Source organism: Stenotrophomonas sp. Steno-C18, from assembly GCF_056393195.1.
Map to the genome: position 1 here is coordinate 622,535 of NZ_JBWJOX010000001.1, position 112,693 is coordinate 735,227.

Annotated in this window: 104 protein-coding genes and 1 pseudogene (2 of these 105 cut by a window edge); 40 read left to right on the forward strand and 65 right to left on the reverse strand. The window is 62.8% G+C overall.

Annotated elements, in window-relative coordinates; genetic code table 11:
- Positions 1 to 733 carry the 5' portion of a MerR family transcriptional regulator gene (locus AC06FE_RS02940; RefSeq protein ID WP_099588551.1) on the reverse strand. The gene continues 185 nt to the left of window position 1, outside the view, so only the first 733 of its 918 coding nucleotides appear in the window; the start codon lies at positions 731 to 733; the stop codon falls past the left edge of the window.
- A 215-nt stretch (positions 734 to 948) separates the two neighbouring features.
- Between AC06FE_RS02940 and AC06FE_RS02945 the strand changes: the two genes are divergently transcribed.
- Both AC06FE_RS02945 and AC06FE_RS02950 read left to right on the forward strand, forming a co-directional pair.
- Positions 949 to 1,737 carry an NYN domain-containing protein gene (locus AC06FE_RS02945; RefSeq protein ID WP_049433914.1) on the forward strand — a complete coding sequence of 263 codons (789 nt, stop codon included), beginning with the start codon at positions 949 to 951 and terminating at the stop codon, positions 1,735 to 1,737.
- A gap of 83 nt (positions 1,738 to 1,820) precedes the next feature.
- Complete coding sequence (locus tag AC06FE_RS02950) at positions 1,821 to 2,240, forward strand: hypothetical protein (protein ID WP_099588552.1); 420 nt, start codon at positions 1,821 to 1,823, stop codon at positions 2,238 to 2,240.
- Between the two features lie 31 nt (positions 2,241 to 2,271).
- Here the strand turns inward: AC06FE_RS02950 and AC06FE_RS02955 are convergent, their stop codons facing one another.
- Positions 2,272 to 2,985: a lysozyme inhibitor LprI family protein gene (locus AC06FE_RS02955; protein WP_478072195.1), complete on the reverse strand. Its 714-nt coding sequence runs from the start codon at positions 2,983 to 2,985 to the stop codon at positions 2,272 to 2,274.
- A 591-nt stretch (positions 2,986 to 3,576) separates the two neighbouring features.
- Between AC06FE_RS02955 and AC06FE_RS02960 the strand changes: the two genes are divergently transcribed.
- Entirely contained in the window at positions 3,577 to 3,900 is a 324-nt protein-coding gene (locus AC06FE_RS02960) for a hypothetical protein (RefSeq protein ID WP_265954506.1), read from the forward strand.
- Positions 3,901 to 3,941: 41 nt separating this feature from the next.
- On the opposite strand, the gene mobQ is transcribed toward AC06FE_RS02960, so the two are convergent.
- Complete coding sequence (gene mobQ / locus AC06FE_RS02965) at positions 3,942 to 5,465, reverse strand: MobQ family relaxase (protein ID WP_478072196.1); 1,524 nt, start codon at positions 5,463 to 5,465, stop codon at positions 3,942 to 3,944.
- A gap of 259 nt (positions 5,466 to 5,724) precedes the next feature.
- Here mobQ and AC06FE_RS02970 point away from each other — a divergent pair, with 259 nt between their 5' ends.
- The 4 genes from AC06FE_RS02970 to AC06FE_RS02985 all read left to right on the forward strand — a co-directional run bounded on the left by AC06FE_RS02970 (position 5,725) and on the right by AC06FE_RS02985 (position 12,616).
- Positions 5,725 to 5,991: a hypothetical protein gene (locus AC06FE_RS02970; protein WP_088100477.1), complete on the forward strand. Its 267-nt coding sequence runs from the start codon at positions 5,725 to 5,727 to the stop codon at positions 5,989 to 5,991.
- 189 nt (positions 5,992 to 6,180) lie between these two features.
- The gene (locus AC06FE_RS02975) at positions 6,181 to 9,144 is read left to right on the forward strand and encodes a tellurite resistance TerB family protein (RefSeq protein ID WP_478072198.1); all 2,964 of its coding nucleotides are present in this window, start codon (positions 6,181 to 6,183) and stop codon (positions 9,142 to 9,144) included.
- Positions 9,141 to 10,439: an ATP-binding protein gene (locus AC06FE_RS02980; RefSeq protein WP_478072199.1), complete on the forward strand. Its 1,299-nt coding sequence runs from the start codon at positions 9,141 to 9,143 to the stop codon at positions 10,437 to 10,439. Before AC06FE_RS02975 ends, AC06FE_RS02980 begins: the two co-directional genes overlap by 4 nt.
- A gap of 2 nt (positions 10,440 to 10,441) precedes the next feature.
- Positions 10,442 to 12,616, forward strand: coding sequence for a DEAD/DEAH box helicase (locus AC06FE_RS02985; RefSeq protein WP_478072200.1), 2,175 nt, complete (start codon positions 10,442 to 10,444; stop codon positions 12,614 to 12,616).
- Between the two features lie 155 nt (positions 12,617 to 12,771).
- Here AC06FE_RS02985 and AC06FE_RS02990 read toward each other — a convergent pair whose 3' ends face one another.
- Both AC06FE_RS02990 and AC06FE_RS02995 read right to left on the reverse strand, forming a co-directional pair.
- Entirely contained in the window at positions 12,772 to 15,462 is a 2,691-nt protein-coding gene (locus tag AC06FE_RS02990) for a UvrD-helicase domain-containing protein (RefSeq protein WP_478072201.1), read from the reverse strand.
- A 247-nt stretch (positions 15,463 to 15,709) separates the two neighbouring features.
- Positions 15,710 to 16,414: a hypothetical protein gene (locus AC06FE_RS02995; RefSeq protein ID WP_478072202.1), complete on the reverse strand. Its 705-nt coding sequence runs from the start codon at positions 16,412 to 16,414 to the stop codon at positions 15,710 to 15,712.
- A gap of 189 nt (positions 16,415 to 16,603) precedes the next feature.
- On the opposite strand from AC06FE_RS02995, the gene AC06FE_RS03000 reads away from it, so the two are divergent.
- Positions 16,604 to 17,083 carry a hypothetical protein gene (locus tag AC06FE_RS03000; RefSeq protein WP_478072203.1) on the forward strand — a complete coding sequence of 160 codons (480 nt, stop codon included), beginning with the start codon at positions 16,604 to 16,606 and terminating at the stop codon, positions 17,081 to 17,083.
- Positions 17,084 to 17,210: 127 nt separating this feature from the next.
- Positions 17,211 to 18,140: a hypothetical protein gene (locus AC06FE_RS03005; RefSeq protein WP_478072204.1), complete on the forward strand. Its 930-nt coding sequence runs from the start codon at positions 17,211 to 17,213 to the stop codon at positions 18,138 to 18,140.
- Here AC06FE_RS03005 and AC06FE_RS03010 read toward each other — a convergent pair.
- A complete protein-coding gene (locus AC06FE_RS03010; RefSeq protein WP_478072205.1) occupies positions 18,106 to 18,585 on the reverse strand; it encodes a hypothetical protein in 480 nt (159 codons plus the stop codon). The genes AC06FE_RS03005 and AC06FE_RS03010 overlap by 35 nt on opposite strands.
- Positions 18,586 to 18,975: 390 nt before the next feature.
- On the opposite strand from AC06FE_RS03010, the gene AC06FE_RS03015 reads away from it, so the two are divergent.
- The 3 genes from AC06FE_RS03015 to AC06FE_RS03025 all read left to right on the forward strand — a co-directional run bounded on the left by AC06FE_RS03015 (position 18,976) and on the right by AC06FE_RS03025 (position 22,812).
- Positions 18,976 to 20,373 (forward strand): site-specific integrase, encoded by a 1,398-nt coding sequence (locus AC06FE_RS03015; RefSeq protein WP_265951445.1) that lies wholly within the window; start codon positions 18,976 to 18,978, stop codon positions 20,371 to 20,373.
- A 121-nt stretch (positions 20,374 to 20,494) separates the two neighbouring features.
- Positions 20,495 to 20,863, forward strand: coding sequence for an H-NS histone family protein (locus tag AC06FE_RS03020; protein ID WP_049450191.1), 369 nt, complete (start codon positions 20,495 to 20,497; stop codon positions 20,861 to 20,863).
- Between the two features lie 602 nt (positions 20,864 to 21,465).
- On the forward strand, positions 21,466 to 22,812 hold the full coding sequence (locus AC06FE_RS03025; protein ID WP_265951447.1) for a ComEC/Rec2 family competence protein: 1,347 nt from the start codon (positions 21,466 to 21,468) through the stop codon (positions 22,810 to 22,812).
- 43 nt (positions 22,813 to 22,855) lie between these two features.
- Here the strand turns inward: AC06FE_RS03025 and AC06FE_RS03030 are convergent, their stop codons facing one another.
- The 3 genes from AC06FE_RS03030 to AC06FE_RS03040 form a co-directional block, all read right to left on the reverse strand.
- Positions 22,856 to 23,644 carry a hypothetical protein gene (locus AC06FE_RS03030; protein ID WP_088100492.1) on the reverse strand — a complete coding sequence of 263 codons (789 nt, stop codon included), beginning with the start codon at positions 23,642 to 23,644 and terminating at the stop codon, positions 22,856 to 22,858.
- Positions 23,645 to 23,651: 7 nt separating this feature from the next.
- Complete coding sequence (locus AC06FE_RS03035; RefSeq protein WP_049450195.1) at positions 23,652 to 24,728, reverse strand: MBL fold metallo-hydrolase; 1,077 nt, start codon at positions 24,726 to 24,728, stop codon at positions 23,652 to 23,654.
- A gap of 267 nt (positions 24,729 to 24,995) precedes the next feature.
- The gene (locus tag AC06FE_RS03040; protein ID WP_125899051.1) at positions 24,996 to 25,247 is read right to left on the reverse strand and encodes a hypothetical protein; all 252 of its coding nucleotides are present in this window, start codon (positions 25,245 to 25,247) and stop codon (positions 24,996 to 24,998) included.
- A 188-nt stretch (positions 25,248 to 25,435) separates the two neighbouring features.
- Here AC06FE_RS03040 and AC06FE_RS03045 point away from each other — a divergent pair, with 188 nt between their 5' ends.
- Complete coding sequence (locus tag AC06FE_RS03045) at positions 25,436 to 25,669, forward strand: hypothetical protein (RefSeq protein WP_088100493.1); 234 nt, start codon at positions 25,436 to 25,438, stop codon at positions 25,667 to 25,669.
- 61 nt (positions 25,670 to 25,730) lie between these two features.
- Here the strand turns inward: AC06FE_RS03045 and AC06FE_RS03050 are convergent, their stop codons facing one another.
- From AC06FE_RS03050 to AC06FE_RS03060, 3 genes are all read right to left on the reverse strand, one after another.
- Positions 25,731 to 26,042, reverse strand: coding sequence for a DUF3892 domain-containing protein (locus AC06FE_RS03050; RefSeq protein ID WP_049450199.1), 312 nt, complete (start codon positions 26,040 to 26,042; stop codon positions 25,731 to 25,733).
- 617 nt (positions 26,043 to 26,659) lie between these two features.
- A complete protein-coding gene (locus AC06FE_RS03055; RefSeq protein WP_478072206.1) occupies positions 26,660 to 27,850 on the reverse strand; it encodes a sensor histidine kinase in 1,191 nt (396 codons plus the stop codon).
- Positions 27,847 to 28,578 carry a response regulator transcription factor gene (locus tag AC06FE_RS03060; protein ID WP_203226340.1) on the reverse strand — a complete coding sequence of 244 codons (732 nt, stop codon included), beginning with the start codon at positions 28,576 to 28,578 and terminating at the stop codon, positions 27,847 to 27,849. Before AC06FE_RS03060 ends, AC06FE_RS03055 begins: the two co-directional genes overlap by 4 nt.
- Before the next feature lie 316 nt (positions 28,579 to 28,894).
- Here AC06FE_RS03060 and AC06FE_RS03065 point away from each other — a divergent pair, with 316 nt between their 5' ends.
- From AC06FE_RS03065 to AC06FE_RS03085, 5 genes are all read left to right on the forward strand, one after another.
- Positions 28,895 to 30,298 (forward strand): efflux transporter outer membrane subunit, encoded by a 1,404-nt coding sequence (locus AC06FE_RS03065; RefSeq protein WP_265951450.1) that lies wholly within the window; start codon positions 28,895 to 28,897, stop codon positions 30,296 to 30,298.
- Positions 30,299 to 30,308: 10 nt separating this feature from the next.
- Positions 30,309 to 31,100, forward strand: a complete 792-nt coding sequence (locus tag AC06FE_RS03070; protein WP_019338261.1) for a MipA/OmpV family protein — start codon at positions 30,309 to 30,311, stop codon at positions 31,098 to 31,100.
- Positions 31,101 to 31,213: 113 nt separating this feature from the next.
- A complete protein-coding gene (locus AC06FE_RS03075; RefSeq protein WP_478072207.1) occupies positions 31,214 to 32,215 on the forward strand; it encodes an efflux RND transporter periplasmic adaptor subunit in 1,002 nt (333 codons plus the stop codon).
- Positions 32,212 to 35,274: an efflux RND transporter permease subunit gene (locus AC06FE_RS03080; protein WP_265951452.1), complete on the forward strand. Its 3,063-nt coding sequence runs from the start codon at positions 32,212 to 32,214 to the stop codon at positions 35,272 to 35,274. The genes AC06FE_RS03075 and AC06FE_RS03080 overlap by 4 nt, the downstream gene beginning before the upstream one ends.
- Positions 35,274 to 37,193, forward strand: coding sequence for an esterase/lipase family protein (locus tag AC06FE_RS03085; RefSeq protein ID WP_478072208.1), 1,920 nt, complete (start codon positions 35,274 to 35,276; stop codon positions 37,191 to 37,193). The genes AC06FE_RS03080 and AC06FE_RS03085 overlap by 1 nt, the downstream gene beginning before the upstream one ends.
- A 48-nt stretch (positions 37,194 to 37,241) precedes the next feature.
- Here AC06FE_RS03085 and AC06FE_RS03090 read toward each other — a convergent pair whose 3' ends face one another.
- The 7 genes from AC06FE_RS03090 to AC06FE_RS03120 all read right to left on the reverse strand — a co-directional run bounded on the left by AC06FE_RS03090 (position 37,242) and on the right by AC06FE_RS03120 (position 45,591).
- A complete protein-coding gene (locus AC06FE_RS03090) occupies positions 37,242 to 37,469 on the reverse strand; it encodes a hypothetical protein (RefSeq protein ID WP_057496146.1) in 228 nt (75 codons plus the stop codon).
- A 120-nt stretch (positions 37,470 to 37,589) separates the two neighbouring features.
- Entirely contained in the window at positions 37,590 to 38,291 is a 702-nt protein-coding gene (locus AC06FE_RS03095) for a DUF4145 domain-containing protein (RefSeq protein WP_080393019.1), read from the reverse strand.
- A 35-nt stretch (positions 38,292 to 38,326) separates the two neighbouring features.
- Entirely contained in the window at positions 38,327 to 39,181 is an 855-nt protein-coding gene (locus AC06FE_RS03100) for a hypothetical protein (protein WP_478072209.1), read from the reverse strand.
- A gap of 790 nt (positions 39,182 to 39,971) precedes the next feature.
- Positions 39,972 to 40,736, reverse strand: coding sequence for a GntR family transcriptional regulator (locus AC06FE_RS03105; protein ID WP_019338253.1), 765 nt, complete (start codon positions 40,734 to 40,736; stop codon positions 39,972 to 39,974).
- Positions 40,737 to 40,797: 61 nt separating this feature from the next.
- The gene (locus AC06FE_RS03110; protein WP_265951455.1) at positions 40,798 to 42,390 is read right to left on the reverse strand and encodes an EAL domain-containing protein; all 1,593 of its coding nucleotides are present in this window, start codon (positions 42,388 to 42,390) and stop codon (positions 40,798 to 40,800) included.
- A gap of 52 nt (positions 42,391 to 42,442) precedes the next feature.
- On the reverse strand, positions 42,443 to 44,572 hold the full coding sequence (locus AC06FE_RS03115; protein ID WP_323054330.1) for a methyl-accepting chemotaxis protein: 2,130 nt from the start codon (positions 44,570 to 44,572) through the stop codon (positions 42,443 to 42,445).
- A gap of 428 nt (positions 44,573 to 45,000) precedes the next feature.
- Complete coding sequence (locus AC06FE_RS03120) at positions 45,001 to 45,591, reverse strand: hypothetical protein (RefSeq protein WP_265951456.1); 591 nt, start codon at positions 45,589 to 45,591, stop codon at positions 45,001 to 45,003.
- Positions 45,592 to 45,655: 64 nt separating this feature from the next.
- Here AC06FE_RS03120 and AC06FE_RS03125 point away from each other — a divergent pair, with 64 nt between their 5' ends.
- From AC06FE_RS03125 to AC06FE_RS03135, 3 genes are all read left to right on the forward strand, one after another.
- Positions 45,656 to 45,934 carry a hypothetical protein gene (locus tag AC06FE_RS03125; protein ID WP_100434271.1) on the forward strand — a complete coding sequence of 93 codons (279 nt, stop codon included), beginning with the start codon at positions 45,656 to 45,658 and terminating at the stop codon, positions 45,932 to 45,934.
- 418 nt (positions 45,935 to 46,352) lie between these two features.
- Positions 46,353 to 46,607: a hypothetical protein gene (locus AC06FE_RS03130; RefSeq protein WP_205404861.1), complete on the forward strand. Its 255-nt coding sequence runs from the start codon at positions 46,353 to 46,355 to the stop codon at positions 46,605 to 46,607.
- Positions 46,604 to 47,026, forward strand: coding sequence for a low affinity iron permease family protein (locus AC06FE_RS03135; protein ID WP_205404862.1), 423 nt, complete (start codon positions 46,604 to 46,606; stop codon positions 47,024 to 47,026). The genes AC06FE_RS03130 and AC06FE_RS03135 overlap by 4 nt, the downstream gene beginning before the upstream one ends.
- 436 nt (positions 47,027 to 47,462) lie before the next feature.
- On the opposite strand, the pseudogene AC06FE_RS03140 reads toward AC06FE_RS03135, so the two are convergent.
- The 5 genes and pseudogenes from AC06FE_RS03140 to AC06FE_RS03160 form a co-directional block, all read right to left on the reverse strand.
- Positions 47,463 to 47,642, reverse strand: a pseudogene (locus tag AC06FE_RS03140) (DNA polymerase ligase N-terminal domain-containing protein); the annotation flags it as partial.
- A gap of 12 nt (positions 47,643 to 47,654) precedes the next feature.
- A complete protein-coding gene (locus AC06FE_RS03145; protein WP_205404867.1) occupies positions 47,655 to 47,831 on the reverse strand; it encodes a DUF3606 domain-containing protein in 177 nt (58 codons plus the stop codon).
- Between the two features lie 654 nt (positions 47,832 to 48,485).
- Entirely contained in the window at positions 48,486 to 49,388 is a 903-nt protein-coding gene (locus tag AC06FE_RS03150) for a manganese catalase family protein (protein WP_265951458.1), read from the reverse strand.
- Positions 49,389 to 49,439: 51 nt separating this feature from the next.
- Positions 49,440 to 49,949: a ferritin-like domain-containing protein gene (locus AC06FE_RS03155; protein ID WP_265951459.1), complete on the reverse strand. Its 510-nt coding sequence runs from the start codon at positions 49,947 to 49,949 to the stop codon at positions 49,440 to 49,442.
- Between the two features lie 96 nt (positions 49,950 to 50,045).
- Positions 50,046 to 50,960 (reverse strand): NAD(P)/FAD-dependent oxidoreductase, encoded by a 915-nt coding sequence (locus tag AC06FE_RS03160; RefSeq protein ID WP_265951460.1) that lies wholly within the window; start codon positions 50,958 to 50,960, stop codon positions 50,046 to 50,048.
- Between the two features lie 269 nt (positions 50,961 to 51,229).
- Between AC06FE_RS03160 and AC06FE_RS03165 the strand changes: the two genes are divergently transcribed.
- The 3 genes from AC06FE_RS03165 (at position 51,230) to AC06FE_RS03175 (ending at position 53,015) form a co-directional block, all read left to right on the forward strand.
- Positions 51,230 to 51,418, forward strand: a complete 189-nt coding sequence (locus AC06FE_RS03165) for a hypothetical protein (protein WP_265951461.1) — start codon at positions 51,230 to 51,232, stop codon at positions 51,416 to 51,418.
- A gap of 90 nt (positions 51,419 to 51,508) precedes the next feature.
- The gene (locus AC06FE_RS03170) at positions 51,509 to 52,651 is read left to right on the forward strand and encodes a two-component system sensor histidine kinase NtrB (protein ID WP_265951462.1); all 1,143 of its coding nucleotides are present in this window, start codon (positions 51,509 to 51,511) and stop codon (positions 52,649 to 52,651) included.
- 1 nt (position 52,652) lies between these two features.
- Positions 52,653 to 53,015, forward strand: coding sequence for a response regulator (locus AC06FE_RS03175; RefSeq protein WP_265951463.1), 363 nt, complete (start codon positions 52,653 to 52,655; stop codon positions 53,013 to 53,015).
- Between the two features lie 49 nt (positions 53,016 to 53,064).
- On the opposite strand, the gene AC06FE_RS03180 is transcribed toward AC06FE_RS03175, so the two are convergent.
- The gene (locus AC06FE_RS03180) at positions 53,065 to 53,514 is read right to left on the reverse strand and encodes a BLUF domain-containing protein (protein WP_100434270.1); all 450 of its coding nucleotides are present in this window, start codon (positions 53,512 to 53,514) and stop codon (positions 53,065 to 53,067) included.
- A 208-nt stretch (positions 53,515 to 53,722) separates the two neighbouring features.
- The gene (locus AC06FE_RS03185; protein ID WP_265951464.1) at positions 53,723 to 54,766 is read right to left on the reverse strand and encodes an NADPH:quinone reductase; all 1,044 of its coding nucleotides are present in this window, start codon (positions 54,764 to 54,766) and stop codon (positions 53,723 to 53,725) included.
- Between the two features lie 110 nt (positions 54,767 to 54,876).
- Between AC06FE_RS03185 and AC06FE_RS03190 the strand changes: the two genes are divergently transcribed.
- Positions 54,877 to 55,161 carry a winged helix-turn-helix transcriptional regulator gene (locus AC06FE_RS03190; RefSeq protein ID WP_309146996.1) on the forward strand — a complete coding sequence of 95 codons (285 nt, stop codon included), beginning with the start codon at positions 54,877 to 54,879 and terminating at the stop codon, positions 55,159 to 55,161.
- A 127-nt stretch (positions 55,162 to 55,288) separates the two neighbouring features.
- Here AC06FE_RS03190 and AC06FE_RS03195 read toward each other — a convergent pair whose 3' ends face one another.
- The 3 genes from AC06FE_RS03195 to AC06FE_RS03205 are packed head-to-tail and all read right to left on the reverse strand — an operon-like array spanning position 55,289 to position 57,029.
- Positions 55,289 to 56,140 carry an MBL fold metallo-hydrolase gene (locus tag AC06FE_RS03195; RefSeq protein WP_265951465.1) on the reverse strand — a complete coding sequence of 284 codons (852 nt, stop codon included), beginning with the start codon at positions 56,138 to 56,140 and terminating at the stop codon, positions 55,289 to 55,291.
- Between the two features lie 9 nt (positions 56,141 to 56,149).
- Positions 56,150 to 56,476 (reverse strand): hypothetical protein, encoded by a 327-nt coding sequence (locus tag AC06FE_RS03200; protein WP_265951466.1) that lies wholly within the window; start codon positions 56,474 to 56,476, stop codon positions 56,150 to 56,152.
- Complete coding sequence (locus tag AC06FE_RS03205; protein WP_265951467.1) at positions 56,469 to 57,029, reverse strand: hypothetical protein; 561 nt, start codon at positions 57,027 to 57,029, stop codon at positions 56,469 to 56,471. Before AC06FE_RS03205 ends, AC06FE_RS03200 begins: the two co-directional genes overlap by 8 nt.
- Before the next feature lie 127 nt (positions 57,030 to 57,156).
- On the opposite strand from AC06FE_RS03205, the gene AC06FE_RS03210 reads away from it, so the two are divergent.
- A complete protein-coding gene (locus tag AC06FE_RS03210; RefSeq protein WP_265951468.1) occupies positions 57,157 to 58,056 on the forward strand; it encodes a LysR substrate-binding domain-containing protein in 900 nt (299 codons plus the stop codon).
- 865 nt (positions 58,057 to 58,921) lie between these two features.
- Here the strand turns inward: AC06FE_RS03210 and AC06FE_RS03215 are convergent.
- The 5 genes from AC06FE_RS03215 to AC06FE_RS03235 all read right to left on the reverse strand — a co-directional run bounded on the left by AC06FE_RS03215 (position 58,922) and on the right by AC06FE_RS03235 (position 63,276).
- On the reverse strand, positions 58,922 to 59,827 hold the full coding sequence (locus AC06FE_RS03215; RefSeq protein WP_265951469.1) for a LysR family transcriptional regulator: 906 nt from the start codon (positions 59,825 to 59,827) through the stop codon (positions 58,922 to 58,924).
- Positions 59,828 to 59,908: 81 nt separating this feature from the next.
- Positions 59,909 to 60,664 (reverse strand): type 1 glutamine amidotransferase domain-containing protein, encoded by a 756-nt coding sequence (locus AC06FE_RS03220; RefSeq protein ID WP_478072210.1) that lies wholly within the window; start codon positions 60,662 to 60,664, stop codon positions 59,909 to 59,911.
- A gap of 62 nt (positions 60,665 to 60,726) precedes the next feature.
- A complete protein-coding gene (locus AC06FE_RS03225; RefSeq protein ID WP_265955848.1) occupies positions 60,727 to 61,500 on the reverse strand; it encodes an SDR family oxidoreductase in 774 nt (257 codons plus the stop codon).
- Between the two features lie 252 nt (positions 61,501 to 61,752).
- Positions 61,753 to 62,946 (reverse strand): MFS transporter, encoded by a 1,194-nt coding sequence (locus tag AC06FE_RS03230; protein ID WP_265955849.1) that lies wholly within the window; start codon positions 62,944 to 62,946, stop codon positions 61,753 to 61,755.
- A 3-nt stretch (positions 62,947 to 62,949) separates the two neighbouring features.
- Positions 62,950 to 63,276 carry a hypothetical protein gene (locus AC06FE_RS03235; protein ID WP_265955850.1) on the reverse strand — a complete coding sequence of 109 codons (327 nt, stop codon included), beginning with the start codon at positions 63,274 to 63,276 and terminating at the stop codon, positions 62,950 to 62,952.
- Between the two features lie 155 nt (positions 63,277 to 63,431).
- On the opposite strand from AC06FE_RS03235, the gene AC06FE_RS03240 reads away from it, so the two are divergent.
- Both AC06FE_RS03240 and AC06FE_RS03245 read left to right on the forward strand, forming a co-directional pair.
- Positions 63,432 to 64,340, forward strand: a complete 909-nt coding sequence (locus AC06FE_RS03240; protein ID WP_478072211.1) for a LysR family transcriptional regulator — start codon at positions 63,432 to 63,434, stop codon at positions 64,338 to 64,340.
- Positions 64,341 to 64,549: 209 nt separating this feature from the next.
- A complete protein-coding gene (locus tag AC06FE_RS03245; protein WP_265955853.1) occupies positions 64,550 to 65,872 on the forward strand; it encodes an ATP-binding protein in 1,323 nt (440 codons plus the stop codon).
- Between the two features lie 45 nt (positions 65,873 to 65,917).
- Here AC06FE_RS03245 and dsbG read toward each other — a convergent pair whose 3' ends face one another.
- Genes dsbG through dsbD form a run of 3 tightly spaced genes read right to left on the reverse strand, consistent with a single transcriptional unit; the run spans position 65,918 to position 69,566 of the window.
- Positions 65,918 to 66,751, reverse strand: a complete 834-nt coding sequence (gene dsbG, locus AC06FE_RS03250; protein WP_478072212.1) for a thiol:disulfide interchange protein DsbG — start codon at positions 66,749 to 66,751, stop codon at positions 65,918 to 65,920.
- On the reverse strand, positions 66,748 to 67,569 hold the full coding sequence (locus tag AC06FE_RS03255; protein ID WP_265953192.1) for a TlpA disulfide reductase family protein: 822 nt from the start codon (positions 67,567 to 67,569) through the stop codon (positions 66,748 to 66,750). Before AC06FE_RS03255 ends, dsbG begins: the two co-directional genes overlap by 4 nt.
- A gap of 20 nt (positions 67,570 to 67,589) precedes the next feature.
- A complete protein-coding gene (dsbD, locus tag AC06FE_RS03260; protein WP_337302030.1) occupies positions 67,590 to 69,566 on the reverse strand; it encodes a protein-disulfide reductase DsbD in 1,977 nt (658 codons plus the stop codon).
- A gap of 147 nt (positions 69,567 to 69,713) precedes the next feature.
- Here dsbD and AC06FE_RS03265 point away from each other — a divergent pair, with 147 nt between their 5' ends.
- Entirely contained in the window at positions 69,714 to 70,385 is a 672-nt protein-coding gene (locus tag AC06FE_RS03265; RefSeq protein ID WP_337302031.1) for a response regulator, read from the forward strand.
- A 76-nt stretch (positions 70,386 to 70,461) separates the two neighbouring features.
- Here the strand turns inward: AC06FE_RS03265 and AC06FE_RS03270 are convergent, their stop codons facing one another.
- The 12 genes from AC06FE_RS03270 to AC06FE_RS03325 form a co-directional block, all read right to left on the reverse strand.
- Entirely contained in the window at positions 70,462 to 71,904 is a 1,443-nt protein-coding gene (locus tag AC06FE_RS03270) for a dihydrolipoyl dehydrogenase (protein WP_337302032.1), read from the reverse strand.
- A 115-nt stretch (positions 71,905 to 72,019) separates the two neighbouring features.
- Positions 72,020 to 72,385 (reverse strand): thioredoxin family protein, encoded by a 366-nt coding sequence (locus AC06FE_RS03275; protein ID WP_083279772.1) that lies wholly within the window; start codon positions 72,383 to 72,385, stop codon positions 72,020 to 72,022.
- Between the two features lie 57 nt (positions 72,386 to 72,442).
- A complete protein-coding gene (gene trxA, locus AC06FE_RS03280) occupies positions 72,443 to 72,772 on the reverse strand; it encodes a thioredoxin (RefSeq protein ID WP_070425419.1) in 330 nt (109 codons plus the stop codon).
- Between the two features lie 40 nt (positions 72,773 to 72,812).
- Complete coding sequence (locus AC06FE_RS03285) at positions 72,813 to 73,934, reverse strand: alkene reductase (RefSeq protein ID WP_478072213.1); 1,122 nt, start codon at positions 73,932 to 73,934, stop codon at positions 72,813 to 72,815.
- Positions 73,935 to 74,005: 71 nt separating this feature from the next.
- Positions 74,006 to 74,566 carry an OsmC family protein gene (locus tag AC06FE_RS03290; RefSeq protein ID WP_049450039.1) on the reverse strand — a complete coding sequence of 187 codons (561 nt, stop codon included), beginning with the start codon at positions 74,564 to 74,566 and terminating at the stop codon, positions 74,006 to 74,008.
- Between the two features lie 106 nt (positions 74,567 to 74,672).
- On the reverse strand, positions 74,673 to 75,353 hold the full coding sequence (locus AC06FE_RS03295) for a DsbA family oxidoreductase (protein WP_088100497.1): 681 nt from the start codon (positions 75,351 to 75,353) through the stop codon (positions 74,673 to 74,675).
- A 110-nt stretch (positions 75,354 to 75,463) separates the two neighbouring features.
- Positions 75,464 to 76,027, reverse strand: a complete 564-nt coding sequence (locus tag AC06FE_RS03300; protein WP_478072214.1) for a TetR/AcrR family transcriptional regulator — start codon at positions 76,025 to 76,027, stop codon at positions 75,464 to 75,466.
- Between the two features lie 96 nt (positions 76,028 to 76,123).
- Positions 76,124 to 76,465 carry a carboxymuconolactone decarboxylase family protein gene (locus AC06FE_RS03305; protein WP_049450033.1) on the reverse strand — a complete coding sequence of 114 codons (342 nt, stop codon included), beginning with the start codon at positions 76,463 to 76,465 and terminating at the stop codon, positions 76,124 to 76,126.
- 23 nt (positions 76,466 to 76,488) lie between these two features.
- A complete protein-coding gene (locus AC06FE_RS03310; protein ID WP_019338230.1) occupies positions 76,489 to 77,283 on the reverse strand; it encodes an SDR family NAD(P)-dependent oxidoreductase in 795 nt (264 codons plus the stop codon).
- Between the two features lie 598 nt (positions 77,284 to 77,881).
- Positions 77,882 to 78,376: an ABC transporter permease gene (locus AC06FE_RS03315; RefSeq protein ID WP_265953200.1), complete on the reverse strand. Its 495-nt coding sequence runs from the start codon at positions 78,374 to 78,376 to the stop codon at positions 77,882 to 77,884.
- Between the two features lie 45 nt (positions 78,377 to 78,421).
- A complete protein-coding gene (locus tag AC06FE_RS03320; protein WP_478072215.1) occupies positions 78,422 to 78,784 on the reverse strand; it encodes a hypothetical protein in 363 nt (120 codons plus the stop codon).
- A complete protein-coding gene (locus tag AC06FE_RS03325) occupies positions 78,781 to 79,644 on the reverse strand; it encodes a hypothetical protein (RefSeq protein WP_478072216.1) in 864 nt (287 codons plus the stop codon). The genes AC06FE_RS03320 and AC06FE_RS03325 overlap by 4 nt, the downstream gene beginning before the upstream one ends.
- Positions 79,645 to 79,791: 147 nt before the next feature.
- Between AC06FE_RS03325 and AC06FE_RS03330 the strand changes: the two genes are divergently transcribed.
- Positions 79,792 to 80,139 carry a helix-turn-helix domain-containing protein gene (locus AC06FE_RS03330; RefSeq protein WP_074726288.1) on the forward strand — a complete coding sequence of 116 codons (348 nt, stop codon included), beginning with the start codon at positions 79,792 to 79,794 and terminating at the stop codon, positions 80,137 to 80,139.
- Positions 80,140 to 80,490: 351 nt separating this feature from the next.
- Here AC06FE_RS03330 and AC06FE_RS03335 read toward each other — a convergent pair whose 3' ends face one another.
- The 4 genes from AC06FE_RS03335 to AC06FE_RS03350 form a co-directional block, all read right to left on the reverse strand.
- A complete protein-coding gene (locus tag AC06FE_RS03335) occupies positions 80,491 to 81,099 on the reverse strand; it encodes a hypothetical protein (RefSeq protein WP_478072217.1) in 609 nt (202 codons plus the stop codon).
- 94 nt (positions 81,100 to 81,193) lie between these two features.
- Entirely contained in the window at positions 81,194 to 81,616 is a 423-nt protein-coding gene (locus tag AC06FE_RS03340; protein WP_049450022.1) for a hypothetical protein, read from the reverse strand.
- A gap of 134 nt (positions 81,617 to 81,750) precedes the next feature.
- Positions 81,751 to 82,524, reverse strand: a complete 774-nt coding sequence (locus AC06FE_RS03345; RefSeq protein WP_265953203.1) for a nucleotide-binding protein — start codon at positions 82,522 to 82,524, stop codon at positions 81,751 to 81,753.
- Between the two features lie 11 nt (positions 82,525 to 82,535).
- The gene (locus tag AC06FE_RS03350; protein WP_265953204.1) at positions 82,536 to 84,419 is read right to left on the reverse strand and encodes a site-specific integrase; all 1,884 of its coding nucleotides are present in this window, start codon (positions 84,417 to 84,419) and stop codon (positions 82,536 to 82,538) included.
- A 136-nt stretch (positions 84,420 to 84,555) separates the two neighbouring features.
- Between AC06FE_RS03350 and mutS the strand changes: the two genes are divergently transcribed.
- Positions 84,556 to 87,192 carry a DNA mismatch repair protein MutS gene (gene mutS / locus AC06FE_RS03355; RefSeq protein ID WP_478072218.1) on the forward strand — a complete coding sequence of 879 codons (2,637 nt, stop codon included), beginning with the start codon at positions 84,556 to 84,558 and terminating at the stop codon, positions 87,190 to 87,192.
- A gap of 81 nt (positions 87,193 to 87,273) precedes the next feature.
- Here mutS and AC06FE_RS03360 read toward each other — a convergent pair whose 3' ends face one another.
- Positions 87,274 to 87,894: a glutathione S-transferase family protein gene (locus AC06FE_RS03360; protein ID WP_313251638.1), complete on the reverse strand. Its 621-nt coding sequence runs from the start codon at positions 87,892 to 87,894 to the stop codon at positions 87,274 to 87,276.
- A gap of 66 nt (positions 87,895 to 87,960) precedes the next feature.
- The gene (locus AC06FE_RS03365) at positions 87,961 to 88,653 is read right to left on the reverse strand and encodes a helix-turn-helix transcriptional regulator (protein ID WP_132865204.1); all 693 of its coding nucleotides are present in this window, start codon (positions 88,651 to 88,653) and stop codon (positions 87,961 to 87,963) included.
- Between the two features lie 237 nt (positions 88,654 to 88,890).
- Between AC06FE_RS03365 and AC06FE_RS03370 the strand changes: the two genes are divergently transcribed.
- Both AC06FE_RS03370 and AC06FE_RS03375 read left to right on the forward strand, forming a co-directional pair.
- Positions 88,891 to 90,531 (forward strand): catalase, encoded by a 1,641-nt coding sequence (locus AC06FE_RS03370; RefSeq protein ID WP_446540223.1) that lies wholly within the window; start codon positions 88,891 to 88,893, stop codon positions 90,529 to 90,531.
- Between the two features lie 154 nt (positions 90,532 to 90,685).
- Positions 90,686 to 91,294, forward strand: a complete 609-nt coding sequence (locus AC06FE_RS03375) for a DUF937 domain-containing protein (RefSeq protein WP_313251642.1) — start codon at positions 90,686 to 90,688, stop codon at positions 91,292 to 91,294.
- Positions 91,295 to 91,444: 150 nt separating this feature from the next.
- Here the strand turns inward: AC06FE_RS03375 and AC06FE_RS03380 are convergent, their stop codons facing one another.
- Positions 91,445 to 91,855, reverse strand: coding sequence for an RNA-binding S4 domain-containing protein (locus tag AC06FE_RS03380; RefSeq protein ID WP_132865206.1), 411 nt, complete (start codon positions 91,853 to 91,855; stop codon positions 91,445 to 91,447).
- A 103-nt stretch (positions 91,856 to 91,958) separates the two neighbouring features.
- Here AC06FE_RS03380 and AC06FE_RS03385 point away from each other — a divergent pair, with 103 nt between their 5' ends.
- On the forward strand, positions 91,959 to 93,434 hold the full coding sequence (locus tag AC06FE_RS03385; protein WP_192287348.1) for an MATE family efflux transporter: 1,476 nt from the start codon (positions 91,959 to 91,961) through the stop codon (positions 93,432 to 93,434).
- 147 nt (positions 93,435 to 93,581) lie between these two features.
- On the opposite strand, the gene AC06FE_RS03390 is transcribed toward AC06FE_RS03385, so the two are convergent.
- The 3 genes from AC06FE_RS03390 to AC06FE_RS03400 form a co-directional block, all read right to left on the reverse strand.
- Positions 93,582 to 94,937 carry a Gfo/Idh/MocA family protein gene (locus AC06FE_RS03390; protein ID WP_313251644.1) on the reverse strand — a complete coding sequence of 452 codons (1,356 nt, stop codon included), beginning with the start codon at positions 94,935 to 94,937 and terminating at the stop codon, positions 93,582 to 93,584.
- A 121-nt stretch (positions 94,938 to 95,058) separates the two neighbouring features.
- Positions 95,059 to 98,034 carry a TonB-dependent receptor plug domain-containing protein gene (locus tag AC06FE_RS03395; protein WP_478072219.1) on the reverse strand — a complete coding sequence of 992 codons (2,976 nt, stop codon included), beginning with the start codon at positions 98,032 to 98,034 and terminating at the stop codon, positions 95,059 to 95,061.
- Between the two features lie 124 nt (positions 98,035 to 98,158).
- Positions 98,159 to 101,521, reverse strand: coding sequence for a TIM-barrel domain-containing protein (locus AC06FE_RS03400; protein ID WP_478072363.1), 3,363 nt, complete (start codon positions 101,519 to 101,521; stop codon positions 98,159 to 98,161).
- Positions 101,522 to 101,841: 320 nt separating this feature from the next.
- Here AC06FE_RS03400 and AC06FE_RS03405 point away from each other — a divergent pair, with 320 nt between their 5' ends.
- The 6 genes from AC06FE_RS03405 to AC06FE_RS03430 all read left to right on the forward strand — a co-directional run bounded on the left by AC06FE_RS03405 (position 101,842) and on the right by AC06FE_RS03430 (position 109,084).
- Positions 101,842 to 102,990: an SIS domain-containing protein gene (locus tag AC06FE_RS03405; RefSeq protein ID WP_478072220.1), complete on the forward strand. Its 1,149-nt coding sequence runs from the start codon at positions 101,842 to 101,844 to the stop codon at positions 102,988 to 102,990.
- On the forward strand, positions 102,983 to 103,918 hold the full coding sequence (locus AC06FE_RS03410; protein WP_478072221.1) for an ROK family protein: 936 nt from the start codon (positions 102,983 to 102,985) through the stop codon (positions 103,916 to 103,918). Before AC06FE_RS03405 ends, AC06FE_RS03410 begins: the two co-directional genes overlap by 8 nt.
- Before the next feature lie 18 nt (positions 103,919 to 103,936).
- Entirely contained in the window at positions 103,937 to 105,271 is a 1,335-nt protein-coding gene (locus AC06FE_RS03415; RefSeq protein ID WP_478072222.1) for a D-tagatose-bisphosphate aldolase, class II, non-catalytic subunit, read from the forward strand.
- A 36-nt stretch (positions 105,272 to 105,307) separates the two neighbouring features.
- Complete coding sequence (locus AC06FE_RS03420) at positions 105,308 to 106,084, forward strand: DeoR family transcriptional regulator (protein WP_192287354.1); 777 nt, start codon at positions 105,308 to 105,310, stop codon at positions 106,082 to 106,084.
- Entirely contained in the window at positions 106,081 to 107,205 is a 1,125-nt protein-coding gene (nagA, locus tag AC06FE_RS03425; protein WP_478072223.1) for an N-acetylglucosamine-6-phosphate deacetylase, read from the forward strand. The genes AC06FE_RS03420 and nagA overlap by 4 nt, the downstream gene beginning before the upstream one ends.
- A 79-nt stretch (positions 107,206 to 107,284) precedes the next feature.
- Entirely contained in the window at positions 107,285 to 109,084 is a 1,800-nt protein-coding gene (locus AC06FE_RS03430; RefSeq protein WP_478072224.1) for an MFS transporter, read from the forward strand.
- A 251-nt stretch (positions 109,085 to 109,335) separates the two neighbouring features.
- Here AC06FE_RS03430 and rplS read toward each other — a convergent pair whose 3' ends face one another.
- The 6 genes from rplS to AC06FE_RS03460 form a co-directional block, all read right to left on the reverse strand.
- Positions 109,336 to 109,749 (reverse strand): 50S ribosomal protein L19, encoded by a 414-nt coding sequence (gene rplS, locus AC06FE_RS03435; RefSeq protein WP_132865217.1) that lies wholly within the window; start codon positions 109,747 to 109,749, stop codon positions 109,336 to 109,338.
- A 139-nt stretch (positions 109,750 to 109,888) separates the two neighbouring features.
- The gene (gene trmD, locus AC06FE_RS03440; protein ID WP_478072225.1) at positions 109,889 to 110,668 is read right to left on the reverse strand and encodes a tRNA (guanosine(37)-N1)-methyltransferase TrmD; all 780 of its coding nucleotides are present in this window, start codon (positions 110,666 to 110,668) and stop codon (positions 109,889 to 109,891) included.
- Between the two features lie 5 nt (positions 110,669 to 110,673).
- On the reverse strand, positions 110,674 to 111,189 hold the full coding sequence (rimM, locus tag AC06FE_RS03445; RefSeq protein WP_478072226.1) for a ribosome maturation factor RimM: 516 nt from the start codon (positions 111,187 to 111,189) through the stop codon (positions 110,674 to 110,676).
- Between the two features lie 40 nt (positions 111,190 to 111,229).
- On the reverse strand, positions 111,230 to 111,490 hold the full coding sequence (gene rpsP / locus AC06FE_RS03450; protein WP_132865220.1) for a 30S ribosomal protein S16: 261 nt from the start codon (positions 111,488 to 111,490) through the stop codon (positions 111,230 to 111,232).
- 137 nt (positions 111,491 to 111,627) lie between these two features.
- Complete coding sequence (locus AC06FE_RS03455) at positions 111,628 to 112,419, reverse strand: aminotransferase class IV family protein (RefSeq protein WP_192287359.1); 792 nt, start codon at positions 112,417 to 112,419, stop codon at positions 111,628 to 111,630.
- On the reverse strand, positions 112,419 to 112,693 hold the 3' end of the coding sequence (locus tag AC06FE_RS03460) for an NAD(P)H-dependent flavin oxidoreductase (protein WP_478072227.1). 799 nt of this gene lie beyond the right edge of the window; the window shows 275 of its 1,074 coding nt (coding positions 800-1,074); its start codon lies off the right edge, out of view — the gene reads right to left on this strand; it ends in the stop codon at positions 112,419 to 112,421. The genes AC06FE_RS03455 and AC06FE_RS03460 overlap by 1 nt, the downstream gene beginning before the upstream one ends.

Consider the following 112,693-nt stretch of genomic DNA (forward strand, 5'->3'; position numbering starts at 1 on the left):
CGCCACTGCCTGATAGATGCGAAAGCACTTCAACCAACGGCTCGCCGGAAATGCCCGCCCACGTCTGAAACACAGGATAAGCCCTGCCCCTCTTTCGGTGAGAGCCGAGGAACGCAATGACCTTCCCCTCACCTTCGCGACGCCGGACCGTTTCCGCGCTAACACCGAGCAGCTTCGAGAACTCGGCAACACCAAGCGTCTCGTTCGGATCGTGATTAAACACTGGAACAGATTCTGCCTGCGATTGCTCGGACTTCGACAACACGGCCATCCTAGTGACCTGAAGTTCCGATTGCAGCAGATTTCCAACTCTCACCGTCTCCAGCCATGAGCGCATGATTCTCACGGCCTCGGCGCTCATTCCAGCCCTCGCCAATGCATCCGCATGACTCTCTTCGCTGTGCTTGATCGCCATCGCGAGGGCGCTCTCACGCGCCTGCCCGAGGCGGAAAAGGTGCGGAGACACCAAGCCCTTCACGGGATGAGCGAACCCAGCAGGGAGAAAATGATTGAAAGACGCAGCGTCATGGGCTTTGAAAAGCTCACCTAGCTCTTCATAGATACCCACCTTCCCGGGCCTCCATGCCTCAAAGGCATGCGCCGCTATGTCTTCCATCACATCAAGCTCTTCCAGCCCCTCATTCAACTCATGATAGGGAATCGCCCATTCAAAACTATGCGCCTGCATGCGCGGAACCGCCGCTTTGGCCCTGCGTTGTTTGGCTTGAGACATGACGACCTCCAAAGCACCCAGAGTGCCTAGTGTGGCTTATGAGGCTTAAATTGTCAACTCGGCTCTATCATGGAAGATAGAATCATGCAAGATGCTGATCCATATCTTCCAAGACCTGCGTGTAAGATGCTCTTATCAACTGCCTACCAAGCTTCCCGCTGAACCCGCTGGCGAGGCGAGAGCAGAGCCTGGAAAACCGGAACCCAAGGAAACCTATGGCAAACGGAAGTGCCCCCCAAGACTGCAAGGTCGCTGTTCTGGTGGACTGCGACAACGTCAGTCCTGAGATCGTCGACCATGCTCTCTTAATGGGAGCTCAGTTCGGTCGAGTAGTGCTACGTCGGGGCTATGGAAACCATGCCACCCTCGCCAACCGCTGGCAGGAAGTGATGGTCCAACAGGCGTTCACGCCCTGTCTTCAGTATCAGTACGCTGCGGGAAAGAACACATCAGACATCGCTCTGGCTTTGGACGCCCAAGAGGCCATGTTCGACGGCAGGGCGGATACGTTCTGCCTGGTCACCAGCGACTCTGATTTTGCCTACCTATGCAGAAAGCTCCGCGAGCGCGGCGCAACCGTTTGCATCGTGGGCGAGTCGAAGACGCCTCTCGCCCTGCGCAACGCATGTGACCAATTCTTCCTCTGGGAGAGCGTTTCGGCTGCTGGGCCACGTGAGAACACTGGTCTCAACGAATCAGCGAGCACAGGCCCCGGCAAAGTGGAGCCCACTTCTAACGACGTGCGTCCCCTCCCCAAACGTCGGCCTCGGTTCCTAGTGGATGCGGTGGCCCTGCTTGCAGGTGAGACCTCGGAGGGAAAGGTGGGCCTAGGCGCACTGGGGCAATACTTGCGGCGAACCAACCCATCGTTTACCCCGAATGCATACGGCCACTCTGGGCTGCTGAACATGGTGAAGACCTACGACCTGCTCTCGCCGCAGCAGGAACCGGGCGGCAATTGGTCGGTTGGGCTGGCACCTAGCCCTGCCGCCGATGCCAAGTAGCCCAACAAAATAGGTCCAACATGCCCGCCTCCGCACTCCGTGCCTTTCGACTGCTCCGAGCATTCGGTGCCCTTGAGTACGCATTGAAACAAGTTCCCGGGTTCACCGACGCTTACTCAAACGGATCCGCCAAGGTGAATTGGCAAGCCGTCGACACTGCACTTGAAGCGTTGCAACCAGAGCTGCTCACGTTGGCCGTGTCTGACTCGACCAAGCAGAAGATTCTGGGCGGGAACCGGGATCGTCCCATGGTTCAGGTGGTGACGGTGCACGGCGGCCACAACATCACCGCCTTCCGGGCCAAAGCCTTGAGTGCGTCAGACCCGAGGGCGCTGATGCAAGCCGCCCGCAGGGTTCGCAACAACCTCTTTCACGGGGGCAAAGAAGATCCGCTTGAAGAGGCATTCCCTGGCGATGACAACCAGTGGATTACAGCCGCGACCGACGTCGCGAGTGGCGTTCTTGATCTGGTCGTGAATGGAAGGCTACGGCCCTTGCCCTGAGCAGGGCCGGCCCGAAGCGGCATCCCCGGAGTCAATTCAACTCGGCCAATCGCGTCTGGTAGGCCTGCTCTATACAGGCTTTGTCGGCACATATATCCCGTACCGTCCTGCGCCACCGCCCTTGATTCGCCGTAACCTCACCCGGGTCCATCGAACGGGCCCGGACGACACCGAATGCCTCTGCAGTTTGCTTGTCCAACCGGGCCAGTTCCGGGTCGGCACAAATCATCTGCTCTACGGCCGACGACGCGTTCTCACAGTCAAAGCTGGGCCCAGTCGAAGCGCCATCCGCCAGCGGCTCGTCCGAGTTGGGCTCTTGGTAATCGTCCGCCTTCGTCGACATCGCTGAATCATAAGCAGGATCAACGTCCACTGCCTGTGACGCTTCCACTGGGGCCGCAGCTGCGGGAGCCATGGCTTGTGTTTTGCTCCGGACATTGGAGCTGATAGCCGCTCCGATGCCAATAAGATCTCCAGGAAGCACCTGGACCTCGGCCAAGTGTTGTCCATTGACCGCCTGAGAGGTGTATTCAAGCCGTAGCTTGTAAACGTCCTGCCCAGGGTTGTTGAATGGCGCGGCCAGGTCAGCTTCGCAACTGTAGCGGCTGATCTTCTCATCAAAGCTCGTCGGATGAGCCAAAGAGATGGGAAGAACACTGCGAAGCTGCTCTGTGCTCAAGTTGGCAGCAGCACTTGCCGCCCCCAGCTCCCGCTGGATGATGCTGCGAACCAGGTCCAGAGTCATCTCATCGCCGCACTCCGGCGCTCCGGCCTTCCCGCACCCTACGAGTGCAGGAAGCAAGAACGCACTGCTTAGAACCATTTTTTTCATTGACATCCTGTCCTCGTCGCAAAGGTTGGGCAACGCCCTCTTATGCGGCTATCGACCCCGTTGCGAATTTCTTTAGAGAGCTAACTTGGGGCCATCGTCATCCAACGCCGGCGGAGTCAGCCCCGCTTGTGGGGCCGACTGCGCGACTGCAGGTGACTTTCCAGGGACCGCTTCCCCGCCAGCAAGTTCTTTTCGACTAAGTAGCAATTGTGTGCGCAATTCCCTGCTGAGTGCCCTTGCTAATTTTCACTTAACTGGTTGGCTACGAGCACACACCAACCGAGGACGCACATTGCTTGATCCACGAACCCAAATCGCCGCGCTACTTCTGAGCAGCAGCTTCAATCCCACCGTCCATCGCACTCGCGAAGAGCGCTTGGGAAACATCCAAGCCGCTCTGAAGCTCGCGGAGCACGTCCTGGGCAGGTCTTCAGGAAAAAGCCCGATCCAACCCATCGATGCTCAGTTGACCGACCACGGGAACACACCAACGACGGAGGAACCATGACTGATCCACAAACCCGAATCGCCGCGCTGGTTTTAAGCGGCACCATCGAACGAGCGGCTCAGCGTACTCAGAAAGAGCGCTCAGATGATGTACGAGTGGCCTTGGAGATCGCCGCCGAGGTTTTGCGCCAGCGCGCAGGTGGAAACCCAGTCGATCTCATTCACGACGGGCCGCGCGTCCAGCCACGGTCCGCCCCCACAACTAAGGAACGCGTGGAGGTAAAAGAGGATCTGGCTCCCTTGGACCAACTGCTCGCTGAACGGCGGGGAATCAGGCCCCCGGCCAAGCCGCCAACGACCAAGCGGCCAACGCTTCATTGAACATCCAAAGCCCCTGCCACAGTGGGGGCTTCTCACTCTTATCAGTGAAGCCTTGGCCGAGGCGCGGCCTGCTGCGTGGATGCAGTCGGCTCTGCGGGGTCTCCCGTTTCGTGGAGCCGATCCTCAAACCGATTCAGGGCTACCCTGCTGCCGGCTTCCAACTCTGTAACGGCGGCCGACAGCTGATTCGCACAGGCCTCTTCCTCACCGTCCTCGATCTTCGTCCGGGCTTTTCTCAGAGCATCCAAACGCTGCTCGACTGCTGCCAAACGACGTCCCCGACGTCGGGCCCAGGCCACCAGTCCAGCGCCTGTTGGTCGGGGCTGTTGTTCGACGAAATCCTCCAAGGACCGCTCCGCGCGCGTCAAAAGCGATGCTGCCCGTCGTTCAGCCTCTACCCGTCGCAGCCACTCCGTCGCTCTTCGTCTCACGGCGGCCAAGCCCCTTAGTGCTCGTTGGATATCCTTACGCACCCTTGTCGCCACGCTCCCGTTGCTAACGGCCAAGTCCAAGCGACGTAGAAGCAGGCGCGTGGACCGAAGCGCGCCCTCGAGACCGGCCGCCACCACGTCACACCAAAGTCCCCATGCGCTCTCCATCAGGGATTGCAGCGAGGGTTCGGGTGCATTGGGAAGAGTGCGGATGGCCAAGACTCCTCGCCGACCGAATCCCTTGACGTCCTCGATGTAGCTTTCACCCGATTTCGCCCCCAGCTCGACACGGTTCGGCGGCATCGATGCATGTCCGCGGGCACGATCTGTATCCGTCGCTGCCCTCTCAAACCGTATCGCTGCCTGATGCACAGCACCCAGGTTGTCCGCAACAATGTTGGCAAGAACCTTCCCGACATCGGTCTCCACTCCCCGCCGTTCCAGCGCTGAGGCCTGCTGGCCCAAGTGGATCGTTGGGTGCCGCCCGAGAACCGCAGCTTCGACGATGTCGCCGCGCTCGAGCGCGTCCTCCGCTTGCGCTTCCAAACTTCGATGATCGACGGACACTGGGATCTCGGCCGCGGCCAGGTGCTGGTTTGTCAGCTGGGCCACCATCGCCCGAAGCCACTCCACTTCGCTGCGTCCCGAGGGGCCACCGTCGAGCTCGCGCGTTTTGTCCGCAAGACCTTCGGCATCCAAGCGCCGGGTGGTGGCGAGGATGTGCACGTGCCAGTTTAGTCCGTCGTTGCTGCCCGGCGAGTGGATGCTCGCTTGGACTGCAAAGCCGTAGCGATCAACCAAGGCCCGGGCGATGTCCGCCGTAAGGGCCGAGCGCTCAGGCCCATCCAGCTCGTGCGGAAGCGCGATCTCAAACTCGCGGGCCACGGTCGCGTCTTTTCGCTTCTCTGCCGCCTCGGCCGCTTGCCAGAGCTTGGCGGCGTCGAGCGACCAGTCGGGCGCCTTCAAAGGCACCACCCAGCGGCTCTCGACCACTCCGCCTCTGCGAGAGTAATCGTGCCGCGCTCCCGTGCGCTCGTCGACGAGCGAGAGTCCGGCCCGGTAGGCCGCAGCGGCAACGGCCGAATGGCCTTTGGCACGGGAGAAGGTTTTGACACGGGTGTGGTAGATCGCCATGCAGAGAGCTCCAGTTCTTTGAGCTCTTTATGCCTTTGAATTTGCCGTTGGCAAGTCGCAAAGCGGCTTGGGGTTCAAGGGGCGAAGCCCTTTGCGCACGCATCACTTGTGATGCCTAAGTGCGCTTTTCGCTCTTTGCTTTTGCATCTTCCTTTTCTGATTTTCTGAATTGCTTCAAGTTCGAAAGCGATGTCGCCATCAATAGTTGACGGATGAGAAATCATTGCTTCACTGAGGGAGACTTCACTAGGAGAAGATCATGTCATCCACCAATCACTACCGCGATCAGATCCAAAGGGCGACCCATCGGCTGGCCCAGCTTCAAGCCAGGGAGCTTCTGGCGCATCAGCGGCAGGATGCCAGGGAGAAGGCCATCAAGCGCCGCGACGACGCCAAGCGCAGACGACAAGTGGCCGAACTCGTTTTCCTGGCCGGGGCCCAGAACCTGCCAGACAACGAGATAGTCGCAGCCCTGCAGCGGCACCTGCTTGCGGTGAACGAAACACGCCTCTCACCGCCCCACTGATCACCCCTGCTCACTCGTACGGCCATCAACGTCATGGCCAGGGGCAGACACTCCAGCGCCCTGGACGCCAATACTGAATGGGCGAAACCCTGGCCATCCCGGTGCCCCGCCCCGTCCTCGCTATGCGCGTCTCACGTGGAGTGGGCGAGCTACAATGCCCCAAAGGAAGCGCCAAAGGCAGGGGGCCACATGGCGAGAAGGAAGCAAACCGCAGGCGGCTGGATCGTCGCAATCCTGGTCGTCATAGCATTGGTGCCAAAGGAAGTCTGGATCGGATTGGGTATCGTCCTTGCGGTGGCCACTGCCGTTTGGCTCTGGGCCAAGTGGCAGGCGATGCGCCCGAAAAGGACACCCTCTTCCGCCAAGCCGGTCCCCGCTCCAGAGCCGACCTTGGCAGAGTTGATCAAGGCATCCGCTCTTCCATCTGGGCTGGCGGCACAGAGACAGCCCCGCCCAGAAGCTGCCCAACCGGCGAGACCCCCGAATATTGAATCGGGCACCTCCTCGGGATCGGTCGGCGCTGCCGTGTCAGAAAATGCGCACCCGGTTGGCTCTGAGGGTCGCTCGGCGCTGACCTCGGCGCAGGCCCCGAGCAGAGCGCGCCCAGAGACTCTATCGCCGCCCCGTCCTGGCAATTTGGAAGACGCCAAAGCCGCAGTGAGCATGCGCCTCGCCATCGAGTCCGCCGCACGGGTGCTGACGGCCGTGGGCTCCGCAAACCCTTCTACCCCCTACCCCTACCAACCTGACGAGGAACGCATTGAGCGCGCGCGCCCAGGCAACCTCGCTGCGGCGAAACTTGCCGTGACCCAGCGCTTGGCTGCGACTTCGCAAGATGAGCTGGTCGAGCCTCTGATCCGGTCCGCCACAAACGCGGACACAACCTCGGGAGAGACCTTGACGGGCACCATAGATGGGCGAGCGTACCCGGACTCAAGAGCCGCAGAGCAGACTAACCCTCCCCACACGAACGGAACCCGCGACGCAAGTGCAATGACGCCGCCGCCCCCGCTTCCATCGCGGGCTTCGCCTCCCTCCCTGCCCGATGAGCTCCGGCAGGTGGCCATGGACTCCGAAAAGCCGGCAAAGCAATACACAGTGCCCCGACCGCCCGAGGGCTGGGACAAAACCCGCTGGCTCGGCGCCCAGGACGAGATCGAGATCGCGGGCATCGTTATCCGGGGCGGCCTGTTCTACACAGGTCCGCGGCTGACCACCCCTGGCACGCGTGAGAAGGAGCCCAGCTTGGTCAATGGCGTTCTTGCCGTTGGGCGATACGGGGATTACCGGTCCACGACGCGCTACTGGGGAGGCTACGCAGATTTTGAACCCGCTGAACGCCACGCCTATCTGAAGTGGCTCGCTTCGGACCGTACCGATCCCGGCTGCGCAATCCAGTATGTTCGATTGTTCCTGTTTGGATTGGAGCGTCGCATCTTGCTGGATTCGGTGAACGATCCGGATTCCAAGCAAGACTGGCCCGCTATCGAGGCGATGCTCCGCCGTTTGTCGTCTGCTTATGCTGCCGTGCTTCCGAACGTCCACGGCCATGTCAACAGCCTGCTCGACTGGATGGCTCTGACCGAAGCAGGCGACCAGCTTTACAACGCGCCGCTTCCCGCGTTCGAACGAACTTACGAACTGCCTTTCTACATCCGCTTGGCCCTGGGGCAATGCTCCTTGGATCGAATCCCCGTGCCCGCCGCGCTGGCCACGGCTTGGGTGCGCCTCAATCCAGAGATTCCGCTGCGAACGGCCGCAACGCGTTGCGCGGAAGAGTTTGATCGCCTTTTCGCTCTGCGGTATCAAGAAACATTCGGCCCTGGAATGGTGCTGCCAAAAAACCGCACCAAGCTGAAGTTCACACACCGCCCCTTTAACCCGGCCCTGGACCGAACTGACGCCGGCACCAAGGCATTCGGTGACATTCCTGATGTCACCGCATTGCGAGCGCCCCTGAAGGCGCTGCAGGAACTTGTTTCTCAGTGCACGGAGGACCTTGGAGCCTTCAGCCGGCTCGTGGGCAAGAACCCCGAGGCCCGCCAATCCATTGAGGGCACCTTGCTGCTTCCGTCAGAGATCTGGCCGCTGGCCACGCGGACAGCATTGGCCGAAGTTGCTTCGGATGTTCAAACCGCCAATTTGTCGATAAAGCTGACTGACCTATTGGGAAGGCTTGGGGCAGTCGGAACCACCTTGGGCAAGGACAGGATTCGGGAACTCGCACGAGCACTGGAGCAGTCTAAGGTCGGCATGGAACCCAATGTGCTCGAAGGCGCGCGGGTGCCTGGTGAGAACGACCCCATCGTTCTCTTCGCCCTGCTTCCCGACCAAACCCATCGAACTGACGCTCAGGCCTATCAAACGGCCCAGTTGACCCTGCAACTCGGCTCGACGGTCGCTCAGTCTGATGGCACGTTCAGCGCCCACGAACTTGAGCACCTTTCACACGAAATCGAGAGCTGGACGCACCTCAGCGAGGGGGACCGACGGCGGCTGCGCGCGCACCTTGATCTCTTGGCGATGGCACCGCTTTCCTTGCCTACGTTGCGCAAGAAGCTGGATCCGCTCAGCGAGGACATCAAGGACGCCATCGCCGGGTCCATGGCCACCCTCGCCCAGGTCGACGGAATGGTCTCTCCAGAGGAGGTCCGGTTCTTGGAGCGCGTCTACAAAGCGCTGGGCGTGGATCCCACTCGTGTGTTCAGCGACGTCCATGCCCCACGCCCGTCCAAAGCCCCAAGCGCATTGCCCAAGGCTGCGTCTGGCGCATTCCAACTCGATCCCGACCGGATCGCTGCTCTTCAGCGGGACACAGCCCAAGTCTCCGCGTTGCTCGCCAACATTTTCACCGACGAGGAAGCGACTCCCCCTGATCACGCGCCGGCGGAAGCGGTGGGTGCCGAGGTGGAGAGTGCTGGTCAGTTGCTAGGGCTTGACCAGGCACACAGCGCGCTGCTGCGCCTCATGCTGTCGCGCCCGGTTTGGACCCGTGCCGAACTGGAAGATGGCGCGGCAGACATGGAGCTGATGCTCGACGGCGCGCTTGAACAAATCAACGACGCGTCGTTCGACGCATACGACATCCCATTTTCCGACGGCGACGACCCGTTGGAGATCAATCCCGAATTCATTGAGAAGATCGAGCAATGAGCAGCCCAATCCGTTCCAGGGACCGCGACGCGGTGATCCAGTCGCTGCGCGCCGGCGTCGTTCCACGCGCCGGTCAGCATTTGATCCAAGTCGGGCGCGCCCGTGAAGTGCAAACCCTGGTCAGTGACATCGATCGGCTCGCCGATGGCGGCTCGTCCTTCCGCCTGGTGGTGGGTGAGTACGGCGCAGGCAAGACCTTTTTCTTGAACCTCGTTCGCGCCATTGCAATGGAGCGAAAGCTCGTCGTGGCCAGCGCGGATCTGAATCCCGACAGGCGGTTGCATGCTTCAGGGGGGCAGGCCCGGTCGCTCTACGCGGAGCTCATGCGGAACTTGGCCACTCGGACCAAGCCCGACGGAGGCGCCCTGCCCGGGGTGGTCGAGAAGTTCATTTCGACCGCAGTGGCCGAATCCAAGTCGCAAGGCGTATCCACCGAGGAGGTCATTCGCGCGAAGCTCGAGCAGCTGAGCGAACTGGTGAACGGCTATGACTTTGCCGACGTGATCGCCGCTTATTGGAGAGGGTTCGAGCAAGGCAACGAGCAGCTCAAGTCCGATGCCATTCGTTGGTTGCGTGGCGAATTTTCCACCCGTACGGATGCGCGTGCAGCGCTGGGCGTCCGAACCATCGTCGACGACGCATCGGTCTACGACCAGCTCAAGCTCATGGGCCGCTTTGTTCGACTGGCGGGCTATAGCGGCCTACTGGTCTGCCTGGACGAACTGGTCAACCTCTACAAATTGGCCAACGCCCAGGCCCGGAATGCAAACTACGAGCAGCTCCTGCGCATGCTAAACGACTCCCTGCAGGGCTCTGCGGTTGGCCTTGGCTTTGTTCTGGGCGGCACCCCGGACTTCCTGATGGATACCCGCCGCGGCGTCTACAGCTATGAAGCTCTTCAGAGCCGCCTGGCCCAGAATACCTTTGCCACCAACGGACTGGTGGATTTCAGCGGCCCTGTGGTTCGACTGTCGAGCCTGACGGCCGAAGATTTTTACGTCCTGCTCACCAAGATTCGCCATGTCTACGCTGCCGGCGACACGGGCAAGTATCTCTTGCCCGACGATGCCATTCACCAGTTCATGACCCACTGCGCCAATCGAATCGGCGATAGCTTCTTCCGCACCCCGCGCACGACGATCACCGCGTTTATCAACCTCTTGGCCGTCTTGGAGCAGAACCCGGGCGTGGGCTGGCAGGACCTGATTGGATCGGTCGAGGTGGCAGCTGACCACGGGGGCGACGGCGAATTGGTCGTTCAAGAGGACGACGAGCTGGCGTCGTTCAGGCTCTAACGATGACTGCCTCCAGCGCCTTCCAATCGCTGCACCCTCGAATCCAGCGCTACCTCTGGACCGAACAATGGGAGGCGCTGCGTGAGGTCCAGGAATTGGCGATTCCCCTCGTCCTGACCGCCGACCGTGACGTGATCATCGCCGCCAGCACCGCCTCGGGAAAAACCGAGGCCGCTTTTCTTCCTGCGCTCACGCACCTTCTGAACACCGACGAGGAGGGCCTGATCGTCTACATCAGCCCTCTAAAGGCACTCATCAACGACCAGTTTGAACGGCTCCAGCGGCTTTGCGAGGACCTTGAAGTCCCCGTGTGGCCTTGGCACGGAGACATATCGGGCGCGACCAAGCAGCGATTCTTTAAGCACCCCCGTGGCGTGCTCCTGATCACGCCGGAGTCCTTGGAGGCGATGCTCTGCAACCGCGGAACCTCCGTAGCAGCCGCGTTTTCCAAGCTCCTTTACATCGTCGTGGACGAACTTCACGCGTTCATTGGAAGCGAGCGTGGAAAGCAGCTTCAATCGTTGATGCATCGGGTCGACGTGCTGTTGCGGCGGCGGACTCCCCGCTTGGGCCTGTCGGCGACCTTGGGTGACTTTTCAAGCGCAGGCCGATTCCTTCGAGCAGGCCCCAGTCCTGCCCTTGTCAACGCGGCCTCCAACGACAACGCCCTCCAGCTCGTCATCAAGGGATACGAGGAGCCGGGAGCACCCAACGGGCCGGAGGACGAGCCTACCGCACCAAACGCAGTCGCCCAGCACCTGTACAAAACGCTTTGCGGGACCAACAACCTCATCTTCCCCAACAGTCGCCGGGAGGTGGAGAGATATACCCACCTTCTCAATTGTCTCAGCGAACAGGACGGACGCCCCAGGGAGTTCTGGCCGCACCATGGCAGTCTTTCCAAAGAAATCCGAACCGACACCGAGGCCGCCCTGAAGCAAAAGGAGCGTCCAGCAACCGCAGTGTGCACCAACACGTTGGAGCTTGGCATCGACATCGGCGCGGTGAGAAGCATCGCTCAAATCGGCCCGCCTCCTTCCGTTGCCAGCCTGCGCCAACGGCTGGGACGATCGGGCCGACGCAAGGGCGAGCCAGCCGTGCTGCGTGGCTACGTGATTGAAAATGCCATCGATGCCGACTCTCCGCTGGAGACCCGCTTGCGCCTTGCAACTGTGCAGACCATAGCCAGCGTCTTCCTGCTCACCCAAAAGTGGTATGAGCCACCGTCCGTCAACGGCCTTCACCTCTCCACGCTGGTCCAGCAGCTGCTCTCCTCCATTGCCCAGTACGGCGGCCTCAAGGCAGCCCAAGCGTATCAGTTGCTCTGCACAGATCCGGGACCTTTCCACGGGCTGTCCCAGGATGCGTTTGCAGAGCTTCTGCGTCACCTGGGGCAAGAGCAGGTTTTGATTCAAGACAGCTCCGGCCTCCTCCTTCATGGCCCGGTGGGCGACAGGCTGGTCAACCACTACACGTTCTACGCTGCCTTCAGTGTGGATGAAGAGTTCCGAATCGTGGCAGCTGGCAAGACCTTGGGCACGCTCCCTGTGTCCCAGCTGCTGAGCCCCGGCCAACGCATCTTGTTTGGGGGACGGACTTGGCTGGTCGAGCAGGTCGAAGATGCTCAGAAGACGATCTACGTCGCCGCAGCAAAGGGCGGCAACCCACCGCTCTTCAATGGCTCGGGTGGGCAAGTTCACACGCAAGTTCGGCAAACGATGCGGAGGCTATACCAGCAGGAACTGGAGCCTGTTTTTCTGGATCCTACGGCCTCGCGCTTCTTGCAGGAAGCGCAGAGCGCTTACTTTCACTTGGGAATGGATAGCAAACTTCTACTCGATCAAAGCAGCAATTTATTGCTACTGACATGGTTGGGAGACTCTGCGAACGAAGCCATCGCGTGCCTTTTGAATGCTCAGGGCTTTGTCTCCCAAGCAGACAGACTGGGCGTGGAGATTTCCACTGTAGGCAGAAGTCTCGATGACTTGATCAAGGTGCTCGGACGGATAGCGCGAACTCCAGCACCATCGCCAGAGACTTTGCTCCACTCAGCGAATAACTTGACGACACAAAAGTGGGATGGCCTCCTTCCTACGCGACTGCTCCAACGGTCCTACGCTTCGCTGCGCCTGGACTTGGAGGAGGCCACTTCCTGGCTGGCTCTCACCTTCAATTAGCGGCTCAGTCAGAGCGCAGGTTGCTTGGTAAAGGGCGGGTGTTTGTCGCCACAGCGGCAGAAGCGCCCAGCGTCGCCTCCAACCTCGACCGCCAATCTTTCCTTACGGCAGACTTTCTGGAGGCTAAGCGCTCTTCAAGAGCGTCCCAGTCACCATCAGCCCCCAAGGCTTCTCGTCGCCTTGCATCCATGTTGGAACCGGGAACAGCCGAGGAATGGGCCATTGCGGCCACTCCTCGACTGAAGCATCCCTTGCTTGCATACGGGACAAGGGTCACCAACGTTGGTGCTCGTAGATAGCCGCTGAGCGTTCGGTTTGAACGGGACTGCGGGCAGTGATTCCTGACTGACCTTACGTTTGAACGTACAAGCAGGGAATCGGCTGCAGCCGTGAAAGTCTCCATAGGGCCCTGATCGCAACTGCAGCATGCCCCGTCCGCAGCCTGGGCAGGGCTCCAACGCGTCGCCGTCGACGGGTTCGATCTTGAGGTGCTCTTGCTTAACCAGTTCAACCAGGAAGCGCGAAGGCTGGGCAAGGGTCGTGTACAACCGAACCTGTTTGCGAGCACGGGTCATGGCGACATAGAACAGGCGCCGCTCCTCCGCCACAGGGAAGGGATCGGGCGCGGGCATGGCCAGCTGAAGTGCCGGGTCGTCCTGAATCTGACTTGGGAAACCCCGAGTGCCCTCCACCACGTTCAAGACGAACACGTACTCGGCCTCCAACCCCTTGGAACCGTGAACCGTTCGATACTCGATGCTTAGCTTGTCACCAAAGCGGCGCTGCCACACCTCGATTGCGCCCGGCCTATCGTCTCGGTAGCGCCCCAGAAGCATTACGGTGATGCAAGGCCCTTTGAGCGGCAGCAGCTTCCCGCTGACAGCCAGCTGATGCATGTGCGCCAGCTGCTTCTCAACATGCCCCACGATGCTCGCCTGATCGGCAAACCCATATGCAATAATGGGGGTCTTGGTGAGCGGATTGGTGGTCTTTACCTTCTTCTTGATCTGAGCGGGATTGGCCTGGATGAACTGGCTGGCGATGTCGCACAAATCTTGGGGACAACGGAACGTGGTGCTCAACGACAGCCGTGTTGCATGGTTGAAGGTCTTCTCAAACTCCGTCATCACTGTGATGTCTGACCCAGCAAAGCGATTGATACCCTGCCAGTCGTCGCCGACCACGCACAGGTGCGCGGGTGGGTCGGACTGATTCGATAGCGCTTTGAGAAGGCGTATGCGGGCGCGTGAGCTGTCCTGGAACTCGTCGGCGAGGATAAGAACGAATGGACTCCTGTACGCTCCAGACTCCACGTGCTCAGACGCCAAGATCAACATGTCTTCAAAGTCAATGCAGTTGCCGCGCTGCAGGCGCCGCTCCCACTCTTGGGCAATCTGCTCGTAGATTTTGAGGTACATGCGCAAACGCGCGCCAAACCCATCTTGGGACTGCGCCGCCAGGGCGGCATGCAGGTCCAGACGGTCAAGCCCATTGTTCTTGACATGCTGTTGAAACACCCTGAACGAGCGGGCCAAGTCTTGGGACTGAACCGGTGATAGCCCGGTCCCTTCTCTATCAGGTTCAAACACCAGGTGTACACCTCTCGCCTGCAGCGCCGTTGCCAAGGCAGGGATCGCCTCGCCGGTAAGCAGGCCATGTGAGGTGGTCTCAAACAGCGCGGTCCCGAGCTTGGCGTGAAGCTCACGTTTCCACTTGACGCCTGCCAGGTAATCCTTGAACTGCTTGGGTGCCTCTCCTCTTCCGTTGAGGGCAAAGTGCTCGTGATACAGCTGGATGTCTGGATAGTAGAAGTCGGGGAAGTACTGCCGAAACTGGTGATCTGCGGTGTCGTGCTCGTACGGGCGCTCATACTCGTATTTCACGCCGTTGTAGAACAACCAATCCGAGATCGTGCGCTCTTCCTTGCTTTTGACAACCTCGCCACGGGCCGTGCGGAACCCACGAACGCCGTTGCCATACGCTTCAGGCTCGTCCGGTTGACCCCACTTCCCCACATCGCGTGCGTAAACCGTTCGGAACAGGTCCCAGTCACGCTTGAAAGCCTTGTCTTGATCACAGAGCATCTGGATGATGTCGCCGACCTCTCTGACGTCAGCGCCGGGATTGCCGGGATCGACCCAGGGGGCAAGGGACGGCTTCTTGCCCGTGGCTTTAGCGATGACGTCAATGCCAAAAGCGTGGAATGTGCTTGATCGGACCCTCTCCACCTGGGGCACTTCTTTCAACTGCTCAGCGATCCGAACGCCCACTTCCTCCGCCGTCGCTTTGTTGAAGGCTAAAAGCAGGATTTGCTCAGGCTTGGCCAAACCGCGGTGCAACGCGTAGCCGGTTTTGGCCACCATCGTGGACGTTTTACCCGAGCCAGCCGCGGCCACGACCATGACGGCGTCATCCATGCAGATACAGGCATGGATTTGTTCTTCGGTGAGCGGGTTCCTTTCAACCGTACTGAAGAATCGACCGCACGCGATCCTCTCAAAGACCATGTGTTGGCCATTGAACTTCGCATACCGCAGCCGCAAGGTCTCTTCAGGAGATGAATCCCCAACGGCCTGCTTCCATGTCTTCGCTCGGTGCTGCGGTGCCGGGTGCGATGCCAGAAACCTGCTCGCTGTTCCTTTTGGAATCCACCGACCTTGGCCGGCAAATGCCAAAGCCCTATCAGACCACTGCTTGAAAGCCTCATCGAAGTCCGCTTGAGACTGGGCAGCGTTGGCCCGGGCTTCCTCGGCCACCCTCGGATTGACTGGACGGTGCTTAGGCGCCTTCTTTCCGAAGATCGCCCCAATAAGCCACAGCAATCCGATGAATACCAGAAACTCCACTGCCCGACCCTCTGCCCTACGGTCCCGCGTCCGTTCGAACAATAATGCCACGAGGACGACAGCCCGCGCGCCAGCGGAAACCATCATTCGCTGCTTGGTCATGACCGCCGAGCCCCGAAAATCAAAGGCGCACCGCTACCAAACTGCATCCGACCACTTTTTTACGGCCAACGACCACCGCACGCGGCCTGCGCGACAATCCGCCGACCTTAACGAAGCTTATTGGCCTCAGCCCCTGCCCCGGCCACTAAGCCAATTCTGGATGCTCATAATTGGCCAACAACAATAGGAAGCGATGCATGGACGCCACTGCATCCAACAACGTCTCCGATCCCAGGTCGACGCTGACAGTGTCGTCATCGCTCCTTACCGTCACCCCGGGCAACGTTCCCACCCGTGTGCCCTTAAAGCCCTCAGCGGGAAAGACCCCATCCGCATGGGTGACCTTGTTGCGCAGTACCGAATGAATCTTGATTCGCTCGATGTCGGGCATCGTCCAGTCAATCTGAACGCCACAGTCCTTCATACACCGCTTGGTCCGCTCCAATGCCGATTGCTTGCTCATCGGCTCTTGCTTTGGCAGCCCGAAGCGCTGCCGCGTGATCATGCGAATCTTAAGCAACGCATGCTCAAAGGTCGCGTAGATCATCAGGTACTGGCTGCGCCATTGCAGCTTCGGAAGCATCTCAATGAATGCCGTTTCTTCAACCATCCCGTCGGCGTAGCGGTCTGCATCGTAAGAGTTCATGTCGGCGATCGCTTCTTTGAACGCCTGGTCGTATCGATCGCACTGCGCCTCAATCATCGCGCCCACGAGCGTCACGTTCTTACTGAGAAACGCAAATTCATCGATGAACCAACGCTGCATTTCCGGAACCAGTCGACGGCGAAGAAGGCGCTGGATCTCCAGAATTCTGTTGGGTACTGCTGGCGCCTGGGGTAGGTCAGACATGTGGAAACTCGTCAACAAGGGACCCCTCTAGTTGACCATGGAGCCGGCTCAAACGACAGGCGTAGCGTCGAGCCAACCGCCCCTCTAGAATGGAGCCGGACCCGATGACTGGACCTTCCCAGTGTTCGGCCAAGGCTTCCAAGGTCTTGATCAGACGTTCCATCCACAGCCGCGATCACAAGGACGAACATGCGCGCTCCAGTCACGGTCCTGATCTGCGTCCTCACGGCAGCTGCCTTGACGGCTTGCGACAGCAACCGCGACCTTCGCAACGAAGTGGAAAGGCTTCGCGAGCAGGTGGCTCAAGATCGCCTGCAATGCGACCACGCCCAAGCACTCGAAGCGCGGGACTCCAGCGAGGTCCGGCAGCGCCTGGTGCGTATCGGAGAGTTGAGAGCCGACATGGAATGGGATGAGCTGGTCAGCGCCGGCGAAGCCGGCACCACCGAGCTGCTCCACCACGCCAAACGACGCATGTCCAGCCCGGACTACCAGGTCCAGCGCGATCGCGAGTTGGAAAGTCTTGATCGCGAAGTTGCGCTATACAAGCAAGACGGGCCACGTCGACGGGAAGATCGGCAAATTGCGTGCGACGCGCTGCTGGCGAGCAATGAAGCATACCGGGCGGCGAAGGCGAAGCTGTCCGCGGCGACCAAACTCGATGGCTGACGCGTTCGTGCGCCTTGGAAAATACTGTCGCAGCGGAGGCAGCTTAACCCGCGGCCACACCCAATCGTCGCGTGTAGAGTGCAGATAGACTGAGCGAAAACCTTTAACCCCGGGGAGGGGAACTGACATGAAGAGCCACTGGGAAGTGGGTGTAGTCTTGGCACTGCGCGACGCGCAATGGCTTCAAGCGAATCCCGATGCGACGATTCCAGCGATGAACATTTCCCTAGATGGAAATGCGGAGTCCAAGATGGGAGATGCCATCCATCAATTCGGCGAAAGATTCGCCCTTCTAGAGATCAAACCGGACCAGTCCTACTGCCAAAGCGAGTGGATGGGTAGCAAGGGCCCAAAGCGCGCTTACAAGAAACTCATGGATCTAGCGGCACTGGACGAGGTCGCCAATGGGCTCTCAGACTCACGAAAGACCTTGATCCAAAGCACCCGAGGACACTTTTTCGCCTACTGGGGGCAGACCGATGTCGCCCATAGTCACATGCATCAACTATTTCTCCAGCCCTACTTACTCACCGCCTTAGAGGCCCTCCCAGCTGGAAAGGCCCTCAAACAGCCCGGCTCCTGTTATTCCGGACGTCCCAGTTCACAACACGCGGTCACTCTTGAAGGTTCACTGACCGTCGGGCTCAAAAGCGGGAACAGCTTCCATCCGCACTGGCCGCTGACACTCGCCAACTTCTTTTCACCTCCCAACGCGGTCCGGTTCTGCCACAAAGATCCGAGCGCCCAATCCGTTCCATTGTCATACCTGCTGGAACTAGGTCTGGACGTAGACGAGATGCAAACCTACGTCAATTTCCTCTGCACAGAGAAGAAGTCGGACGGATGTGACAGGGACGTCCTCGAAGAGGACTTGAAGATGATGCTGATAGGCAGCCAAGGCTTCATAAGGCACATCACAAATACCACTGAACTGATGAACGTCATAAAGGCATACCGGGAGGATCGTCTAGTGCCGATATTAGGCGTCAGCCCAAGGTTCAACGAACATCCGCCGGTAACTGTCATTCCGAAGCCGAGGTACGCCCCCGGCACATAGCGTCCCATACCGAACGCCAGCTCGCCTTGCTGGCGGCGTCGCCATCAGCAAACAGGGTTGGGACTTCGACCCCAATCTTTCTGGCATAGCCCTCCAAAGCACTGTCGGCTCGCGTTGCCGCCGCCACGAGTGATACGCTTTCCGCCCACTCCTTAGCGAAGGCAGCGGCCCATATGCCCCTGGCCAGTGACCTTCGCAGCTGCGAAACGACCAAGTTGCCAGCTTCCAGTTCCTTCGCGTTCCAATGCACCTCGTAGCCAGCACTCGATGCATCAATGGAAACACGGAACCCGTGGCGCTCCTTCGTCCACATAAAACGATGCAGTTGGAGCGCAGCGTCGGCAGCCTGAAGCGCGACAGCGACGTCTAACGTTCGCAGCCCAATCGTGAGTTGCTCCGTCCAGAACCGCTCTTCGTCACAGATGGCTGATTCAACCGTTGCCATATAGGCCTCCGCTAAAATCGGCATGCTATGGAGGCAATGACGTTCGTCAAGCCCACCTCCAGCACTCAATCGGGATCCAATCCGCCAGGAGCAACCAGCCCCACCATTTATCTCCCGTACAGAACTTACTTAACAACCAGAGGCCGATTGTTAGCTTGTAGAAATTAAACAGTACAGTAATGACTGCGATTCAATACTACTTATCTCCACGCAAATCATTGATTTTCAAGAACTGAAGCACACAACTTCCTGCGTAATTTTCTTTTCCTGAAGAAGCAGTAATGGGCGCTCACAATAGATGCCTACGGTCGGTATGCGACCGACCCATTTCCATTGACGATTGCTGAGGCTGGTTTATCTGTACTTCCATCGAAACGATGGAAGCCCGCAATGCCGCCGACTCAGCCCCCTAACCCCCTCCAATCCTACCTGGACGACCCCAGCGGCTCGTTGGAGATGTCCGACATTCGCATCGGCAGGTTTCGGATCGGAAAGCTGGTGGTCACCAGCCGAGAGGCCGCGATCCAGGCCCAAGAGATTCTCAATGCCGCCTATGAGCGCACCCGCCGCGCACGCTCGACTAAGAACGGCACTCGGTATCCCGAACCGCTGCCTGTGGGCACACCAGGGCGATCGCTTTCCGTAGAAGTCGACGACTACATCCGCAATCGCGGCGACTACAGCTGTCTGGCCAGAGAGACTGTCGAGGCGACCTCTCGCACCCTACGGCTGCTTCTAATGACCTGCGGGGACATACCAGTCACCCGTATCGACCACGCTCACATCTACAAGTTGTGGGATCTCATTCGCTGGGCCCCAGATCGTCTGCTGTCCGACCCTGAGTACCGCAGGTTTACCTACGACCAGGCGGTCGCGCGCGGAAAGCAACTCAACGTGGCTCCTCCGGCCCCGGCCACGCTTGAGAAGCACCGGCGCTTCTTATCGACTTTCTTCAAGAAGCTTGAGAAATCCAAGGCCATCGGCGCCTCACCGATGGTCGCCTTCGACGAGATCAAGAAGGACTTGGTCGTGGATCCCAACAAGCCCGAGCGCCTGTTTGACGATGCAGAGCTCAAGCGCATCTTCGAGCCGGGGACATATATCTCCTGGGCTAGCAAGTACCCCCATCGCTGGTGGATTCCCATCCTTGGCCTCTGCACGGGAGCACGCATCAACGAGATCGCTCAGTTGAAACTGGCGGATGTGGTGCAGGAGGCCGGCGTCTGGTGCATCCGGATCCAGAAGACCGTCGATCCCGACCTTGCGCACAAGACCCGAGATCGGAGCCGGCAGCGCCTGAAGGGGAAGGCAGCCATTCGAACCCTCCCCATCCCCGCCCCGGTGGTCGACGCAGGCTTCCTAGATTTCGTGGCCGATATCCGCGCGTGTGGCCATCCTCGATTGTTCCCCCACCTGACCGCCGGCGTGAACCGCAAGACAGGCGAATCCAACCAGCGCTACAGCCAAGCGGCGCTCAACCAGTTCAGCACCTACCTGAAGAGCCTGGGTTTCGGGAAGGGAATCGGGCTGCACGCGTTTCGGCACACCATCGCCACAGAGCTCCATCACAAGGGCGTGCCCGACGAAGACATCGCCTTGCTGACCGGCCACAGCATCAGCAAGAAGGTCCCGGTGCTGCATGAGGCTTACTTCCACAAGAAGCCCGAGCTCGCGCGAAGGAAACAGATCGACCTTTTGGCCCGCTATGCACCACCGGTGGAGCTGCCGATCTACCGAAGGGGACAGTTTGCGAAACAACTAAGCGACCCAGGCAAGTTCTACCCGTAAGATCGACAGCTGTTGCCTGGGCCTTACCGAATCTTGAAGGAGGGCTTGGGCTCTCCTGCGAGCGTTCGCATCGGATTCTATTTGGAACTACCCTAAAGCCCTCACCGCTCGGACCAAACAGATGACCATCGATGTCAGCGGCCTGTCGGCCAAAGAACTCAAAGCCCTGATCGCTCAGGCAGAAAAGCAGCAAACCAAGGTACTGACCCGGCCCAAGGCTGCCGCAATGCGAGCCAAGATCAACCAATACGTCAAGGACCACGGTTACACGATTGAGGAGCTTTACGGAGCGGTTTCAACGGCTTCTTCCGAGACCCCCAAGAGGCCCTCCGGCCGCAGGCCCAGGAAGTCCGCCGGCAGCAAGGTCGCCCCTAAGTACCGCAATCCGGCCAACCTCAGCGAAACGTGGTCCGGCCGTGGCCGCCAACCAAGGTGGCTGGCTGCGCTGGTCCAGAAGGGGAAAGAGCCCAGCGAGTTCTTGATCAAGTAGTCCAAAGCACAAGTCCACGAGCGAAAGCGAATCAACACCCAGACCCTTTGTCGGCGCGCGCACGGCGCATGTGAGGGCCTGGGCTTACTTGCCATGGACGGCGAATGCGCTCTGGTGAAGGCACTGATTGGTGTCGCCTGACATTGCAGGACAGGACGTGCGCCCGCTTGCAGGCGCGTGCCTCGCCGTCGATGACGAGGCCTGGGAAGACTCTTCTCTTAGTCCCGGCATCGCCCCGCGCCGATCGCGCGGTCACCAGAATCCCTGCAGCCTGTCGTCGGGGCGTTGGGTCTTGCTCCACCTATCCGCCACCCACCAAGCAGCCCTGGCGGACAGGATCAAGGCCAGCACGTCGCGCCAGAGCAGGCCGAGGCTGTGCAACGATCAACTCCAGGCAGGGCGACGGGCAAAGCTTGCCGAAGGCGACGGCACTGACGTGGCTCAAGTCGCCAGGAGATAAGGCCGATACCGTACCCGTGGCACACTCGCGATACATAGCTTGACTGCCGCTCATTACGTGAGCATCGCAGCCAAGTCTCTGGAACAACCCAACTGCGGGCGTGCGCCGTCCTTCAACACAATTGGCTTACATGGAGTTTCCAATGAACCCACACTTCTCGGCCGAAACACCGGAGCGGCCCCAACCGAAAAGCCTGTATGCGCAAGTGGATTTCATCGAGACATTGGGCGAAGGATTGGCCCTGGTTGGCTTCGACGGGGTGGATACTGAGTGGTTCGCGGAGTTCACCGAGCGCTATGGCCTGAACGAAAATGCCGCGAGCGCGAACGCGAACGCATGCGAAGAATTCTTTCGAGAGGCACCGCTGTTCCACCTGCAGCTGACCATGTTCTTCGATGAGGCCAATCGCCGGTTTAGGCCAAGGACCAAGCACTGGCTGCTTCTTGAGATTTCCGATGAGGGCCAACTGTTCGGGCAACTGTATCCAACGCTCTTTTCTCCGGCCCAGACCGTCGAGTTTAACGCTTTTCGCCTTCCGCTGATGAACCGAAGGAGTCAGCAGCTGAACACCTTCGCACTTTTGCCGGCCCAAACTTCGATGCCGCAAACAAGGCCGACGCCCCTGCACATTGAAGAGCTGGCGGTGCTCGATGTGGGCCAGGGGTCGGCCAATGCATTGCTGTGCCGCGAAGGCATTGCACGCATCTACTTTGACGTGGGCTGCGGCGTATACCGCAATGCCGCCACGCGGCCACCGAACATCAGCTTCTGCCAATGCGGGGACCCTGTTGTAGTCCTTTCCCATTGGGATGCTGACCACTGGGCCGCAGCCGCTGTTGATACAGACCTGCTGACGCGCACTTGGATCGCCCCTATCCCAGAGACGATCAAGCATATTGTGTTCTTGATGAACATTTGGGCCGCGGGGGGAGAGACGATTCTGCTCAGCACTTCGGGCCCTGTTCGCCTCGGCCCTGGGATCAAGCTCGTTCGTTGCCGAGGACCTGCAAGTGACCGCAATGAGTCAGGCCTAGCGCTGATCGCCGAGCGCGAAGGCAGGCGCTGGCTGTTACCCGGCGATGCCAGTTACCACAACATTCCAGGAGCCTTAAAACGCCCGGTCACAGGCTTAGTGGCCACCCACCACGGGGCCCGCGTCCATGGAACCGGCGCGCCGGTGCCCTTGCCGGCGTCCGATTACGCCCGATTGGCCTATTCCTTTGGCCCCGGTAATACGCACGGAATTTACGGAGTTTCCCACCCCCGTCCCGCGGGAGTGCACGCGTATGACGCCGCCGGCTGGACACACACAAGCTGGAGCGTTACCACGCCTGGCAAGGCTAAAGTCGGCAGACCGGGGCACGCCCGTGCAACTGGCCAGCATCCTTCTAAGCATCTGAAAGGCATCCGCATCGGATGGATCGAGCCAACCAAGGCGCTTCCTCATTTGACCAGTTGCCCCGACGCAATGCCCCTTACGCAGACGTAAGGGGCACCCGGATCCATCAAGGGCGGGGCCGGACCGGCTCCCGTCAAGGTGAGGAGCTGCTGGGAATACGATCAAGCGCGGTCAAAAGCCGCTCAGCATAGGCATACGCCGCGCTCTCAACGCGACCGTGGGTGAAGTTGGTCACCCACAAGTAGAGCAGAAAGCCCGACACTAGAAGCGTTGCCCCACCCTCAAAACCAGGGTGAAGCAGCGTGGCCCAGTTGAAAGCCAGGGGGTTGAGAGTCAACGCACCGGTCAGGAGCAACCCCACCACCACACCGGCCGCAGACGTAACCACGCCAAACGGGCGAAGCGCGGACATGTTCCGAAAGAACCCATAGGAGATGTTCTCCTTAAGCACCAACGATTCCGTGCCCCGCGTCCTCTCCCTCAGCTTTGCAACCGCATCCTCGTATGCATGGTCGGCCCTGCTTGGATTGCCCCTTTCTTTAGCAGCAGAGGGGACTTCTGCTTTTAGCTTCTCGTTGATCGCGTCGTGATACCGGGCCTTCGTCACAGGATTCAGGCGCTCGTCTCGATGGCGAAGAAGAATCGTAGAGGGCATGCCTCCCCATTTCTTGACCAACTTGTTTTCGAGCTTCTTGCCCTGGAAGCGCACTACGCTAGAGAGAAGGAAGGGCGCGCAGAAGGTCACAACGACCGCGGCCACCACTTGCATTGCGTCAAGTTCATCGCGAAACGCTGCGATGAAGGACACCGTCAGCGGCATCAATACAATGAGACCGGGCGCCAACCTAGCGTTGCGATCATAAGGATCCGACACTTGGGCGAGCAACTGACCTAGAGCAATGGGATTGGACATCTCGGTCATTGCTCCCTCAGTCCTTCTCATAGTCAGGCGGATATGGCGTCTGCTCTACGCTTCCCCAATTGGCCCGCGAGATGCCCGTGGAAAGCAACAGATTGCGCCCTTCCGTGGCGGAGAAGTGCGCTCCGCGGTGAATCATTGCCCGCACCACGACCTTCCGGGGATGTGCCGTGTCAGCCTTGGCAGAACTGCACACGGCACTGAACTTATACCCGTCCTCCTGCGTCTTAAGCGGTTCGCCCAGCCAGCGGTTGAGGACCTCGGTGTTAACGTTTCGACGCCCCCCGTGGTGCGGGACCTGGAAGGCCCAGACGCCAGGCAGCGTTCCACCCGTCGCTTCCAAGTAGTCGGCCGCCTCAGCGAGGCCGTCTCGCCCGGTGTCGCCGGTCAGCAGCGCGCGCTTGCCATTGATGACGATGGTCTGGACCACGCTCATCTCGTTCTCTTCACTGGTCCCACCCACCGGGAAGAACTCCTGACCCCACAAACCCTGCACCAAGTTCTTGGCAGCCTTGACCAACGCGGCCAAGCCCTCAAGAGACGCCTCAATCAGCGTGCTGTCCTTCGCGGCCTCAGGGGTGCGCTCGGACGAGACCACAAGGTCAAGGTAACGGGCACGCGTGGGGGCTAGCACCAGAAAATCACCGATGTAGGCACCTTGGAACGGGTCACGGATAGGGATGTCCTTCTCAAGCGCGAGCTCTTCCAGCGCCGCCGGTCCCGGATACAGCTTGCGCAGGCGACTACGCAGAGCGTCTGCGGAATTGTAAGTCTCGAACCGAGGAAGCAACTCTTCGGCGTAAAGCCAGGGGCGATGCATCCAAAGCTCCCCCACTTCACAGCGCTCAAGGACCTTGCGCAGGCCGTTGGCGTGATCGCTGTCCGGATGGGTCAGCACCACCGAGTCGACTTTAGCGGTTCCGTAGTGCTTGGCGATGTGTTCGACCAAGCGATCGCCGGTTTCCAGGTAGCCACCATCGACCACATGGATTCGGGTGCGCCCATTCAGTTCGTAGCGAACGCCAATGGCGTCTCCGCTCTTGGACGTTTCGACGGCCAAAAAATCCAATTCAATACTATCTGCCACGTTCAGCCCCCTGTCGGCTAAGTGTGCTCACTTGAGCAAGTTTGAGACGAAATTCCCCCCGCTGGCGGAGACCGCCATCGGGGGAGATTGCATTATCAAGACGTCTTGGATACAGACAGGCCATGCACCATGAAGCAGGCAGGGGAAAGCGCCGGCCTTCGCTCTTCCGTGCTTGCCAATGCCAGCCGCGCTCCCTACATGCGAACTATGGCCAGCTTCCGGCCCACCAACTCAGTTGTCTTGCAATCATTGACGGGCATGTGCGGGTCAATAGAGCGTCTTCCCGACGGCCAGCAACGCTGCACGTAGCCCATCGGAACCGATCTTCGCCAACACTGCGGTGGCCAATTTTGGATCCAACGCGCAGTAGGACATGTAACCCTTGTCATTGAGGTAAAAAGCATAGTATCCGCTGAGTTTGGGCTGACCGAGAACCTCGTAGATGCCTTCCTCCAAGATGGGAATGTGGAGATGTTTTGCCGTGCCGTCCGTGTGCCTGGACTGCACCTTCTCGCTCATCCATTGCCGCGCGCCATCCGGGAAATGCCTACGAACAACCGACTTTTTCTCCGACTTGTTGCACTGGAGAAAAATCCCTCGCTGTCCTCCAACCGCGCCCAACGTCAGCTTATCTCTGTACGACACCCTTGACGCCTCCAACTTCTCTGTTAGAAATCCACCAATCCATCGAACGGACACAGCAACCGATGTACTGGCTTGAAATTTATTCACCGCACGTTGGCACAGCCCGCGTGGAAGGCCTAAGCAAGGCTCAACTCGACGCCATCGCCCCCTTCTTGGGCGGAGCAGGCCTCGCCAGCTCCTTCGGCATTTACCAGCCCGATGGAAGCAAGGAACTACTGGGAGGTTGCCTGGCCGCGTCGCTGGAGGAGGATGGCGTGCACTACCTGCACATTGAGACTCCGGATACCACCCATTAAACTCCCGGCCAACATCGCGTTCATACGCACCTTGCCCTGAGCCCCGTGTCGCAAGACCCGCTCAGAAAGTGGGCAACTTCTCCAGGTTGTCCCGCGTCGACTCATCCCGCACGGTCTTGAGGTAATCGGTCTTGACCGACATAATCTCCAGCGCCGCACCGAGCCGCCACCCACCGTCTTCCTTACGGACGACGGTAGTGAAAGTCACATTCTTTTCGACCGACCCGATGACTTGGGGGCGCGTCAGGTCGCTGTAACTATCCGCCTTGAAGCTGCCATTGCTCTTATCAACCCTATGCACGCGCAGCTTGGCAATGTGCGAGCCATCGCTGTTGTACTGCACGGCGGAAACATAGAAATCAGGATGCGCCATTTAGACATTCCCTTAACAAAAGGCTCGAGCGCATTAGACGGCTCCCACCGGGCTTTTACAATAGGAAATCCCCTACCCCCGACTAAAGGCGAAGGAGTCAAAAGAATGACGCTCGACGGCACAGAAGCCCGTACCCGGTGGCGTCACTAAAAACGAACTAAGAATCCGAGCAACTTAATTCGGATACTCAAGTCCGCTCACCGCCTTTAACTACACATCCAGAAGGAGAGCGTGGTAGCCGCCAGAATTCTGACTCACCAGTTTCTTTATCAAGCGCACTGAACAGGCCTCGAGCTGCGCCCTGCGCCTGTGGGACATAGAAGTCCTAACAGCCTAATCGCACCTACTAGCACCTTGCACTCTTACAGCTCTAGCCTGACCGTGCCCCTTTGCAGCCGGTGCCCCACGGCAGTATCTGGCGAATGTCCATACACAATCAGTTCAATAGATATAGATAGTGCTTCCACCGACTACAAGCGTCTCCAATCTCGACCTCCCTCCTCCCACCAGCCCGATCTATCCAAGCCGACGCTATGCGCTTCTGCGACCGCCTAGATGGTCACGCTGAAGCTGCGAGATGGGCTGAACCTTCGCGCCGCCCTCTGGCACTGCCCCGCTCAGTGGGCCCGGTCTCGGTTGATCGAGACCACCACCTCCAAGCCTCCCCCCATTCGATTCCGGACTGTCAGCACGCCACCGTGGGCAGCGCATATGGCGCCCGCAATGGAGAGGCCAAGTCCGGAGCCACCCGAGTGCCGGGCCCTGGACCGATCCGCCCTCCAAAAGCGGTCCTGGACACGCGGGAGGTCGGCCTCGTCGACCCCTGGCCCACGGTCGCCAACAATGAGCGTCACCCGCGTCCCCTCCTGCCTGAGCGATACGTCCATGATTCCGCCGCTGGATGCATACCTCAGCAGGTTGTCCACCACGATGGTCACCACTTGGCCCATCCGCAGCCGGTCGGCCTGGACCTCGATGCCGGCGTCCAGATCCAACTGGCAAGCAACCCCCGCAGCTTGGAGCTCCAGCTCCACCCACTGAATGCGCTCGAGCACCAGAACTGCGAGCGCAAACCGCTCTTCTTCCAGGCTCAGGGCTCCAGCCCGCGCCATCGACAGCAGATGGAGGTCGCCGACGATGCGGTTGATCTGCTCCAGCTGCCGGTGAACCAGCAAGAGTTGATCATTGGAGTGCGGAAAGACATCGTCCACCATCCCTTGAATGCGCCCCATCGCAGCGTTCAACGGGGTCCTGAGCTCGTGGGCCAGCATTGCACTGGAGTCCCTGATCTCGCGCTCATATTGCTCCAGGCGAGACGACATCTCGTTGAAGTCGTCGGCCAAGCCGGCCAGCTCCTGGGGGGCATGCGGACTCACTGCTGCCCGAGCCGAGAAGTCCCCCTCGGCCACCTGCCTCGCCGCTTTTGCCACCGAGCTGAATTGCCTCGATAGCGGGCGAGACATCATGAAGCCAAAGACGAAGATGAAAGGAACAGACGTCACCAGCAACGCGAGAAGGGTGAACCAATCGGGATTTCGCAGGCCCGGCAAGAAGTTCTCGATGGCGTAATTGGCCTGAAACAGCGCCCATAGCCGCGCTTCGTCCAAATGCGGATCTGCCACAAGCCGCCGCACCTCTTGCTGTACTTGGGGCGGTAGCGTGCTGAGGATGCGCTCATCCTTCAGCTGGAAATGCAGCCACATCCCAAGCGCCACGCAGCTCACTGCCCCCACGGCCAGCCCGCTCATTCGAAGGCCGACCCAAGTCCATAGGGAGTTGGGCGCTCGTGGATGGCGACCAGGCCTCATTGGAACCTGTATCCCACGCCGCGCACCGTCACCAGAACACCGGTAATCCCGTGGTGCTCGAGCTTCTTGCGAATGTTGTGAACATGCGTGTCGACCACGCGATTCAGCGAATCGCTGGTGGCGGCAACCCCTTCCAGCAGCTCCGCGCGCGTGAAGGCCTTGAAGGGGGTGCGCAGGAGCGCATAAAGGATGTTGAATTCGGTGGGAGTCAGCTCGACGACGGATGGAGACCCGGAGGCCTCCGCTTCAACCAGCACCCTTACGGCCTCTCCGTCTACGGTGAGCCGCCCGTGCTGGAGGACCTTTTCCTTTCCTCGACCAGGCACCACCCGGCGCAGCACGGCATGAACCCGAGCCACAACCTCGCGAGGGCTGTAGGGCTTGACCACGTAGTCGTCTGCTCCGTATCGCAGCGCACCTAGCTTGTCCGGCTCGTCCCCGACGGCGGTCACCATGATCACGGGCGTGTCGCCCGCTTTGCGAATGGCCGACAGCACGTCAATGCCGCTCATCTTCGGCAGCATGATGTCCAGTAACACCAGATGCGGACGCCACTGCGCGAAAAGCTCCAAGGCCTGCAGGCCATCGTGGGCCACCGCCACAAAAAAACCCTCCTTGCGAAGGTAGGCCTCCAGGATACTGGCGCCGTCCGCGTCGTCCTCAACGACCAGGACGCGCTTGTCGTTCGAGGGGATGGGAGCCGAATTCATAGAATCCGAAAAAGTCATTGATGAAATCTTGATATTTGGGCGGAAACCGTCGAAACGGCGCGCCATTCTTACCACTACACCGGCGCGTCTGCCACCAAGACGCTGCAGATCGTCACGATTTTCAGCATGTCGGTTCAGAAACGACGCTCGCAGCTGAGGAAGCTGTGCTTTTTTCTGAGGCTTGATCGAATCTCAACAAAGAGCACAAAGAACCTTGAGGAGAGGCCTTCAAGCTTCGCGCACTTCTCTGGCGAACGTTGGTTAATCCGTGATTACTTGCTCGGCCTTCCGCTGGTTCGGACCAGCTCTGGTGAGTTCGGCAGCTGTCTTAGGGATGGCTGCGTTGGCAGGGTGTTCTTTGTCCCCCCAATACGTCCGTCCCGCCGCCGTCGTTCCCGAACAGCTCAGCTCTACGACTGTTTCGCCTACCAACGGAGCGCGTTGCTCGGAGCGGATGCGCGCGGAAGACATTGGTTTTGTCCGGGCGACAGTCAAGGGCGGCCAGTTGGACGCCATGATCCAGGCGGCGCTGTGTCGCAGCCCCGACTACCGGCTTGCGGAGCTCAACGTGCGACTCGCGCGAGCGCAGGCCGGTCAGAGCAACAGTGCACGATTGCCACGGCTGGATGGGCAGATCGTCAAAAGCAAACAGCGATTCGGCGATCCCGCTCTGGACGAGCGCTACCAGCAGCATCTATCCATGGCGACCGTCGGACTGTCAGAGTTCGATCCCGACTTCTTCGGGCGCCTCAGGTCGCTTGCCGCTGCCGAAGGGCTCCGGTGGGAAGCATCTCAACACGGCCGCGACGCGGCCCGGGGAGCGCTCATTGGCGAAACGCTCCGCGCCTACGTCCTCTACTCTGCGGCCAAAGAAGCCGAAGCCCAGGCCGGGGTGGTGGCCAGCGGCACTCGGGAACAGCTCCGCCTCGCTGAGCGCCGGCAAGCGCTTGGCATGATCGCCTCCGACGATCTTCGCGACGCGGAGAGCTTGGCTGCACAAGCGGATGCAAACGCGGCCAAGGCTGCCGAGGCATCAAAGGCCCAAGAGCGGGCCCTGCGATTTCTGGTTGGGTTTGACTCAGCGCTGCCAAGCCCAAACCTGTCGCTATTCGTCGACGGCTCGGGTGACGCGGTCCGTTACGGTGGTCTGGATTCTTCCGTGCTCTACCACCGCCCCGAGGTGCTTGAGGCAGAAGCCCAGTTACAAGCAGCTCACGCTGACATCGGCGCCGCACGCGCGGCCTTCTTCCCGTCCATCCAACTTACCACCTCGCTTGGCTCGGCCAGCGAGAGTTTGGGTGGCCTCTTCTCTGCCTCGAAAGCTTGGACGTTCACCCCCAGCCTGCGGCTTCCCATTTTCGACTTCGGTCGGAACAAGCAGGCGCTGGATCTCGCATGGATCCGTCAACAGCAAGGGGTCGTGCAGTACGAGAAGGCCGTCCAACGCGCGTTTGTCGATGTCGCCGATGCCCTTGGCAGCCGAAGCCAGGCCGAGCAGGCCTACACCGCAGCTCGCAGGAAGGAGCTCGCTGCCGTCGGAAAGACGGGCCGACTGATCCAACGAATTGATGCAGGCCTGCAAGACGCCATGAACCGACCGCAGGCCGAGATTGACGCGGGCAATGCCACGGCAGACCGCGTCGCTGCTCAGCAGGACTTTGCCCTTTCCCGGATCGCTCTGTCGCACGCGTTCTATGCCACGGCTCCTGCCCATCCCTCCCCTTCCGACTCCCACTGAGGTTTCCAATATGATCACCAAGACCAAATCAACCGTCCTGCTTGGATTGGCCGTGCTTCTGGCGGCACCGGCCGCTCACGCCGGCGGCCTGTGGGGCGACAAGATGGAGGCCACTTTTGGGGCCGGCGTGCTCTACGGCCCGCTCTACGCGGGCTCGGATGAGAGCCAAGCGATCCTTGTCCCCGTGCTGTCCGTTCAGCGGGGCATCCTCTTCGCCGACTCGACCCGCGGGGCGGGCCTGCAGTATCAGTTTGGCAATGGCCTCTATCTCTCCCAGTCGATCTACTACGACTTGGGCCGCTTGGAGAGGGACAGCTCATGGCGCCCTGGCTCAGATTCCTTGAAGGGCATGGGCCGCGTTCCAGGCTCGGTCACCACGAAGACCATGCTGGTTCAACCCTTGGGCGATCGCTTCAATGTCTCAGCGGAAGCGGAATACGCCCTGCGGTCTTCGGCGCACCGTCTTCGCTACCGCTTGGGGGCGGAAGCAAAGCTCTTCAACGGCGATGCCAACGACGTGTTTCTCACAGCAGATGTGCACGGCGGCGATCGGGATTTCAACCAAGCCTACTACGGGGTCAGCATCGCTCAGGCGGACGCTACCGGACGCCGGGCGTTCTCTGCCGACTCGGGCATCAATGCCTACGCCGCCGGCGTTCGCTGGGAGCACAAGTTCGGCGATCGTTGGATGGGCATCGCGCAGATCAATGCGATGCGCTACGCGCACGACGTGAGCGGCAGCTCCATCATTGAGCGGCGCAACAGCGTCTTCGGGAACGTGGCCCTCACCTACACCTACTGAGACAGAAAATGGCCTTCCTCCCACCGCTATCGATGCGCGCCCTTCTCGCCCTCTCCCTCGCCGCGCTGTCCGCCTGCAGCCAAGAGCCCACGCCGCCCGCGCCGGTGCGAAGCGTGAAGGTTGAAACGGCAGAGCGAGGGGCACGCACCTCGGCTGAGTTCATCGGCACGGTTCGCCGGTCCTCCAGGGCGCAGCTCAGTTTTGAGCAGGCGGGACGGATCAAAGCAATCCATGTCGATATCGGCGACGCGATTGCCAAAGGCCAAGTTCTCGCAGTCTTGGACCCACTTCCCGTCCAGCAACAGTTCGCCCGGGCCAGCGCCCAGCTGAACGCGGCCCGCGCAGCGCTGGCCGAACGCCAGCTTCAGTTCAACCAACAAGAAGCGATGTTCAAGGACGGTGCCGTTGCGCAGGTCAGCTTGACTCAGGCTCGCGCCGCCCTGGAAGCGTCCAAGGCGGAACTCAATAGTGCTCAGGCCGATGTGACCCTGGCTCAGCGCGCGGTCGATCACAGCATCATCCGAGCGCCATTTGACGGGCAAGTCATCGCTCGCCATAGCGAACCGACCGTTGACGTCACCGCAGGCCAAGCGATTCTGGACGTGCAGGGCAGCGGGCAGACGGAAGTTGCAGCCGACGTACCGGCCTACCTCGCCAAGGCCCTCCAGGCAGGGGCCGCAGCATCTGCACGGCAGGACGGCAACGTATTGGTCCCCCTGACTCTGCGTTCGGTTGCACAGCACGAATCGACCGCAGGAACTGTGCCGGTTCTCTTGGAAGCTGCGGACGGTGGGGCGCCCCTCCTACCCGGCTCACTGATTCACGTGTTGGTTCAGGTCGACAACGCGAACAAGACCCTGACGGTGCCGCTCTCAAGCCTCGTCCCCAGCAGCACCGCCGGCGCGGCGGATGTCTTTGTTTACTCCGCGGCTCAGCAGACCGTGAAGAAAGTTCGCGTTCGCGTCGGCAGCTACCAGGGAAGCCAAGTCGAAATCCTCGGAGGGTTGGCCGAAGACGCTGTGATCGTCACGGCGGGGGCCAGCTACCTCACGGATGGTCAGAAAGTTCGGCCCTACAAAAGCCAGTCCCAGCTCGGACAAGGGGAAAACCGATGAACCTTACCCAGTCGGCGATAAAATCCAGCCGTTTGACGGTGTTCGCCTGCCTGCTGCTTCTGTTCGGCGGTATCTTCACCTTCTTTGGCTTTCCCTCTCAAGAAGAGCCGTCCGTCACCATCCGTGAAGCGCTCGTGTCCGCTGCTCTGCCGGGCCTGCCCAGCGAGGAAGTGGAAGAGCGCATTGCCAAGCCGCTGGAGGAGCGGCTGCGAGAGGTGGCCGGCATCAAGCGAGTCGTGTCGACCATCCGTCCTGGCAGTGCCCTGATCCAATTGACGGCGCAGGACAGCGTCGATGATTTGCCCACCCTTTGGCAGCGTGTGCGCGCCAAGGCAGCTGAGGCCAGCGCCGAACTGCCGCCGGGCACTCAAGGGCCGCTGGTGGACGACGACTTCGGACGCGTCGCCGTGGCCTCCATTGCGGTGACCGCCCCCGGATTCAGCACAAGCGAAATGATGGGACCGCTGCGCGCCATGCGGGAAGAGCTCTATCGTCTGCCGGGCGTCGAGCGGGTGACCATGTATGGACTGCAGGAGGACCGGGTTTACGTGGACTTCGACAGGTCCAAGCTGGCCTCGACCGGCGCCACCCCCAACGGGATCATTGACCAACTCAAGGACAAGAATGTTCTTTCGCCGGGCGGGGAAGCCATTGCCGCCGGTCTCTCGCTGACCCTTTCTGCTGACAGCCAGGTCCGCAGCGCCCACGATCTGGCCGACGTGTTGGTCAGCGTACCTAATGCCAAGGAGAGCCAAGTCATACGGCTGGGGGATCTGGCCGATGTTCGGATTCTGCCACCGGACCCGCCGGAGGGAGGCGCGCTCTACAAAGGGAAGCCTGCCATCGTCGTGGCCGTCTCTATGGCCAAGGGCTACAGCATTGAGACCTTTGGCAAGGACTTGCGTGCAGCGTTGGATCGCACCCAGTCGGCCCTGCCGGTCGGCTTCGAGCAGCACGTAGTGACGTTCCAGCCGGACGTGGTGGAACGCGAAATGGGCAAGATGCACCACGTCATGGGCGAGACCGTGGTCATCGTCATGGCGGTCGTCATGCTCTTCCTGGGCTGGAGGACCGGGCTCATCGTTGGAGCTATTGTCCCGCTGACCATCCTTGGCTCGTTGGTGGCGATGCGCGCGCTCGGCGTGGAACTCCAAACGGTGTCGATCGCGGCCATCATCCTGGCACTGGGACTGCTGGTCGACAACGGCATTGTCATTGCCGAGGACATTGAGCGCCGCCTTGCACATGGCCAGGAGCGGATAAGCGCCTGCGTGGACGCTGGAAGGACGCTGGCCATCCCGCTTCTCACGTCCTCGCTGGTGATCATCCTGGCGTTCTCCCCGTTCTTCTTTGGTCAGACCTCCACAAACGAATACCTGCGATCCTTGGCGATCGTCTTGGCCGTCACGCTGCTGGGCTCCTGGATCTTGAGCATCACCGTGACGCCCCTGCTGTGCATCCGATTCGCCAAGGTCCACGTCCACGCTGAGGATGACGGTCAGTATCAGAGCCGGCTTTACAAAGGCTACAGTCGCATCATCGCCAAGGTGTTGGACCACAAAGTGGTCTTCATGGGGACGATGGCAGCGCTGCTGACCGGTGCACTGGTCATCCTGACGTCGCTGCCCTACGACTTCCTGCCGAAGTCGGATCGCCTACAGTTCCAGATGCCAGTCACGCTGGAGCCAGGCGCGGCATCGACTGAAACCAGAAAAGTGGTTACAGAACTCAGCGCTTGGTTTGCTGACAGAAAGCAGAACCCGGAAGTCACTGAGAGCATCGGCTACGTCGCCGACGGCGGACCGCGGATCGTGCTGGGCCTGACACCGCCGCTTCCTGCGTCCAACGTGGGCTACTTCACCGTGAGCGTTGCCCAGGGGACGGATATCGATGCTGTGATCCGCCGTGCCCGGGAGCACGTTCTGGCTGCCTATCCAACGGTGCGGGCCGATCCCAAACGGTTTTCCCTCGGCACAACGGAAGCCGGCATGGCCGTCTATCGGATCTATGGGCCAGACGAGGATGAACTGCGCCGCATCGGTGAGGAAGTGAGCGCAAAACTCGCGACGCTCGGCGGCACGCAGGATGTCTACGACGATTGGGGAAAGCGCACTCCTAGCTACACCATCAAGGTAGACGCGGCCAATTCGAAAGCGGCGGGCGTGAGCAACAACGATATCGCTGAGTCGCTACGCTATCGCTACAGCGGCGCCGAGGCCACCCGCCTGCACAGCGATGGCACGGCCACGCCCGTAATCCTGCGCTCCACTGCCAGCGAGCGATCACCGACCGCTCGTCCCGAGGACACTTTGGTCTATTCCAGCGCATCCGGAAAGGCAGTGCCGTTGGGCGCGATTGCCACGGTCGAAGCGTCCAGTGAGCCGTCCACGATCGTGCGCCGCAACTTGATGCGGTCGCTGACAGTCACGGGCAAGAACCCCGGGATGACCACCAGCGAAATTGTCGCCGCCCTCAAGTCCGAGATCGCGGCCATCAAGCTACCGCCTGGCTACCGCATTGAGCTGGGAGGCGAGATGGAGGATGCGGCGGAGGCCAACGACGCCTTGCTGGGCTTCATGCCCCACGCGCTCGGCGCCATCCTTCTCTTGTTCGTTTGGCAGTTCAACTCGTTCCGAAAGGCCTTCATCGTCGTCGCCAGCATTCCATTTGTCCTCATCGGCGCCTCGCTGGCACTGTTGGTCACCGGCTACCCGTTCGGCTTCATGGCCACGTTTGGGTTGCTTGCGTTGGCCGGCATCATCGTCAACAACGCAGTCCTGCTGCTGGAGCGCATTGAGGCTGAGCTTGAAGAGGGGCTGCCGCGGCGCGAGGCAGTCGTATCGGCGGCAGTGAAGCGGCTCCGTCCGATCCTCATGACCAAGCTCACCTGCATCGTCGGCCTGGTGCCCTTGATGGTGTTCGCCGGCCCGCTTTGGACTGGCATGGCGATCACGATGATCGGTGGTTTGGCGCTGGGAACCCTCGTGACGTTGGGCCTCATTCCAGCCCTATACGACTGGCTGTTCAGCCTTCGTATTCGACCGGAGGATGCGCGCTGATGGCGCAGAACATCAATCGCGTCGCCGCTGTGCTGTGCGCCGCACTTTTGAGCGGTTGCGCCATGGTCAAAATCAAGAACGTGTCCCCAGAGCGCTACTTTGAGCAGCGCCGTGGCGACATCCTTAGCACCGGCGAACTGAGCCCAGCCACCCGACAGGAGATGGGCCTGCTGTCTTTAGACACGAAAGCCTGCTTGTCGGCGCCCGAGTCCTGCTCTGGAACTCTCATCGAGTCGGACGAAATCAAGACCGAAGACTCCCTGGCTGCCTCGGCGGAGCTGTGGGTTGCCTATGCTGCAGAGGTTTCTCGGACATCGCCCGACAGTGATCGGACGATGGACGCTTGGCTGAAGGCCGCCCGCTATTCCTATGCTTACTTTCTGGTGTTCCAGCAAAGCGCTTCAAGTTTGGCACCCCGCGAACGGGATACTCAGATCCGGGATTACTACAACTATTCAGTGGAGAACGTTACTGCAAGCCTGTTCCGACGCTATCGGCAGGGAGACAGCGCCAACCCGATTACGAGTGGGAGCCTGCCAACTCCGGCCGGATGGAATTTGAGGCTGGACATGTCGGGCCTTCGAGAGAACGGATACGTCAGCTTCCCCAAAGAACTCCTGGCCGCCTCCAGCATTGGGTTTGGTGGGATCCGCAATGCCTTCCGTCGCGATGGCTTTGGGGCAGAAATGGTGGCCGTCCTCCCCGCGGGGACCTTCGGCTCCCAAACTTCGCCCCCGTCCGACCTTCCGTTGGCGGGGGGCTACAGCGCGATGCCGGCTCCAAACGTTACGTGCTTGTTGGACTTCCACGGCGATGACGTGCAGCAGGTGCTTGCGTCACGTTCGGCGACCCTTAGGGCGTTCGACCCACTGTTGGAGAGCGCGGCCGCCATCAAGGGAGAGAATGTGCCCCTGGCCGCCAACTTCACTGCCGGCTACGGCGTATGGTTGGCACGCTCCAACTTCGCCACCGAGGCCATCCGCACGCTCTTGGACATGGACAAGAGCTTGGACAAGCCGCACCTCTACATGCTGCAGCCGTTCGACCCAAACCGGCGAGTGGTTCTGATGTTGCATGGCTTGGCCAGCAGCCCTGAGGCGTGGGTCAATACTGCTAATGATGTGCTTGGCGACGATGATCTCAGGGCCCGTTACCAGGTCTGGCTGATGTATTACCCCACCAACCTGCCGCTTCCCTACAACCATCAAGCGATCCGGGAGACCGTCCTGAAGACACTGAAGGACATGGATCCTTCCGGTGCCGCAAAGGCCTCTCATGGAATGGTCGTGGTTGGGCACAGCATGGGCGGGCTGTTGACACGGCTGATGGTTTCTTCAAGCAATGGCAGTCATCTGCTTGACCAGACCCTGCAGGAGCTCAGGGGCAAGGGTGACGACGCCAGTAAAGTGCGCGAGGAGCTGGCCCCACTCCTGGAGTTCGATCCGATGCCTGAAGTGCGACGGGCAGTCTTCATCGCTACCCCGCACTTTGGAACGCCATCTGCGGAAGGCGTGCTTGCAGCGATTGTCTCCCGGCTGTCCTCGATCCCTCAAGGGCTCTCCACACGTTACAGTGCCAGCGCGGCCGTCTTGGCGACCGTATCGGGCCGCCTCCCACTGAGCATTGACAACCTCAAGGAAAGCGACCCCTTTGTAAAAGACATCGCCGAGCTTCCGATCTCCCCGGACGTGGTCTACCACTCCATCATTGCTGTGAAGAACCCAACGAACTTGGCCACCGCAACGGATGGCTTCGTTCCCTACCGAAGCGCACACCTGGCCGGCGCTGCTTCGGAAAAGGTCATCGTGAGTGGTCACAGCGTGCAGCAGACACCAGAGGCCGTTCTGGAACTGCGGCGTATCCTGCGCATGGACGCGGGGTTGGAAGCGCCACAATCCGAGCCAGCTCGCTCGGAGTAAGAAAGCTAGCGCTCTTGGCAAAGTGGCCCCATGTTGGGGCCACTGGTCTCAGTTCGTCTTGGAGAACGCCGCTCTGCTGACGATTTGACGCACGCCGCATGCCGAGCACTTCAGTTCCAGCGCTCCACAGATGCCGAGCGTTGCACTCTTGGTGGCATCCAGGAACGTGAAGCATTTCAAGCACTGCATCTTCTCGGCCTGGATGGGAGGCGTGGCCGCATCCGGATGGTCACAGATGGCCAAGTTCTGAACTTTGAATACGCCGAACTGCTGCACAACTACCTCGTATAACGGCTCAAGAGGGTGACAAACCGCAGAGGGAGCCAAAGCGCCCTCCCCGCGCGGCTCCTCAACGAACCTAAGTGACTGACACCTCGGCCAGCCCAACACACGCCGCTACACAGGCTCTTGTGGCTGAGGCTCGGACTCGTCCTCGTCCTCTTCGCTGCCGTAGGTCCGCTTGGCCAGCTTGGGCAGGACGTAGACGCCGAGCAGCAAGTGATCGATGACCTCAAGGGCCAATGTCAACTCCTCAACGCTGTGCGGTGCGACTTCATGTGCAGCGTTGTTGCCCAGGACGCGCAGGTTGTGAAGGATGGCGGCGCCAGCATCGGTCAATCCCCGACGATCCTTGAGATCGTTGATCTTGTGATAGAGGTCTCTGCCAACCGCACCTTGGTCTTTGCAGACCGTCTCCACGATTGCGCGGATACCAATGCCGCTGAGCACCGGGTTGGACGCATTGAGACAGGCCAGAGTCTCCGTGTAGATGCGCTCGACCTTGGTTGGCAACAGATGGGAGGACTCCAGCGCTGCCCTGCCCAAGTTGGGAGTGGGGAAGATCTCAACGTCTGGCACGTATTCCCACTCGCCTTGGCGCACCTCCGCCACGTTTTCATTCGTGCCAGTGGCCATGCGGAAGGCAACAGTGCCGCAGCCCAGGCAGCGGACGGTCTGATACTCGTGCGTCCAGTTCAGTGCAATGTCGTCGGGGACTTCGCCCTGCTCGGTGTGTTCATGGATCACCTCATGATTGGTGACATGCCTGCAACGTCGGCAGGGGCAGCTTTCCAGCTTGGTGGTTTCTTTTAGGGTCATTTCGAGAATTAGATTGTGCTAGGCGAGGCGCTGCCTTACTCGGTCTCGAGCGACGGCTGCATCTGCTCACGCCAAAACTGGGGGTCGGCGACCAAGCACCTCGCATGGGTTGCGTAGGCGTGGTCGAGGGTCTGATTGAATCGGTTCCACCACCCTGCGGTGTAAGAACTCCACATAGAAAGGCGATCGATCGCATGATCGACTTCGTCGGCGCTGATCGCGTCTAGTTCCCCGAGAGCTTCCACGTATGCCCCCGTTTTCCCCTCGACAATCTGATAGTTGTTCAGCTGCCTATCAACGACCACATCGTTCCGGAACCGGCGTAGCACCATCGAGTGCGCTCGAGCTCTTCCCTCGGCGAGGTTGTCCCGAAGAATCCTCGCGATTGCTTCGCAGCGTTTTGATCGGACGTCGTATGCCTCGCGATCCTGGCGAGCGTCGCTCAGCCTCTGGAGCTCGGACAGCCATGGGAAGGCCAGTAGGAACTTGAACCGCTGAATGCCCGTCTGATTAGGAATCGGGCCCGGGTCATACTCGCAGCAGCTCTCCAACGTCGAGACGGCGGAAAGGACGATGGTCGCCCAGCGATCAACGCGATCACACAAGGGCATGCCCTCGGCTGCCTTGTCATCGAAATCCCGCCTCAGCGCTTCAAGCTTCTTGTCGAGCTCGACGTAATCAATGGAGGACAGCCCATAGCCGAGCATGGCGGCCAGATCCTGTGCCCTGCGTACCTCGTCGGATTCGGGCGCCTCCTTCAGTTCCCGCTCGACCGCCCAAGCCGCCGACAACACGCGGTCAATGGATCCCCCGTCGGCCAGGAAGTCCCGCAGCAGGAGGTAGTCGTCGTGCGGGGTCTGAGTTCTGAGGGGGTTGGAATCTTTGAGCATGAGCGACCAGCCTTGGGGAGACGTGTCGCGGTTGCCTGGGCGAGGCCAAGCGCGACACGCTACCGGGCCTCTCCACAGCCTGACTGGGCAGGCTGAGCACTTGTTTTTGGCCCCGGCGCTCAGAAGCGACACGATGGCCGGAGGCTACCCAAAACGGACATCCTCGTGAATTGGCGCGGAGGGAAGGAATCTAACCTTCCAGCCTCCCCTTGGATACGACATCACAGTGAAGCGCATTCGTCCTTCAACTTGGGTTGCAGCTCTTCCCCAACTGGGCTCCGCGAGAGGCACGCCAACAACCAACCAGACCACAGGACACTTCTGAACCACCCACGGACGGACAAACCGAAGCGCCATCCGTGCGCCTCGCTCCTTTCCTTAGCTTGCTGACCGTCGAACACTGCATCCGGACCCCTGCAAGCATCCGTGCGCCCTTCGTCTTCTGCGTGTGGAACAACGTAATCAATGTGTGTGTTTGAAGTCATATTCAGCTCCTTAGTGATGACATACGCATCGACCACCAGGGAAGCCTGCAACCCAAACCAGGACTCGAACTGCGCCTCCCTGTGCGCCGGTGTTGGCACCAAGAAGGGGGGATCAGTGATCCCACGAGCCTAGTATAGATTGCCCACCACGAACTTGATCGCTGCAGGTTGGAGAATCAGACCAGGTCCGTGGGATTTCCCAGACATGTGTTGCCGCTGCCCGTTGCACCGGACAAGACAGGCACTGCGCTCATATCAAGATGGCCTTGAGGACCACGGCTTTTCCCCCAGGGCTGCGGCGGTGATCACCCCGAGGGTGGGAGCGCATAGCGCACGCTTTGCCGATAACGGGAACTGGGGTAATGACCAACGGTGACCTCCACCGGCTTGCCCGTCGCCGAGTAGTAGAAGCGAACCACTTGGAGCGCCGGATCGCCTGGCGCTGCCTGCAGCAGCCGCGCGGTGTCCTGGTCGAGGACCGTCGCCGTCACATCTTGGCGGACCTCTGTCACAGCAATCCCGAACATACGCTCCAGGTTCTGATAGATCGGCCCACGAGCGACGTCGGGCGTGATCTGGGCTGCCGCATACTGGGGCGGCAGATAGATCCGCAAGACGCTCATTGGCAAAGGGGCCTGAGGGCGCCGCCGCAAGAAGCATGCCTCCGAGAGCTGGATGCCCCTTCGGCATTCCAGAACCTCGGAAAGGCGCTCGTTGACAGTGATAGGGCCCAGGGAGACCTGGTGCAGTTCGGTCTTTCCAAGAAAGTCGCGAAGGTCTTCCGCGGACGTGATCGGAGCGAAGGCCTCCGCTCCCTGGGGTGCGGGCAGCACGATGGACCCCACGCCAGGCCTGGACGCGATCAGCCCCTGCGATCTCAGCAGTGCAAGGGCCTGGCGGACGGTCTGACGACTGACTCCATGGATTGAGGTGAGGCTCTTTTCTGACGGCAGCGTGCTGCCGACGGCGAAGGCCCCGCTCTCAATGTCACTTGCGAGCGACTGTGCAAGCAGGTGGTAGAGCGGCTTGGAATGGCCATTAGAGGACAATGCTTTATCAGGGATGGTCACTTCGTATCTCTTTCCGTTCCTTTGCGCGCAAGCCTCTGAGACCAGCACGCCTCTGATTTCATCAGGCGGGCGCTGGACTGCCATTGCTGGTGAGCCCAAGCATGTCGTCGGGTAGCGAGTCGGCCTTGCATGGCTTTCCTAGCAACCAGCCTTGGCCAACCGCCTCGGGAACGAGCCGGTGCATCGCCAAGGCCTGCAGCTCGGTCTCAACCCCTTCGGCAACAAGAGGCAGCCTCAACGCCTTGGCCATCGCACAAATGGCTTCGACGGCGTAGCTTGCCGGTGAAAGGGTGCCCATAGCCCTGGTAAAACGACGGTCCATCTTCAGTCCTGCCAAGGGCAAGTCTGCCAAGTAGGCAAAGTTGGAATACCCCGTCCCAAAGTCATCCAGATACACGCGAAAACCTGCTTGGTCCAGTTGCCCCAGCGCATCGGCAAGATCCTGCTGTGATGCCGTTGACCGCTCCGTAAACTCCAACACTACGTCGGCTGGCGAAACACCGAAAGCTTCGGTTTGCTCGCTCAGGAAATGTCTCAGCTCGCTGTCCAAAATGTCCTGAGCGGACAGATTGATGCTGGCGTAGAAGCCGTCCCCGCGGCGTAGACGAGGCCCCATCTCTTCCAGGCTCTTGACGATCACCAGCTTCGCCAGCGCCGTTCCGAGCCCCTGTTCCTCCGCCATGGGCACGAAGGTATCCGGCGGCACGTCAACGCCGGCCAAGGTACGCCATCGCGCCAAAGCCTCCACGCCCACCATTCGCCGATCTGACAAGCGCCGCAGTGGCTGATAGACCAAATCGATATCGCCGTGCCTGATCGCCCTTGCAAGCATGCGATGAAGCGCTCGTCTTCGTCCCTGAGAGACCTTTAGCAACGCGCCCAAGCCCCCTCCCCCTACCAAAGCGAGGGCGAGTATGGAAGCGACGGTCCATGAAGGCTGACCCCAAAGACTGCCAGCCCGTGCCTGAGACACAACGCAGATATCAAACTCGTCGCTACACGCCCGAGTTGATATGTGAGCGGCCAAGGGCGCGGCCAAGCCGTCCTTGCCCAACGTCAGGTCAAACGCATGCCCAAAGGTTTGGAAGTGGTGCTTCCCGTCACGGCTGATCACCAGCGCGCCTATGCTGCCAACAGGCATGGACACCCGGTCAAACGCGGTGGGCGCCGTCGTGACGATGGCGTTACCGTAAGACGCCAGGTCGACCTTGATTCGGTCGTCCCCGGGAGCGGGCACGCTCCGCCAGAGCGAATAGCCACGCACGACGCGGTGAGGTGGAGCGAGCTCAACGGGCGTCGGCAGGCGGCCCCACATTGCGGTGCAAAGCAGCCGGCCGCTGATAACCCGCCCAACGTCTTTTATGTAGCGGGAGTGAAAAGCGATCAGCCGCAACTCGGCCAGGTCTCTGGGGCCACAGGGCTCTGCGCCGATCCGCAGCACCCTGTTGAGACCATCGACGCTTGCACGTGCCACATCCTCCGCATGCGCCAGCAACCCGGCCGTGTAGTCCGCTAGGTCAACTCTGGCCCGTTGGGTTACTGCCAGCTGAGCCGCCCCAAGGGTAACGAGGACGACCGCAGTGCCCAGAAGGTATGGGGCTGATAGGTGAAGAGCCCGACGTGAAGATCGCCACCTGGCGGAAGGCTTGCGCATTGGTTCCTCATGGATAGTACCCGCCGGCCACCCGGTGCCCAGCGGGATGAACTCAGCTGGCGTGAACCAAGCGGGGGCGGAATTCTGCGTTGACCTTAAAGAAAGCAACCGCCTGGGCCAGCCCAACCGCCTGCTCTTCTACTGCTCCTGCCGCGGCGGAGGCCTCTTCCACCAGAGCAGCGTTCTGCTGGGTCACCTCATCCATCTGCATCACGGCCTGATTGACCTGTTCGATGCCTGCGGTTTGCTCTTGGGAGGCCGCCGATATCTCCGTGATCATGTCGCGGACACGCTGGACGCTCCCCACCACCTGGTGGATCGTCGACCCCGTCTCACGCACTTCGTTGGAGCTGTCCACCACGTCTTGAACCGAACGGTCAATCAACTGCTTGATTTCCTTGGCTGCCTCTGCGCTGCGCTGTGCCAGCGTTCGCACTTCGCTTGCTACCACCGCAAAGCCTCGGCCTTGGTCGCCGGCCCTGGCCGCCTCCACTGCGGCATTGAGTGCCAAAATGTTTGTCTGGAAAGCGATGCCGTCGATGACGGTGGTGATATCGGCGATGCGCTGGGACGAGGCCTCAACCTTCACCATCTTCTCCATCACGCGATCAACGGCTCGCCCGCCCTGAAGGGCCAAGTCGCCGGCGTCAGACGCAAGCTTCGAGGCTTGGATGGCATGATCGGCATTCTGGCGCACGGTCGACGTCAGCTCTTCCATCGATGCGGCCGTCTCTTCCAGATTGGCCGCCTGCTGCTCGGTGCGACGGGAGAGGTCCGCACTACCCTTGCTCACTTCTGAGGCGGACACGCGGATGACGCCAGCACCGTCTTGGATGCCCCGAACGATCCGGCCCAGCTGCTCAGAGGAGGAGTTCGCTGCATCGCGCATCGTGGCGAACACGCCGCCAAACTCGCCAGAAACGCGGTAAGTCAGATCGCCTTGAGCGACGGCCTCCAACAGCCGTGCGATGTCCGACAGGCTCTTATCACTGACATCGAACATCTGGTTGAGGTTGTCGATCATCTCGCGAAAGCTGTGACTGAAGCCACCTGCGGCGCCGCGCTGAGAGAAGTCTCCCGCCGCAGCGGCTTGGACCAGCCGACGAATCTCCTCGTTGATGGCCAGCATGTTCGTCCGCGTAGTCTCCATGGCCTCGGTAATGGCGGCCTGATCGCCTGGGAGCAGCGGCATGCGAGCGCTCATGTCCCCGACGGCATAGTGCTGGGCAATGCCTACGATCTGCGAGGTTACTGCGTTGGAGCGCTCCACCATGCCGTTCGTGTCGCCGACCAGTTCACCAAAGGCACCTGGATGGAGGGACTCATCGATGCGGTGCGACGTCCGCCCTTCGGCCTGGGCCGACGCCATTGCCTTTTGATCCGCAATCAGGCCCTTGATGCGCTCCTGCATCGATCGCATGCTTTCAAGCAAGGCACAAGTCTCGTCTCGGCCTTCCACCTTGATAACGTTTTCAACGTTGCCCGACGCAATGGCGGTTGCGGTCTTAGTCGCCTCGCCCAATGGTATGGTCAGGCTTCTCGTGATGGTGATTGCCAATGCGATGCTGAGCAGGACCGCCAAGACCCCAGCGGCGACCAACATCTTCCGGGCGCTTGCTGCAACGGCCTGAGCGTCTTGGTAGCTCGCGTCAGCCAAGCGCTCCTGAAGCTCTGCGTTGGCGAAGATGGCCGCCTGCCATTCGTCGAGCAGGGCGTCTCCTTCACTAAGCAGCTTCGTTGCCGTCGCCACGTCGCCGTGCGTCGCAGCTTCGACGACCGCATCGTTGACCCGGCGAGCCGCAAGCCGCTTCTCGGTGATCACTGCACGAATCTTTTTTCCTTCTTCATCGGCAGGCGTTGCATACAGAGCGTCGCGGGCCTTGTCATAAATGGCCCTTTGCTCACCGATCTCTTTCAGCAGGGATGCTTGGATCTTCTTGTCCTGCAGCATGATCAGCTCGCGCAATGAAATGCTGATCTGCATGTTTGCACTAGCCATCGTCTTGGAAAGACGGATGCGCTCCATGCTCTCTTTCACGATGGTGTCCATGCTGGTCTCGGCGCGAGACAGCGCCCAAAGGCCAGATGCCACGATCGACATCGCCACCGCGATCAACACCACGAAGGCCGCACCCAATCGGGTGCCGACCCTGTATCGCATCAAGAAATTCTTCACATTCATACCTCTCATGGGGGGAGGAGCACGCTCCTGGCCGACAGCGTCGGCGAGCGAGTGATCGGCCCCACGAAGAACAACCTTAATGCGCCCCATTTATGCAGCTATTTCGCAGAAATTGGCTCACTTAGCGGGCAAATGTCCGCTTTTGACCACAAATAGCACCATTTCAGACAACAGACATCCATCTAGGAGACAGGATTTGTCGCCCGATAGCGACCAACTATCGAAATTGGAGAGCACATGTATCTTTCGTTTGTCCACCATCGGTTGAGGTGAGCATGGCACTGACTTGGAACATGCACTGGTGCTGGGCGACGCCCCGGTAGGTCATACGTGTGGGCGCACCATTAAAGTCGGCGATGACAGTTGAACGGTACGCCCTGGCCAGCCTTAAGGCGCTTCCGCTTCCTAGAGCGCTCCGAGGTCTTTGATCACCGACTGACCTCGCTGAAGGAACCCAGCAGCAACCTTCCCCCTGCCACCTTTCGCCCGATGCGCTCGTTGAGCCGATTGGCCTGCAGCCGGCCCGCCTCAAACAGGGCCGGGGTGGCCATCGAGGGCGGCCAGGCCTGGAAGGGCTCACCGGGCGACGAGAGCTGCCCCGTGATCGGCTGGACCACTGCGGGCACCGCCGCGTCGTGTTTGGCATAGGCGGTGGCCATCATGCGTCCGTTCTTGGGGGACCATCCGCCCAGCACCAGCTCGGTGGTGCAGTATTCTGCCGGCAAGCCCGCTTCAGCCACGGCCTTGGCGTAGTTCGGCCAAAGCTGGTCAATGACCCGCCCCAACTCCGCTGCTAGCTGTTCCAGGGTGAAGTCCGCTCGAAAACTGGCCTCCAACGAAAGCTGGTAGATGCGCAGGAAGAACTGGGCCGACCCTCGGGTCGCCAGCAAGATTTGGTGCTGAGGAATGAGCAGCACCTTTGCCCCCGCCGAAGCTTGACCGCTTATGGCGTCCTCCGCCCAGGTATCCACCGTCACAACCAACTGGTCAGCGCTCAGCAAAACGTTGAGGATGCTCATGGGTAAAGTCTGGCGGCCTTTCCCCCACTATCCAATCTTGCCCCCACACCTGTCGAGCCCTCCTATGGAACTTTCCCTAGAACAGCTGGCCGCGCGCCTTGAGGCATGCGAGGCCGACCTGGAAGCCCACCGCGGCTACATCAAGGCCCTGGAATATGGGCTGCGGGCGGTCATCGCCAGCCACCCGAACCCGCAAGTGCTTTCACTGGCATGGGGGATGACGCTCGCTGGCGCTGCAGATGCCCACGCAGGAGAAGAGGGGTTTGCCTTCAACGGGGCTATGCAGCAGGCAATGCGCAACTTAACCCGTGAAGTAGTAGTTGGTGACGTGGGAGCCGGCTAGCAAGCGGTTACAGGTAGTGACCACTGTCGGGGCCGATTACTCGGTCAGCTGCACGGAAGGTTTGTCTGAACTGCACGATATGGTCCCTGCAGCAAGGCGCTTTGCTCCAGAAGCAGTCAGCCGTCCTCTCCGCGATGCATTCGCAGGTATCAATCCAAGGCCGTTGGCACCGACGAACCTATCCGCGCTGCTCTGCCTGTATGCGTCGCCGGGCAACACGGATTTCGCGCCGGCAAATTTTATAGGGCTGGGCCCGGCCTTGGCGCCCCCATCGAGGCGCCAGCGACAGGGCAAGTGTTAACGATTGTTGCCTGAAGGCTTGACGCCACGTTGCCTCACTCTTGATGGGACCGATCACGGCGGAGTTCCTATGCTAGGCACGCCACCTCAACAGTGGCGCCCAACCTGGAGACACAACATGCATCGCGATCAGAAAGACCTTCCTCTCCCAGAGCAGGAAGCTCAGGAAACCAATCCGGTCAGCCCGCTGCAGGCGAAGCTGCACAACCACCGCAATCATGACGAAGCACTGCAGGAGACCTTCCCCGCCAGTGATCCCATTTCTCCGTTCGTCGCCGCGCCAACTCCGGAACAAAAAGAGAAGCGTCTCGGAGAGCGCGTCAAACTGCCAGATCGTCGACCGGATGAGGAGGCCGCGGGAGGAGACCAGTGATCCGCCGCGGATTTGCGCGCGTAGCGGCTGCAACGGCGCGCTTGTCTGGCAGCCTCGGCGCGTTCGTCGCGGCGCTGGGCGTGATCATCACCTGGGCCGCTAGCGGGCCCGCATTCCACTTCAATGACACGTGGCAGCTGGTGGTGAACACTGGCACCACCATCGTCACCTTTCTGATGGTGTTCTTGATTCAGCACACGCAAAACGCAGATACCGCCGCGTTGCACATCAAACTGGATGAACTGATCCGGGTCAGCAAGGGCGCCAACCAGGAGTTGTTGAACCTGGAGTCGATGGAACCGACGCACCTTGAGGAAATCCGCCAGCGCTACGAGGCGCTAGCGAAGACAGCCGCTGATATCAAATCCAAGAAGGAGCGATGCATGCCTTGCGATGGAGACTCGGCTGCAAAGGCCTGAACAGTGCTGCTTTGACGCTGTGCACGCGCTTACAGCTGCCCTGACGAAAGGCCCCGCTCCGCGGGGTCTTCCAGCCACTCCGGTGGCGGTGGGCCGGCGCAGCGGCAGGTGCGATACCAAATGCGCTCGCGGCCACTCCTGCACCCGATGATGGATGTAGCAAAAAGCGGGGAGGACACCAGGGCGCCCAGCTCTGTCCCGGCGGGCTACGCCGATGCGTTAGATGCTATTACGGGCGTGCGATATAGGGATGCAGATAAATCTGAAGCCGGTCCATTGCGGTTGACCGCCGGGGGGAAGGATTGGTTGATCTAACGAACCCAGTCCAGTCGGCACGGGCTACGGAGAGAAGCTGACTGGGGTCGGCCAGGAGCCAATGCATGGACCAGTAAGGCAGTAGTCTGCTTCCAATCGTGCCGCGTCCTAGCTCCACGATGGGCACGGCCCAACTCTTCAGGGCATCCCCGACCTGCAGGCGGAAGTCGTAATGCCGCCGACTGGCGTGATGGAGTTGGACGACAAAGATGGCGCGCTGCCCCTTGGGCAGCGCTTTGCCAGGCTCCGGTTCCTTGGTCTGGTCAAAGCGACGTTTGCGGCGGTATTCGACCAAGGACACGGTAGATCCTCCTCACTTACCCAGATGCTCTCGAACGGCTGCGGCAGTGGGCCCCACGGCCTTGACCGCCGCGCGCAGCTCGTCGGCGGAGACACCCAAGGCCTTGGTCCAATACTGCAACTCGTAGTCTTCGTTTACATTGACGCGGTCGCGGTCGGCTGCGCCGGTTTTGGTTTTGTCATCTGCCATTGTCGAATCCTCACGTCTTCGTTGTGTCAGGTAAGAAGGACACGCTCGCCCTTCCAAGCCGTTCTAGGACAGGACACGTTGCGGCTCCGTGATGCAGTAGGGCCTGTTAATCACCGCGCCTTGCCAGCCATGCAGCGCGAAACTCAGCCATCCACGGCAAGACGACCGTTGGTAACGTCGGTAGAATGAGGGCTGCCCAAACCCAAGCTGGCCGGGGCGCCCACGTCAGTGCCCACGTCGGCCCTGCGATCCATGCGGTGTAGCCCACGAAAGCCCAAGGAGCGATATCGAGCATGCTGTGGACATGCTGTTCCATCGGCGTGACACGACGGGCTTGATCGGCAACCACCGTGTCTGCGTAGGCCGCAGCCCCATGTGCAACGGCGAGGCATGCCAGTAGGGCTACAAGGGCCCTGGAGCTGTCCAGCGCAGCCCACAGGACCACTCCCGCGCCGACAAGAAGGAGTTGTAGGCCGTGCAACGCGCTCTCCCGCAGCCCCGACGTTAGGGGAAGGGCCGTGCGGCGGTGGATAGCGAAATCCATGCAGCCAAAGCCCAGCCACGCGAGGTAGAAGACGTATGCGAGACCTTGGCTGTCTGGCGCCCACATGTCAGATGGCTACTGGGAGGAACCGGTATGAAGAAACATGCTCCTCACGGCTCCCGTGCCGGACTCTTCGTCGCACCTGCACCGTCGCCGGTAGCCAACTCTGCGCCGGTGAGCGGTGCTTCGTCAGGATCAGAGAGCGTGCGCAGGCTCACGGCCTCAAGCGCCAACGCCTCACGCTCGGAAAGACCCACTGAGCAGTTACCATCTCCGCCATCCAAGGCGGCCTGGGCATCGCGATCACTCACCCGCTCCCACAGGTCACCGCTGTTCCAACTGCCCTCAACGTCGCCCTCGCCCTGGGACATGTCCATGTAGAGATCGGTGAAAGCGGGGTCTCCTGGCATCTTGCCGGGTGGGAAGTTCGGACGGATGCTGTAGAGCGCTTTCTCAAACGATTTCTGATGGGCGATCTCACGTGTCATCAGGAAGCGCAGCGCGTCCTTGATGCCCGGGTCGTCGGTCACGTTGATGAGGCGTTCGTAGACGATCTTGGCCCGTGCTTCCGCAGCGATGTTGGAACGAAGATCCGCTGTCGGTTCTCCGATGGAATCGATGTAGGCGGCGTTCCAAGGCACCCCGCTGGAGTTCACCAGCGCGGGGCCGCCGCCGTAGAGGATCTGCTGGGTGTGACTGGTGCTGTTGCCACCCAAGTTGCGCATGTCTTCTGCTTCCGCCATGCCTTCGGACTGGACGGCCTTCGGACCTTGGTTCAACATCGAGATGATGGTGCCGATGATCTCCAGGTGGCTGATCTCTTCAGTGGCAATGTCAAAGAGCAGATCTTTCCTTCCCGGATCCGTTTCTCCCAGCGCTTGGGTGAAATAACGCATTGCGGCTGCGAGCTCACCCTGTGGGCCACCGAACTGTTCCAGCATGAGCGTGGCGAGCGCCGGATCAGAGCGCTCGACCCGGACGGTGTACATCAGCTTTTTGTGGTGCAAGAACATGACGTGGTCCTCTGGCGATGGCTGGGACTTGCGTTGTGCAGGTGTGCGCGTCTACTTCTTTGCCTCGACGCCTGGAGTGGCATCGCGAACCATGAATTCCTCGGTAACCTCAGGAAGGTGGGCTGCCAGCCAGTCGGCCATGGCTTCTTCCTGGACCAAGATTTCCTCACAGACCCGCACCGTTTCGGTGTCGCCAGCGGTCTTGGCAGCGGCAATCAACGCCGTGTACGAAGCGATCTCGAAGTGTTCGAAGACGTAGCCAGCCATCGCGCCTTTGACGATCTCGTCCGAGGCGGTCATGCCACCGACGGCCTGACCGAAGGCGGCCATCTTGCCCATCACATCCTTGACGGTCGACGGCGAACCACCCAAGCGCTTGATGCACCCTTCCAGCAGTTCCCGCTGGCCGATGGTTTCTTGGATGTGCTCTTCGATGCGCGCCTTCAGCACCGGGTAATGCTCGATGCGGGACGCCTGCCCCTTGAGCATGGTTTCCGCCTGCTGCTCCATCGCGTGTGCGTCGCGCAGCCAGTCCAACAGGTTCTCTTTGAGCTCTGCCATGGGGATCTCCCTTGTTGATGGACCTCCACCGTATCGCCCGCGCCATCGCAATGAAGCGACGTCTCCGTGATGGCACGGCGAACGCACGTCGCTTCTTTACTCAAGTAATCCCAACAAAGACCGATGTGCTGCGACGCCAGCAAGTGCCCCCTCTCCAATGGCCAGGGCAATATTGCCTGCGAACCTGGCTGCGTCCCCGCAGGCAAATACTCCCTCCACAGTGGTCTGCTTGGCAGAATCGGTGGAAATGCAGCCCGCCGACTCGGTGCGGCATCCCAGTTGGTGCGCGATGGGAGAACTCAGTGTCGTTTCCGGGTGTAGAAAAAGGGCGCGCAGCACCGACCTGCGACCGTCTGCAAGATCCGCCGTCGCATCGCTGGAGACTGACAACAAGGGCGAACGTTCCAAGGATGCACCAATACCGCTCAACCCCTTTTCCAGCAGGCCCAGCGCCTCCTCAGTTCGGTCCCCTCGATGAAAGACCGTGACGTGCCCCCACTGTTGCAAGGTCCTGACATGTGCCAGAGCATCGTCATCTGGCGCGACCAGAAGACCCAGCGAACCGCCACAGATCTCGTAGCCGTGGCAGTAGGGGCAGTGCAGCACCCCCTTTCCCCACCGCTCTATCAAGCCCGGGATATCCGGCAATTGATCGACGACCCCGTGCGCCAGAATCAATCGATAAGCCGAAACTACCCGACCAGAGGCGCAGATCACTTGGAATCCACGGCCAGCCGATCCTTGCGCACCAGAAGCCTCATCCGTGATCCAGCGCACGCGACTGTAGGCTTCCAGTTGCCGCCGGGCGGTTTGCAGAAGGTCTCTAGGAGAGCACCCGTCCCAGCCTAGGCAACCGTGCGCGAGGCTGGCGGTGCGATTGCGCGGCTGGTCGTGATCAATGATCACCACCGATCGGCACGCTCGAGCCAGTTGAAGCGCCGCCGACATGCCGGCAAAGCTTCCGCCAATCACGACCGCATCTACAGACGAAGGGGCAACGTTGTTGGTCATCGGCGTTCCTGGAACCATCCGGCGTTGGTCCAAGGTCTTTTGCCGGTCAGGGCGTCGCGAGGCTGTGTAAAAAAATGCCGTCATAGGGACAGTTTCGTCACACGACGGCCCTGCTCCGTTACCGCTGAAGGAGCCGAGAGGTGCCGCCCTGCCGCTGGCGCGAAGACCATGTGAATCATGTATTCAGGCCGCGTGTATGGTCGCTCCGGCTTCCCATACGCCGCGTTCTCTGCTTTTGCCTCTACTCTGCAACTGGAGGACCAAGAACAGTGAGCACGCATCTGGAAATCGATTTGATGATCGCTCAACTCGAAGAGAAGCTGCCCACATGGGCAACGGTCTATCCTGAACAGCAGTTTCTTCGAATGCTTTCCGAAGCATTGAACTACATCGCCGCAAGCGGATCCAGATGCCCGCGTACACTGCGTGATGCGCACTGGATGCTTGGACCGCAATAGCGGGGAGGCGCCATGGGCACGTCAATACCGGCGCTGCCCACCCTGACGTCACGCATGCAGTCCATTTGCTGGCTCTGCCGAGGATGACCCATGACCCGACCAGCGAAACCCGAATCCGTGTTGAGGGACGAATCCCGGCAGTTCGCCATGTTGGTGAACTCTGTCACGGACTATGCGGTCTACATGCTGGACCCGACCGGCGTGATTCAGACATGGAACCCCGGCGGCCAGCGCATCAAAGGGTATGTCGCCGCAGACGTGGTGGGCACTAATTTTTTCCGGTTCTACCTTCCTGAAGAAGCCGAAATCGGCTTGCCTGAAAGGAACCTGCGGACTGCGGCAGCGGAGGGGCGTTACATCGGTGAGGGGTGGCGCTTACGACAAGACGGCACTCGGTTCCGGGCAAGCGTCGTGATCGATCCCATTTGGGAGGATGGGGAGTTGATGGGCTTTGCCAAGATCACGCGCGACATCACCGAGCGCCACGAAGCACAGGAGCAGCTGCTCCAAGCCCAGCGCGACCTACTGCAGGCCCAGAAGATGGAAGCCATCGGCAAGTTCACCTTAGGACTGGCGCACGATTTCAACAACCTGCTGACGATCGTGGTCAATTGCCTGGACTTGATCAGCATGCGGGTGAAAGACGGGACGGTGGCAAAGCTCATCGACACGGCGCAGCGGGCGGCCGAGCGCGGCGCCCTTCTTACCCGGCAACTACTGACTTTTGGCAAAGGTCAGACCTTGGTGCCGGAGGCCGTCGACCTAGCAGCGATGATGGCTGAATGCGAGGCGTTGTTACGCCGCTCCGCCGGTGCAGCAATAGCTCTGACCGTCGAGATACCAAGAGGACTGCCCACGCTCTCGTTGGACAAAGCCCAACTGGAGGCCGCAGTTCTTAATTTGGTGTGCAACAGCCGCGATGCCATGCCGAAAGGCGGCACGATCACCATCACAGCATCTGTGCGCCTGACCCGGGATCCTACGCTCCCCAACGCTGCGAAATCCCCCTACGTCTGCTTAAGCGTCCAGGATGACGGCACAGGCATTGAGGTGGACCAGCAAGTCAGGGTATTTGAACCATTTTTCACTACCAAGCCCATCGGAAGAGGCAGCGGGTTGGGCCTGAGCCAGGTGTTCGGCTTTACGGCTCAATCGGGTGGCTTCACCGAGCTCAAGAGCGAGCCGGGAAAAGGAACCTGCGTCAGCCTTTGCTTCCCCGCACCAGAGCACTGAAATGCCGATCCACGTGCTGTTTGTCGAAGACGAAGACGACCTTCGAAATGTCGTTGTAGAGGCCCTCACCTCGCAAGGGTTCGAAGTGACCTCCGCAAGCAACGGGGACGACGCCATCGTCCTTCTCCAAGGCGGCTCTAAGTTCGCCGTGGTTGTGACGGACTTCAACATGCCCGACAGCGCTTCTGGTCTGGACGTAGCGTTGGTAGCGGCCATTGCCCAGCCCAGCGCCCGCGTCACGCTTGTCTCGGGCCTCCAGCGATCGCAGCTGCCGGCGCTACCCGAGACGGTGCGCTTCCTTCCCAAGCCCTACCGCTTCCGTCAACTCATCACGGCCATCCACGAAGACCTAGGCGGCAACTGAAGCAGGATAGATTCGCGGGAACCCGGGGCTCCAGCCATCAGTGCGCCTGTTAGTCGACAAGCGCTCGCCGGCTGACCAGGAACAGCAGACGGTCAATTGCCGTCGCGTTGAGTGCTTCGCCATCTCCCCGTACCTTGAACGCGGTCCAGTCGCTGGCCGCCACCCGGCTCAGTTCGTCCGTTTCAACGGGTAGCCACCTCATCGGCCAATAGGGCAGACGCCGGTCTGCCACAGCGCCCCGTTGCAACTCAATCAGATGGAGGTGGCTCGAGGCCCCGAGCACGCGGGAGAAGGCAACGTCGAGCCCATCAGCCGGGCCCTCTAGGTATTGGAGAAACCTGGCACCGTCGAAGAGCAACACCCCGCTGACGCCCGCGTCGCGGTTGAAGCGCGCAGCGTCATCCACCAGATCGTCCAGCTTCGAACCTTGCAGCCCCAGCTTGTCTCCAGTCAGAAGATCCGAAGCTTCACTCACATACGCCACCGCCCGAATTGGCACCCACTGCTCCTTGTCGCCCCCATCAGCAGAAGAAGTTACCAAAACTGAATCAGCAAGGTTGGCGCAGCAGTGGGAAGTGCGACGCCAATCCTGACTGATTCACAAAAGCCCAGAACGGCGCGGAGCCTCTTTAGCCATTCTGAATCATCGGGTCAAGGTCCGCTTCCGGCCAGAAGCCGACCCGCATATGCACCGGCGAGGGCTTGGCTCAAATGGCGATGAGGACTTTACCCATGACAGATCCCGCTTCAAGTGCCCCGTGCGCTTCGGCGATCTTCTCCAGCCCCACCTTAAGGCCGACATGGGGCGAATAGGCGCCGCTGGCAAGGCATGCGTTGATGTCCCTGATCGCGTTGTCTTTCGCTTCTTGAGGGACCGAATAGATGTACACGAAGCGGAGCACGCAACCGTGCACCATCGCACGCAACAGCGGCAGTGAAAGCGCATCGGTTGCCCCTACGGTTGCATAAGCGCTGATAACCCCACCAGAAGCGAGGCATGCGAGGTCAAGATCGAGGTTTGCCTTCACATTGACGTCTACGATGCGGTCCACGCCCGCATTCCGGGTAGTCGCTTGAATCGCGTCGGCGACATCGTCGTTCAGACGGTCCAGCACCAGATCTGCTCCGGCCGCCCGGGCAATGATTGCCTGCTCGGGATTCATCACCGTTGCCGCGACCCAGGCTCCCGCCCACTTCGCCAGAAGGATGGCGGCGGTGCCGACCACGCCCGCCCCGCCTTGCACCAACACCCTTCGGCCGTCGATGGCGCCATCGGCGAAGAGGCAGCGATGGGCTGTCAGTGCCGGGATGCCCAGGGATGCACCCACCTCGAAAGAGACATCGTCAGGCAGCGGCACGGCATGCCCTGATGGCACCACCACGAACGCTGCTGCCGTCCCGCTCGCCCGGCCATGCTGGGCTTCATAGATCCAGACCCGTTGCCCTAGACGGCCCACCTCGTCCGCGTCGCCAACCGCATCGATCACACCCGCCCCGTCTTGGTGGGGAATGATGCGTGGAAACGGCATCGGCGAAGAGAACCCTGTGCGGGCCTTGAGGTCTGTGGGATTCAGCCCCGACATGTGGACCCGAACCCGAACTTCGCCTGGCCCGGGTTGCGGGGTCGGCAGCTCGGCGACACGAAGCACCACATCGGCCGGGCCCTGGCGGTCGTAGTACGCAGCTCGCACGGGCTTTCTCTCTGATTGCGAAGGGACTCCTTCGGGGTCAGCACTATCGGAGGCAAGCATCCGTTTTACAACTAGGCACACTTTGTATATATAGGGATACAAAGTATCCCATTGGAGCAGTCATGCCCCGTAGCGCCCCTCCCGAGTACCGATGTGCCGTAGAAATCACCGTGGACATCGCGGGTGGCAAGTGGAAGCCGTTGATCGTTCACTACCTGCTGAGCGGAACCAAACGGTTTGGGGAACTGCGAAAACTGATCGGCGGAGTGACCCAGCGCTCGCTGACCTTGCAGCTGCGCGAGCTTGAGGCAAGCGGCATCGTTCGACGCGAAGTGTTCGCAGAAGTTCCACCACGCGTTGAATACACGTTGACGGCGCTAGGCACCACGCTGGCACCGACGCTGGAAGCAATGAAGTCCTGGGGGGAGCACTATCTGGCCAGCAGGAACGACTAGCCCTGTTGGGATCGCGGTTCGCAATGTGCTCGGCTTAGCGCATAGTTTGTTTCCGACTCTAGGCGCCGTCCTGGACGGCTGCTTTCGGCCAGGAGCGGACGCTGCCCTTACAACAACCAGTCCTTCTTCATCCGGCGTAGGTGAAGGCATAACTCCTTCCGATGCGCTGGATGCGAGCAAACCCCAGCTCACCCAAGTGCATGCCGGCCGCGATCAACCGATCTGCACTGACCATATCCAAAAGCGCTGAACGGGCCGCTACAGCCCGCTGCGGATCCTGGTCGAACGCGATGGATACGTTGGGCCTGGCAATTTGGATGTGGGGGAAATGCACGATGTCACCCCAGATCAACGCACTGCGGCCCTCCGATTCCACCCGATAGCCAGTGTGCCCGGGCGTATGGCCCGGCAGCGGGACCATACTAATACCGGGCAGCACATCGTCCTCGGCCAACAAGCGCAAGTTGCGGCGGTATCCGGCGAACACCTGCCGTGCGAGCAGGAAGTTGCCCCGGGCACGATCATTGCTGCGGGCAAGGTTGCCGTCGTCCTCCCAGAACGCCAGCTCGCGTGGGTGTATGAGCAGCTCCGCATTGGGGAAGACGGGGTGACCTTGAGCATCGAGTAGACCGCCAACATGATCAGGATGCGCATGCGTGAGCAGGATCGTATCCACATCCGCGGGCTGCACACCGGCTCGCAACAGATTGCCCCTCAGCTTCCCTCCCCAGCCCTTGATCCCCCCGGCACCGGCGTCGATGAGGATCGTGCGGTCCTTCCCACGCACCAGGTAGGTGTTGATGTGGATCGAGGACGGGTCGCTGACCCCTGCCTTCAGCTGTAGCTGCGCGGCCTCGGCCGGATCAATGTGGGAGAGCAGATCCAAACTGGCGGTCAGATGGCCATCGCTGATCGCTTGGATCAGGAAGCCACCGATCTGGAGGGTGGGCAGAGCCCGTTCAACGATGGATGCGTTCATGGCCGCTCGTCAGTTTCGTGCGTGGAGGGAATCACTGGCGTAGCCAAAGCAACGGATGCGCGCCGTCAGTCCTGCATGGTCTTGGATGGCCAGGTCGAGCTGCCGCATGAATTCGTCCATGAGCTCGGGCGTCCTCCCCGGTCCCAGTCGATAGGCCAGTTCCGCGGACGCCGGATGGCCCCGTCCCTGGCGCGCAGCCAGGTAGAGAATGTGGACGTTGTCCAACGCAGCACCAAGCACCTCCGTGCATAGCATCGCGCATCGCTCAGTGAGCTCCACCAGACTCTTGTCCGCCGGCATCCCTTCCTCGGTGAAGTAGATCGTGAGTCTAGGCATGTGAGCGCTGCTCCGATCCTTGTTGACCTTCAATCGCCTCGCTCTTGAGTTGTGCTGTCATAGGCGTATACGCATACACCCCACTCGGAAGGAATTCCTCAGCTGGAGCTATCCCGGCCGGAAGGCGCGCAAGCCAGAGCGCTGCGGGCGCATGATCCAGCGCAACCGCATGCATGGCCTCGGGGGGGAGCCCCATCGCAATGAGCGGCTCAGGGCCGACGCGACTCACCAAGAGGTAATCGCCCTGTTCGACGGCGAAGGCCCGATCCAAGCCACTGTATAGGTTGCGATGCCAGTCGGTGATGTGCTGCTGCCAGCGCGCGAAGTTGCCCCCTCCTTTCCGGGCGTACTCCTCCCCTTGCAGGACCTCCAGGCCGTCTATCGAGTGAAGGGCAAGGTAGGTCGGGCACCCTGCACCACATGCCCGGAAGCGCTGCGAGGTGTGGAACCCACGCACGGAAATGAGCGCAGGCAATTTGTGCAGGCTGTAGAAATCGTTCCATTCATCCTCGCTGGCGGAGTCGGAATAGCTGCATTCGACGGTGTAGATCATGGGAACACTCCTGGGCCGGCTTGTGCGCGTGCCCCTTGTTGATGTCCCATCATGCTAGGCCTGCATTGGCTCCCACCAAATCGATGTTTCGGTATGCTTCAGTGACAAAAGGTCACGTTGAATCCCCATGCGCAGGAAGATTCCCAGCAGCACCGCCCTGACCGCGTTCGAGGCCGCCGCCCGCCACGGCAGCTTCGCGCGGGCAGCGGAAGAGCTTTCCCTCACCGAGGGGGCGATCAGCCGCCAGATCGGCAGGCTGGAGTCCTTCCTAGGGGTCCCCCTGTTTGAGCGGGTCGGCAATCGCGTCCGCCTGCTGCCCAATGGCGAGCGATACGCTGCCCAAGTCCGCGAGTCGCTGGACCGCTTGGACCGCGACAGTCAATACCTGATGGGCCAGCCGAAGGACGCTGCAAGCCTGGACATTGCCGTCACGCCCACCTTCGCGTTGCGATGGCTCATCCCTCGCCTGCCCGCGTTTAGTCGCGCGCACCCGAACATCACCGTGCACCTTTCCGAGCGCACTGACCCGTTCGCGCTTGCCGGCAGCGGATTCGATGCCGCCGTGCACTTCGAGCACCCAGCCTGGGCAGGTATGCGCACATACCCGCTGCTGCAGGAAGTGCTGGTGCCGGTGTGCCATCCCGCGCTCATCAATGGCGCAAAGGCTCGCGTCTCGCTGGACCAACTGCCGCGGCTACACCGACGACAAAGCCCCGATGCCTGGCACCGCTACGCCAAGGACTCAGGCATACCCCTCACCAACCCAGCGGTGGGGGCACGCTTCGACCTTCATGCGATGTTGATTGAAGCAGCGCTTGCAGGCCTCGGGGTCGCCTTGGTGCCACGCCTCTACGTGGACACAGAGCTGGAGCAAGGTCGGCTAGTGGCGCCATGGCCGCAAGGCGAGGCGGTGTCCAAGACGTTCTGCCTGGTGCTGTCCGAACCGATCGGTTTGACTGCCGGTCCAGTGCAAGCGTTTGCACACTGGTTGCAGGAAGAGGCCCGCGCGGCTCGGATGGAAAACTGACTTGATGACCACGCCGTAGGAGCGCTCGCAATGACAGCATTGGCCTACCGCTAAGAGGGTTATGCAGGCGCCCCTTCGTTGAATGATTCACTTAGACGACCATGTGGCCGAACTTCGTCACATCCAACTGTGCTGGGAACTGTGCTCTCAGAAACTCGGCAACAGAGTCCTCTGGAGAGCCATGGCCGGAAAGCGCTGTAGATCATCCGGAATCCTCAGATAAAGCTGATCAAATTTGATCTTCATCCGCCTGCTCACCCGAGCCTCGGCGGATACCTGGGCACGTGCACGACCTAGCCCGACCGCGTCCCGTACGCTCAACTCCCCCCAGATCTCTTTCCGGGCTGGCCAACACCCTGGATCATCGTCTCGCTGAATAAGCCACAGAGCTGTGGCCACGATGCCCAATCTTACGGAGGGGTCACCGGCCTCAAGGCGAAGCAACGTAGACACTGAAACACCCAGTCGCTAGGCCCATGCTTTAAGGGACTCTCCGCGCCTCAATCTGGCCACAGCCGAATCCGCCCCAAGCTTCTAAATTGCAGCTGCGGTAGACCATGGAAGTTACTGGATTGCGCGGGAAGCCTTTGACATAAACATATAGCTTACTTAAATCCGCATATTTGCAAACATATATATTACTTTTTGCGCGGAACACTCCAAGCCACTTCATTCTCCCGATGGAGGCGATGGCAGGAGTGCTCGCCCCTCCTCATCACGAGCGCTGGCGTGTTCAAGACCTCCGCATCTGATACGGCCGCGCTGGCGTATTGGTGGGGACGTCTGATCCAACGCGTCCATCGCTGCTGCGTTGACAGCCGGCCAAGGTTGGTTCCAGCCATCCCATCGCCGACCTGGCTAGGCCTCACAGGTCGAGGTGGGGCCGCATCAGCGCCTCAAACCATTCAATGAAGGCATTGAGTCGGCGAGAACGCTGCCTGCGGTTGGGGTAGACAAGCGATACCTGCATGGGCGCGGCGCGAAAGCCGGGCATGACTTCCACAAGTTCGCCCCTGTCGAGCAGGTGCTGGACATCAAACCGGGGAATCTGGATCAATCCCATCCCCGCCACGCAGCAGGCGATGTAGCTTTCGGCGTTGTTGACGACCACCCGGCTGGCTACGGCGACCAGCCGTTCCTGGCCCGACACAACGTATTCCCAGGGAAGTTTGCGCCCGATGGAAGGCGAGGCATAGCCCACGGACAAGTGGCCCTGGAGCAGATCCTCCGGCCTAGTCGGCATGCCATGCTCACGCAGGTAGCCCGGGCTGGCGCAGTTGACCAGGGCGATATGCCCCAGCGGACGAGCGACCAGACTGCTGTCGTGCAGCGCGCCGATCCGCACGGCACAATCAACGCCTTCCTGCACGAGATCGATCGCTCGGTCGGTCGAGCCCAATGCCAGCTGGAGACCGGGATAGCGACGGAAGAAGCCGGGCAGTGCAGGGGCAATCAGCCGACGCGCGATGCGGCTGGGCACGTCCACGTTGAGCCGTCCCGAAATCTTGCGTTGGCTGGCATGGAACAGCTGCTCGATGTCTTCGGCGTCGCAGAGGAACAGGCGGACGCGCTCTAGCAACTGCACGCCATCGGCAGTGAGTCGCACCTGCCGTGTCGTTCGGTGCAACAGGCGCGAGCCCATGGCTGACTCAAGTTGCTGGACGGCAGCAGACACCGATGCGCGCGGCACGTCCAGCGCATGGGCGGCCTTGATGAAACTGCCCATCTCGGCAACCTGAACGAAGATGCGGTACTGACCGAGTTTGTCCATTCATCCTTTCCCACGATCGCGCAACCACCAAATAACACCGACGGCCCCCACACATGCGAGTGCTCGTCATGTCCAAGGACCCTACTCGTCCAAGGCATCGAGCACCAGCTCGGCGGTGAGCCCACTGCTGTACTGCTGCTGCCCGGTGATCAAGCGCCCATCGCGGATCGCAAACGGTTCGTTCGCGCCCCGGCAGCGGTAGGTGGTGCCCTGGATCCGGGCGGCTTCGCCCTGGATGGTGTAGTCGTTCAGGGTCATGCCAAAGGCCTTGTTGACCTCGTCCTCCTCCTCGTCGCTGAAGCCGGTCCAGGTCTTGCCTTCGGCCAGCAACCTGCCATCGGACAGCCGCGTCCAGAGCAGGAGGCAAGCGCCGTGGCAGATCAAGGCGACGATCTTCCCCTTCTCGTAGAAGTCGGCAATCAGCGCGTGCAGCGCCGGGGCGTCCTTGAAGGTAAGCAGCGGCCCGCCCCCGCCGGCAACCCACACCGCGTCGTAGTCGTCCACGTTCACCGCACTGATCGGCAGCGTCTGCCTGAGCAACGGGCCAAACCCGGCGTGATGGACGAAGCCCAGAGTGACCAGGTCGTCGGCGTAGGGGCCGCCGGGCGTGCGCGGGTCGCTGTGCGTGTCGATCATGACCTCGCCGCCTTCCGGAGACGCCAGGTCCACCCGATGCCCGGCTTCTGTGAACATCAGGAAGGCGCGGGTCATCTCTTCGCCAAAGAAACCCACCGCAAAGCCCTTCAGCTGGGCGGTATTGGAGACGATCGACAGGATGCGGCGCGGCTTGCGCTTCACGCCGATGCGGGTTTCAACTTTCAGGTCAGATGCTGGCATGGCTGTGCCCTCCAAAGTTCAACTGTCGCCCGGACCTGGGCCCCGGCGGCTGGCGTGGACGCTTACTTGGTTGTATATCCACCGTTAATGAGGATAGTTTGGCCGGTGATCCACCAACCGTCGCTCACCAAATGGCGGATGAAGGGCACTACGTCCTCAATATCAGTCAGGCCGGTCTTGCTGAAAGGCGAAAGCGCTGCGGCCGTCTTGTGGTAGGCCACCGCATCGGCGCCCTCGGCCGGATAGAAGAAGGGCGTGTCCATCGGGCCCGGGCCGATGGCCGTGACCGAGATGCCGCGTGCACCGAACTCCTTGGAGGCCGCGCGGGTGAAATGCTCCACCGGCGCCTTGGTGCCTGCGTAGGCGGCATAGAACGGGGTGAAGGCGCCCAGCAGCGAGGTCACGATTGTGCAGATCTTGCCGTTGTCGTTGAGGTTCCTGCCGGCTTCCTTGAGGAAGAAAAAGGCGGTCTTGGAATTAACGGCCGTCATCTGGTCATACTCGGCCTCGCTGATCTCGGCCATGGGCTTCTTGAGCACCTTGCCGACGGTATTGATGGCGATGTCGGGCTTGCCGACCGCCACGACAGCGTCGGCGAACAGCTTTTCGACGGCACCGGCCGTGCTCAGGTCGCCCTGCAACGCCACGGCCTGCGCACCGCTGGCCTGCACCGCGGCGACGGTGGCATCGGCATCTGCCTTGGAGGCGGCGCTGTTGTAGTGGATCACCACGGCCTTGGCGCCCTGCGCGGCCAAGTCGCGGGCGATCAGGCCGCCGAGGTTCTTGGCGCCGCCGGCGATGAGGACAACCTTGCCCCGGATGGAATGGTCTGCCATGGAAAATCTCCTTCACGAGTCACGGAGAGTTGAGCTTAGGCGGCTCCTGCCAAGCGATAATCCGTCACTGACTGGATAGATAATCCAGAAAAACAGCCCAATGAAGGAACGCTGGGCTTCGGCTTTCACAACGCGCACCGGAAAATGAGGGCTCGCGCCATGAGCTATCCCATGAAGACAGCCCCATTTGTGGCTCCTGGCGGGGTAGATGCCTACGCTGCCCGCCGGCACGAACCGGTGCCAGCGGAATGATCAGGTCACAAGTCTTTCAACCTGAAATGCCGGACGCCGCATCTGCCAGAGCATCCAGAGGATCCCCAGGCCAACGGCAACCGCCCCCACCCACGCCGTGCTGGTCAGCCCCATCGCCTCCAGACTGGCACCGCCCAGCAGCGAACCCAGCGCAATACCGCCATTAAAGCCGGCGATGTTCAGCCCAGCTGCCACCGCCGGCGCCTGCGGCGCGTGGACCTGCGACAGACCGATCACACGCGCCTGCAAAGCCGGCACCGCAGCATAGGTCAGCGCACCCAGCAAGCCCGTCAACAACACCATCAATGGCAACGACGGTGCCGATACCCAAATCGCCAGCAGCACCACTGCCAAGCCGACCAGTACGATCATCACGGCAAAGTCCGCACCCTTGCGGTCGGTCAGGCGTCCGCCCCAGATGTTGCCAATGGCTGCCATCACGCCATAGCCCAGCATCAACAGGCTGGCCCTGCTCTCGCTGACGTTCGTCACCTGCAGCAGGATCGGGGAAATGTAGGTGTAGAGCGCGAACGACCCGGCATAGGCCAACACAGTGATGCCGGCTCCGGCCAGCAGACGCGGATTGAACATGGCTTTGAGACCATCCATTGCGTTGGCCTGCGCCGAGCCGTCGTTCCGATCCGTCAGCATCAGGGCAAGCAGGCCGAGGAAACCAATCGCGCCGCTCGCGGCGACCGCCATGAAGATGACTTGCCAGCTCAGCACGGCGCCCAGGTAGGTGCCAAGAGGAACGCCCAACGCCAGGGCCAAGGTCAGGCCGCCGAACACTACAGCCACCGCCGCCCCGGCCCGATGCCGGCCCGCCAATTGCGTGGCAACGCTCGAGGCCACGGCCAGGAACACGCCGTGCCCCAGGCCCGAGGCGAAGCGAGCAATCAGCAAAGGCGTCAGCGCATCCGACAAGCTGACCACCGCGTTGCCCAGCGTGAACAGCCCCATCGCCATCAGCAGTAGCGGCTTGCGCGGCCAGCGGCTCGCCAGCGCGGTCAGGCCCGGCGCACCGATTACCGCGCCCAGCGCATAGGCCGTGACCGCCGTGCCGACCTGGGCCACGCTGACATGCAGGTGGCTGGAGATGGTGGAGACCAGCCCGATGGTCACGAACTCGGTGAAACCCAGTGCGAACGCGCAAAGCGCGAAGACGTAGATGACGAAAGGCATGCGCTCGTTCATGGCTTAGATCCGACCCACGGATGCCGCTGCCAGCAGCGGCAGCATCGCCTCGGCCACACCCTTGGCCGAAGCCGGGTTCTGGTCCAGCACCAGCCTCTCGCTGGCTAACCCCCTTCTGCTGAAGATTCGGTTCGGGCATTGCCGGATACCGCGTTCCTGCACGGCATCGGCAAGCGGGAGCGGCAGGCTGTCGTAATAGCGCGCGTCAGCCAGCACTCGATGCGGATGCGAGGGTTTGGAAACACGGAAACCACCAGGAGCCGTGTCGGCGGCGCCAGTCGGCCCCTTGCGGTCGTGGCTGCTCAGGACGAAGAGAATGCGTTGGGTCATCGAAAGGCTCCTGGGTGCGGGTCGTGCACCCCGCCAGGCACCTCCAAGGGGAGCGTGCGCGTTGCGGTATGCGAGGTAAGGAACCTCATTCTGGTGAATCCGATATATCCTTCAAATGACCAAAATAGACAAACACTTTCCCCGGAATGGCCCAAATGGCTCTGCGCAATCTCGATGATCTGGCGGTGTTCGTGCATGTGGTGGACCGGCGCAGCTTTTCCGCCGCCGCACGCGACCTGCACCTCGCGCCCAAGACGGTCAGCAAGCAGATCGCCCGGCTAGAACAGGCGCTGGGCACCACGCTGTTCGAGCGCAACACCCGCAACTTGCGCATCACCGACGAAGGGCGGGCTATCGCTGAGCGTGCCCGCGTGGCCCTAGCGGTGCTGGAGGAAGTGCAGGAACTGGCGACCGGCGGCAACCAAGAACTAAGCGGCACCATCCGCCTGACGGCCCCCCTGCCGTTCGGGCGCAAGTTCGTGGCCCCAGCGATCCACGATTTCTGTCGTCTACATCCCCGAGTCGGCTTCGACCTGCGCCTGTCCGATCAGGTGCAGGACCTGTATAGCGGCGATCTGGACTTGGCGATCCGCATGGGCGAACTGGCCGACTCACGCCTGGTGGCGAGGCGCGTGGCCGACAACCGGCGGATTCTTGCGGCGTCTCCCGCCTACCTAAAAGTGAATGGACAGCCCGCTCAGCCGGAAGATCTGGAGCGGCACAACTGCTTGGTGTTCGCCTATCCGGGGCTGTTGCAAAACACCTGGCCGCTGCGTATGGGCCGGCGGGAGAAGTCTGTCACGGTCAGCGGCACGCTCTGTAGCGACAGCGGCGACGTCCTACACGCTTGGTGCCTTGCCGGACTGGGCGTCTCGCTGCGCGAAACCTGGGACATCCACGAGGAACTCCGCGATGGGCGATTGGTGCGCGTTTTGCCGGACTGGGAGGCCGTCCCCTCGAAGATCAGCATCGTGCGGGTGCGGCGAGAGCCTGTGCCCCGCCGACTGACGGCCTTCAGCGACTTCCTACTGAGGCGCTGGCAGCAGGCCCCTTGGGATCAATGACAGCCTAAAGCTCGAACCCAGCCACTCAATCGAAGCAGGTTGGACCCCGCTCAGTTACTGCTGGGAACACACTGGCATTGAGCCGTATATCATCTGACGGAGGCTGGAGATCGTCGAGAGCCATGCGCTGACTCTCACAAAACAAGGAGAGTCGACGTGATCGTTGTTGGTCAGGAGTTCGATCCGTGAGTCTGAGACTTCGAGTTGTGATGCTAACCGGCCTCGCCCTACTTCTGCTGTGGGCAGGCGCGGCAACCTGGATGCTCAGTGGCATCCAGACAAAGCTGGAACACACCCTCGATGGTCGACTGGCGATGTCGGCAAGGATGGTAGCAGGGCTGGTTTCTCGCACATCTTTGGACATCCCCGCCTCAGCAGTCCAGTTCGATCATGCGTTGAAGAGCGCCGCGCATGAAGGCATTGCTTGTGAGGTCCGCACCATGCAAGGAGAGGTTCTGTCTCGCCGTGGCGAGCCGCCAACGAACTCGGCCGCGCGCCTTCCCACTGGATTCTCCACGAAAGTCGTTGCAGGCACCGAGTGGAGGATCTACGTGCTCCGAGACGATGCGTATCAGGTCACCACAGCCGATCGAATCGATGAACGGTCGGACTTGACTGATCGGATGCTGATTGCCGCTGGTCTGCCGTTCCTGATCGCGGTTATCGGTGGACTTGGTGTGTTGTGGATCGGCATCAGCCGTGGCTTGGCACCACTGACCAGGCTATCCCAGGAGCTGACATCACGAGACGCCGACAGTGTCGTCCCGGTCGACGCTGCGCATTACCCAACCGAACTTGAGCCGATGCTGCAATCCCTGAACGCGTTGGTGGCACGCCTGGTGAAGACGGTAAACAACCAGCGGGCATTCACAGACGCCGCCGCTCATGAGCTACGCACACCGCTAACGATCATCGACACACACCTACAGGTGGCTCGCCAGTCAACAGGCGATGCGGTCGCCCCCGCATTGGACAATGCCCAACATGGCGTGCGGCGCCTGCGGCACACCTTGGACCAAATGCTCGCGTTGGTGCGTGCCGACAGTCCTGACATGCTCGAACAATCGTCTGTCTCGCTTGCCGATGTCTTGGCCGACAGCGTGCTTGCTGTAGCGCCGCAGCAGAGATCGCGGATCGAGCTGGGCGATCACGGCGAGGACATCACCGTTGCCATGCCCCGGCCCTTGCTGCAAACCGCCGTCAAGAACCTGCTCGACAACGCGCTTCGCTACTCGCCGGTCGATACCAAGGTGGCTCTTCGAATGTCCTGGGATAAGGATCGCCGCCGCTGCCTGCTCTCAGTGTTAGACCGCGGCCCGGGGCTGAGTGCCGACCAAGCGGAACAGATTGGTCGGCGTTTCTGGCGTGGCGATCACGAAAGGGCGGGCGCCGAAGGCTCGGGTCTAGGAATCTCCATCGTTCGCACGATCGTCGAGCGCTTCGGTGGGCGGTTGGAGTTCGTTGCCCGCGACGGCGGCGGCCTAGAGGTGTTGCTGGACCTGCCCGCGCACGCGCCGACCTTGCCGCCGTGAACTCCCCCATCGGGCTATCCGCCCGCCCCGGATTCCCCTCCGTTGTCAGCGTGGCCCCAAGATGTCCACAAGATCTTCGCCTTGCGGCATCCCGTTGATCTTCTTCAAGCTGCCATCGGGCAGCTTCACGACTACCCCTGGCGTGCCACGGAACCCCTGGGCAAACATCAGCAACTGATGTTCGTCCAGCTTGGTTTTGATCCCAGCTGGAACCGCAGCGACGGGCTTGATCCCGCCGCGATCATAGTTTTGCTCGTTCTCCAGGAGCGCCGCCGACGGATCGCCTGCCCCCATGATGGCCGCAGCCTTCCCTGGGCTATCGGCCTTGATCATGCCAACCATGATGTGCCGAAGCTGCACTTTGCCGGCGGACACCCAAGGCCGGGCCGCCTCCCAGAACCTATGGCAGTAAGGGCAGTTGGCATCGCTGAAGGTGTAGATGATCCGGGGCGCATCTGCCTTCCCGTCCAGCACCCATGCCGACTTGCCCAGCTCCGCCCATGCCTTCTCCCCCATGGGACGGGCAACTAGCGCTTGCAACGTCTCCTCGTCAGCCGGCTGTCCCTGCGGCGTGAGTCGGGTGCCCACAATCGCAGAGCCGTCGGCGGTTACATAGACGCCGATTGGGCGATCACCAGCCGACCCAGCGAACGCCCGAAGCCCAGGGCCTGCATCGAAACTGTCGACGATATTGATACCCTGGCCTTCGAGGGTAGACAGCACCTCAGGACGACCAGCTCCAGCGGGCTTGGCCTCACGATTGATGCCTTGCGTGGGCGCATTAGAGCCTGATCCCGCTGGCGCCGCCTGCGAGCACCCGCTGAGCAGGCCGAGTCCGAGTGCCACGGCGGCTAGGCTGAAAAACTGAGATGGCTTCATTTGGATTCCTTGGAGGTGGTAGTTGAACGGGAATGCGAAGGGAAATAGCGCTGTAGCTTTCCCTCCAGGCCAGCACGGGTCATCTCTCCCAGGTGGATGTCCAGCAAGCGGCCGTCGTGGTCGAACATGGCCGTGGTGGGCAACGCCCGCGTATTCAACGCCTGCATCGTGGAGGAGCTGGAATCCAGCAGCACATGCGGGAAATGCAGGCCGCTGTTGCGCAGAAATGCTTCTGCATCCGCCGCAGATTCGCCTTGGTTGACCATCAGGAAGGTCACTTCGGGATGGCGGGCCTGCGCTGCGTGGAACGCCGGCATTTCGCGCCGGCAAGGCGGGCACCATGTGGCCCATAGGTTGACCACCACCGGGGCACCCGCGTGATCGCGCAGCGACACCGGCTGTCCGGAAACATCGACGAGGGTCAGCTCTGGTAGCGGCGGCGCTGAACGCAGCAGCAGCCCGTGAACGCCTGAGAGCATCAGCCATACGCAGAGCGCGGCAGTTACTCCCGCTCCCGCTGCAATTCCGGTGGAGCGCGCGCGTCTTGCGCGCCACGCAATGAAAGCGATCGCCATGGGCGCGCCTACCCACCACACGAATCCGCCATCGCCGACGGTCAGCATGCTCCATGGCGCCGCCGCGTACTCGTCCCACCAGCGAACGATGTAGGCCAGTCGTGCCGACAGTGCACCGACCAAAAAGGCATCGAAGAACAGCGACGTTGCGGCACGTGGCGGCGCCGACGCCGGCGAGCGCCCGAGCCGTCGCGCCACCCACCATCCCGCGAGAATGCCCGCCACCGCCAGCAGGATCTTCATCGATACAGGACCGAGTCCGTTCACGGCACGCCCGCCGCATCCAGGCGGCCGAGGAAGCCGGCCGCCGAGATCTCCCCGACCACGCGCTGCGCGCGTCGCTCTTGACCATCCGGATCAATCAGGATGAGTGTCGGCGGCCCCATCACGCCCCACCGCTTCAGTAGCGCCTGGTCGGAAGCATCGTTGCGGGTCACATCCGGCCGCACGATCTGCATCGACGACAAGCGCGTGCCTACGACGGGGTCGCCGAAGACGTTGCGCTCGATCACGTGGCAGCTCACGCACCAATCGGCGTAGAAGTCGATCAGGGTCCACTGTCCTTGCCTACCGGCGGCCGCGATGTGTGCCTCCACGTCCTGCACCGTCTTGGCCAGTTTGTACTCCAGGCGACTGCCGGCGACTACAGCCCCGCTCCGGTCGCCGGCAAGGTGCTCCAATGGCTGTAGCACCGATGTGCCACCCGAGGCACCACCGGCCACCAGCACGACCGCCCACACGCCCACACAGGCGGCGACCGACCTCACGAGCCAGGCGAGCCGCGGGCGTTGCGTCGTCGCGCCCCAGGCGACCAGCCCCACGGTCACGGCGACCGCCAACAGACCCCACAGAATCAGCGCACTCCACGCAGGAAGGAAGCGCGAAAGCATGCTGATCGCCATCCCCAGCATCAGGTAACCAAACGCTATCCGGACGCGCTCCATCCAAGGCCCAGGCGTTGGCAGAATGCGGGCGCCGAACGCGGCGATCAGCACCAGCGGCAGTCCCATGCCCACGCCAAGCGCGAACAACGCAAGCCCACCGTGGAAGGCGCTGCCAGTCTGGCCAATGTAGAGCAGCGCACCGGCAAGTGGCGCGGTCATGCATGGCCCCACCAGTAGCGCCGACAGCAGTCCGAGGACCGCAGCACCGGGCACGCTGCCTCCGGGCCGCTGCCCCGCCCGGTCAAGGCGACGAGTCAGCCATGCCGGGAGCTGAAGTTCGAATGCACCGAACAACGACGCGGCAAGCACCGCAAACAGCAGCGCGAAGGCGCCCAGCAACAACGGCGATTGCAGCGTTGCCTGTAGGTTTGACCCGGCAAGACCCGCAGCGACCCCCAGTGCTGCATATGTTGCGGCCATTGCCAGGACGTAGGCACTGGACAGCAGCGCGGCGCGACGTGGCGTGGCCTGCACGCCGACCACGATGGTCGAGACGATGGGAATCATGGGCAGCGTGCACGGCGTAAACGCCAGCAACAGTCCAAGCCCGAAGAACAACGCCGCAGCCGATACTGGCCCCAGCGACGCAAGGCGCGAGGCAGTCCGTTGGTCCTCGGCAGCACCGTCATGGTCCTGCACAGTTGTTGTGAGCAATCTATCCGCTGCGGCATCAACGGGGACCGGGGTGCCATCGGCCGCTGGCAAGCTCGGGGCCGTCTGATCCGGCGAACCTTGGGCAACTGCTGCGGGCGTTGTGACAGTGGGTGCGGCCGGTTCCATGCGCTTGCCTGCCGGCGGTGCAGTGGATCGTTCTGAAACGGCCTCATCCACCGAAGCAGTTGGCATCTGCGCAGTCGTGGGCACCTCAAGCGCCACTGTCTGCGGCGGGTAGCAGATGCCCTGGTCCGCACAGCCCTGCCAATGCAAGGTCGCCGGCCCGGATGCGGCGCCGGTCAACTCAATGTGCAGATCGCCCGCTGTGTAAACCTCGGTCTCGCCGAAGAACTCGTCCTGCTTGGTCACGCCCTTCGGCAACCGCAGGGTCTGCTCCCGCCCAGCGCTGTCGATCAGTTTCAAGGAGGGGCGGTAGACGTAATACCCTTCCGCGACCCGGGCGAGGGTTCTGATGCCGGCCACTCCATCGGTCGTTGCCGGCTGCACCCGAAAGACTGACTCCGCAGGCAGGAAGTCCGCCTGTTGCTGGCCAGGTTGCCAACTCAGGCCAGGGGCGCCCATGGCGGCGATGCTCGCAGACGCGAGCACAATCACTACGACGATGGTTCGGAACAACAGCATGCGCTTCCAAGAGTCTTCTTCAACGCCCGAGATTGCCACCAGCCACTTAAGCCAGAATTAAGTGCGATTCGCCCCAGATACCGATCGCTACGAGAGCGCATTTGGGCATACTGACGGCGGTCTATTCCATACAGGTGCCGCGTGAGGGTGTTGCTGGTCGAAGATGACGTGCTGATTGCCAACGGAATTTGCAGTGGGCTGAGAGTCTTCGGCATTGAAGTGACGCACGCGGTCACTGCGTCAGATGCTGAAGCCATCTACGTTGATGACTCCTTTGCTGCGGTGGTGTTGGATCTGGGACTTCCGGATGCCGAAGGGTTGGATCTGATCAGTGTCTTTAGATCGGTGGAGACGCACCTGCCGGTGCTGATCCTGTCTGCGCGTGATGCCATCGAGTCCCGCGTTTCTGGGCTACAGGGCGGTGCCGACGATTACCTCGTCAAGCCCTTCGACTTGCGGGAGCTCGCTGCGCGCCTTTATGCACTTGTCAGACGCACGCAAGGTCGCACCTCGCAGACTGTCGCTGCTGGGCCCCTCAAACTGGAGCCCGCAAGCGGCTTGGCGTGGCTGGACGGCAACCCGGTCACTCTGTCGCGGAGGGAAATTGACCTGCTCACCGAGCTAGCTAGTGCGGACGGGAGGTGGATCTCTCCCGAAGCATTGGTTGAGAAACTCTTCGGTTTGGCAACCGAGTCCGGCACAAACACCCTCAATGTTCATATTCACAATGTGCGCCGAAAGCTGGGAAGCGAAGCCATCAGCACAGCCAGGGGAATGGGATACCGGCTTGGGTGGGCGCTGGACAGCGATCCTCGCTAATCATGTGTAACCACCACGCAGGGGGCCGTGTAGCGATCTGCTTGCCCCCAACTTTGACGGCCATTTATGGTCCAACCTACGCGCCTGGCAAGCAGTCCAAGCAACTTTCCGGCGGCGGCGGTGGGATGACCAGCTTGCGCTGTATTTGACGCAAAGCCGTCCGAACACCTTCCTCGACAACCGGGTGATAGAACGGGCTGTCGATCATCTGCTGGACGGTATCTCGCCGCTGAACGCTCCACGACAGCAGATGGCCAATGTGTTCGGCCGATGGGCCGACCATCTCCGCACCCAAGAAGGTTCCTGTGGCGCTGTCGGCGTAGACACGGATCACTCCGTGGTTCTCCAGCATGACCCGGCTGCGCCCCTGATCAGCGAACGATGCCTCTCCAACCTCAAAGGCCGCGCCACTCTCGGTCAACTGCCGGAAGGTGGCGCCCGCCATCGCGATCTGGGGGTTGGAAAACACGATCCCCAGAGGCGCCCTGCGCGGGCGTGGGCGCACGTTTGGATAGCGGCCCGCGTTGTCGCCTGCGATGCGGCCATCGTCTGCGGCCTCATGAAGGATATCGGCCATCCCATTGGCATCCCCGGCAACGAAGATGTGCGGGCAGGTGCTCTGACCGGTAGCACGGTCGACGATGGGCAGCCCGTAGCTGTCCAAACCGATACCGGCTTTGTCCAAGCCGGTTCCGAGCATGTTGGGCTTACGACCTGTCGCGGCAATCAAGAAGTCGAACGTCTCGGTGCTGCGAACACCCTCAGAATTCTCGGAGACCACTAATACGCGACCATCCTCCGTGAGCGAGGGTGTGACCTTTGCGCCCAGGCTCACAGGAACTTCTTCAGAGAAGATGCGCGTGGCCTCCGCCGCAACCACTGGGTCGCTCAGCGGTCCGATGAAGCGACTGCGACCGTAAAGGCGAACCGTCACTCCAAGGCGATGCAGGGCCTGTGCCAACTCAAGGCCGATGACCCCGCTGCCAACAACGGCCACTGAGCTGGGCAGATCAGTCCACTCAAAAACGTCATCGTTCACAAGAAGCCTGTCGCCCAGCGCCTCACGCCATCCCTCCGGAACGAAGGGGCTGGACCCTGTCGCTACAACGATGCGATCAGCTTCGACGATGGTAGATGATCCGACCAGAAGCTCATGAGCGGAGAGGAACGTCGCCTTGCCGCGCAGCCGGTGTTCCTCCGGCCACGCTTCTACCGACTCCACAACGAAGCCGACGAAGCGATCGCGCTCGCGGCGCACCCGAGCCATTACTTCCCGTCCGTCGACCTTGATTGCTCCAGGCATGACGCCAAAGCTCGGCGCCAACGTCAGCGTATGAGCAGCATCTGCGGCACTGATGAGCAGCTTGCTTGGCATGCAGCCAACCCTGGCACAGGTGGTGCCATAGACGCCACCTTCAATCACCACAAGGCTGTCGGTATGCGCTTTGGCCGCGCGGTAGGCCGTCATGCCAGCACTGCCGGCACCAATGATTGCAACATCAACCTTGATACGAGTCATCTGATACCTCTTTTCGCCAGTGCATTGCAGTGGATTGCAGCACGATCGGCGGAGAATGAATCGACCTCAACTTGTGAACGGCCGATTCAAACATTTGGGAGTATTCGGTTGTCGACTATTGGCGTGCGCTATCGAGTCGCTTCTGAGCCCACTGCGCGATACGCGGTGCGGACAACGAGCCCAGGAGCCGGCCTACTTCTTGACCTTGCTCGTCATACATCAGGAGCATCGGCACAGCAGCGACCTTCAACGAGTCCAACAGCTGCGGATCCGTCGCTGCATTCACCTTGAGGAACCGGGCCTTTGTGCCCATTGCCTCGGCGGCGGTAGCGAAAGCAGGCTCCATCGTCTTGCAGGGAGGACACCATGGTGCCCCTATGTAGAGCAGAAGAGGATCGGCTGTGGAGCGCGCAATGCGGTTGAATCCCATGGCGTTCACTTCTTCCACCTTCCCAGCCCATGAAGGCACGGACGTGTTCATCGCTTCACCTTCTTTGCTAGGCGGGCGCCCCATAGAGGGCGCCCGCTTGGTTGTGGCTTACTCGCCCTTTACGAACGGAGCGATCTGCTCGTGCAAAGCCTGCTTAGGCATCGCGCCGACGATCTCCTTGGCGACCTTGCCATCCACGAACACTTTCAAGGTGGGGATGGACCGCACCCCATATCGCTGAGCCAATTCCGGGTTCTGATCGATATCGACCTTGACCACCTGGAGCTTGCCTTCAAGCTCATCGGATATCTCTTCCAAGAAAGGCGCGATGGCTCGGCAAGGTGGGCACCACGGGGCCCAGAAGTCCACCAGCACCGGCGTCTTGCTTTCAAGGACGTCGGACTCGAAGTCGAAAGTCGTTGTGCTACGGGTTGCCATGTCACACCTCATCTGTGGCCCGCAAGTGCGGGGTGGTTGATCAGACGACTGCTGCGTCGGCGCGAGCGCCATCGTAGGTCGGATAGTCGGTGTAGCCCTTTGCCCCGATCACGCCGTAGAAGGTGGACGGATCAGGCTTTGCCAGCGGCCAGCCGTTCTTCATCCGCTCCACCAGGTCGGGGTTGGAGATGAAGTTGGTGCCGAACGCAATCAGGTCGAGCTCGCCCTTGGCCAGTTCCGCCTCGGCCAGTTCCTGGGTAAACCCGCCTGCACCGATCAGCGTGCCCTGATAAGCCTTCCGGAACTCAGCACCGAAGCCGGCCGGCGTGCCCGCTGCCGAGATCGTGGTCTGGTAGTTCAGGTGCACGAACGCCAAGGTCCGCTCGTTCAGCGCCGAGGCCATGCTTGCCCACGCTTCAGCCTCGCCTTCGAAGGCCTCCATGTCGTAGATGCGACCAAACGGGGAGACGCGAACGCCCACCTTCTCGCCGCCAATTTCAGCCGCGACCGCGTCGATGGTCTCCAGCAGCAGGCGCTGACGGTTCTCGATCGATCCACCATACTGGTCGGTGCGGGTATTGAGCTTGCTGCTTAGGAACTGGTCGAACAAGAACGCGTTGGCGGCCATAAGTTCGACGCCATCGAAGCCAGCATCCATGGCACGACGCGCAGAAGAGGCGAAGTCCTGAATGACACGCTTGACCTCATCGGTGGTCAGGGCGCGCGGCTTGCTCGGCAGCACCGGCCCTTCCTTGCCAGGTTCGACCCACGCATAGACCATCGTGGTGGTCGCCGGCACGTCACCCGACGAGACCGGCGCGACGTTGCCCGGCTGCAGCGAGACGTGCGACAGCCGACCGACGTGCCAGAGCTGGGCAAAAATCTTGCCGCCGTTGGCATGCACCGCATCGGTGACTTTACGCCAGCCTTCGGTCTGTTCGTCGGTGTAGAGACCTGGGGTATACAGGTAACCACGGCCCTCGTCGGAAACCGGAAGGCCCTCCGTGATGATCAGACCGGCCGAGGCGCGTTGGCCGTAGTAGAGCGCCGTCAGCTCGCTCGGGATGTTCTCCGGCGTGCGGGTCCGGGTCATCGGGGCCATGACGACGCGGTTTGCCAGCGGCAAGCCGGAAAGGTCGTAGGTAGTGAACAGCTTGCTCATGATGGTCTCTCTTTATTGAATACGCAGTGCGAAGGGGCTGCTGCTACAGGTGCTGTGAATGGAGACAGGGCTCAGCCCTCGACGACTTCCAGCTTCGGAACCATGCGGATTGCCTTGGAGAAGTTGGCGTAGTTCACCGAGGTTTTAGTCACGGTTTTGTGCAGCTCTTCCACTTGCTCACGCGATCCATCGGTGTGCAGCCGAACCACGTAGCTCACCTCGTCGTAGCCAGGATTGACGCTCTCATCCAGGCCCAGCACGCCGCGCAGATCGAGCTCGCCATCGGTTTCGATTTCCAAGCTGTGGATCGTGATGCCCATGGCAGCAGCATTGACCGCATAGCCCACCGACAAGCACGCATTGAGGGCGGCCATGAGCAGTTCCTGCGGATTCGGCGCCGTGTTCTGACCCAGGAACTCCAGCGGTTCATCCGCGGCAATCTCGAAGTGGCGCTTGTACTCTTCACCGCGGATCGAATACCGGCTCACGGTCGCAACGCTGCGGGTCTGGTTCTCCCACTTCGTCTTCACGTTGAAACGGGCACTACGCTTTGCAGGCTCAGTGGTTGCGGCGACTTCTTGTGCGACAGCCTGAAGAGCAGAGACGTCAATGCCGTTGAGGTTGGTGGTCATTTGAATGGTCCTTTCAAGAATGCGCCCTTGGCGCGTTGGAGTGCATCGGAAGGGCATCGAGCCACTTCCTTAGATTTATCGATATCTCGTTGCGTGTCCGGAAGGCTCAATGGCAGCCGTCGATGCCGCAGCTTTCGCCTTCGCCGGCGACACTCATTGGCGCTGGCATCTCACGGGCTGCTTCAAGGATGGCGCGTTCGAACACATCCACTTCTCGAGCACCGGAGACAAACACCTTGTTGTTGAACAAGAACAACGGAACGCCATTGGCGATCTGGTTTGCATCCATTTCATCGCGTCCGATCTCAGCGGCGATGCGCTCAGAGTCGAACTCGAACAAGGTGTCCGTCACGCCGACCTCTTTGGCAAGCGATGCCAGGACGTCCTGGTCAAAGATGTCGATGCCATCGGTGGTCGCTGCTTTGTAGATGCGCTCGCTCAGCAGCTGGGACACCACCGGGGAGCGGATACTCTTGACCAGCGCATGCGCAACCGTCGTATCACCGAAACGCATGGTGTCGAAGTTGTAGACCAAGCCTTCCAGGATGCCATTCGTGCTGACGGCCGCCATCATCCGATCTGCGCCCGCCGGACCGCCCAGCTTCTGATACAACGCGGTCTTGTAGTCCATCGGCTTGACACCTCGCGCAAGGCGATAGGCCTTGTGAGTCACCTCAACCTGGACCTGTCCTGCCAGCGCATCCACCGCCTTTTCAAAGCGCTTTTTTGCAATCCAACACCACGGGCAGACGTAGTCCGACCAGATGTCCACCTTGACCGTTTTCATGAAGCTCTCCGTAGATCAAAACAGCTTCGCCATACCATTCAGTTGGTAGGTTTCGCATTTAGAAGAATACCGTGCGAGCCCTCATTGCTTGAGGGGGCACCGCGATAAGATCAGGCGTTTTCGACGATCAGCCGGATAACGCCGGGCTTCAACGTGTCGGCGTCTTTGGTGGCCCAGTTGATGAAGCTGGATCCCTCCAAGACACTGAGAAGCAGAAACGCCTTCTGCCTGGCCCCACTGCCTTTGGGGATTTGCTTGAGCTTGATGCCTTGCTCAAGCATCCGGGTAAGCCAGGTCAACTGCATCTCAAAGAACCGCTGCGTCAACTGCTGCATACTCGGCGGCAAGGCGGACATTTCTGCCGCCAACGCCCCGCATAGGGGGAGCAAGCGGCCTTCGTCACCAGATTTGAAGATCTGGAAGAACGCCTCAAGGCGGGCAACCACATCGCTGTGCTGAACTTCAACACGATCGAACTCGGTGCGGACACGTTCAATGTAGTCCTCCACGATTGCCCCGCCCAAGTCTTCCTTGGTCGGGAAATGGTGGTGGATGCTTGCCTTGCGAATGCCCACCACCTCGGCCAGGTCCGCGTAACTGAAAGCGCTGTAGCCGCGGGTTCGCATCAAGTTTTCAGCGGTCTGAACCAAGGCGTCGCGTGTGCCAACAGCCATGTCAATTCCTCAACTCTTCGATAAATCAACTCTACCTACCACATGGTAGATAGTCAACACCCAACGACCCACCTCTTTTGGTCGTTGGGCCCCGGTTTAGGCGCCAAGCTCTCCATACGCTTCGAGGGCGCGGGAAGAGTAGACGTAAGCAGCGCCGGCGTTGAGCGATATGGCGGTGCCCAACGCAGCGGCAATCTCTTCCTTGGTCGCACCGGCCTTCTTGGCCGCGCCGGCGTGTGCGGCGATGCAGCCATCGCACCGGGTGGTCACGGCCACCGCCAGCGAGATCAGCTCATGCGTCTTGGCGTCCAGCACGTTGCCCTCACGGGTGGCCAGTTCCAGCTTATGGAAGGCGCTGGCCACAGGAGCATTGGCCTTGTTGAAGCTGCTGACCCGCTTGATGAGCGACTTCAGCTCTTCGGTCCATTTCTTTTCCATTTCGATCACCTCTTTGTTTTGGATTAGTTGCCGAGCTTGCGTGCAGCCATGACGCCGCCGTCCACGTCCCAGACCGCACCGGTGACCCAAGAGGCCTTGTCGGACAGCAGGAAGATGACGGTTTCCGCGACATCGCGCGGCGTGCCATTTCGGCCGAGCGGATGGAAGTTCTTGAAGCCATCCAACGCGCCCGCAAGCTGCTCGCCAGGAATAAACCGCTCAAAAATCTTGGTCTCCACCATGCCGGGGCTGACTGCGTTCACGCGAATGCCGTGCTCCGCCAGTTCCGCAGCGACATGCCTGGTCATGGCATCCAAGCCCATCTTGGCCATCGAGTAGGCGGGCGCCTTCACCGTTTCGATGGCCTGGCGGGCCGCAACAGCGGTGACGTTGACGATCGAACCCGGCTTCTTCTGCGCGACCAGCGAAGCGGCCACCTGCTGGGTGATGAAGAACAGCGAGCGATTCAGGTCGAGGAAGTTGTTGTAGTCCTCAATCGAGTGCTCCAAGAATGCCTTCGGATAGAAGATGCCTGCCGTGTTGACGAGGAGGTCAATGTCGCTGTGTTCCGCCGCCAGCTTTGCAAGCAACGTCTGCACGCTTTCCGGGTTCGAGAGATCTGCGGCGAAAGCAGCTGCCTTGCCCTCCCCCGCTACGGCCGCCAACTGCTGGCGCGCAACCTCTGCCTTTTCCGGGCGATTGCCGACCACAACGACCGCGCCGCCCTGCTCGGCCACCATTTGGGCGACCTCCAGGCCGATCCCACTGGTGCCACCCACGACCAACAACTTGCGACCGTCGAACTGTTTGATGTCCATCTGATTGGCCCTTATGCCTACCTAGTGGTTGGTAGGCTATGCCGATGATCGATGGGTGTCAAGAAAGACTCGCGGCCTTTTCATTCAGCTTGTTCAGGTCTAGCCCTGAACCACCTAGGGAGCCCTGGGCTGACCTTGGTCAGCCATAGCAGGTCGATAAATAGTGGAGCGCCGCAAAAGGACGTCAGAGAGCCCCGATCTCGGAAATGGTTACCTGTGCTTCTACAAGGACAGCGACCAGCATCCGTCCCCCGGCAACGGTCCGCCCCACGCTTTTGTTGAGGTAGGCCGCCTGCAGCCGGCCGGCCTCCAATACGGCGTCAAGTTCGAAGCTGCCCGGACGCCCGCGCAATGGTTCCCCGGGTAACGCCAGGCCACCTTCCAGCGGCTGCAGCCGTGTCGGAACACCGCCCGCATGGGCACCGACGCGTTGATCGCTGCGGCCAAAACGGGCCTCAGGGACGCCTGCGAGAACTACCGGACGGCGCTGATCGAGCATCGAGGGACGTAGGCGGCCATCGTCGCGGCGTCTTTTGCGGACCGCCCAAAGGCGACATTTCCCCTCCCTTTGACGGTTTTTAGAAGTTCGTGGCCCGCCCTACAGACTGGTGGCGCGCCACGCGCGCCCGATCAACCCGCCCACCAGTGGCGCAATCGGGAAGACGGTGTAGAGGGCGGCCAGCGCCAGCGGCGGGACGGAAACAAAGAAATTGCGTTCCGACTCGATCAGGCCAGGGTAGAAGATCCCCACCCCGATGCTTCCGATCTGCACGGCCACCACAACCAACGTGCCCATCAATGCCCCCTTCCAAAAGCCCCCGCGCTTCGGTTCCAGGAAGGGGTTGGCCGCCCTTGCTGCCCTAACGCGCGCCGCCCGCCAGTTCAGCACGTAAAGCAGCAGGAGAAGCGCCAGCACGCCAACGCCAGCCGAGAACGCCGCCACAGCCTGCCAGGCAAGCCCCATCTCTCCAGAAATTTCTGCACCGCCTGCGAAGGCGAGCAGGCCAGCACCGCCCAGGAGGACCGTTGCGGGTGCGAGCAGGCCCCACTGCATATGGGACGCGGTCGAGTGAGAGCGGACATGGGCATTCATGGAACCTCCAAATGAGCGAAAACGAGAGCGGGTTGCAAGGACCGATCAGGGCTTCTTCTGTGCGTCGATGAGCACCCACTGCCCTGCCCGCTTTTCAAACACCAGGTCTGCCCGGGCAGGCACAGGTGCAGGAGCCTCCTTCAGTTGGCGACCGCCTTGGAAACCGATCACATCGAGGGTGCCGCCCGTGACGCACGTCGTTCGCTCGGGCCCGGTCTGACTACAGTCGGCGCTCAAGTTGTCCCAGCCACGCACTTCCACGCGCTGCCCCAGTTCGGCCAACAGGTTCGCGTTCAAATACTGCTCGTAACCCTTCGCCACCTGCTCCATCGACGGCCCCTGGTCCGCCTTGCTGCATGCGGCCAAGCCGACAATGGCTACTGCAGCGGCCACCATTCCACGCTTCATGCACCTTCTCCTTGGTTCTTGGTGACGTCCACTTCGATCGTTTCGTTCCGATAGCCCAAGCTCACTTTCTCGACGGTCACGTCCATCTTGGGTTCCGTGCCGTCGATCCAAACTCGATTGACCGAGAAGACCACGCGGTCGTCCTGGAACGAGCGGCCTTGCCGCGCGAGGCTGGCCGCTTCAGCGGGGTCCATCCGGATCAGCAGCCGGTAGCGCCCGGCGTTCGGAGGGCTGGACACGCCGGTGGGCGTCTTGCGGATCCAGGGGACGAAGTTCTTTCCGGTGACACTCAAGCCAGCAACCGAGATCTGCGGCATCGGCACGAACACTTCCATGACGCCCCGATCCGGGTTGTAACTGACCCCACCCAGTGCCTTGAAATTCGGGCGTACGGCATACCGCCGAATCCCTTTGAACCGCTCCAGCCGGGCGTCGAAAGCAGGCCCGAAACGCTTCTCGATCGCCGCCGCGGATGGCTCCGCCTCTTGGCTGCCGGTCGTCCTCTTTGCAGCCACCCACGCCTGCCGTAAGCACCACTGCCGCTTTTCCGATGGCAACTGATAGGAGGAATGGGCCATGGCCAACAGGCCCATGTCGCACATGTCGATCCCTTGCGCGCCCGTGGAGGACAGCCCTTCGCGCAGGTGCTGAGCACCCTCAAGGGTGTCCCCGTCCAGGTCCCAGTAGATGCCGGCCGGCTCGGCGTACAGGGGATGGGATACCTTGGCCTGTGATCCGGACTTTCCAGAAAGGGCCCCTCCAACCTGCCGTAGCAAACCCGATGGGGTCGTGGATTGGGCGCTGGCACCCGTCGATAAGGCCAGCGCGATCGCGCCAGCCAGAACTGCCCCGTTCTTCATACAGCCCCTCGTTCCTTTGGATGGACTTGCCACATACTTACGTGGCACGTAGAGTCTACCCGGGGCGTAGGCCTTGCGTCATGATCGGTGCATGCTTGCACTGCATCCGTTCAGCCTGTGACTACGCCGACAACTCCGCGAGCGATCGTGGCCGCGCGCTTGCGCCAAGCCAGGATCCTTCGAGGCTTCAGCCAGCGCGAAGTGGGGGTCAGGATGGGCCTGGACAAAGACACCGCATCGGCTCGCATCAGTCGATATGAAAGCGAGTCGATGACGGTGAGCCTGGAAGCACTGTTTGAGCTTGCGCAGGCACTGGACGTGCCGCCGGCCTACCTGCTGGCGACGACGCCGGCGATGGCCGACGCGATTTTGGCACTGGGCGTTCAAAGCGAGACCCAGCAGGCCAAGCTGTCTCAAGCCCTCGAAGGGCTCGCCGCGCTCCCACCCGGCAAGCGGAAGCAAGCCATTGACCGACTCTTGGCAGACTTCACATAGCCGATAGCGATCGTTCTGTCGGTTTCAGTCGCCTGCGCGCGGTGACGCCACGGATGCGGGTCGTTGCCTGTATGCCAGCCGCCTCCTCCAGCATTCGCTCACCCAGCCTTCAGTTCCTGCGATCCGACTTCGAGGTCCCGCTGCAGGTTGTTGCCAACAGGATTTAGACCTACTAACGAAGGGCATATTCTCCAGAGCGATAGCTCCTCATGCAGCCGAGGGGCCTTGACAGGCTAGAAATTCAGCATACCTTTCCAAAATGAAGAAGCACTCCCAAGCTAGAGGAATTATTGCCGTTGCTCTCGCATGGCTTGCTGTAGCCATTGTTCTTGCAGATAAGATCATGGCCAGCTAAATGAGAGGAAGCGCTGCCGCCGCAAGAACCATAGCAGTTCCATAGAACGTATTGTATGAGGCAGACAGTAGGCCTTCGGCTATATCTTTCTGAGACAGCCACTCTCGCCTTTGTTTTTTGGAAGACTTCTCCATGACGGCCTGTTCGTAGTTGGATATTAAATCATCAACATCTGAGCGCCACTGCTGAAGCGAGCAGGGATCACAGTTGCGCAGACCTTCTAGCAACTTGACAAAGGCCCGGCTCTGCATGACCTCTCTAACATACACTGTCGGATGCTCTTTTTCGTTATCTATCAGCCGGTTAAGATAATTTCTCTTCCAGAATCCGACATAGACACCCAAGAGGATCTGAAGACCACCGGCGAATGTGAGAATGAGCTGCGCATCCTGTATCGTCCGCGGGGAATGGACATACTTTCCGTACACAACGACAGCAATTGAAAGTATGCCCGCCACTATCCAGGTGTACCTACCAAGGAAATTTGCCACCAGCTCTATTTTGGCCCACTTCCCCGCCATCTGCCTGCCTTGTGCTGCGCGAATCTCCCACTCAGCACCCATGTCTACCGGCTCAGTATTCGCATCTTCCATATTCAGCCCCATTTATCGTTCAAGGTTCACACCTCGGACACGCCACCCAACTAAATAAAAGAAAATTTAAATCGGCCCAGCTGCTGCGACTCCAACTCTGAGACTATCATCTGGATTGTAGGTAATCTGCTAAATCATAGTCGCCCGCCGAGCGAGCGGCCTCAGCCGCCCCTCCTTCTTGAACGTCCGCCCCTGCAGCAAAGAGTGCCTCGGCGATCTGACGCTTCACCTCGAAACCAAGCTCGGTGTCACGGGCCAGCCAGACCAATGGAGGCTGATCCTCATCGTCGTCTGTGTAGGTATAGGCATCGGGGTCCAGGCCAGTAGCTAAGAGCGCCGTCACCAGTTCGGCATCCCCCATCGCGCAGGCATTGTGCAGTTGGGGATACATCAGTGACCGCCCACGCTCCTGGAGGCTTTCTGGCAGCGCCTTTACCGCATCCAGCATCTCATCGAAGCGCTCACGGAAGGCCTCATTTCCGCTGTACAGGTCGTCGAAGCCCATGGCGGCTGCAATGCGTGCGTTCATATCTCTTCCTCTCTAAGGTTGAAGGACCATCACCTATCCAAGTGGGTGCTACGCGCTACGACTACGGCTTTGGCCAACTGCGCGCTGTCTGTCAAACGTGCCCTTAGTCGCCTCCCCCAGGCCCATCTGCCGCGTCACGACACTTCTTTGTCTCGGGCAAAAGGCCGCACTGGCACACCCATCGCATCCCCTGGTGCCCAACGCGCCTCCAGATCATTGGCTCGCTGGACGGCTTGCGCTTCGCAGAGTTCACGCATCGCCGCCTGCAACACCTTTGCGAAGGCGGCATGGTAGGGCTCACGCGTCTCCCCGTTGACCCAAGGCGCCTGCAATGCAGCTTCAACCGTGGCGTCCCATAGGTCACCCCGTTCAAGCGCACCGCTGAGCACTTGGTCGCTCACCACCAGGACATGCCCAGCCACCCGGCCATCCACCAGTGCCCACTCATGGGGAACCAGGGCAATGTCATCGAGCGTGGCCAGCGTTGCGATGCGGCCCAGCTTCTTCTGCAACCTGCTTGCGTCGTCCCGCGCCTGCCGCAAGGCCAATTCGATTTCCAGCTCACGGACCCGTTGCTGGGCTGCGTCCAGTTCGTCGATCAGGCGACGCTCTTTGACACTGCGCCCCACGCGTGAGGCCTGCCAAGCGACAAGTTCGGTGTAAGGGTAACGAACATGCTCGTTCGCCCCTCCACCAGAGCGGCCGGCGCCTTTCACAAAGGGCGGCCCTGCCGGAGGCGTTCGGCGGCGCCACTCGCCAAGCGTGTCGAAGTGGACCCCGAGGTAACGCGCCGCTGCTTTGGTGCTGATCGTAGGAGGCGGCAAGCCTGCGGCGGCTTTGGTCAGCTCAGCATCCAGTGCCGCCGAGCGCTGCTCCAGGTAGTCCTCTTCTTTACGCTGGCATTCCATTGGGTCGCTCCTTACTGGGCGTCGCGTCGGTTTCTTGCTGAGAAAATGGAGACTGGGGCATCGCCGGACTCGTCGAGCCGAGGCTTGTCCGTCCCTTTCAAGCGGTTCCAAACACGGGGACTGGTCGCGACCATGTGCTCTTCCACTCGTCCCATTGCCTCGCGAAGCTTTGACCATTCTTGCTCGGTGTAGCGCTCCGAGACAGCGGCCATGCGATCCTCGCCGCGGCCCAACGTGCGGTGGTGGAGCAGTTGGGACACGATTCGACTCTCGCCAAACAGGAGGGCGGCGTAACGGCCGAGCGTGCGGCGCAGATCGTGGATGGTCAGGCCGACGTCGACTTCTGCCCGCAAATCGAGCAACCCCGCGTCCCGGCGCACGTTTGCCACGATGCTCTTGCTGTCCGAGTAGTGCCCCGTCGTGCTGCGATCTGATCGGGCGGGGAACACAAACATGGTTTTGGCCAGTGCGCGGCGTGCCCTCTCCGCCTCTTTTTCCAACCGGTCCAGCAGATCCCGGCGTGCACGCCTGGCTCGAGCGGCGTCCAACACTTCTTCCGCGTCCGCCAAGTCTTGCTTGAGCTTGGTTTCGTCCGCGCGCTCATCGAAACGACGCTGCAAAATCTTTTCAGCAAAGTAGGCCACCGGCAGGTAGCGCTCCTCGCCATTCTTCGTGTCAAACAGGTAGACCTGGGACCCTGCCCGCCTTGTGTAAGGGTTGACCTCATCCGGCCCGGCCAACCAGACCCAGGACACCTCCGACTGGCGCAGCTCGCCCGGGGAGCACCGGTCAAACCAGCGCAGGGGGGCAGCTTCGCCGCGGCGGGTGCCCCAGAGCAAGGTCAGCAGCAAGTAGTCCGCGCCGGTGGCGTTCAAGCCGCCCTGCTCATCCCGCCTAGCCAAGATCACCTTCAGGACCGTGGGCAGCGTCTCGTCCCCCAACGGATTGCGCACTTCCGCGCGCTCGTAGTGCCGGCGCAGCGCTTGCGAGTCCCGCAGCATGTCGTCGTCGTGGATGACCTGGAACGGGTTGTAGCGCAGCACCGGTTCCCGCTGCTGCTGAGCGGCCGCTTTGCGTTCCCGCTTCAGCACCAGGTCGACCGCCCTCTTCGCGTCTGTGAACGCGTGCTCGGTCGACGCCAAACCGGCCGCTTTGACTCGCTGGATGTACTTCCCGGTCACGCCCAACGCTTCGAGCTGTTGCGTGGAGAGCTCGGCCCAATCCGGCTGATCAGCCAGCGCTTGGCGCATCGGGGTGGGGATCCGGTTGGAGCGCACCATGGACGATCGCCGCAAGCTGTCGAACGCACGGTGGATGTCCTTGTCCAACAGCTGAAGGATCGGTTTGTCCGCCAGCCCGACTTCCGGCCGAGCGAACCGCGCCAAGCTGTCTTGGATCGCCCGGATGCTGGCGGGCTTGGCTTTCTTGTTGCGGACGCGCTTCTGCAGGTCCTCAACGTAGGCCGCAAAGCAATCCGCCAGCGTGAGCCCCTTCAGCTCCACCAGCTGCTCGGCTCGGGCCTCTTCCTTCGAAGGATGCTCGCCCGTTTCTCGAACCACGGCCAACTTCCGCCGCGCCAGCTCGTAGGCTTGCTCCGGTCCGATGTCGGTGACGCTGCCCAGGGAGAACCGACGAACCCCGGCCGGGCCTCGGACCACGACTTCATAGGTGGTGCGGGTGGTGCCCACGTAGAAGCCAAAGCCCGTTGGCGCCCCCTGATTGCCGTCCAGGACGCGGTAAGGCTTCCCGGCGTCTGCCGACGGCCGTGGGGCGATGACCACCCTTCCCTGCTTGCCTTCGACCGGGCCTCGCGCCACGCTCAACTCGCAGATTTGCCGGTAGGTCAGCTTAAACTTGGTGCCTCGGCGGCGCGGGGCCGCAACAACCGTATCCATGGTCGATCCGCCGTCTGTCCGTCGCAACATCGATTTGATCCTCTTTGAGTGACTGGCGCAACCGCGGCGCAACGAAGAACCCCGTTACTTGCCGCAAGTCGCCTGGATTGATCGCTACAACCCGTAGGAAGTTCTCTTGCAAACCACTGATTCAAAAGCGAAACCGTCTGCATCGAAGTCCAGCGCAGAGCACACGCCCCTCATGAAGCAGTTCTTCGCAGCCAAGGCCGACTACCCGGACCTGCTGCTGTTCTTCCGGATGGGCGATTTCTACGAACTGTTCTACGACGACGCGCGCAAGGCCGCGCGCCTGCTGGACATCACCCTGACCCAGCGCGGCAGCTCGGGCGGTGCGCCGATCCCGATGGCCGGTGTGCCGGTGCATGCCTACGAGGGCTACCTGGCACGGCTGGTGGCGCTGGGCGAATCGGTGGCGATCTGCGAGCAGATCGGCGACCCGGCGCTGGCCAAGGGGCTGGTCGAGCGCAAGGTGGTGCGCATCGTCACCCCCGGCACCGTCACCGACGAAGCCCTGCTCGATGAACGCCGCGATACCCTGCTGATGGCGCTGTCGCGGACCAAGGCCGGCTACGGGCTGGCCTGGGCCGACCTGGCCGGTGGCCGCTTCCTGGTCAACGAGGTGGAAACCGACGACGCATTGGAAGCGGAGCTGGCCCGGCTGGAGCCGGCCGAGCTGCTGGTGCCCGACGAGGAGGACTGGCCCGAGTTCCTGCGCCAGCGCAGCGGCGTGCGCCGGCGGGCACCGTGGCTGTTCGACGCCGACAGCGGCCGCCGCCAGCTGCTGAACTTCTTCAAGCTGCACGACCTCACCGGTTTCGGCATCGACGACAAGCCGCGTGCCACCGCCGCGGCCGGTGCGCTGCTCGGCTACGTCGAGGAAACCCAGAAGCAACGCCTGCCGCACCTGACCTCGATCGCGATGGAGAACGCCGGCGAGGCGATCGCGATGAATGCCGCCACCCGCCGCCACCTCGAGCTGGACACGCGCGTGGATGGCGACACCCGCAACACCCTGCTCGGCGTGCTGGACAGCACCGTCTCGCCGATGGGCGGGCGCCTGCTACGGCGCTGGCTGCACCGTCCGCTGCGCCTTCGCAACGTGCTGCAGCAGCGCCACCACGCGGTGGCCACGCTGATCGACCGCGGCACCGATGCCGACCTGCGCGAGAGCTTCCGTGCGCTGGGCGACATCGAACGCATCCTCACCCGCATGGCGCTGCGCTCGGCACGCCCGCGTGACTTCTCCACCCTGCGCGACGGCCTGGGCCTGCTGCCGGCCATCAATGCGCAGCTGGATGGACTGGACTCCCCGCGGTTGCAACAGCTACGCGCCGAACTGGGCTCGCACGACGAAAGCGCGCAGCTGCTGGCCAGCGCCATCGCCGAGCAGCCGCCACTGAAGCTGTCCGACGGCGGCGTGATCGCCGAGGGCTATGACGCCGAGCTGGACGAACTGCGCCGGCTGTCCACCCACGCCGACCAGTTCCTGATCGACCTGGAACTGCGCGAGCGCGAGGCCAGCGGCATCGCCACGCTGAAGGTCGGCTACAACCGCGTGCACGGCTACTACATCGAGATCAGCAAGGGCCAGGCCGACAAGGCGCCGGTGCACTACACCCGCCGCCAGACCCTGACCAACGCCGAGCGCTACATCACCGAGGAGCTGAAGAGCTTCGAGGACAAGGTGCTGTCCGCGCGCGAGCGTTCGCTCAGCCGCGAGAAGCTGCTGTACGAAGGCCTGCTCGACACCGTCGGCGAGCACCTGGAGCCGCTCAAGCGCTGCGCGGCCGCGCTCAGCGAGCTGGACGTGCTGGCCGCCTTCGCCGAACGCGCGCAGGCGCTGGACTGGGCGCAGCCCGAACTGCAGGACGAACCCTGCCTGCGCATCGAGCGCGGCCGTCACCCGGTGGTCGAGGCGGTGCGGGATGCACCGTTCGAGCCGAACGACATCGACCTGCACCCGGACCGCCGCATGCTGGTCATCACCGGCCCGAACATGGGCGGCAAGTCGACCTACATGCGCCAGAACGCGCTGATCGTGCTGTTGGCGCATATCGGCAGCTTCGTGCCGGCCAGCCGTGCGCTGATCGGCCCGATCGACCGCATCCTGACCCGCATCGGCGCCGGCGACGACCTGGCCAAGGGCCAGTCCACCTTCATGGTGGAAATGGCCGAGACCAGCTACATCCTGCACCACGCCACTGCGCACTCGCTGGTGCTGATGGACGAGATCGGCCGCGGCACCTCCACCTACGACGGCCTGGCGCTGGCCGATGCGGTGGCCCGCCACCTGGCCTACCAGAACCGCTGCTACACCTTGTTCGCCACGCACTATTTCGAACTGACCGCATTGGCCGACGAGAGCCACGAAGGTGGCGCCAGCGGCATCGCCAACGTGCACTTGGACGCGGTGGAGCACACCGACAAGAACGGTGGCGAGCGGCTGGTGTTCATGCATGCGGTGAAGGACGGCCCGGCCAACCGCAGCTTCGGCCTGCAGGTGGCGGCGCTGGCTGGCCTGCCCCGCGCCACGGTGGCGCAGGCGCGGCGTCGCCTGGCCGAACTGGAGCAACGCGGCGGCGAAACCCAGTCCGCCGCGATGGCACCGCAGGCACTGGATGCACCGCAGCAGTTCGGGCTGTTCGCCGCCCCGAGCTCGGCCGCGCTGGATGCACTGCAGGCGATCGATCCGGACGAGCTGACGCCCAAGCAGGCGCTGGAAGCGCTGTACCGCGTGAAGTCGCTGTTGTAACGAAACACCGAGGGCCGCGAAAGCGGCCCTCGGTGCGTCCAGACACGGTTCGCGACCGAGGCCGCTCCAGCGATGACGGGCTCAGGCTGCGCTGGCGGTCACCAGCGCATCATCCAGCTCACCCGCACGCACCGATGCCGGTCGCTGCAGATGGACTGCGCAGTAATCCATGAACACCGGCTTGGCCTCCAGCTCGCCGACACGCATGTAGTAGCTCAGGAAGGAGGCCATATACAGATCGGCGACGGTGAAGCTATCCCCGACCAGATAGCGCTTGCCGGCCACCGCCGTTTCCAATGTGTGCATCAGGTCCTCGGCGGTGCCATAACCTGCTTCCATTGGCGGTGCCAGCGAGCCATGACGACGATCGGTGACGAAAGCCTCCAGCGGCCCGGCCGCAAATAGCACCCAGCGGTAGCAGGCACCGCGCTCGGCGCTGCCCACCGGCGGCAACAATCCCTTCCAGGGCGCCAGATCCGCAAGATGCAGGCAGATCGCTGCGTTCTCGGTAATGACCGTACTGCCCTGCAGCAACGCCGGGACCTTGCCCATGGGATTGAGCGCCAGGTACTGCGCGGACTTCATGCTGGTGCCGTACTCCAGTATCACCGCGTCGTAGCGCAAACCCGTTTCCTCCAGCATCCAACGGGTGATGCGCCCGCGCGATTGCGGATGGGTGTGGAACGTGAGCGTGTCGGACATGTCAGGCACCTGCCTTGTAAGGAGCCTGCAGTGTGCGCAGGGCCTGCTGACAGCCGTTGTCAGCAGTCAACGCGGACCGCGCTGCAAACACTCCTGGTTCCAGCGCCGCAACAGGCGATGACGCTGCTCCGGATAACGCTGGCCGGTGTCCTCCAGCCAGACCATGCGGTCGGCGCGGAAGTGGCGGAAATCACCACGCATCTCGCACCATGCGGCCAGCAGGCGGATCTCGGCCAGGAAGGCCATGGCGAAGGGCCAGATCACCCGCTCGCTGGCGCGCCCCTCCCCATCGCGGTAGTGGATGCGTACCGCGTTGCCGGCACGGATCGCACGGCGCAACGCCGGCAGCCACGGCTCCGGTTCGGCGGCATGCCATTGCGGTGCGAACAGGCCACTGGTCTCCACCTGCAGGCGCAGCCCTTCCGGCAACACGCCCGTCATCCGCTCCAGCGCCGCGCCTGCGGCCACCGCCAGCTCCGGGTCGGCGTGCGACGCCACCCAGCGCGCGCCGAGCACCAGTGCTTCCAGTTCCTCGGCCGAGAACATCATCGGCGGCAGCAGGAAGCCGGCACGCAGCTGGTAACCGATGCCCGGGTCACCGACGATGTCGGCCCCCTGCCCGCGCAGTGCGTCGATATCGCGGTACACCGTGCGCAGGCTGACGCCGAGCCGGTCGGCCAGTTGCGCACCGCGCACCGGCTTGCGGCGTCGGCGCAGTTCATCAAGCAGGTGCAGCAGGCGGGTGGCGCGTTGGCTCATGCCGGTGACCGGGAAACGGGGGGCGCACAGCATAGCCGCCACACCCGCCCCTGCACCGCGCCATGTTGCGGTGCGATGACCGAGACGAGGCAGCGGAAAGACAACAGCCGGCACAGATGCATTCCCGGGCGGCGATAGATGAACGCTATCAATGCGAACGGATCATTTGATTGTCCATTTCACCTGCCCGTGGCTACAGTCGGTTCAAGATGTCCCACTAGCCAGCAGGAGCCAGCGATGAGCAGCAACGACACCAAGCCGACCTGTCCGTACCACAGTGCCCCGACACCGGAGCAGGCCGCCCAATCGCAGCGCGATACCAGCACCACGCCCACGCAGAAGCATGGCGACGCGCCGGTGACGCCGATGACCACCGCCTTCGGTGCGCCGGTGGTGGACAACCAGAACAGCAAGACCGCCGGCCCGCGTGGCCCGCTGTTGATGGAAGACGTGTGGCTGCTGGAGAAGCTGGCCAACCTCAACCGCGAGATCATTCCCGAGCGGCGCATGCACGCCAAGGGTTCGGGCGCGTTCGGCACCTTCACCGTGACCCACGACATCAGCAAGTACACCCGCGCCAGGATGTTCTCGGCGGTGGGCAAGCAGACCGAGATGTTCGCCCGCTTCACCACCGTGGCCGGCGAGCGCGGCGCGGCCGATGCCGAGCGCGACATCCGCGGCTTCGCGCTGAAGTTCTACACCGAGGAAGGCAACTGGGACCTGGTCGGCAACAACACCCCGGTGTTCTTCCTGCGTGACCCGCGCAAGTTCGCCGACCTCAACAAGGCGGTCAAGCGCGACCCGCACACCAACCTGCGCAGCGCGCGCAACAACTGGGATTTCTGGACGCTGCTGCCCGAGGCACTGATGCAGGTGACGGTGGTGATGAGCGACCGCGGCATCCCGCGCAGCTTCCGCCACATGCACGGCTTCGGCTCGCACACCTACAGCTTCACCAACAACGACGGCGAGCGCTTCTGGGTGAAGTTCCACTTCCACAGCCAGCAGGGCATCCAGGCCCTGACCGACGCGCAGGCCGAAGTACTGGTGGGCAAGGACCGCGAGAGCCACGGCCGCGACCTGTTCCAGGCGATCGAGCGCGGTGAGTTCCCGAAGTGGAAGCTGTTCGTGCAGGTCATGCCGGAGCTGGAGGCGGAGACCTACCGCATCCACCCGTTCGACCTGACCAAGGTGTGGCCCAAGAGCGACTACCCACTGATCGAGGTGGGCGAGTTCGAGCTCAACCGCAACCCGGACAACTGGTACCAGGACGTGGAGCAGTCGGCGTTCGCACCAAGCAACCTGGTGCCGGGCATCGGCCCGTCGCCGGACAAGATGCTGCAGGCCCGCCTGTTCGCCTACAGCGATGCACAGCGCTACCGCCTGGGCGTGAACCACCACCAGATCCCGGTGAACGCGGCTCGCTGCCCGGTGCACAGCAACCACCGCGACGGGGCCATGCGCGTGGACGGCAACTACGGCGGCCTGCCGCATTACGAGCCGAACAGCTATGGCCAATGGCAGGAACAGCCGCAGTACCGCGAGCCGCCGCTGAAGATCCGTGGCGATGCCGACTTCTGGAACTTCCGCGAGGACGACAACGACTACTTCAGCCAGCCCGGCGCGCTGTTCCGCAGCTACAACGCCGAGCAGAAGCAGCGCCTGTTCGACAACACCGCGCGTGCCCTGGGTGATGCGCCGGACTTCATCAAGCAGCGCCACATCGACAACTGCAACAAGGCCGACCCGGCGTATGGCGCCGGTATCGCCGAGGCCTTGAAGAAGCTGGCGGCGAACCCGTCCGACCCGTTCCAGCCCGCCCATCCGGGCAGCGATTTCCCCAGCGCCACCCCGGGTGCGGAGGACATCACGCTGTGACACCGCACCCGTCCGGTTGAACGGGCGGGTCACCCGCACCACCCCGACGCCCGGGATGCCTGGATGGCATTCCGGGCGTTGCCGTCTGCCACACCGGCCACCCCGCGCGGGGTTACCATCCCGGCTTGGCCACCCACCGCAAAGGAAACCACCGATGAGCCTGACCGACGACCTTCTTTCCCAGCTGCAGGGTGCCCCCCTGCAACAGGTTTCCCAGCAACTGGGCATCGACAGCCAGCAGGCTTCCGGCGCGATCAGTGCCGCCCTGCCGCTGCTGATGGGCGCCCTGGGCAACAACGCCGCCAAGCCACAGGGCGCCGAAGCCCTGCTCGGCGCGCTGCAGAACAACCACAGCGGCCTGGACATCGGCAGCGTGCTGGGCTCGGTGCTGGGCGGCGGCAGCAGTCCGGCCACCAATGGTGCCGGCATCCTCGGCCACATCTTCGGCGGCAACCAGGGCCGCGCGGAAACCGGCCTGGCCCAGGCCACCGGCCTGAGCCAGGGCAATTCCAGCCAGCTGCTCAAGATCCTCGCCCCGATCGTGATGGCCTACCTGGCCCAGCGCATGGCCGGGGGTGGCAACCAGGCCAGTGCCGGCGGGCTGGCGCAGATCCTGGGCCAGGAGAAGCAGCAGGTCAGCCAGGCCGGCGGCATCGGCGGCGGCCTGTTGGGCAGCGTGCTGGACCAGGACGGCGACGGCCAGTTCGGCGTGTCCGACCTGATCAAGCTGGGCAGCGGCCTGCTGGGCTCGGGCAAGCGCTGACCTGTTCGGGCTGCGCCCGAAACAACAACGCCACCCTCGCGGTGGCGTTTTTTTCCCCGTGGGAGCGCCTTCGGGCGCGAGGCTGGGGCTCCTGCAACTGCAATCATTCCCTGCGGCGGACGAACCCCGGCTTCGCGGCCGAGGCCGCTCCTACAGGGCGTCAATGTCGCCCAGGGCGCGGATCAGGCGGCGGGCGCGCTTGTCGGGCTTGTGCTCCGGGGCCTGGTAGCCAGTGCGTTCGGCGGCACGACGCAGGCGCACCTCCTGGCGGGCCTTTCGTGACGCATCACTCTCCTCGTACAACCCTTGCGCCACCGGTGCGGGGCCACGCATGTCGCTCAGCCCGCGCACGCTGATCTCGAACACCTCCTCACCGCGCTGTACCCGCAACGCATCGCCGATGCGGATCGCGCGCGAGGACTTGGGCCGCTGGCCACCCACCTCGACCTTGCCGGTGTCCACCGCCTGCTTGGCCAGGCTGCGGGTCTTGTAGAAACGTGCCGCCCACAACCACACGTCGAGGCGGATACTGGGGACCACGGGAACGGCTTCGGGATTCATCAGGCTCCACTGGGTTGCAACAGGTCTGCCCTGCCTACATGGGGCCGGCATCGTCACCGTCAAGATGCTAACGTGCCGGACCTCGAGCCTGACCAGCGCATTCATGTCGAAAGCAAGCCAAGCCCGCAACCTGACCGAGGGCCCGATCGGCCGCAGCCTGCTGCTGTTCTCGCTGCCGATACTGGCCGGCAACATCGCCCAATCACTCAATGGCTCGGTCAACGCGATCTGGGTGGGCAAGTTCCTGGGCGAGGCGGCGCTGACCGCCACGGCCAATGCCAACAACATCATGTTCTTCCTGATCGGCTCGGTGTTCGGCATCGGCATGGCCGCCACCATTCTGATCGGCCAATCGATCGGCGCGAACGACCTGCCGCAGGCCCGCCGGGTCATGGGCACCAGCGCGACCTTCTTCATCGGGCTGTCGGCGGTGATCGCGGTGGCCGGCTGGTTCCTGTCGCACCGGCTGCTGGTGGCCATGGGCACGCCGGCCGAATCGATGCCGCTGGCCGATGCCTACCTGAAGGTGATCTTCCTCGGCATGCCGCTGATCTACGCGTTCGCCTTCCTCACCGCGGCCCTGCGCGGCGCCGGTGACTCACGCACGCCGTTCCGCTTCCTGCTGCTGTCGGTGCTGCTGGACATCGGTTTCAACCCGCTGCTGATCTTCGGCATCGGCCCGTTCCCGGAACTGGGCGTGGCCGGTGCGGCGTGGGCCACCTTCTTCGCCCAGGGCCTGTCGCTGGCGGCGATGCTGCTGTACCTGCGCAACAAGCGCCACATGCTGTGGCTGGGCCGCAAGGATGCCGCGCTGCTGAAGATCGACCTGGACATACTCAAGGCACTGGTGCTCAAGGGCGTGCCGATGGGCCTGCAGATGGTGCTGATCTCGCTGGCGATGATCATGATGATCTCCATGGTCAACGGCTACGGCGTGGAGACCGCCTCGGCCTACGGTGCGGCACTGCAGTTGTGGACCTACGTGCAGATGCCGGCGATGGCCATCGGCGCGGCCTGCTCGTCGATGGCCGCGCAGAACGTGGGTGCCGGGCGCTGGGACCGCGTGGATGCAACCGCGCGCACCGGCGTGCTGTTCAACTTCCTGCTGACCGGTGCGCTGATCGCGCCGATCATCCTGTTCGACCGCAGCACCCTGGCGCTGTTCCTGCCCGAGGCCAGCCCGGCGCTGGAGATCGGCCGCCACCTCAACCACATCGCGGTGTGGTCGTTCCTGTTCTTCGGCGTGAACTTCGTGGTGTCCGGCGTGGTGCGTTCCACCGGCGCGGTGGTGCCACCGCTGGTGATCCTGGCGATCGGCATGTGGGGCATCCGCGTGCCGATGGCCAAGCTGCTGCAGCCGGCGCTGGGGGCCGACGCGATCTGGTGGAGCTTCCCGACCAGTGCGTTCTGTTCGATGCTGATGGTGATGGCGTACTACCGCTGGGGTAACTGGCGCAAGGCCAAGATGCTGGACAAGCATGCGCCGGACACCCTGGCCACGCCGGCCGAGGTGGCGTCCACGCCGCCGTCGCCGGTGGCCGATGCCAACCCCGAGGTCGAGGAACCGGCGGCGCGCTGAAGGGCGTGGCCGGTGCGGATGACGGGCTTCTTTGCCCTCTCCGCCCCTTCGCTGCGCGGAAGGGACGGGTGACGCCGGGCCATGCCCGGCGCCGGCGTTGACAAGACCTGCCGCCGAGCGTGGCTCGGCACTACCGCTGTACGGCCTTCAGTAACTGGCGTCAAACGCGAAGATCGGCTTGCGCTGCTGCCACAGGCCGTTGGTGAAGTCCGGGAATTCCAGCGTCTGGAAGCCATTGGCGATGGACTGCTCGGACAACGGCGTGATCGCGCTCCAGGTCACCGCGTCGAAGATGTCGATCGGCATCGGCGCCTGCGCCTTCAATGACTCGACGAAGGCATGGATCACGAACCAATCCATGCCACCGTGCCCTGCCCCGGCGGCGGTCTCGGCGTGCTTCTTCCACAGCGGGTGCTCGTACTGGTCCTGGTAGACCTGGAACTCCTCCCACTGGTGCGGCGGACTGCGCCCTTCGATATGAATGCCGTGGTTGAGGTCCATCCACAGGCCCTTGGTGCCCTGCACGCGGAACCCGAGCGAGTACGGGCGCGGCAGCGAGGTGTCGTGCTGCAGCAGGATGGTTTCGCCGTTGGCGCACGCCAACGTGGTGGTGACGATGTCGCCCAGCTTGAACTGCACCTGCGTGCTGGGATGCGAGGTACCGCCGCTCTTGGCCACGGTGTACTCGTGCAGGCCGCGCGCCTTGCTGGCGAAGGCATTGATGTGGGTGAAGCGATTGCCACGGTTGATGCCGGTGTACATCGCGCACGGGCCAATGCCGTGGCTGGGATACAACTCGCCGTTGCGCGTGACCGAATGCTCGGTGCGCCAGCGCGCCTCGGACCAGCCCTTGGCACCGAACTCCACGCCGCTGCCGTAGGGGTGCTCCGGATTGCCGTCGTTGAACTTCACCCCGCGCAGGTCATGCTGGTAGCCACCCTGCAGGTGCACCAGCTCGCCGAACAGGCCGGCGCGGACCATCTGCAGCGCGGCCATCACGTCGCGGCGGTAGCACACGTTCTCCAGCAGCATGTACGGCGTGCCGGTGTCCAATTGGGTACGCAGCACGTCCCAGTGGTCCTGCAGGGTGATGCCGGCGACCACTTCGCAGCCCACCGCCACCTTGGCCTGCATCGCCGCGATGGCCATCGGCGCATGCCACTCCCACGGCGTGGCGATGATCACGCCATCCAGGCCGCGCTGCTCCAGCAGCCGCTTCCAGGCATTGACGTCGCCGTCCTGGCCGTAGGCGGTGGGCGCCGGTTTGCCGGCCTTGGCGACCATGTCCATCGCCCGGCCCAGCATGATCGGCTCGATGTCGCACAGCGCCACCATCTCCACGTCCTCACGCCGCACCAGCTCCTTGAGCAGCACCTGGCCGCGCATGCCGGTGCCGATCATGCCCAGCCGCACCTTGCGGTTGCGCGCCCAGGCCGGCATCTGCGGCAACAGGGTGGTGGCGGCCAGGGCCGCGCTGGCCAGGATGAATTCCCTGCGTTTCATTGCATGTCCTCTTTCGTGAAATCGTGCCGTTGCCGGCAGGCGTATCGGCCCCGCACTGACGGTGCCATCACCCTCCCCCGCATGCAACGCATGCGCGGGAGGGTGCCGGGGCGTGGCAGGCTCAGAACTTGTAGGTCGCCGTCACGCTGTAGATGCGACCGAAGTTGTTGGTGTAGCCGGCGAAGTTCATCCAGTCGTTCGGGTCGTAGAACGGCAGGCGGTTGAACAGGTTCTTCACGGTCACGCCCACGCTCAGCTTCTCGATCGGACGCCAGTTCACGCTCAGGTTGGCCGTCCACCACGCCGGTGCGCCACCGCAATGGCCGGGCGCCAGGTCCAGGTAGCTGCCGGTGCAGGTCTGGGCGTTGTTGTCCTGCGCGTCGATGCGGTCATACGCCCACTTGGTGCCACCGACATAGTTGACGTAGAAGCCGGTGTCCCACTTGCCGTAGGTCCAGTTGGTGTTGAAGGTGGCGCGCACCTTCGGGTTGTTGTAGTAGCCGACCACGTTGCCGTAGTACCAGCCGTCCCCGTTGTCGGAGTTGTACATGTTGCGGTTGGCGATGGTCGCGGCGACACCGATGTTCAGGCGGCCCCATTCACCCAGGTCGAAGCGGCTGCGCAGGTCCACGTCGAAGCCGTCGATCAGGGTGCGGCCGCGGTTGCTGTACTGGCCGATCACGCTGGCCACGTTGCCGGTGCTGTAGCCGGGCAAGGTGGACGGGCAGCTCACGCCGCTGGCCGGGTCGTTGCACATGTTGGCCAGCGCGGCCAGGTTGGACAGGTCGGTCTCGGTGATCGGGAAGCGGGTCATCGAGTCGATGTCCTCTTCCTTGCTGTAGTCCGGTGCGACGATCTCGTCGCGGCGGTACACGAACCAGTAGTCGGCCGACACCGAGAGCCAGTCGGTGGGTTCAAACACGACGCCCAGGGTCGCGATCTTGGCCTTCTCCGGCTTCAGGTCCTGGTTGGGCTGGGTCATGCGTGCCACGTTGCGGCTGCAGTCGCTGTTCCACAGGCTGTTGCCCAGGTCCTGGTCGACGACGCGGTTGGACTGCCGCAGCAGGCCGGCGATGGCATTGGTCTCGTTGCAGCGGATCTCATCGCGGTAGCCACCGATCTGCGCATACACGCCGCCGCTGCCGGCCTCGGCCAGGCTGGGGGCGCGGAAGCCTTCGGAGTAGGTACCGCGCAGCATCAGCTGCGGCAATGCCTGGTACTTCAGGCCGATCTTCGGCGCGGCGTTGGCGCTGAAGCCCGGGTACTTGTCCAGGCGCAACGCCAGGTCCATCTCCAGCTTTTCGGTGAGCGGCGCAACGGCTTCGGCGAACAGCGCGTAGGTGTTGCGCTTGCCGTCGAACCACGAACCGCCCTGCTGGGTGATCAGGCCGTTGGCGGCATCCGGATTGCCCGGGGTGTAGAAGGTCTCGCGGGTGGCGTTGAAGCCGAACGCCGCGCGCACCTCGCCGGCCGGCATCTTGAACAGCGGGCCCTCGATCTTGCCGTCCAGGGTGTGCAGGCGGGTCCACGACTCGATGTCGAAGGTCGGGAAGGCTTCGCGGATCAGCGCCGCGTTGGCTTCACTGATCTCACCGAACTTGTAGGCCGGGTGATCGGAAATGATGACGCGGCCGGTACCCGGATCGATGGTGTACGGGCCGAATGCCTTCTCGAACCCCTTCAGGTTGACGTTGGTGGTCTGGTAGGTGACCGAATGCGAGCCGGCGGTGGCGAACGCGGTTTCCCAGTTCCAGTCGCCGGCGCTGCCGCGCAGGCCAGCCACCGCACGGTAGCTCTCGTCGGTGTTGCGCTGGCCGAAATGGCCGCCGCCCACGTCCTGCAGCAGGTAGCCCAGGCCGACCACGCCGCCCATCAGTGCCTTCATCTCGGGGCTGGCGTGGTTGTATTCGTTGTTCGGGCCGAGCCACGGGGTCAGGAACTGGTTGACCGTGTTGCCGGTGTTGCGCGAGAACCAGCTCTGCGGGTTGCCGGTGGTGGTGCCATAGGCGCGCGGCGTGCCGCCGTTGGCATGCAGGTCGATGTCGGTGTAGGTGACCTCGGCGAACGCCTCGGTGGCATCGTTGAGCTGGAAGTGGCCGTTGACGTAGGCGGTCACGCGCTTGGAATCGGCGCCGCCGTTGATCTGGCGGTTCATCCAGGTCTGCCAGATGCAGCGCGTGCCGCTGGCCACCTGCAGCACGTTGTTGCAACCCGGCGCGGCCTCGTCCATCCGCGCCCCGGTGACCGGGTCGATGGCGTAGTAGTAGCCGGGGTTGAACACGCCGGGCGCGCTGCCGGTGTCCAGCCGCAGGTTCTTGATGTAGTCCGGGTTGTTGACGTAGAACTGCGCCGGGTTCTTGAGGTACCACTCGCTGTCCGGGATGCCGTCGCGCTTGTACATGTTGACGCTGGCATAGACGTTGTAGCGGTCTTCGGACAGGTCACCGAAGCCACCGGTGATGCTGGCCTGGGTTTCGCCGAACGAATCGAAGCGCGAGGCGGTGTCCCAGGTACCGCTGACCTCCAGGCCCTGGTAACTGCTCTTGGTGATGACGTTGATGACGCCGGCCACCGCGTCGGTGCCGTAAACGGCCGAGGCGCCATCGGTCAGCACTTCCATGCGCTCGATGACCGCGGCGGGAATGGCATCGATGTTGACGAACTGGGTCTGGAAGCCTGCCGGTGCGCCGTAGTACGACAGGCGGCGGCCATTCAACAGCACCAGCGTGCCCTGTGCGCCGAGACCGCGCAGGTTGGCCTGCGAGGCGCCATCGGAACCGGTGAACAGTGACTTGGAATCCACCTGCCCCGGCCGTGCGGCCGGCAGGTTGTCGAGCACCTGCAGCAGCGTGCGCGCACCCATGTTCTGGATGTCCTGCTTGCTGATGACCTGCACCGGCGAGGCGGTTTCCACGTCGGTGCGGCGGATGTTGGAACCGGTGACCTCGATGCGGGCCAGTTCGGTGGCCTTGTCCTTGTCCTTGCCGTCGGTGTCCTGCGCGAAGGCAGGTGCGGCGATGGCGAACAGGGTGCTGGCGATGGCCAGCGACAACGGGGCGAATGTACAGCGATGGGGATTGCGGTGGGCTGGCAACATCGGGTTCTCTCCTGGAAAGGTCACGCAAGAACAGCAGTTGGCGGGCAAAGCGATCCCGGGCCACGGCCTTGCGGCCGTGGTCGGCGTGGTACGGGGGAGCAGCGGTGTTACGTGGTGGTGGTGGTCAGGGGGCGACGTAGTCGGCGGTGTCGCCCTCCTCGCCGATCAGCACGGCGTTGGCCCAGTTGCCACACACCCGGGCCGGCTCATCCCCCTGCGCACCCAGCGTGCGCAGGCTCAGGCGGGAAAGCCCGCGCACATCCAGTTCCGGCTTGACCACGCCGGGTGCCTTGACCAGGCCGCTGTCGTACAGCAGGCGGTCCTCGCCCCACACCTGGAACTGCATGCCACCGGCCTTGCGGCACTGGTCGTCGATGCCCAGGTCGGCGCGCAGCAGCTTCCAGTTGCCCTTCAACGCGATATCGATGCGGCTGCTGGCCGACACGCCCAGGCCGCGGCGGAACTGCAGGCCGTTCATGCGCATCGGCACGTCGGCGCTGAACGCGCGGTCGGCATGGGCCGACGCGGCCAGCGCGGCCGGCAGCGGCAGCTGGGAGAGGTACTGCTGCCGGGCCGGCCGCTCGGCCGCCTGTTGCTCGAGGATATGGAAGGTGGACAGCGCGATCGGGCCGACGTCGCGCGGCTGCAGTGCATCCACCGCACGTGCGCTGCTGCCCTGCGCTGCGCTCACCATCGGATCGGCACCGCTTGCGCCATCACCCTCCGGGTTCTGCACGCTGAGCACGCGGAAGCGCAGCAGGCGGCCGGCGTGGGCCGGGAAGTCGATACGCTGCAGTTCCTGCTTCAGCTGCAGATGACCGCTGGCGATCGGCTTGCCCCACTCGCCGTTGCTGTCGGCCATGTAGATTTCGTAATCACGCACCTGGCCATGCTTCCAGTGCTGGTCATTGCGCGGTGCCAGCTCGATGCCGTCGATCAGCTTGCGCTCGCCAAAGCCCACCACCCATTCGTGGGCGCCGGTGCGGATGGCCTGGTTGCGCACGCTGCGGAACCAGGTTGCCGGATCGTCGTCGAAGGCATTTTCCAGCGGATGGCCGGGCTCTTCGGCCGGGCGGTTGACCACCAGCAGGCTGTCGGACGGCAGCGCGCGGCCCAGTTCGGGCGCGTTCGGGAAAGCGTCGTCGGCCAGCGCGGCGGCGACCGGGAAATCCAGCTGCAGTTTCAGCGAGGTGCGGATGTCCTGGCTGGCGGTACGCACATGCAGCGTGCCCTTGCGCTCCTTGCCATCGAAGTACCAGCCCTCGCTGGCGGCCTGCAGCGCGGCCGCGTCGGCCAGCTGGGGCAGCGCGCGGCCATCCAGCTGCACGGCGGTCGGTGCGCTGCGGTTCAATACGCGCAGGCCATAACGGCGCTGCGCCAACTGGCCTTGATACTCGCCCTGCACCGGCGCGATCTCCACCTGCACCGGGCCACTGCCCTGCGCCGGTGCCTGCACGCGGATCTGCTGCGTGCTCGATTCGCCCTTCTGGTAACGGCGGGTGCTGCCATCGTCTTCGTACAGGGTGTAGCTGGATGCGCCCTGCGGATACAGATCGAAGGTCACCTCATCCAACGGCTTTTCGCCGTCGAACAGCATCTCCGGGTACATCGGCAGGATCGCACCGGCGCGCACGAATACCGGTAGCGTCGCCAGCTCGACCGCACGGTCCAACTGTTTGCCTGCGGCACCTGCCTGCAGGTGGCGGCCATCCCAATAGTCGTACCAGCCGCCGGCCGGCAGATGGATGTCGCGGCGCCAGCCACGGCTCGCGGCCTGGCTGCGGTAGACCGGCGCGACCAGCAGGTCGCGGCCGAGCAGGAACTGGTACTTGTAGGTTTCATCCTGCGCGTGCGGGTCCTGCGGGTAGTCCCACATCAGCCCTCGCACCGGCGGCGCACCGCTTTGTGCAGCGTCGTGCACCAGCCCGTACATGTACGGGGTCAGGCGCATTTTCAGCTTGAGATAGTCGCGGTTGATCGAGCGATACGGCTCGTCGAAGGCCCAGGGGTGCTTGCGCGTATTGGACGACCAACCTGACATGCCCATCAGCACGGGAGTGAAGGTCTTCCACTGCAGGTCGCGGGTGAAGGTCTCGGCGCTGCCGCCGAAGATCGCATCGACGTCGCCGCTGGCGTAGGCCATGCCCGACAGGCCCGAACCCACCAGGGTCGGCACGTGCCAGCGGATGTAATCCCAGCTGCTGCTCTGGTCACCGGTCCATGCCACCGCATAACGCTGGATGCCGGCCCAACCCATCACCGTCCACAGGAACGGGCGCGAGTCGGAATTGTCGAGGATGCCGTTGAAGGCCTGCTGGTTGGCGTCCATCGCGAACTGGTAGCCCTGCCCGGTCCAGGCCACGTCCAGCTTCTGCACCCGGCTGCCGGCCTTGCCGACTTCCCAGGCAATCTTGTCCACGCCGTTCTCGGTCCACAGGCCGGTCTTGAAGCCGTACCTGGCCAACCCCTGCACGGTTTCCGGCAGCTGCTTGTAGCCGCAGCCGTAGCCGTCGTTGGGCAGGATCCAGCCGCCGGGCATGTCGTTCTCGCGGTACTTGGCGGCGACGCTCTGGACCACGTCGGGCGTGTTGCCGGTGGGGCCATCGCTCCAGCCTTCGGGCACGCTGCCGGGCTTCTTGATGTTGTCGCCGTCGTTGTAGCAATCGGCATCGCCGTAGGACAGCGCCCAGCGCGCGACCATGTTCGGGCGGCCGGTCAGCTGGGTGTAGCGTTCGAGCAGGCGCTGCAGGTCGGCACCCACGAAGTAGTACGCGTCGAAGCGGTCCTCGCGGTGCAGCAGCGTGGACTGGTCGGGCTGGCGCAGGTCGTAGCTGCCATCGCTCCACGTATTGCGCAGCATGCCCCAGCCCCGCGAGCTGAGCAGCATCGGCGCCGGGCTGGGGCGGTCACCCTCTTCCCAGCCACCGGAATAGGACACCTCCAGCTCGCGGCCCTTGAACTGGAAACGGCCGTTCTGCTGGCCACCACCATAGAACGCCTCATCGGCCTGCGAGGACAGCACCTGCACGCTCTGCGCCGCATCCAGGTCCAGTGGCTGCAGCTCTTGCCACATCGGCACGCCACGCGCGCCGTCCAGCCGTTCCAGGCGCAGTTGCAGGGGCTGGCGCTGCACGTGCAGCACCAGGGCCGGCGTGCGTACGCGGATCTCGCTGGCGTCCTCCTCCAGCTGTGCCTGCACCGGCTGCACCGGCTGCGGCAGTACGATCGGCGCGGCCTTGTTGCCGGCGTCGGTCAGCTTGCCGTTGCGCCCGGCCTGCACGTGCACGATGTCATTGGCCAGCACTTCGATGCGCAGCTTGCTGCCGTTGTCGGTGAGCAGTTCCCAGCCGCGCGCGCCATCGCGCCCGTCCGAAGCACTCACCGAGCGCAGGTTGCCCACCGGCTCGGCCTGCGCCGGAAGCGCCGGCAACAACAGCGCCGAAAGCAGGGCCACCAGCAGCGGCGATTGACGGAAGCGGTTGTGCATCGTGTCCCCAGGCCCGTTCATCGGACGTTTCGAAATGCGGTTGTGGCCGACTCTAGGGCAGCAAATCGAAAGATGTCAACAAAATGAAAGCAAAAAGTAAGCGGGATTTCTTGCAATCGAAAGATGGTGCGAAGCACCACTTTCCGTTACCCCCGGATTCGCGCATTCACCCGGGACGAAAGGGTTTTCATGGAAACCTTTCGTTCGTGACGCCGATCGCGACGGGTACATGACCGCCGACATCTTCTTTTCATTTGCTTTCGATATTTGACATTTCGAAAGAAAACGAAGATGGTTCGCCTGCACAACAGGAACCAAGAATGGACCTCACCCTGCTTTCCGATCTGTCCAACTGGCAGCGCCTGGGCGGTGCCGATACCGCCGCCGAAATCGCCCAACAGCCCTTGCTGTGGGAGGCGCTGGCCCACGATCTGTCCGAACATGCGCCGCGCCTGCAGGCCTTCCTCGGCGAACGCCTGGACGACCCGCGGCAACGCGTGCTGTTCACCGGTGCCGGCAGTTCCGGCTTCATCGCCGAGATGGTGGCCGACACCCTCAACGCGCAGTGGCCGGCGGAAATCCGCGCCGTGCATACCACCAGCCTGCTCACCCATCCGGCGCTGTACCTGCAGCGTGACCGCCCGACCCTGCTGGTGTCGTTCGGCCGCAGCGGCTCCAGCCCGGAAAGCGTGGCCGCGGTGGAGCGCGTGCGCGCCGACGTGGACGACGCGCGCTTCCTGGACATCACCTGCAATGCCGACGGCGAACTGGCCCGCCGCGGTGCCGGCCGTGCCGATACCTGCACGCTGCTGATGCCACCGGCGTCCTGCGACCGCGCCTTCGCCATGACCAGCAGCCTGAGCTGCATGCTGCTGGCGGCATTGGCCAGCTTCGACCGTGCGCCGTGGAACGCGCGCATCCAGCGCCTGGCGCAGGTGGCCGTACTCGCGCGCCAGGGCATCGCCGACTGGGATGCAGCCGTCGCCACGCTCGCGCAACAACCGTTCTCCCGCGTGATCTACCTGGGCAGCGGCCCGCACGAAGCACTGGCCCGCGAAGCCGCGCTGAAGGTGCTCGAGCTCACCGCCGGACGCGTGCTTGCCCTGGCCAACACGCCGCTGGGTTTCCGCCACGGCCCCAAGTCCACCCTCAACGGCGAGACGCTGGTGGTCGTGTTCCGCAGCGTGCAGCCGCTGGCGCGTCGCTACGAACAGGACCTGCTGGAAGAGCTGCGCGCCGATGGCGTGGCCGGCAAGGTGCTGTCGATCGGCCCGCAGGTGGACGCCGGCGACGACTACACGCTGCCGGTACCGGTCCTGCCGGACAGCTGGCTGGCGCCGCTGTGGCTGCCGTTCGCGCAGCTGTACGCGCTGCAGCGCTCGGCCGCGCTCGGCCTGACCCCGGACAATCCCTTTCCCGATGGCACGGTCAACCGCGTCGTCAAGGGCGTGACCATCCACCATGATTGACGCCACCCGCACCTGCTACGGCATCGACATCGGCGGCACCAAGATCGAATTGGTGGCCTGCGACGCCACCCTGCAGGTGACGTGGCGCAAACGCGTTGCGACCCCGCAGGGGGACTATCCGGCCTTCCTGCAGGCGGTGAAGCACCTGGTCCACGATGCCGACCAGGCGCGCGGCAATCCGGCCGTCGCCATCGGCATCGCGCTGCCCGGCGTGCGTGACCGTCGCAGTGGCCGCCAGCTCAGCGCCAACGTGCCGGCCCTCACCGGCCAGGCCGTGGCCCAGGACCTGCGCGACCTGCTGCAGCGCCCGCTGCACTTCGGCAACGACCTGCAGTGCTTCGCCCTGTCCGAAGCACATGGCGGCGCCGCCGATGGCTACGCCAGCATGTTCGGCGCCATCCTCGGCACCGGTGCCGGCGGCGGCTACTGCGTGCAGGGGCGGCTGGTCAGCGGTTTCAACGGACTGGCGGGCGAATGGGGGCACTGGAGTGTCCCGGCCGGCCTGCTGCAACGCCATCAACTGCCACTGCTGGAGTGCGGCTGTGGCCTGCGCGGCTGCGTCGAGCGCTATGTCTCCGGCAGCGGCGTGGCGATGATCGAGCGCCACCTCGGCGGCGCCGCCGGCAACGCCAGCGACGTGATCACCCTGGCCGACGCCGGCGATGCGCGTGCTCGCCAGGCGCTGGACATCCACCGCGACCTGCTCGGCCACAGCTTCGCCGCGCTGGTGCTGGCGCTGGACCCGCACGTGATCGTGCTCGGCGGCGGCCTTTCGCAGTACGCGCCGCTGTATGAACAACTGCCGGCCGCCATCGCCGCGCACCTGTTCGACGGCGTGGAGGTGCCACCGATCGTGCCACCGCGCTTCGGCGATGCCGGCGGTGCCCGTGGTGCCGCCCTGCTCGTCAGCCAACCCGTCTTTTCCTGATCCCCCGGGAGTCCGTCCATGTCACCGCTGCAGTCCCTGCTCCTCTCCCATCGCCAAGGCCACAACGTGGGCCTGTACAGCGTCTGCTGCAGCAACGAGCAGGTGCTGCGCGCGGCCATGCACGTGGCATTGGCGCACGACACGCTGCTGCTGATCGAGGCCACCTCCAACCAGGTGGACCAGTTCGGCGGCTACACCGGCATGACCCCGCCGCAGTACCGCGACTACGTGTGGCAGCTGGCCGACGCCGAAGGCTTCCCGCGCGAGCGCCTGGTGCTCGGAGGCGACCACCTCGGCCCCAACGCCTGGCAGAAGCAGCCGGCCGCCGACGCGATGGCCAACGCCCGCGTGCTGATCGAAGCCTATGTCGCCGCCGGCTTCCACAAGATCCACCTGGACTGCAGCATGTCCTGTGCCGACGACCCCACGCCGCTGCCCGACGCCACCGTCGCCGCACGCTCGGCCGAGCTGGCCGTCATCGCCGAACGTACCGCCGTTGAAAACGGGCTGCCCTTGCCGGTCTACGTGATCGGCACCGAGGTGCCGGTCCCCGGCGGCGAAGCCTCGCTGGAAGGCGGGCTGGCCGTCACCACGCCGGCCGCCGCCGCGCAGACCCTGGCCATCCACCAGCAGGCCTTCGACACGCCGCCGCTGCGCGATGCCTGGCAGCGCGTGATCGCCATGGTGGTGCAGCCGGGCGTGGACTTCGACCACAGCAGCGTGCACGACTACGACCCGGCCGAGGCCGCCGCGCTGGCCGACTTCCTTGAGCAGCAGCCGCGCATCGTGTTCGAGGCGCACTCCACCGATTACCAGCGCGAATCCGGCCTGCATGCCTTGGTGCGCGACCACTTCGCCATCCTCAAGGTCGGCCCGGCCGCGACCTTCGCCTACCGCGAGGCCCTGTTCGCGCTGGCCGCGATCGAAGCGCAGCTGTTGCCCGCCGGGCAATGCTCGCAGCTGCCGCAGGTGCTGGAGCAGGTGATGCTGGCGCAGCCGAAGTACTGGCAGGCGCACTACCACGGCGACGAGGCCACGCTGCGCCTGCTGCGCGCGTTCGCCTTCAGCGACCGCTGCCGCTACTACTGGGGCGAGCCGGCGCTGGTGCAGGCCGTGGCCACCCTGTTCGCCAACCTGGAAGCCCATGCGCCGCCGCTGGTGCTGCTCAGCCAGTACCTGCCCGAGCAGTTCCGCGCCGTGCGCGCCGGTACGCTGTCCAACACGCCGGCCGAGCTGGTGCAGTTCCACGTCGGCCTGTGCCTGGCCGAGTACGCGCGCGCCTGCAGCGACAACCAGGCCGGCACGCGCCGGGAAAACGAAAGCACGCAAACTTCCGTTCTTGCGAAAGGGTAATCTCCCCCTTTCCTTCCCACCAGAACGAGACCCGACATGCGCAACACCCGCCCGCGACGCCAGCAGATCCTGCAGCTCCTGATCGAGCAGGGTTCGGTGCAGGTATCGGACCTGGTGGAGCAGTTCGGCGTCTCGGCGGTCACCATCCGCACCGACCTGGGGCAGATCGAGTCGCAGGGACTGGCCACGCGCACCCACGGCGGCGCCACGCTGGTGCGGGTGCCGCCGCAGGAGCAGGACATCCACGAGAAGGACGTGCTGAACCTGTCGCTGAAGGAGTCCATCGGTGCGCGCGCCGCGCAGCTGGTGCAGCCCGGTGACAACATCATCATCGACTCCGGCTCCACCACCATGACCCTGGCCCGCCACCTGCACGACCAGCGCGAGGTCACGGTGATGACCAATGGGCTGAACATCGCCTGGGAGCTGGCCAACGCACCCGGCATCAACGTCCTGCTGACCGGCGGCGTGCTGCGCAAGCAATCGCTGTCGCTGCAGGGCAGCCAGGCCGAATCCAGCCTCACCACCTACAGCTTCGACACCCTGTTCCTCGGCGTGGATGGCCTGGACCTGCAGTTCGGCCTGACCACCCATGACGAGGGCGAAGCCCGCCTCAACCACCGCATGGTCGAACGCGCGCGGCGCATCGTGGTGCTCACCGACGCCTCCAAGTTCGGGCGCGTCAGCCTGCACCGCATCGTCCGCCTCGACCAGGTCCACGCCATCATCACCGACCCCGGCATCGACGACGCCACCCGCGACGGCCTGCTGCAGCAGGGGATCGAAGTGATCATCGCCGAGCCCTCTTCATGACCGATACCCGCTCCCTGCACGGCCGCGTGCTCACCCCGCTGGGCTGGCGCCGCGGCAGCGTGCACTTCGACCAGCGGATCCGCACGCTGCAGGTGGAGGACCACGCCGGTGATACCGGCGACCTGCCGATCCTCCTGCCCGGTTTCATCGACCTGCACGTGCACGGCGGCGCCGGCGTGGACCTGATGCAGGGCGGCGACGTCGCCCGCACCATCGCCCGCACCCATGCACGCCACGGCACCACCACCCTGCTCGGCACCACCATGACCGCCGCGTTCGAGGAAATCGAGGATGCGTTGCGCGGGCTGGCCCAGGTCATCGCCACCCCCGATGCCGACGCCGCGCAGATCATCGGCGTGCACCTGGAAGGGCCGTTCATCAGCCCGCAACGGCTCGGCGCACAACCGCCGCGCACCCTCGAGGCCACGCTGGAATCGGTGCAGCACCTGCACGCGCTGGCGCCCATCAAGGTGCTGACCCTCGCGCCGGAGATCGGCCAGCACACCGCGCTCATTCCCGCACTGGCGGCAATGGGCATCCGCGTGCAGGTCGGCCACAGCGCCGGCACCTACGAGGACGCGGTGGCCGCGTTGCAGGCCGGCGCGGTCGGCTTCACCCACCTGTTCAACGGCATGACCGGCGTGGACCACCGCAACCCCGGCATCGCCGCGGCCGCCCTGGCCCACGCCGAGTACGCCGAACTCATCCCTGACCTGGAGCACGTGCATCGCGGCGTGATCCGCATGGCCACGCGCGCCATCCCGCGCCTGTACGCGGTCACCGATGCCACCGCCGCCACCGGCATGCCCGACGGCGAGTACGCGCTGGGCGAGCAGCGCGTGCACAAGTGCATGGGCTGCGTGCGCCTGGCCAGCGGTTCGCTGGCAGGCAGCGCGCTGACCATGGACCAGGCGCTGCGCAACTTGGTCGACGTCGGCCTGGAGCTGGCCGATGCCTCGCAGCGCGTGTCCACCTTCCCCGCCGACTACCTCGGCCTGGACGACCGCGGTCGCATCGCCCCGGGCCTGCGCGCGGACATGGTCGTACTGGGCCCGGACCTGCAGCTGCAGCAGGTCTGGGTCAACGGCCAACCGATCGACCCACGCCCGGCCCTGCACTGACCCCTGTTCCGGTGCGTGCAACGCGCACCGGCATCCAACGCGCAGCCGCGCACCTGCCACCGCTCCCGGAGCGCTCCCGATGACCGATACCGCCTTCGCCGTACCCGCCACCGAGGCCGCCCCGCGCTGGCCGGTGCGCTACCTGCTCTTCATCGCCGGGCTGGGTGGGCTGTTGTACGGCATCGACATCGGCATCATCGCCGGCGCCCTGCCCTACCTGGAGGCCACCGCCAGCCACGCCTGGCAGTTGAGCAGCCAGCAATTGGGCTTCGTGGTCGCCGCGGTACTGCTGGGCAGCGTGCTGTCCTCGCTGTTCGCCGGGCTGGTGGCCGACCTGATCGGCCGCCGCGGCGCGATGCTGCTGGCCGGCGTGCTGTTCACCGCCAGCATCCCGATCATGGCGCTGGCCTCGGGCTACACACCGCTGCTGCTCGGCCGCCTGTTGCAGGGCATCAGCGGCGGCCTGATCGGCGTGGTGATCCCGCTGTACCTGGCCGAAGTGCTGGCACCGGAACGGCGCGGCCGTGGCGCGGCGATGTTCCAGCTGCTGCTGACCATCGGCCTGGTGCTGGCCGCCTTGATCGGCCTGTACCAGGCGCACGCGGTGGACGATGCCACGCGTGCGGTCAGCCACCTGCCGCTGGCGCAGCAGGCGCAGGAACTGTTCGCGGTGAAGGACCACGCCTGGCGCACCATCTTCTGGAGCTGTCTGCTGCCGGGCGTGGTGTTCTGCGCCGGCGTGCTGTGGCTGTCCGAATCGCCGCGCTGGCTGGTACGGCGCGGCCGCCTCGACGCCGCCCGCCGCAGCCTGCAGCGCACGCTGCCGGCCAGCCAGGTCGAGCGCACCCTGGCCGACATCCAGGCACCGGTGGCCGCGCGTGCCGACGGCCAGCGCGACCGCCTGCTCAGCAAGCGCTACATGGTGCCGTTCCTGCTCGCCTGCGTGGTGCTGGCCTGCACCCAGGCCACCGGCATCAACTCGGTGCTGGCCTACGCCGTCAACATCCTCAACCAGGCCGGCCTGCCCGGCGCGGCGGCCAACGGTGCCGACGTGGCGATCAAGCTGCTCAACGCGGTGATGACCGTGGTCGCGCTGCTGCTGGTCGACCGCAAGGGCCGCAAGTTCCTGCTGATGCTTGGCAGCGGCGGCATCTGCGTGGCCCTGCTGGGCGCGGCGATGCTGTTCTTCAAGGCCGAGCAGGGGCGGCTGGACGTGCAACCGCGCATCCAGCAGATGGTTCTCGCCGACGGCCTGCAGCTGGAACTGGATCCCTCGCAATGGCGGCAACTGGCCGGCACCCACATGCGCGGTGACCAACCGATGCAGTTGACGGTGTCCTATGCCTACGGCGGCTTCAGCGACGTGCGCTCGCTGCGCAGTGACAACCCCAGCGACCACCTGCTGGGCATCCAGCGCGACGCCACCGTGCGCGCGGACAGCGTGATCGGCAGCTTCTTCCGCCGCCTGCACCTCAATCCCTTCCCGGACCCGGCCGCCGCGGCCGACGCCCCGCTGCACATCGACCAGGCCTGGATCGGCCCGGTGCCGTCGGCGCAGCATGGCTGGATGGTCGCCACCTGCATCCTGGTGTTCGTCGCCTTCTTCGCGGTCGGTCCCGGCGTCTGCGTCTGGCTGGCGCTGTCCGAGCTGATGCCCAACCGCATCCGTTCCAACGGGATGAGCATCGCCCTGCTCATCAACCAGTTCGTCTCCACCAGCATCGCCGCGATCTTCCTGCCCACCGTCGGCCAGCACGGCTACGCCAGCATGTTCCTGTTCTGGGCCGGCTGCACGTTCGTGTTCTTCCTGGTCGCCACGTTCTGGCTGCCGGAAACCAAGGGCAAGACGCTGGAGCAGATCGAGGCGCATTTCCGCTGATAAAGCGAAGCGGCCCTCATCCGCCCCTGCGGGGCACCTTCTCCCGCGCGCGGGAGAAGGGGTGGGGTTGCCGCGATCCGGCCGTTGACCGGTGACCCCGAAACCTCGCGCAGACCTCCCTTCTCCCGTTTACGGGAGAAGGTGCCCCAAAGGGGCGGATGAGGGCAACGCAACACACCCACACCGCACAAACGCAAACGGCCACCCGAAGGTGGCCGTTTGCTGCATGCAGGCGGACCTGCGTGCGGGTATTACTCGGCGGCGGCAGCCTTGGCAGCCAGGCGGGCAGCCTTGGCCTGCTGGGCAGCAGCCAGATCTTCCTTGATGCGAGCAGCCTTGCCTTCCAGGCCACGCAGGTAGTACAGCTTACCGGCGCGAACCTTGCCGCGGCGCTTCACTTCAACCGAGTCGATCAGGGCGCTGTGGGTCTGGAACACGCGCTCGACGCCGTAGCCGTGCGAGATCTTGCGCACGGTGAACGAGGAGTTCAGGCCGGCGTTCTTGGTGCCGATCACGACGCCTTCGTAAGCCTGCACGCGCTCACGGTTGCCTTCCTTCACCTTCACGTTCACCACGACGATGTCGCCCTGGCTGAACTTCGGCAGTTCGCGGGTGATCTGGGCGGATTCAAACTCCGCGACGATGGACTTGTTCAGCTTGCTCATTGGATTACACCGATTATTCGGGGTGGGCGTGTCGGTATCCGACAACGTGGGCTTATGCAGTCGCCGAATTGCGCTGCACGTTTGTTGTTCTGGCGCCCCATGCCAGCCTGAATGGCTGGTGGGAACTCGCAATTCTAACCTACTGATTACCCTCGGCGCCAGTGGTTGGCGGCAGGCCAGCGGCCTGCGCCTCCCGGGCCTCGGCCAGCAGCTTGCGGTCGGTCTTGTTCAGCCCCGCCTCGTCGAGCAGGTCCGGCCGGCGCAGCGCGGTGCGCAGCAGCGACTGCTGCCGGCGCCAGCGCGCGATGGCGGCGTGGTTGCCCGAGCGCAGCACGTCCGGCACGTCACCCAGCGCGTGGCTGGACGGGTGGCTGTAATGCGGGCAGTCGAGCAGGCCGTCGCCCTCGAAGCTGTCCTGCACCGCCGACTCGGCGTCATTCAGGGCACCGTCCTGCAGGCGGGTGACCGCATCGATGATCACCGCCGCACCCAGCTCGCCGCCGGACAGCACGTAATCGCCGATGGAGATCTCCTCGTCCACCTCCGACGCCAAGAAACGCTCGTCCACGCCCTCGTAGCGCCCGCACAGCAGGATCATGCGCGGCAGCGCCGCCAGCTCCCGGACCTTGGCCTGGGTCAGCGGGCGGCCCTGCGGGCTCAGGTAGATCAGCGGTGCCGGTTGCGGGCCGGCCGCGCGGGCGGCCGCCAGCGCGGCACGCAGCGGCTCGATCAGCATCACCATGCCCGGGCCGCCCCCGAACGGTCGGTCATCGACCCGCCGGTAGTTGCCCTCGGCGTAGTCACGCGGGTTCCAGCCATGCAGCTCCAGCAACCCGCGCTCCTGCGCACGGCCGACCACGCCCAGCGCGGCGGATTGCGCCAGGAATTCGGGGAACAGGCTGATGACGTCGACGCGCACGCGGGCTAGAACTCCGGATCCCAGTCGACCACGACCATGTTGGCCTCGAAGTCCACCGACTTGATGAAGTCGTCCATCACGAACGGCACCATGCGCTCGCGGTCGCCGCGCACCACCAGCACGTCATTGGAGCCGGTGTTGAACAGGTGCGAGACCTGGCCCAGCTTCACGCCCTCCACGGTCTGCACGTCCAGGCCTTCCAGGTCGACCCAGTAGTATTCGTCCGGCTTGGGCGGTGGCAGCGCGCTGCGCAGGATGTAGATCTCGGTGCCGCGCATGGCCTCGACCACGTTGCGGTCGTCCACGCCCGGGAAGGTGGCGATCAGGGCCTTGCCCGACTCGCGGCCACGCACGCCGGTCAGCTCCGATTCCTGCCCCGAGGGGGAGCGCAGGATCCACGGCTGGTACTTGAAGATGGCGGAACGGGGCTCGGTCCAGGACTCGAGCTTCAGCTCGCCGCGCACACCAAAAGCGCCGGCAACCCTGCCCAGCAGGATCCGGCGCTCGGAATCTTTATTCATATGAAGCAGTCGGGCCGCGCTTTCGCGCGGCCCGCCAGGATCAGGCCGCGACGGCCTGGGCCTTGGTCGCTTCCTTGTACAGGTTGCGAACCTTGTCGGTCAGCTGGGCGCCGTTGGCAACCCACTTGTCGACGGCGGCGATGTCCAGGACAACGCGCTGCTCGGCGCCCTGGGCGACCGGGTTGTAGTAGCCGACGCGCTCGATGTTGCGGCCGTCACGGGCGCTACGGACGTCGGTCACGATGATGTGGTAGAACGGACGCTTCTTGGCGCCGCCGCGGGTCAGTCGAATCTTGACCATGGTGGTGTTTTCCTATGTTGCCCAGTCGCCAGGATGGCGCGGTAAGCCGGCGATTATAGCGACGGGTCCGGGGCATTCCAAGTCTTGGGCCTCCGCCGAAGCTGAACAGATGTTCAAGCCTTCACGCCCCAACCGCCCTAAAGCACCGCCCACGGCGCCTCGCCCAGCGCCCGCTGCAGCAGCTCCAGCAGCAGGTCCGACTGCTCGAACACCTGCTCCCCGATCCGCGCCAGCGGCCACAGGCCGGTGGAATTGCAGGCCACCGCGCCGCTCATCCCCGCCAGCATCGGCAGGTGCACCTCGCGCCGCACCTGCCCCTGGCCCAACGCCGCCAGCCCATCCATCAGCAGCAGCTCGCTGACCCCGCGCAGCGCCGTTGCCTGCGGCCAGATCACCCGGCCACCATCCCAGAACGCCACGTTCCAGGTGCTGCCCTCGCTGATGCAGCCCGCCGCATCGACGAACAAGGCGTCGTCATACCCGGCCGCCATCGCCTGCCGCCGGTAATGGAACAACGGGAAGGTCCCCACATGCTTCACATGCGCCAGCTCGCGCTGGTAGGACACCGGCAGCACCGCGCGTCCAGCCACCGGCATCGTCGCCGGCACGCCGATCCCGATCAGGACATCGATGGGCACGGCCTGCTGCGGCTGCCGGAAGTCGAAGGCACGCGAGAACACGGTGATCCGCACCGATGCATCGCCCACCTCGCAGGCCTCCAGGGCGCGCTTGAGCCAGCGCTGCAGGCTGGCCGCGTCCAGGTCGGCATCGAACAGTTCACGCGTGCCCTGCCGCAACCGCTGCACGTGCAGCGCCCAGCCCTGCACCGCCCCACCGCGCACCTGCAACGAGGTGAAGTGGCCATAGTTGACCAGCGCCGGGGCGAGCACGTCCACGTCCACCGGCCGGCCATTGCAGAACAATCGCATCACAGCAGCACCTGCGCCTGTGCCCACATCGACTGCAGGATACGTGCCGCCGGTTCGCGTCGCGCCATCCACGCCGACTGCCCGGCCCAGGCCTGCATCGCGTCGATCCGGCCATCGGCACCGGCCTGCCGGCGCATGGCGGCGGTCAGCCCCCGCTGCACCGGGTAAGGACGCGGCGCAGGTGCATCGGGAGCGGCCGCGGCGCGCACATACGCGGTATCCAATGCGCGCCCCAGCCGGCCGCTGAACGCACGGGTAGTGCGCGTGCCTTCCG

What these genes read in the sequence shown, in the direction of transcription:
- AC06FE_RS03030 (WP_088100492.1), bottom strand. Translation starts at nt 23,644, where the DNA reads ATGACCGAGATGTCCAATCCCATTGCTCTAGGTCAGTTGCTCGCCCAA.
- AC06FE_RS03170 (WP_265951462.1), top strand. Translation starts at nt 51,509, where the DNA reads ATGACCCGACCAGCGAAACCCGAATCCGTGTTGAGGGACGAATCCCGG.
- AC06FE_RS02980 (WP_478072199.1), top strand. Translation starts at nt 9,141, where the DNA reads ATGAGCAGCCCAATCCGTTCCAGGGACCGCGACGCGGTGATCCAGTCG.
- AC06FE_RS03120 (WP_265951456.1), bottom strand. Translation starts at nt 45,591, where the DNA reads ATGAGCATCCTCAACGTTTTGCTGAGCGCTGACCAGTTGGTTGTGACG.
- AC06FE_RS03305 (WP_049450033.1), bottom strand. Translation starts at nt 76,465, where the DNA reads ATGGAAAAGAAATGGACCGAAGAGCTGAAGTCGCTCATCAAGCGGGTC.
- AC06FE_RS03410 (WP_478072221.1), top strand. Translation starts at nt 102,983, where the DNA reads ATGATTGACGCCACCCGCACCTGCTACGGCATCGACATCGGCGGCACC.
- AC06FE_RS03430 (WP_478072224.1), top strand. Translation starts at nt 107,285, where the DNA reads ATGACCGATACCGCCTTCGCCGTACCCGCCACCGAGGCCGCCCCGCGC.
- AC06FE_RS03015 (WP_265951445.1), top strand. Translation starts at nt 18,976, where the DNA reads ATGCCGCCGACTCAGCCCCCTAACCCCCTCCAATCCTACCTGGACGAC.
- trxA (WP_070425419.1), bottom strand. Translation starts at nt 72,772, where the DNA reads ATGGCAACCCGTAGCACAACGACTTTCGACTTCGAGTCCGACGTCCTT.
- AC06FE_RS03045 (WP_088100493.1), top strand. Translation starts at nt 25,436, where the DNA reads ATGTACTGGCTTGAAATTTATTCACCGCACGTTGGCACAGCCCGCGTG.
- AC06FE_RS03055 (WP_478072206.1), bottom strand. Translation starts at nt 27,850, where the DNA reads ATGAGGCCTGGTCGCCATCCACGAGCGCCCAACTCCCTATGGACTTGG.
- AC06FE_RS03025 (WP_265951447.1), top strand. Translation starts at nt 21,466, where the DNA reads ATGAACCCACACTTCTCGGCCGAAACACCGGAGCGGCCCCAACCGAAA.
- AC06FE_RS03210 (WP_265951468.1), top strand. Translation starts at nt 57,157, where the DNA reads ATGCGCAGGAAGATTCCCAGCAGCACCGCCCTGACCGCGTTCGAGGCC.
- AC06FE_RS03300 (WP_478072214.1), bottom strand. Translation starts at nt 76,027, where the DNA reads ATGGCTGTTGGCACACGCGACGCCTTGGTTCAGACCGCTGAAAACTTG.
- AC06FE_RS03085 (WP_478072208.1), top strand. Translation starts at nt 35,274, where the DNA reads ATGGCGCAGAACATCAATCGCGTCGCCGCTGTGCTGTGCGCCGCACTT.
- AC06FE_RS03340 (WP_049450022.1), bottom strand. Translation starts at nt 81,616, where the DNA reads ATGAACGCACGCATTGCAGCCGCCATGGGCTTCGACGACCTGTACAGC.
- AC06FE_RS02960 (WP_265954506.1), top strand. Translation starts at nt 3,577, where the DNA reads ATGACTGATCCACAAACCCGAATCGCCGCGCTGGTTTTAAGCGGCACC.
- AC06FE_RS03005 (WP_478072204.1), top strand. Translation starts at nt 17,211, where the DNA reads ATGAAGAGCCACTGGGAAGTGGGTGTAGTCTTGGCACTGCGCGACGCG.
- AC06FE_RS02975 (WP_478072198.1), top strand. Translation starts at nt 6,181, where the DNA reads ATGGCGAGAAGGAAGCAAACCGCAGGCGGCTGGATCGTCGCAATCCTG.
- AC06FE_RS03405 (WP_478072220.1), top strand. Translation starts at nt 101,842, where the DNA reads ATGGACCTCACCCTGCTTTCCGATCTGTCCAACTGGCAGCGCCTGGGC.
- AC06FE_RS03245 (WP_265955853.1), top strand. Translation starts at nt 64,550, where the DNA reads ATGCTAACCGGCCTCGCCCTACTTCTGCTGTGGGCAGGCGCGGCAACC.
- AC06FE_RS03225 (WP_265955848.1), bottom strand. Translation starts at nt 61,500, where the DNA reads ATGGCAGACCATTCCATCCGGGGCAAGGTTGTCCTCATCGCCGGCGGC.
- dsbD (WP_337302030.1), bottom strand. Translation starts at nt 69,566, where the DNA reads ATGCTGTTGTTCCGAACCATCGTCGTAGTGATTGTGCTCGCGTCTGCG.
- AC06FE_RS03360 (WP_313251638.1), bottom strand. Translation starts at nt 87,894, where the DNA reads ATGTCCGACACGCTCACGTTCCACACCCATCCGCAATCGCGCGGGCGC.
- AC06FE_RS03065 (WP_265951450.1), top strand. Translation starts at nt 28,895, where the DNA reads ATGGCTGCGTTGGCAGGGTGTTCTTTGTCCCCCCAATACGTCCGTCCC.
- AC06FE_RS03335 (WP_478072217.1), bottom strand. Translation starts at nt 81,099, where the DNA reads ATGGGGCTGAATATGGAAGATGCGAATACTGAGCCGGTAGACATGGGT.
- AC06FE_RS03150 (WP_265951458.1), bottom strand. Translation starts at nt 49,388, where the DNA reads ATGTTCTTGCACCACAAAAAGCTGATGTACACCGTCCGGGTCGAGCGC.
- AC06FE_RS03200 (WP_265951466.1), bottom strand. Translation starts at nt 56,476, where the DNA reads ATGCCTAGACTCACGATCTACTTCACCGAGGAAGGGATGCCGGCGGAC.
- AC06FE_RS03310 (WP_019338230.1), bottom strand. Translation starts at nt 77,283, where the DNA reads ATGGACATCAAACAGTTCGACGGTCGCAAGTTGTTGGTCGTGGGTGGC.
- AC06FE_RS03275 (WP_083279772.1), bottom strand. Translation starts at nt 72,385, where the DNA reads ATGAACACGTCCGTGCCTTCATGGGCTGGGAAGGTGGAAGAAGTGAAC.
- AC06FE_RS03395 (WP_478072219.1), bottom strand. Translation starts at nt 98,034, where the DNA reads ATGTTGCCAGCCCACCGCAATCCCCATCGCTGTACATTCGCCCCGTTG.
- AC06FE_RS03175 (WP_265951463.1), top strand. Translation starts at nt 52,653, where the DNA reads ATGCCGATCCACGTGCTGTTTGTCGAAGACGAAGACGACCTTCGAAAT.
- AC06FE_RS03215 (WP_265951469.1), bottom strand. Translation starts at nt 59,827, where the DNA reads ATGGACAAACTCGGTCAGTACCGCATCTTCGTTCAGGTTGCCGAGATG.
- AC06FE_RS03415 (WP_478072222.1), top strand. Translation starts at nt 103,937, where the DNA reads ATGTCACCGCTGCAGTCCCTGCTCCTCTCCCATCGCCAAGGCCACAAC.
- AC06FE_RS03060 (WP_203226340.1), bottom strand. Translation starts at nt 28,578, where the DNA reads ATGACTTTTTCGGATTCTATGAATTCGGCTCCCATCCCCTCGAACGAC.
- AC06FE_RS03145 (WP_205404867.1), bottom strand. Translation starts at nt 47,831, where the DNA reads ATGGCAGATGACAAAACCAAAACCGGCGCAGCCGACCGCGACCGCGTC.
- rplS (WP_132865217.1), bottom strand. Translation starts at nt 109,749, where the DNA reads ATGAGCAAGCTGAACAAGTCCATCGTCGCGGAGTTTGAATCCGCCCAG.
- AC06FE_RS03380 (WP_132865206.1), bottom strand. Translation starts at nt 91,855, where the DNA reads ATGAATCCCGAAGCCGTTCCCGTGGTCCCCAGTATCCGCCTCGACGTG.
- AC06FE_RS03325 (WP_478072216.1), bottom strand. Translation starts at nt 79,644, where the DNA reads ATGAAGAACGGGGCAGTTCTGGCTGGCGCGATCGCGCTGGCCTTATCG.
- AC06FE_RS03160 (WP_265951460.1), bottom strand. Translation starts at nt 50,960, where the DNA reads ATGACCAACAACGTTGCCCCTTCGTCTGTAGATGCGGTCGTGATTGGC.
- AC06FE_RS03000 (WP_478072203.1), top strand. Translation starts at nt 16,604, where the DNA reads ATGCGCGCTCCAGTCACGGTCCTGATCTGCGTCCTCACGGCAGCTGCC.
- AC06FE_RS03235 (WP_265955850.1), bottom strand. Translation starts at nt 63,276, where the DNA reads ATGACCCAACGCATTCTCTTCGTCCTGAGCAGCCACGACCGCAAGGGG.
- rpsP (WP_132865220.1), bottom strand. Translation starts at nt 111,490, where the DNA reads ATGGTCAAGATTCGACTGACCCGCGGCGGCGCCAAGAAGCGTCCGTTC.
- AC06FE_RS02995 (WP_478072202.1), bottom strand. Translation starts at nt 16,414, where the DNA reads ATGTCTGACCTACCCCAGGCGCCAGCAGTACCCAACAGAATTCTGGAG.
- AC06FE_RS03320 (WP_478072215.1), bottom strand. Translation starts at nt 78,784, where the DNA reads ATGAAGCGTGGAATGGTGGCCGCTGCAGTAGCCATTGTCGGCTTGGCC.
- AC06FE_RS02955 (WP_478072195.1), bottom strand. Translation starts at nt 2,985, where the DNA reads ATGACTCTGGACCTGGTTCGCAGCATCATCCAGCGGGAGCTGGGGGCG.
- AC06FE_RS03040 (WP_125899051.1), bottom strand. Translation starts at nt 25,247, where the DNA reads ATGAGCGAGAAGGTGCAGTCCAGGCACACGGACGGCACGGCAAAACAT.
- AC06FE_RS03010 (WP_478072205.1), bottom strand. Translation starts at nt 18,585, where the DNA reads ATGGCAACGGTTGAATCAGCCATCTGTGACGAAGAGCGGTTCTGGACG.
- AC06FE_RS03070 (WP_019338261.1), top strand. Translation starts at nt 30,309, where the DNA reads ATGATCACCAAGACCAAATCAACCGTCCTGCTTGGATTGGCCGTGCTT.
- AC06FE_RS03115 (WP_323054330.1), bottom strand. Translation starts at nt 44,572, where the DNA reads ATGAATGTGAAGAATTTCTTGATGCGATACAGGGTCGGCACCCGATTG.
- AC06FE_RS03295 (WP_088100497.1), bottom strand. Translation starts at nt 75,353, where the DNA reads ATGAAAACGGTCAAGGTGGACATCTGGTCGGACTACGTCTGCCCGTGG.
- AC06FE_RS03155 (WP_265951459.1), bottom strand. Translation starts at nt 49,949, where the DNA reads ATGGCAGAGCTCAAAGAGAACCTGTTGGACTGGCTGCGCGACGCACAC.
- AC06FE_RS03315 (WP_265953200.1), bottom strand. Translation starts at nt 78,376, where the DNA reads ATGAATGCCCATGTCCGCTCTCACTCGACCGCGTCCCATATGCAGTGG.
- AC06FE_RS03345 (WP_265953203.1), bottom strand. Translation starts at nt 82,524, where the DNA reads ATGGAATGCCAGCGTAAAGAAGAGGACTACCTGGAGCAGCGCTCGGCG.
- AC06FE_RS03400 (WP_478072363.1), bottom strand. Translation starts at nt 101,521, where the DNA reads ATGCACAACCGCTTCCGTCAATCGCCGCTGCTGGTGGCCCTGCTTTCG.
- nagA (WP_478072223.1), top strand. Translation starts at nt 106,081, where the DNA reads ATGACCGATACCCGCTCCCTGCACGGCCGCGTGCTCACCCCGCTGGGC.
- AC06FE_RS03255 (WP_265953192.1), bottom strand. Translation starts at nt 67,569, where the DNA reads ATGAAGATCCTGCTGGCGGTGGCGGGCATTCTCGCGGGATGGTGGGTG.
- AC06FE_RS03455 (WP_192287359.1), bottom strand. Translation starts at nt 112,419, where the DNA reads ATGCGATTGTTCTGCAATGGCCGGCCGGTGGACGTGGACGTGCTCGCC.
- AC06FE_RS03205 (WP_265951467.1), bottom strand. Translation starts at nt 57,029, where the DNA reads ATGATCTACACCGTCGAATGCAGCTATTCCGACTCCGCCAGCGAGGAT.
- AC06FE_RS02945 (WP_049433914.1), top strand. Translation starts at nt 949, where the DNA reads ATGGCAAACGGAAGTGCCCCCCAAGACTGCAAGGTCGCTGTTCTGGTG.
- AC06FE_RS03110 (WP_265951455.1), bottom strand. Translation starts at nt 42,390, where the DNA reads ATGCGCAAGCCTTCCGCCAGGTGGCGATCTTCACGTCGGGCTCTTCAC.
- AC06FE_RS03195 (WP_265951465.1), bottom strand. Translation starts at nt 56,140, where the DNA reads ATGAACGCATCCATCGTTGAACGGGCTCTGCCCACCCTCCAGATCGGT.
- AC06FE_RS03050 (WP_049450199.1), bottom strand. Translation starts at nt 26,042, where the DNA reads ATGGCGCATCCTGATTTCTATGTTTCCGCCGTGCAGTACAACAGCGAT.
- AC06FE_RS03185 (WP_265951464.1), bottom strand. Translation starts at nt 54,766, where the DNA reads ATGCTTGCCTCCGATAGTGCTGACCCCGAAGGAGTCCCTTCGCAATCA.
- AC06FE_RS03100 (WP_478072209.1), bottom strand. Translation starts at nt 39,181, where the DNA reads ATGCTCAAAGATTCCAACCCCCTCAGAACTCAGACCCCGCACGACGAC.
- AC06FE_RS03420 (WP_192287354.1), top strand. Translation starts at nt 105,308, where the DNA reads ATGCGCAACACCCGCCCGCGACGCCAGCAGATCCTGCAGCTCCTGATC.
- AC06FE_RS03230 (WP_265955849.1), bottom strand. Translation starts at nt 62,946, where the DNA reads ATGAACGAGCGCATGCCTTTCGTCATCTACGTCTTCGCGCTTTGCGCG.
- AC06FE_RS03375 (WP_313251642.1), top strand. Translation starts at nt 90,686, where the DNA reads ATGAGCCTGACCGACGACCTTCTTTCCCAGCTGCAGGGTGCCCCCCTG.
- mobQ (WP_478072196.1), bottom strand. Translation starts at nt 5,465, where the DNA reads ATGGCGATCTACCACACCCGTGTCAAAACCTTCTCCCGTGCCAAAGGC.
- AC06FE_RS03130 (WP_205404861.1), top strand. Translation starts at nt 46,353, where the DNA reads ATGCATCGCGATCAGAAAGACCTTCCTCTCCCAGAGCAGGAAGCTCAG.
- AC06FE_RS03365 (WP_132865204.1), bottom strand. Translation starts at nt 88,653, where the DNA reads ATGAGCCAACGCGCCACCCGCCTGCTGCACCTGCTTGATGAACTGCGC.
- AC06FE_RS03080 (WP_265951452.1), top strand. Translation starts at nt 32,212, where the DNA reads ATGAACCTTACCCAGTCGGCGATAAAATCCAGCCGTTTGACGGTGTTC.
- AC06FE_RS03220 (WP_478072210.1), bottom strand. Translation starts at nt 60,664, where the DNA reads ATGCCAGCATCTGACCTGAAAGTTGAAACCCGCATCGGCGTGAAGCGC.
- AC06FE_RS03020 (WP_049450191.1), top strand. Translation starts at nt 20,495, where the DNA reads ATGACCATCGATGTCAGCGGCCTGTCGGCCAAAGAACTCAAAGCCCTG.
- AC06FE_RS03390 (WP_313251644.1), bottom strand. Translation starts at nt 94,937, where the DNA reads ATGAAACGCAGGGAATTCATCCTGGCCAGCGCGGCCCTGGCCGCCACC.
- AC06FE_RS03240 (WP_478072211.1), top strand. Translation starts at nt 63,432, where the DNA reads ATGGCTCTGCGCAATCTCGATGATCTGGCGGTGTTCGTGCATGTGGTG.
- AC06FE_RS03290 (WP_049450039.1), bottom strand. Translation starts at nt 74,566, where the DNA reads ATGACCACCAACCTCAACGGCATTGACGTCTCTGCTCTTCAGGCTGTC.
- AC06FE_RS02970 (WP_088100477.1), top strand. Translation starts at nt 5,725, where the DNA reads ATGTCATCCACCAATCACTACCGCGATCAGATCCAAAGGGCGACCCAT.
- AC06FE_RS02985 (WP_478072200.1), top strand. Translation starts at nt 10,442, where the DNA reads ATGACTGCCTCCAGCGCCTTCCAATCGCTGCACCCTCGAATCCAGCGC.
- AC06FE_RS03095 (WP_080393019.1), bottom strand. Translation starts at nt 38,291, where the DNA reads ATGACCCTAAAAGAAACCACCAAGCTGGAAAGCTGCCCCTGCCGACGT.
- AC06FE_RS03385 (WP_192287348.1), top strand. Translation starts at nt 91,959, where the DNA reads ATGTCGAAAGCAAGCCAAGCCCGCAACCTGACCGAGGGCCCGATCGGC.
- dsbG (WP_478072212.1), bottom strand. Translation starts at nt 66,751, where the DNA reads ATGAAGCCATCTCAGTTTTTCAGCCTAGCCGCCGTGGCACTCGGACTC.
- AC06FE_RS03270 (WP_337302032.1), bottom strand. Translation starts at nt 71,904, where the DNA reads ATGACTCGTATCAAGGTTGATGTTGCAATCATTGGTGCCGGCAGTGCT.
- AC06FE_RS03125 (WP_100434271.1), top strand. Translation starts at nt 45,656, where the DNA reads ATGGAACTTTCCCTAGAACAGCTGGCCGCGCGCCTTGAGGCATGCGAG.
- AC06FE_RS03370 (WP_446540223.1), top strand. Translation starts at nt 88,891, where the DNA reads ATGAGCAGCAACGACACCAAGCCGACCTGTCCGTACCACAGTGCCCCG.
- AC06FE_RS03350 (WP_265953204.1), bottom strand. Translation starts at nt 84,419, where the DNA reads ATGGATACGGTTGTTGCGGCCCCGCGCCGCCGAGGCACCAAGTTTAAG.
- AC06FE_RS03285 (WP_478072213.1), bottom strand. Translation starts at nt 73,934, where the DNA reads ATGAGCAAGCTGTTCACTACCTACGACCTTTCCGGCTTGCCGCTGGCA.
- rimM (WP_478072226.1), bottom strand. Translation starts at nt 111,189, where the DNA reads ATGAATAAAGATTCCGAGCGCCGGATCCTGCTGGGCAGGGTTGCCGGC.